General features: G+C 56.3%; 105 protein-coding genes and 1 riboswitch (2 of these 106 cut by a window edge). Of the genes, 42 read left to right on the plus strand and 63 right to left on the minus strand.

The window, feature by feature from the left end:
* Window positions 1-1,212, plus strand: partial view of an FtsK/SpoIIIE family DNA translocase gene (locus tag QYE77_RS06625; protein ID WP_315624588.1) — the 3' portion only. Its footprint begins 1,185 nt before the window's first position; 1,212 of the gene's 2,397 nt are visible here — the last part of the coding sequence; its start codon lies off the left edge, out of view; it ends in the stop codon at window positions 1,210-1,212.
* Between the two features lie 55 nt (window positions 1,213-1,267).
* Here QYE77_RS06625 and metK read toward each other — a convergent pair whose 3' ends face one another.
* Entirely contained in the window at window positions 1,268-2,494 is a 1,227-nt protein-coding gene (metK, locus tag QYE77_RS06630) for a methionine adenosyltransferase (RefSeq protein WP_315624589.1), read from the minus strand.
* Between the two features lie 91 nt (window positions 2,495-2,585).
* Window positions 2,586-2,710: riboswitch (SAM riboswitch) on the minus strand.
* A gap of 214 nt (window positions 2,711-2,924) precedes the next feature.
* Here metK and QYE77_RS06635 point away from each other — a divergent pair.
* On the plus strand, window positions 2,925-3,683 hold the full coding sequence (locus tag QYE77_RS06635) for an ABC transporter ATP-binding protein (protein WP_315624590.1): 759 nt from the start codon (window positions 2,925-2,927) through the stop codon (window positions 3,681-3,683).
* Entirely contained in the window at window positions 3,680-4,669 is a 990-nt protein-coding gene (locus tag QYE77_RS06640) for a SufB/SufD family protein (protein ID WP_315624591.1), read from the plus strand. Before QYE77_RS06635 ends, QYE77_RS06640 begins: the two co-directional genes overlap by 4 nt.
* Window positions 4,670-4,746: 77 nt before the next feature.
* Here QYE77_RS06640 and QYE77_RS06645 read toward each other — a convergent pair whose 3' ends face one another.
* The 8 genes from QYE77_RS06645 to QYE77_RS06680 form a co-directional block, all read right to left on the minus strand.
* A complete protein-coding gene (locus QYE77_RS06645; protein ID WP_315624592.1) occupies window positions 4,747-5,100 on the minus strand; it encodes a cupin domain-containing protein in 354 nt (117 codons plus the stop codon).
* An 81-nt stretch (window positions 5,101-5,181) separates the two neighbouring features.
* A complete protein-coding gene (locus QYE77_RS06650; RefSeq protein ID WP_315624593.1) occupies window positions 5,182-6,591 on the minus strand; it encodes a PTS galactitol transporter subunit IIC in 1,410 nt (469 codons plus the stop codon).
* Window positions 6,592-6,655: 64 nt separating this feature from the next.
* The gene (locus QYE77_RS06655; protein WP_315624594.1) at window positions 6,656-6,943 is read right to left on the minus strand and encodes a PTS sugar transporter subunit IIB; all 288 of its coding nucleotides are present in this window, start codon (window positions 6,941-6,943) and stop codon (window positions 6,656-6,658) included.
* Between the two features lie 67 nt (window positions 6,944-7,010).
* Window positions 7,011-7,502, minus strand: a complete 492-nt coding sequence (locus QYE77_RS06660) for a PTS sugar transporter subunit IIA (RefSeq protein WP_315624595.1) — start codon at window positions 7,500-7,502, stop codon at window positions 7,011-7,013.
* A 28-nt stretch (window positions 7,503-7,530) separates the two neighbouring features.
* Window positions 7,531-8,934 (minus strand): dihydrolipoamide acetyltransferase family protein, encoded by a 1,404-nt coding sequence (locus tag QYE77_RS06665; RefSeq protein ID WP_315624596.1) that lies wholly within the window; start codon window positions 8,932-8,934, stop codon window positions 7,531-7,533.
* Window positions 8,935-8,942: 8 nt separating this feature from the next.
* Entirely contained in the window at window positions 8,943-9,929 is a 987-nt protein-coding gene (locus QYE77_RS06670; RefSeq protein ID WP_315624597.1) for an alpha-ketoacid dehydrogenase subunit beta, read from the minus strand.
* Window positions 9,922-10,839: a thiamine pyrophosphate-dependent dehydrogenase E1 component subunit alpha gene (locus QYE77_RS06675; protein WP_399389915.1), complete on the minus strand. Its 918-nt coding sequence runs from the start codon at window positions 10,837-10,839 to the stop codon at window positions 9,922-9,924. Before QYE77_RS06675 ends, QYE77_RS06670 begins: the two co-directional genes overlap by 8 nt.
* A 64-nt stretch (window positions 10,840-10,903) precedes the next feature.
* Window positions 10,904-11,905, minus strand: a complete 1,002-nt coding sequence (locus QYE77_RS06680) for a sugar-binding transcriptional regulator (RefSeq protein ID WP_315624599.1) — start codon at window positions 11,903-11,905, stop codon at window positions 10,904-10,906.
* A 212-nt stretch (window positions 11,906-12,117) separates the two neighbouring features.
* Here QYE77_RS06680 and QYE77_RS06685 point away from each other — a divergent pair, with 212 nt between their 5' ends.
* The 4 genes from QYE77_RS06685 (at window position 12,118) to QYE77_RS06700 (ending at window position 16,580) form a co-directional block, all read left to right on the plus strand.
* Window positions 12,118-13,212 carry a PstS family phosphate ABC transporter substrate-binding protein gene (locus tag QYE77_RS06685; RefSeq protein WP_315624600.1) on the plus strand — a complete coding sequence of 365 codons (1,095 nt, stop codon included), beginning with the start codon at window positions 12,118-12,120 and terminating at the stop codon, window positions 13,210-13,212.
* Window positions 13,213-13,308: 96 nt separating this feature from the next.
* Window positions 13,309-14,256, plus strand: a complete 948-nt coding sequence (gene pstC / locus QYE77_RS06690) for a phosphate ABC transporter permease subunit PstC (protein WP_315624601.1) — start codon at window positions 13,309-13,311, stop codon at window positions 14,254-14,256.
* Window positions 14,253-15,137 carry a phosphate ABC transporter permease PstA gene (pstA, locus tag QYE77_RS06695; protein ID WP_315624602.1) on the plus strand — a complete coding sequence of 295 codons (885 nt, stop codon included), beginning with the start codon at window positions 14,253-14,255 and terminating at the stop codon, window positions 15,135-15,137. Before pstC ends, pstA begins: the two co-directional genes overlap by 4 nt.
* Window positions 15,138-15,869: 732 nt before the next feature.
* Complete coding sequence (locus QYE77_RS06700; protein ID WP_315624603.1) at window positions 15,870-16,580, plus strand: cysteine hydrolase family protein; 711 nt, start codon at window positions 15,870-15,872, stop codon at window positions 16,578-16,580.
* A gap of 6 nt (window positions 16,581-16,586) precedes the next feature.
* Here the strand turns inward: QYE77_RS06700 and QYE77_RS06705 are convergent, their stop codons facing one another.
* The 3 genes from QYE77_RS06705 to QYE77_RS06715 form a co-directional block, all read right to left on the minus strand.
* The gene (locus QYE77_RS06705; protein WP_315624604.1) at window positions 16,587-17,912 is read right to left on the minus strand and encodes a cytochrome P450; all 1,326 of its coding nucleotides are present in this window, start codon (window positions 17,910-17,912) and stop codon (window positions 16,587-16,589) included.
* A 111-nt stretch (window positions 17,913-18,023) separates the two neighbouring features.
* Complete coding sequence (locus QYE77_RS06710) at window positions 18,024-18,983, minus strand: 3-keto-alpha-glucoside-1,2-lyase-like domain-containing protein (protein WP_315624605.1); 960 nt, start codon at window positions 18,981-18,983, stop codon at window positions 18,024-18,026.
* Between the two features lie 69 nt (window positions 18,984-19,052).
* The gene (locus QYE77_RS06715) at window positions 19,053-19,538 is read right to left on the minus strand and encodes an adenosine-specific kinase (protein WP_315624606.1); all 486 of its coding nucleotides are present in this window, start codon (window positions 19,536-19,538) and stop codon (window positions 19,053-19,055) included.
* Window positions 19,539-19,651: 113 nt separating this feature from the next.
* Here QYE77_RS06715 and rnz point away from each other — a divergent pair, with 113 nt between their 5' ends.
* Window positions 19,652-20,617: a ribonuclease Z gene (gene rnz, locus QYE77_RS06720; protein WP_315624607.1), complete on the plus strand. Its 966-nt coding sequence runs from the start codon at window positions 19,652-19,654 to the stop codon at window positions 20,615-20,617.
* On the opposite strand, the gene QYE77_RS06725 is transcribed toward rnz, so the two are convergent.
* From QYE77_RS06725 to QYE77_RS06750, 6 genes are read right to left on the minus strand one after another with little or no spacing between them, the layout of a single operon-like run.
* A complete protein-coding gene (locus QYE77_RS06725) occupies window positions 20,614-21,711 on the minus strand; it encodes an aminotransferase class I/II-fold pyridoxal phosphate-dependent enzyme (RefSeq protein ID WP_315624608.1) in 1,098 nt (365 codons plus the stop codon). The genes rnz and QYE77_RS06725 overlap by 4 nt on opposite strands.
* 9 nt (window positions 21,712-21,720) lie before the next feature.
* A complete protein-coding gene (locus QYE77_RS06730; protein ID WP_315624609.1) occupies window positions 21,721-22,752 on the minus strand; it encodes a C40 family peptidase in 1,032 nt (343 codons plus the stop codon).
* Entirely contained in the window at window positions 22,745-23,782 is a 1,038-nt protein-coding gene (locus QYE77_RS06735) for a dipeptide epimerase (protein ID WP_315624610.1), read from the minus strand. The genes QYE77_RS06730 and QYE77_RS06735 overlap by 8 nt, the downstream gene beginning before the upstream one ends.
* A 25-nt stretch (window positions 23,783-23,807) precedes the next feature.
* Window positions 23,808-24,755 (minus strand): ribosome small subunit-dependent GTPase A, encoded by a 948-nt coding sequence (gene rsgA, locus QYE77_RS06740; RefSeq protein WP_315624611.1) that lies wholly within the window; start codon window positions 24,753-24,755, stop codon window positions 23,808-23,810.
* The gene (locus tag QYE77_RS06745; protein ID WP_315624612.1) at window positions 24,752-27,043 is read right to left on the minus strand and encodes a penicillin-binding transpeptidase domain-containing protein; all 2,292 of its coding nucleotides are present in this window, start codon (window positions 27,041-27,043) and stop codon (window positions 24,752-24,754) included. The genes rsgA and QYE77_RS06745 overlap by 4 nt, the downstream gene beginning before the upstream one ends.
* Window positions 27,033-27,701: a Maf family protein gene (locus QYE77_RS06750; RefSeq protein ID WP_315624613.1), complete on the minus strand. Its 669-nt coding sequence runs from the start codon at window positions 27,699-27,701 to the stop codon at window positions 27,033-27,035. Before QYE77_RS06750 ends, QYE77_RS06745 begins: the two co-directional genes overlap by 11 nt.
* A gap of 258 nt (window positions 27,702-27,959) precedes the next feature.
* Between QYE77_RS06750 and QYE77_RS15350 the strand changes: the two genes are divergently transcribed.
* Both QYE77_RS15350 and QYE77_RS06755 read left to right on the plus strand, forming a co-directional pair.
* The gene (locus QYE77_RS15350; RefSeq protein WP_399389719.1) at window positions 27,960-28,169 is read left to right on the plus strand and encodes an ATP-binding protein; all 210 of its coding nucleotides are present in this window, start codon (window positions 27,960-27,962) and stop codon (window positions 28,167-28,169) included.
* A gap of 10 nt (window positions 28,170-28,179) precedes the next feature.
* Window positions 28,180-28,542: a hypothetical protein gene (locus QYE77_RS06755; RefSeq protein ID WP_315624614.1), complete on the plus strand. Its 363-nt coding sequence runs from the start codon at window positions 28,180-28,182 to the stop codon at window positions 28,540-28,542.
* A gap of 52 nt (window positions 28,543-28,594) precedes the next feature.
* On the opposite strand, the gene QYE77_RS06760 is transcribed toward QYE77_RS06755, so the two are convergent.
* The 4 genes from QYE77_RS06760 to nikB all read right to left on the minus strand — a co-directional run bounded on the left by QYE77_RS06760 (window position 28,595) and on the right by nikB (window position 33,360).
* Complete coding sequence (locus tag QYE77_RS06760) at window positions 28,595-29,761, minus strand: M20/M25/M40 family metallo-hydrolase (protein ID WP_315624615.1); 1,167 nt, start codon at window positions 29,759-29,761, stop codon at window positions 28,595-28,597.
* A complete protein-coding gene (locus QYE77_RS06765; RefSeq protein WP_315624616.1) occupies window positions 29,758-30,657 on the minus strand; it encodes an ABC transporter permease in 900 nt (299 codons plus the stop codon). Before QYE77_RS06765 ends, QYE77_RS06760 begins: the two co-directional genes overlap by 4 nt.
* A 61-nt stretch (window positions 30,658-30,718) precedes the next feature.
* The gene (locus tag QYE77_RS06770) at window positions 30,719-32,359 is read right to left on the minus strand and encodes an ABC transporter substrate-binding protein (RefSeq protein WP_315624617.1); all 1,641 of its coding nucleotides are present in this window, start codon (window positions 32,357-32,359) and stop codon (window positions 30,719-30,721) included.
* Between the two features lie 53 nt (window positions 32,360-32,412).
* Entirely contained in the window at window positions 32,413-33,360 is a 948-nt protein-coding gene (gene nikB / locus QYE77_RS06775) for a nickel ABC transporter permease (protein ID WP_315624618.1), read from the minus strand.
* 199 nt (window positions 33,361-33,559) lie between these two features.
* Here nikB and xpt point away from each other — a divergent pair, with 199 nt between their 5' ends.
* The 4 genes from xpt (at window position 33,560) to QYE77_RS06795 (ending at window position 38,474) form a co-directional block, all read left to right on the plus strand.
* Window positions 33,560-34,132: a xanthine phosphoribosyltransferase gene (xpt, locus tag QYE77_RS06780; RefSeq protein WP_315624619.1), complete on the plus strand. Its 573-nt coding sequence runs from the start codon at window positions 33,560-33,562 to the stop codon at window positions 34,130-34,132.
* Complete coding sequence (guaA, locus tag QYE77_RS06785; RefSeq protein ID WP_315624620.1) at window positions 34,129-35,688, plus strand: glutamine-hydrolyzing GMP synthase; 1,560 nt, start codon at window positions 34,129-34,131, stop codon at window positions 35,686-35,688. Before xpt ends, guaA begins: the two co-directional genes overlap by 4 nt.
* Before the next feature lie 69 nt (window positions 35,689-35,757).
* Entirely contained in the window at window positions 35,758-37,668 is a 1,911-nt protein-coding gene (locus tag QYE77_RS06790) for an FHA domain-containing protein (RefSeq protein ID WP_315624621.1), read from the plus strand.
* Window positions 37,665-38,474 carry a PP2C family serine/threonine-protein phosphatase gene (locus QYE77_RS06795; RefSeq protein WP_315624622.1) on the plus strand — a complete coding sequence of 270 codons (810 nt, stop codon included), beginning with the start codon at window positions 37,665-37,667 and terminating at the stop codon, window positions 38,472-38,474. The genes QYE77_RS06790 and QYE77_RS06795 overlap by 4 nt, the downstream gene beginning before the upstream one ends.
* On the opposite strand, the gene QYE77_RS06800 is transcribed toward QYE77_RS06795, so the two are convergent.
* The gene (locus QYE77_RS06800; RefSeq protein WP_315624623.1) at window positions 38,471-39,346 is read right to left on the minus strand and encodes an HpcH/HpaI aldolase/citrate lyase family protein; all 876 of its coding nucleotides are present in this window, start codon (window positions 39,344-39,346) and stop codon (window positions 38,471-38,473) included. The genes QYE77_RS06795 and QYE77_RS06800 overlap by 4 nt on opposite strands.
* A 99-nt stretch (window positions 39,347-39,445) precedes the next feature.
* On the opposite strand from QYE77_RS06800, the gene QYE77_RS06805 reads away from it, so the two are divergent.
* Together QYE77_RS06805 and QYE77_RS06810 are read left to right on the plus strand one after the other, a co-directional pair.
* Window positions 39,446-41,656, plus strand: coding sequence for an ATP-dependent helicase (locus QYE77_RS06805; protein ID WP_315624624.1), 2,211 nt, complete (start codon window positions 39,446-39,448; stop codon window positions 41,654-41,656).
* A 567-nt stretch (window positions 41,657-42,223) separates the two neighbouring features.
* Window positions 42,224-43,573 carry an NAD(P)/FAD-dependent oxidoreductase gene (locus tag QYE77_RS06810; protein WP_315624625.1) on the plus strand — a complete coding sequence of 450 codons (1,350 nt, stop codon included), beginning with the start codon at window positions 42,224-42,226 and terminating at the stop codon, window positions 43,571-43,573.
* Window positions 43,574-43,585: 12 nt separating this feature from the next.
* On the opposite strand, the gene QYE77_RS06815 is transcribed toward QYE77_RS06810, so the two are convergent.
* Window positions 43,586-44,881: an MDR family MFS transporter gene (locus tag QYE77_RS06815; RefSeq protein ID WP_315624626.1), complete on the minus strand. Its 1,296-nt coding sequence runs from the start codon at window positions 44,879-44,881 to the stop codon at window positions 43,586-43,588.
* A 131-nt stretch (window positions 44,882-45,012) separates the two neighbouring features.
* Between QYE77_RS06815 and QYE77_RS06820 the strand changes: the two genes are divergently transcribed.
* Both QYE77_RS06820 and QYE77_RS06825 read left to right on the plus strand, forming a co-directional pair.
* The gene (locus tag QYE77_RS06820) at window positions 45,013-45,234 is read left to right on the plus strand and encodes a Trm112 family protein (RefSeq protein ID WP_315624627.1); all 222 of its coding nucleotides are present in this window, start codon (window positions 45,013-45,015) and stop codon (window positions 45,232-45,234) included.
* A gap of 64 nt (window positions 45,235-45,298) precedes the next feature.
* Window positions 45,299-46,714 carry an LCP family protein gene (locus QYE77_RS06825; protein WP_315624628.1) on the plus strand — a complete coding sequence of 472 codons (1,416 nt, stop codon included), beginning with the start codon at window positions 45,299-45,301 and terminating at the stop codon, window positions 46,712-46,714.
* 83 nt (window positions 46,715-46,797) lie between these two features.
* Here the strand turns inward: QYE77_RS06825 and glyS are convergent, their stop codons facing one another.
* The gene (gene glyS, locus QYE77_RS06830) at window positions 46,798-49,797 is read right to left on the minus strand and encodes a glycine--tRNA ligase subunit beta (RefSeq protein WP_399389726.1); all 3,000 of its coding nucleotides are present in this window, start codon (window positions 49,795-49,797) and stop codon (window positions 46,798-46,800) included.
* 409 nt (window positions 49,798-50,206) lie between these two features.
* Here glyS and QYE77_RS06840 point away from each other — a divergent pair, with 409 nt between their 5' ends.
* From QYE77_RS06840 to infA, 3 genes are all read left to right on the plus strand, one after another.
* Complete coding sequence (locus QYE77_RS06840; protein WP_315624629.1) at window positions 50,207-51,493, plus strand: Glu/Leu/Phe/Val family dehydrogenase; 1,287 nt, start codon at window positions 50,207-50,209, stop codon at window positions 51,491-51,493.
* 317 nt (window positions 51,494-51,810) lie between these two features.
* Window positions 51,811-52,002, plus strand: coding sequence for a 30S ribosomal protein S21 (gene rpsU, locus QYE77_RS06845; protein WP_315624920.1), 192 nt, complete (start codon window positions 51,811-51,813; stop codon window positions 52,000-52,002).
* Between the two features lie 42 nt (window positions 52,003-52,044).
* Window positions 52,045-52,296 (plus strand): translation initiation factor IF-1, encoded by a 252-nt coding sequence (infA, locus tag QYE77_RS06850; RefSeq protein ID WP_054521945.1) that lies wholly within the window; start codon window positions 52,045-52,047, stop codon window positions 52,294-52,296.
* 186 nt (window positions 52,297-52,482) lie between these two features.
* Here infA and QYE77_RS06855 read toward each other — a convergent pair whose 3' ends face one another.
* From QYE77_RS06855 to QYE77_RS06885, 7 genes are all read right to left on the minus strand, one after another.
* Window positions 52,483-53,853, minus strand: a complete 1,371-nt coding sequence (locus QYE77_RS06855) for a fasciclin domain-containing protein (RefSeq protein WP_315624630.1) — start codon at window positions 53,851-53,853, stop codon at window positions 52,483-52,485.
* Between the two features lie 165 nt (window positions 53,854-54,018).
* A complete protein-coding gene (locus tag QYE77_RS06860; RefSeq protein ID WP_315624631.1) occupies window positions 54,019-55,026 on the minus strand; it encodes a dihydroorotate dehydrogenase-like protein in 1,008 nt (335 codons plus the stop codon).
* A gap of 65 nt (window positions 55,027-55,091) precedes the next feature.
* Window positions 55,092-58,691 (minus strand): pyruvate:ferredoxin (flavodoxin) oxidoreductase, encoded by a 3,600-nt coding sequence (gene nifJ / locus QYE77_RS06865; RefSeq protein WP_315624632.1) that lies wholly within the window; start codon window positions 58,689-58,691, stop codon window positions 55,092-55,094.
* A gap of 217 nt (window positions 58,692-58,908) precedes the next feature.
* The gene (locus QYE77_RS06870; RefSeq protein ID WP_315624633.1) at window positions 58,909-59,436 is read right to left on the minus strand and encodes an NUDIX hydrolase; all 528 of its coding nucleotides are present in this window, start codon (window positions 59,434-59,436) and stop codon (window positions 58,909-58,911) included.
* A gap of 102 nt (window positions 59,437-59,538) precedes the next feature.
* The gene (locus QYE77_RS06875; RefSeq protein ID WP_315624634.1) at window positions 59,539-60,159 is read right to left on the minus strand and encodes a LysM peptidoglycan-binding domain-containing protein; all 621 of its coding nucleotides are present in this window, start codon (window positions 60,157-60,159) and stop codon (window positions 59,539-59,541) included.
* 456 nt (window positions 60,160-60,615) lie between these two features.
* A complete protein-coding gene (locus QYE77_RS06880; RefSeq protein WP_315624635.1) occupies window positions 60,616-62,541 on the minus strand; it encodes a hybrid sensor histidine kinase/response regulator in 1,926 nt (641 codons plus the stop codon).
* Window positions 62,538-64,235 (minus strand): response regulator, encoded by a 1,698-nt coding sequence (locus tag QYE77_RS06885; protein ID WP_315624636.1) that lies wholly within the window; start codon window positions 64,233-64,235, stop codon window positions 62,538-62,540. The genes QYE77_RS06880 and QYE77_RS06885 overlap by 4 nt, the downstream gene beginning before the upstream one ends.
* A gap of 160 nt (window positions 64,236-64,395) precedes the next feature.
* On the opposite strand from QYE77_RS06885, the gene QYE77_RS06890 reads away from it, so the two are divergent.
* From QYE77_RS06890 to QYE77_RS06900, 3 genes are read left to right on the plus strand one after another with little or no spacing between them, the layout of a single operon-like run.
* Entirely contained in the window at window positions 64,396-65,319 is a 924-nt protein-coding gene (locus QYE77_RS06890; RefSeq protein WP_315624637.1) for a J domain-containing protein, read from the plus strand.
* Window positions 65,320-65,347: 28 nt separating this feature from the next.
* Window positions 65,348-66,541, plus strand: coding sequence for a S1C family serine protease (locus QYE77_RS06895; RefSeq protein WP_315624638.1), 1,194 nt, complete (start codon window positions 65,348-65,350; stop codon window positions 66,539-66,541).
* Window positions 66,542-66,597: 56 nt separating this feature from the next.
* Window positions 66,598-67,698, plus strand: a complete 1,101-nt coding sequence (locus tag QYE77_RS06900) for a baeRF10 domain-containing protein (protein ID WP_315624639.1) — start codon at window positions 66,598-66,600, stop codon at window positions 67,696-67,698.
* 79 nt (window positions 67,699-67,777) lie between these two features.
* Here QYE77_RS06900 and QYE77_RS06905 read toward each other — a convergent pair whose 3' ends face one another.
* The 5 genes from QYE77_RS06905 to QYE77_RS06925 are packed head-to-tail and all read right to left on the minus strand — an operon-like array spanning window position 67,778 to window position 71,964.
* Complete coding sequence (locus tag QYE77_RS06905; RefSeq protein WP_315624640.1) at window positions 67,778-68,392, minus strand: hypothetical protein; 615 nt, start codon at window positions 68,390-68,392, stop codon at window positions 67,778-67,780.
* Between the two features lie 39 nt (window positions 68,393-68,431).
* A complete protein-coding gene (locus QYE77_RS06910; protein WP_315624641.1) occupies window positions 68,432-69,370 on the minus strand; it encodes a hypothetical protein in 939 nt (312 codons plus the stop codon).
* Window positions 69,367-70,356 carry a ComEA family DNA-binding protein gene (locus QYE77_RS06915; protein WP_315624642.1) on the minus strand — a complete coding sequence of 330 codons (990 nt, stop codon included), beginning with the start codon at window positions 70,354-70,356 and terminating at the stop codon, window positions 69,367-69,369. The genes QYE77_RS06910 and QYE77_RS06915 overlap by 4 nt, the downstream gene beginning before the upstream one ends.
* Before the next feature lie 31 nt (window positions 70,357-70,387).
* Window positions 70,388-71,248: an SDH family Clp fold serine proteinase gene (locus QYE77_RS06920; protein WP_315624643.1), complete on the minus strand. Its 861-nt coding sequence runs from the start codon at window positions 71,246-71,248 to the stop codon at window positions 70,388-70,390.
* Window positions 71,249-71,265: 17 nt separating this feature from the next.
* Entirely contained in the window at window positions 71,266-71,964 is a 699-nt protein-coding gene (locus QYE77_RS06925) for a rhomboid family intramembrane serine protease (protein WP_315624644.1), read from the minus strand.
* A gap of 76 nt (window positions 71,965-72,040) precedes the next feature.
* On the opposite strand from QYE77_RS06925, the gene murJ reads away from it, so the two are divergent.
* The 4 genes from murJ to QYE77_RS06945 are packed head-to-tail and all read left to right on the plus strand — an operon-like array spanning window position 72,041 to window position 77,009.
* Window positions 72,041-73,675, plus strand: a complete 1,635-nt coding sequence (murJ, locus tag QYE77_RS06930; protein ID WP_315624645.1) for a murein biosynthesis integral membrane protein MurJ — start codon at window positions 72,041-72,043, stop codon at window positions 73,673-73,675.
* Window positions 73,672-74,310 carry a GNAT family N-acetyltransferase gene (locus QYE77_RS06935; RefSeq protein ID WP_315624646.1) on the plus strand — a complete coding sequence of 213 codons (639 nt, stop codon included), beginning with the start codon at window positions 73,672-73,674 and terminating at the stop codon, window positions 74,308-74,310. The genes murJ and QYE77_RS06935 overlap by 4 nt, the downstream gene beginning before the upstream one ends.
* Complete coding sequence (locus tag QYE77_RS06940; RefSeq protein WP_315624647.1) at window positions 74,307-75,056, plus strand: SagB/ThcOx family dehydrogenase; 750 nt, start codon at window positions 74,307-74,309, stop codon at window positions 75,054-75,056. Before QYE77_RS06935 ends, QYE77_RS06940 begins: the two co-directional genes overlap by 4 nt.
* Before the next feature lie 60 nt (window positions 75,057-75,116).
* On the plus strand, window positions 75,117-77,009 hold the full coding sequence (locus tag QYE77_RS06945) for a cellulase family glycosylhydrolase (protein ID WP_315624648.1): 1,893 nt from the start codon (window positions 75,117-75,119) through the stop codon (window positions 77,007-77,009).
* Here the strand turns inward: QYE77_RS06945 and QYE77_RS06950 are convergent.
* On the minus strand, window positions 77,006-77,494 hold the full coding sequence (locus QYE77_RS06950) for a SixA phosphatase family protein (RefSeq protein WP_315624649.1): 489 nt from the start codon (window positions 77,492-77,494) through the stop codon (window positions 77,006-77,008). The genes QYE77_RS06945 and QYE77_RS06950 overlap by 4 nt on opposite strands.
* Window positions 77,495-77,662: 168 nt before the next feature.
* Here QYE77_RS06950 and QYE77_RS06955 point away from each other — a divergent pair, with 168 nt between their 5' ends.
* The 6 genes from QYE77_RS06955 to QYE77_RS06980 are packed head-to-tail and all read left to right on the plus strand — an operon-like array spanning window position 77,663 to window position 82,950.
* Window positions 77,663-78,082: a hypothetical protein gene (locus tag QYE77_RS06955; protein ID WP_315624650.1), complete on the plus strand. Its 420-nt coding sequence runs from the start codon at window positions 77,663-77,665 to the stop codon at window positions 78,080-78,082.
* 25 nt (window positions 78,083-78,107) lie between these two features.
* Window positions 78,108-79,172 carry a M20/M25/M40 family metallo-hydrolase gene (locus tag QYE77_RS06960; protein WP_315624651.1) on the plus strand — a complete coding sequence of 355 codons (1,065 nt, stop codon included), beginning with the start codon at window positions 78,108-78,110 and terminating at the stop codon, window positions 79,170-79,172.
* 3 nt (window positions 79,173-79,175) lie between these two features.
* Complete coding sequence (locus QYE77_RS06965) at window positions 79,176-80,234, plus strand: M42 family metallopeptidase (protein ID WP_315624652.1); 1,059 nt, start codon at window positions 79,176-79,178, stop codon at window positions 80,232-80,234.
* A 23-nt stretch (window positions 80,235-80,257) separates the two neighbouring features.
* Window positions 80,258-81,256: a M42 family metallopeptidase gene (locus tag QYE77_RS06970; protein ID WP_315624653.1), complete on the plus strand. Its 999-nt coding sequence runs from the start codon at window positions 80,258-80,260 to the stop codon at window positions 81,254-81,256.
* 35 nt (window positions 81,257-81,291) lie between these two features.
* The gene (locus QYE77_RS06975; protein WP_315624654.1) at window positions 81,292-82,584 is read left to right on the plus strand and encodes an extracellular solute-binding protein; all 1,293 of its coding nucleotides are present in this window, start codon (window positions 81,292-81,294) and stop codon (window positions 82,582-82,584) included.
* A 9-nt stretch (window positions 82,585-82,593) separates the two neighbouring features.
* On the plus strand, window positions 82,594-82,950 hold the full coding sequence (locus QYE77_RS06980) for a hypothetical protein (RefSeq protein WP_315624655.1): 357 nt from the start codon (window positions 82,594-82,596) through the stop codon (window positions 82,948-82,950).
* 8 nt (window positions 82,951-82,958) lie between these two features.
* On the opposite strand, the gene lexA is transcribed toward QYE77_RS06980, so the two are convergent.
* The 8 genes from lexA to QYE77_RS07020 form a co-directional block, all read right to left on the minus strand.
* Window positions 82,959-83,672, minus strand: coding sequence for a transcriptional repressor LexA (gene lexA, locus QYE77_RS06985; protein ID WP_315624656.1), 714 nt, complete (start codon window positions 83,670-83,672; stop codon window positions 82,959-82,961).
* A gap of 151 nt (window positions 83,673-83,823) precedes the next feature.
* Complete coding sequence (gene lysS / locus QYE77_RS06990; protein ID WP_315624657.1) at window positions 83,824-85,341, minus strand: lysine--tRNA ligase; 1,518 nt, start codon at window positions 85,339-85,341, stop codon at window positions 83,824-83,826.
* Between the two features lie 93 nt (window positions 85,342-85,434).
* Window positions 85,435-85,899 carry a transcription elongation factor GreA gene (gene greA / locus QYE77_RS06995; RefSeq protein ID WP_315624658.1) on the minus strand — a complete coding sequence of 155 codons (465 nt, stop codon included), beginning with the start codon at window positions 85,897-85,899 and terminating at the stop codon, window positions 85,435-85,437.
* A 156-nt stretch (window positions 85,900-86,055) separates the two neighbouring features.
* Window positions 86,056-87,237: a vitamin K epoxide reductase family protein gene (locus QYE77_RS07000; protein WP_315624659.1), complete on the minus strand. Its 1,182-nt coding sequence runs from the start codon at window positions 87,235-87,237 to the stop codon at window positions 86,056-86,058.
* Between the two features lie 12 nt (window positions 87,238-87,249).
* Entirely contained in the window at window positions 87,250-87,654 is a 405-nt protein-coding gene (locus QYE77_RS07005; RefSeq protein ID WP_315624660.1) for a NifB/NifX family molybdenum-iron cluster-binding protein, read from the minus strand.
* Window positions 87,655-87,821: 167 nt separating this feature from the next.
* On the minus strand, window positions 87,822-88,139 hold the full coding sequence (locus tag QYE77_RS07010) for a hypothetical protein (RefSeq protein ID WP_315624661.1): 318 nt from the start codon (window positions 88,137-88,139) through the stop codon (window positions 87,822-87,824).
* Between the two features lie 119 nt (window positions 88,140-88,258).
* Complete coding sequence (locus QYE77_RS07015) at window positions 88,259-89,290, minus strand: arsenic resistance protein (RefSeq protein ID WP_315624662.1); 1,032 nt, start codon at window positions 89,288-89,290, stop codon at window positions 88,259-88,261.
* Between the two features lie 303 nt (window positions 89,291-89,593).
* Entirely contained in the window at window positions 89,594-90,319 is a 726-nt protein-coding gene (locus tag QYE77_RS07020) for a hypothetical protein (RefSeq protein WP_315624663.1), read from the minus strand.
* Window positions 90,320-90,487: 168 nt separating this feature from the next.
* On the opposite strand from QYE77_RS07020, the gene QYE77_RS07025 reads away from it, so the two are divergent.
* Window positions 90,488-91,492, plus strand: a complete 1,005-nt coding sequence (locus QYE77_RS07025) for a glycosyltransferase family 2 protein (RefSeq protein ID WP_315624664.1) — start codon at window positions 90,488-90,490, stop codon at window positions 91,490-91,492.
* A gap of 44 nt (window positions 91,493-91,536) precedes the next feature.
* Window positions 91,537-92,625 (plus strand): WD40 repeat domain-containing protein, encoded by a 1,089-nt coding sequence (locus QYE77_RS07030; RefSeq protein ID WP_315624665.1) that lies wholly within the window; start codon window positions 91,537-91,539, stop codon window positions 92,623-92,625.
* On the opposite strand, the gene QYE77_RS07035 is transcribed toward QYE77_RS07030, so the two are convergent.
* The 5 genes from QYE77_RS07035 to QYE77_RS07055 form a co-directional block, all read right to left on the minus strand.
* A complete protein-coding gene (locus QYE77_RS07035; RefSeq protein ID WP_399389918.1) occupies window positions 92,615-93,652 on the minus strand; it encodes an ABC transporter ATP-binding protein in 1,038 nt (345 codons plus the stop codon). The two genes, QYE77_RS07030 and QYE77_RS07035, sit on opposite strands and share 11 nt — an antisense overlap.
* 11 nt (window positions 93,653-93,663) lie before the next feature.
* Window positions 93,664-94,725, minus strand: a complete 1,062-nt coding sequence (locus QYE77_RS07040; RefSeq protein WP_315624667.1) for an ABC transporter ATP-binding protein — start codon at window positions 94,723-94,725, stop codon at window positions 93,664-93,666.
* Window positions 94,726-94,734: 9 nt separating this feature from the next.
* Window positions 94,735-95,670 carry an ABC transporter permease gene (locus QYE77_RS07045; RefSeq protein WP_315624668.1) on the minus strand — a complete coding sequence of 312 codons (936 nt, stop codon included), beginning with the start codon at window positions 95,668-95,670 and terminating at the stop codon, window positions 94,735-94,737.
* 5 nt (window positions 95,671-95,675) lie between these two features.
* Window positions 95,676-96,755 carry an ABC transporter permease gene (locus QYE77_RS07050; protein WP_315624669.1) on the minus strand — a complete coding sequence of 360 codons (1,080 nt, stop codon included), beginning with the start codon at window positions 96,753-96,755 and terminating at the stop codon, window positions 95,676-95,678.
* Between the two features lie 91 nt (window positions 96,756-96,846).
* Entirely contained in the window at window positions 96,847-98,577 is a 1,731-nt protein-coding gene (locus tag QYE77_RS07055) for an ABC transporter substrate-binding protein (RefSeq protein ID WP_315624670.1), read from the minus strand.
* A gap of 312 nt (window positions 98,578-98,889) precedes the next feature.
* On the opposite strand from QYE77_RS07055, the gene QYE77_RS07060 reads away from it, so the two are divergent.
* Window positions 98,890-99,795, plus strand: a complete 906-nt coding sequence (locus QYE77_RS07060) for a hypothetical protein (RefSeq protein WP_315624671.1) — start codon at window positions 98,890-98,892, stop codon at window positions 99,793-99,795.
* Between the two features lie 21 nt (window positions 99,796-99,816).
* Here the strand turns inward: QYE77_RS07060 and QYE77_RS07065 are convergent, their stop codons facing one another.
* The 5 genes from QYE77_RS07065 to QYE77_RS07085 all read right to left on the minus strand — a co-directional run bounded on the left by QYE77_RS07065 (window position 99,817) and on the right by QYE77_RS07085 (window position 103,771).
* On the minus strand, window positions 99,817-100,551 hold the full coding sequence (locus QYE77_RS07065) for a sulfite exporter TauE/SafE family protein (protein WP_315624672.1): 735 nt from the start codon (window positions 100,549-100,551) through the stop codon (window positions 99,817-99,819).
* A 50-nt stretch (window positions 100,552-100,601) separates the two neighbouring features.
* Window positions 100,602-101,453, minus strand: a complete 852-nt coding sequence (locus tag QYE77_RS07070; RefSeq protein WP_315624673.1) for a metal ABC transporter permease — start codon at window positions 101,451-101,453, stop codon at window positions 100,602-100,604.
* Window positions 101,446-102,294 carry a zinc ABC transporter ATP-binding protein AztA gene (gene aztA, locus QYE77_RS07075; protein WP_315624674.1) on the minus strand — a complete coding sequence of 283 codons (849 nt, stop codon included), beginning with the start codon at window positions 102,292-102,294 and terminating at the stop codon, window positions 101,446-101,448. Before aztA ends, QYE77_RS07070 begins: the two co-directional genes overlap by 8 nt.
* A 23-nt stretch (window positions 102,295-102,317) precedes the next feature.
* Entirely contained in the window at window positions 102,318-103,271 is a 954-nt protein-coding gene (locus QYE77_RS07080) for a metal ABC transporter substrate-binding protein (protein ID WP_315624675.1), read from the minus strand.
* 62 nt (window positions 103,272-103,333) lie between these two features.
* Window positions 103,334-103,771, minus strand: a complete 438-nt coding sequence (locus tag QYE77_RS07085; protein WP_315624676.1) for a Fur family transcriptional regulator — start codon at window positions 103,769-103,771, stop codon at window positions 103,334-103,336.
* Window positions 103,772-103,890: 119 nt separating this feature from the next.
* Between QYE77_RS07085 and QYE77_RS07090 the strand changes: the two genes are divergently transcribed.
* The 4 genes from QYE77_RS07090 to QYE77_RS07105 all read left to right on the plus strand — a co-directional run bounded on the left by QYE77_RS07090 (window position 103,891) and on the right by QYE77_RS07105 (window position 106,598).
* Window positions 103,891-104,715 (plus strand): alpha/beta fold hydrolase, encoded by an 825-nt coding sequence (locus QYE77_RS07090; RefSeq protein WP_315624677.1) that lies wholly within the window; start codon window positions 103,891-103,893, stop codon window positions 104,713-104,715.
* Between the two features lie 397 nt (window positions 104,716-105,112).
* The gene (locus QYE77_RS07095; RefSeq protein WP_315624678.1) at window positions 105,113-105,520 is read left to right on the plus strand and encodes a helix-turn-helix transcriptional regulator; all 408 of its coding nucleotides are present in this window, start codon (window positions 105,113-105,115) and stop codon (window positions 105,518-105,520) included.
* Between the two features lie 89 nt (window positions 105,521-105,609).
* Window positions 105,610-106,275 carry a P-loop NTPase family protein gene (locus QYE77_RS07100; protein WP_315624679.1) on the plus strand — a complete coding sequence of 222 codons (666 nt, stop codon included), beginning with the start codon at window positions 105,610-105,612 and terminating at the stop codon, window positions 106,273-106,275.
* A 26-nt stretch (window positions 106,276-106,301) separates the two neighbouring features.
* Entirely contained in the window at window positions 106,302-106,598 is a 297-nt protein-coding gene (locus QYE77_RS07105) for a hypothetical protein (RefSeq protein ID WP_315624680.1), read from the plus strand.
* 420 nt (window positions 106,599-107,018) lie between these two features.
* On the opposite strand, the gene QYE77_RS07110 is transcribed toward QYE77_RS07105, so the two are convergent.
* From QYE77_RS07110 to QYE77_RS07125, 4 genes are all read right to left on the minus strand, one after another.
* Window positions 107,019-107,546, minus strand: a complete 528-nt coding sequence (locus QYE77_RS07110; RefSeq protein WP_315624681.1) for a DUF2179 domain-containing protein — start codon at window positions 107,544-107,546, stop codon at window positions 107,019-107,021.
* 3 nt (window positions 107,547-107,549) lie between these two features.
* Complete coding sequence (gene glgP, locus QYE77_RS07115; protein ID WP_315624682.1) at window positions 107,550-109,751, minus strand: alpha-glucan family phosphorylase; 2,202 nt, start codon at window positions 109,749-109,751, stop codon at window positions 107,550-107,552.
* 169 nt (window positions 109,752-109,920) lie between these two features.
* Window positions 109,921-111,162 (minus strand): peptidase T, encoded by a 1,242-nt coding sequence (gene pepT, locus QYE77_RS07120; RefSeq protein ID WP_399389921.1) that lies wholly within the window; start codon window positions 111,160-111,162, stop codon window positions 109,921-109,923.
* A gap of 140 nt (window positions 111,163-111,302) precedes the next feature.
* On the minus strand, window positions 111,303-112,100 hold the full coding sequence (locus QYE77_RS07125; protein WP_315624684.1) for a type II CAAX endopeptidase family protein: 798 nt from the start codon (window positions 112,098-112,100) through the stop codon (window positions 111,303-111,305).
* Window positions 112,101-112,374: 274 nt separating this feature from the next.
* On the opposite strand from QYE77_RS07125, the gene QYE77_RS07130 reads away from it, so the two are divergent.
* Complete coding sequence (locus QYE77_RS07130) at window positions 112,375-113,199, plus strand: M55 family metallopeptidase (RefSeq protein ID WP_315624685.1); 825 nt, start codon at window positions 112,375-112,377, stop codon at window positions 113,197-113,199.
* Here QYE77_RS07130 and QYE77_RS07135 read toward each other — a convergent pair.
* The 3 genes in view from QYE77_RS07135 to QYE77_RS07145 are tightly spaced (at most 13 nt apart) and all read right to left on the minus strand, a layout consistent with a single transcriptional unit that may run on beyond the window.
* On the minus strand, window positions 113,196-113,903 hold the full coding sequence (locus QYE77_RS07135) for an energy-coupling factor ABC transporter ATP-binding protein (RefSeq protein WP_315624686.1): 708 nt from the start codon (window positions 113,901-113,903) through the stop codon (window positions 113,196-113,198). The genes QYE77_RS07130 and QYE77_RS07135 overlap by 4 nt on opposite strands.
* Window positions 113,904-113,916: 13 nt before the next feature.
* Window positions 113,917-114,696: an energy-coupling factor transporter transmembrane component T gene (locus tag QYE77_RS07140; protein ID WP_315624687.1), complete on the minus strand. Its 780-nt coding sequence runs from the start codon at window positions 114,694-114,696 to the stop codon at window positions 113,917-113,919.
* 3 nt (window positions 114,697-114,699) lie between these two features.
* On the minus strand, window positions 114,700-115,343 hold the 3' portion of the coding sequence (locus QYE77_RS07145) for an energy-coupling factor ABC transporter permease (RefSeq protein ID WP_315624688.1). It continues 307 nt past the right edge of the window; only the last 644 of its 951 coding nucleotides appear in the window; its start codon lies beyond the right edge, outside the window; its stop codon occupies window positions 114,700-114,702.

The raw sequence follows: 115,343 nt of genomic DNA on the forward strand, positions 1-115,343 counted from the left end.
GCATTAGCCGCACCTCGTATCCGCATCCAAGCACCTGTGCCGGGCAAACATTATGTGGGCATCGAGGTGCCAAACGTAGAAGTCAGTCGCGTAGCCCTCCGCGAGGTAATCGAGAGTGAGGCGTTCAAGCGTCTACGCTCACCCCTGCGCTTTGCCCTGGGCAAAGATGTGGCTGGGCGTCCGGTTGCTGCCGACTTGGCGACCATGCCGCATTTACTGATCGCCGGTACCACTGGCTCGGGCAAATCCGTATGCGTCAATGCTATCCTCACCTGTCTCCTGCTTCACAACACCCCGGCCGATTTACGACTGGTGCTGGTTGACCCAAAGCGGGTTGAATTGACTGGATACAATGGCATCCCCCACCTCTTGACGCCGGTGGTGGTGGACACCGAGCGCGTGATCGGCGCCTTGCAGTGGTTACAGCGCGAGATGGATGCCCGCTATCACAAATTTGCCCAGGTAGGGGTGCGCAACTTACAGGAATACAATGCCCGTCATTCACCCCCGCTACCTTATTTGGTCGCCGTGATTGACGAACTGGCCGATCTGATGATGTTGGCGCCAGATGAAACCGAACGCAGTATTACCCGTCTGGCGCAACTGGCACGGGCAACCGGAATCCACCTCATCCTGGCCACCCAACGCCCCTCAGTGGATGTGGTCACCGGTTTGATCAAGGCCAACTTTCCGGCCCGAATTGCCTTTGCGGTTGCTTCTTCGATAGACAGCCGCGTCATTCTCGATCAACCCGGCGCAGAACGCTTGCTCGGGCGCGGTGATATGCTCTTCCAGGCTCCGGATGCCGCTGCCCCCGTGCGGCTTCAGGGTACGTTTGTCTCTGAAGCCGAGATACAGCGGTTGGTGGATTACTGGCGCACTGCCGCTGCCCAGCAAACGACTCTCCCCTCGCCTAGCGCCAGCGGTGAGACGGCAGTGGATCTCTTCCCCCCTCACGTTCCCCTCAAACAAGGCGAACTGTGGGACACCGAGGGGGGCGATCCGCTGCTCCAGGAAGCCATTGACCTGGTACGGCGCGAAGGACGCGCCTCGGTCACCATGCTCCAGCGCCGACTGCGCATCGGTTATACCCGCGCTGCCCGGCTGATTGACGCCATGGAAGAACGAGGAATTATCTCTCCCGCTCTACCCAACTCCCCCATTCGCGAAGTGTTGGATTACGGGCCGGCAGCGCCGCCCGCTGAGGATTAAAAAACCGGCTGCAGAGGACTGCAACCGGCCATTTATAAAAGACAAGTTTACGTTTTTAGGATGCCGCGACTTTGATGCCCGCTGCCTCGCGCAGGAGTTCGGCTTTATCCGTGCGTTCCCAGGTCAGATCGAGATCATCACGGCCAAAATGCCCGTAGGCCGCAACCTGGCGGTAAATGGGACGGCGCAGGTCTAAATCGCGAATGATTGCGCCGGGACGGAGGTCAAAATACGTTTCAACCAGGCGCACAATATCTTCATCCGGAATGACACCCGTGCCGAACGTTTCAACGTTGATGCTCAACGGGCGGGCTACGCCAATGGCATAGGCAACCTGGATTTCACAACGCTCGGCCAGCCCGGCAGCGACAATGTTTTTGGCCACGTAGCGAGCTGCATAAGCGCCCGAGCGATCCACCTTTGTGGGGTCCTTGCCGCTGAAAGCACCACCCCCATGCCGTCCCATACCGCCATAGGTATCAACGATGATCTTGCGCCCCGTCACGCCAGCATCCCCTAACGGACCACCGATGACAAATCGCCCGGTGGGATTGACATAAATTTTCATCTCGCGGTCAACCATGTGGGATGGCAATACGGGCAGAATGACATGTTCAATGATGGCTTCGCGCACTTGTTGCTGAGTGACGTCCGGAGCATGCTGAGCGCTAATCAACACCGTATGCACTCGTACCGGCTTACCGTAATGATATTCAATCGTCACCTGGGACTTTCCATCTGGACGCAGCCAAGGCAACGTACCATTTTTGCGCACTTCCGCCAGCCGCCGTGTCAATTTATGCGCCAGGTAGATTGGCATCGGCATCAAGACCGGGGTCTCATTACAGGCATATCCGAACATCATGCCCTGATCGCCGGCACCGATTTTCTCGATCTCGGCATCGGTCATCTCACCAGTTTTGGCTTCCAGAGCCTGATCCACCCCCATGGCAATGTCACCGGACTGCTGACTGATCGCCACCTGCACCGCGCAGGTATTACCGTCAAACGACTTACTCGAATCATCATAACCGATATCCAAGATCACCCGTCGCGCTAACTGATCAAAGTTAATCGTGGCGCGGGTGGTAATTTCGCCCAAGAGCATGACAAAGCCGGTCTTGGTCGCCGTTTCGCAAGCCACACGGGAGTACGGGTCCTGGGCCAGACAGGCATCCAACACGGCATCGCTGATTTGATCGCACATCTTATCAGGATGCCCCTCGGTCACCGATTCGGATGTGAACAGGTACCGAGGCGAGTTCATAAACGACGTGTTCATTTTTTGATCTACCTCCTAAAAAGTGTTTTAGAAAAAGAAAATGCCCCTTCTGGGATAAGGAGGGGCAATCACTACACTTGTGTAGGCTGCCCTCTTATCTTCCAGAAATTTACTTTCTGCCGGACTTGGCACCTTGGATGCGTACGCGCCCACATCATACACATCCAGGTTGTCGAGGCTTCATCGGGCCGGTCCCTCCGCCTCTCTGGATAAGAGGTGCCTGAAAAGGCTATTCAATTGTTGACCGTATATTATCACAACCCGGGGTGAATGTAAAGGATGATCTCGTAATTGCTATTCCCACTCCAGGACTAAGGGCGCGAAAGCCGTGACAAATCGCCCCTCTTAATCAGACAAATGGAACTGGTAGAAATATCTATTTTGGATTACATTCTAATTTCAGAATAATTCTATACAAAAAGACAAGATCATGAAACCTTATTTGTTAGAGATAAAAGATTTATGCCTGAGCCGGGAGGGGCGGGTACTGCTTAACCACGTTAACCTGGCCTTGAAGCCGGGTGAGATTCATGTCCTGCTGGGCCTCAACGGTTCCGGGAAATCCACCCTCGCGTATACCATCATGGGATGCAGTGGCTACACCCCCGACCATGGCCAGATCCTCTTTGAAGGACGTGACATTACAGGATTAAGCCTCTCGGAACGGGCACGCCTGGGGATCACCCTGGCCTGGCAGGAGCCGGCACGCTTTGAGGGTATTCCGGTGGGCAAATACATTAGCCTGGGAATGAAAGAGCCGGATCGGCAACGGGTGATCGAAGCTCTCGAAGCCGTTGCCCTCCCCCCAGCTCAATATGGCTACCGCGCCGTTGATAAAACCCTTTCCGGTGGCGAACGTAAACGCATCGAATTGGCCGCCGTTTATGCCATGCGTCCACGTCTAGCCATATTGGATGAACCCGACTCGGGCATTGACGCACTCTCTTTGACCGATATTGAGCGCCTGATCCGTCGCATGGCAAATGAAGGATGCACCATTTTACTTATCACCCACCGCGATGAACTCGCCGAGATCGGCGACAGTGCATCTTTGATGTGTCTGGGCAGCATTGCCTTCGTGGGCGATCCCCAGGAAACACGCCGCTTTTACCGAGATCACTGCCGTTTACATCCCACGCCACCTGAACCCCTGAAGTTAGGGTTAGAACCCAAGGAGGGTCAATCATGACCCATGTTGCTCGTATTCCCTCACCTTCCGGTGATACGGCCCCGGCCTGGGCGGGGGAGTTAAATGCAATGATGGAAGCCTACCGCCAGGCTGGTGGTGACCCCAGCGCCCTTCAATTGCCCCAAGTCGCCACCCTGGTGATTTCTGCCAATCAGGTATTGGTTGCTCATGAGATCCCTGGGGTTCATTTTGAAGCCGAAAGCCTGCCGCACGGCGTCCGGGCTCGAATTTGGGTGGAACCTCACACCCATCTCGCCCAACCGATCCATCTATGCTTCGGTCTTTTGCCAGCCGAGGGGGAACAGGACATTCTGGCCGAGTATGACATTGGCGAACAGGCAAACGTGCGTTTTCTGGCTCACTGTTCGTTTCCCAACGCCATCAAGGTTGAGCATCGAATGCAGGCGCGCATTCGGATCGGTCGTCAGGCCAGCCTGACCTATTCCGAAGAGCACTTCCATGGCCCGCATGGAGGTACGGTGGTTATCCCCAAGGCTGAAATACTGGTTGAAGAGGGCGGGCATTTTACCACCACCTTTACATTGACCCGCGGTCGGGTGGGTGACCTACGCCTGGATTACCTGGTCCGTGTGGGAGCAAATGGGGTGGCCGAACTGGTCACCAAAGCCTATGGGAAAGGTGACGATACCATCCACGTGCGCGAGGTGGTCACTTTAGATGGAGCCGGCGCCCGCGGTCTGACCCGCACCCGCATTGCTGTTCAGGACAAGGCTCAAAGCCGCGTAGATACCATCACCGAAGGCAACGCCCCAGGTGCGCGCGGGCATATGGACTGCACCGAAATTGTGCGCGGGCAGGCTCAAGCCAGCAACAACCCCCTGGTTATCGTGCGCCATGACCAGGCCCAGGTAACCCACGAAGCCGCCATTGGCACCGTCAACCGCAAGGAACTAGAAACGCTGATGGCACGCGGCTTGAGCGAGGATGAAGCGGTAGATCTGATCATCCGTGGGCTGATGCGGTAAACCCAGGCAGGGTTTACCACTCTCAGCGTTATTGCATCGTTCAGCGAACGGAAAGGGTCTGATCTACACACATAGGGTTAAGACGAAAGAATCGTCGTCACATCGGGCAGATTCGGAACAACGCAAATGAATTCAAACGGCTCTTGGCCAATATTCTGGTAATCGTGAGGGACACCCGCTGGGATAAAAACGACATCCCCCGGCCCAACTTCGTAAACCTCCTGACCAATGCGAATCCTGGCTCTACCACGAATGACAAATTGTTCATGCTCAACACTATTGGTATGTAAGGGCATGTTGCCACCCACCTCAATCGTGAACATGCGCATGGCAAAATGAGGAGCCTCTGCGGCTGAAATCAATACCCGTTTGTAAACCTTTATGCCATTTGAAACCGGTTTTGCTTCAACTTGAAAACTATTCTTGACCATGGCTTCCTCCTGTGAATGTGATAAGCAGGAAGCCCGGGAGCTCCCGGGCTTCCTTTTTCGAACTCAAGCGGAAAGACGCGTTTAATCAGCAGAGGCCGGGGCTTCGGCTGGAGCACCCGCTGCCACTTCCCACGCCTTGGTGTTGCGCAGGAAGAAGAAGAACGCTGCGGCCAGGACGACCAACAATACCACCAACCCTAACGCACCCAAACCCTGCACCGTGCGGACGAACAGGAACGGCGGCCAGAGGAAGCCATCCGCAATGCTGGTAATTTGTACGGCACCCTCAGGCAGTGAAAAGCCGGAAGCAACCGCCGCTGCGGTGAAGAGTGGCGCCATGGAGGTGGCAATGTAGAAACCAATGGCCAGGGTAATCGTTCCTGCAATCACGATGCGCAACACGTTCCCGCGCATCACCGGCGCCGTCATTGCCACCACAAACGGGATCACGGCCAGGTCGGCGAAGAGAATGACGCGGTTACCAGGCAGGATGATGCTGAGCAAAATGGCAATCGGAACAAGCACCAGCGCACTGGCAATCGCCGCCGGGTGACCGATCAAGATGGCCGAGTCGAGGCCGATGTAGAACTCGCGATCCCCGCCTGCGCGCTTTTGCATGAACTCACGCGCTGATTCGGAAATCGGGATCAAGCCTTCCATTAGGATCGAGACCATGCGTGGCAGCAAGAGCATGACCGCTGCCAGATTGATGCCCGCACCCAGCACCTTCGCCAATACCGTCACGAAGTCGCCAGCGTTATAGAACGCAATCGCACCCAAAACCAACCCGATCACCAAACCCAGGATCACAGGCTCGCCAAAAACCCCGAGACGCTTACGAATGGTTTCAGTGTCCCATTCAGCATCCCGCAGGCCAGGAATGCGTTCGATTACCCAGTTTGTGGCAATCGCAATCGGAACGATGGGCGCCGAGGTCAGGTGAGGGATGGAAATGCCCGGCAGGCCATAGAATTTCTGCACGGCCTTAGCGGTCCAGTCGCCCAGGAAGAGCGCCAGAGCGGCGGCTAATGCGGCTGCAATCAAACCATAGAGCAGGTTGTTGGTCGCCGCTACAATAAGCGAACCGATGAAGGCAAAGTGCCAGTAGTTCCACACATCCACATCCAGGGTGCGGGTGAGGCGCAGCGCCAACAAAATCAGGTTGACCACAATGGTCAACGGGATGACCCACAACCCCACCGATGAACCAAACGCGATGGCTGCAGCTGAAGGCCAACCCACATCCACCACATCACGGGTGACGCCAGTGTTCTTGACGATGGCCTGAGCTACTTCGGTCAGGTTGCTCCACATCAGACCGATGACGAGATTGATACCGACGAAAGCCACACCGATGGTCACAGCCGCCCGAAAAGCTCGGCCGGGTTTGGCGCCGAGGATCAAGGCTAAAAGAAAGATAATGATGGGCAGCATAACAGTGGCGCCAAGCGTATCAAACAACGACTTAATCGCACTTAATACGGCATCCATTTTTTGCCTCCTGAGAGGATTGGTATAACAGAACGAAAAAAATGAACGATCGAATAGGGGAAGATTATTGTTTCAGAATCTCTTCAATTTGCTTCAGCACCTCCTCCTTTCCGATTCCCGTGAGAAACGCCAAGGTCTGGATCACGGGTTTTCCAAGATTTGAAGGCAACGGGGTCGTGGTGACAATCAAATCTGCATCAGCGGCGAGGCTTGGAACCTCGGTCGCTTTACACTGGCGCGTGGTCACGTTTAATCCCCGTTTCTTCATTTCCTCTTCAATCGCATGTGCCACCACGGTCGAGGTGGCGATAGCCGTACCGCAGGCGACCAAAATCACTTTAGGCTTGCTCACGTTTACCTCCTCAAGGAACAGGTTTTTATAGTAAATTGGGATGGAAAAGATAAAGAAGAATACCCGCTCAAGACTGTGTGGTGATCACTTGCGCCAGTGCCTGACGCACTGCCTCCAAAGACTGTGCACTAACTAAATCGTGAACGACCTGAGGGTTCTGCAAAATCGTCGCTACTTGCTGGAGCATCTCAACCTGTGATTTGGGTTGCTCCAACGCTAGCAAGAAGACGAGACGCACCGGAATGGCATCGGTGGGATCAATCATGTTCTGAAATATCACGGGTTCCGTCAAGGTGGCCAATCCCACCGCCGGACGAAGAACATGCTCGATATCCGTATGAGGGATTGCGGCGTGCACGTCCCCAGCTAGCCGTAAACCGGTTGGTAGTTTTGCCTCTCGTGCTAAGGCGGCATCAGCAAAGCTTTCTCGCACATAGCCTCCCTTGAGCAACGCCTCCGCCAGGCAGCGGATAACCTCTTCGGCCGAGGTTGCTCTAATGTTTAGGGCAATGGCTTCTGGTACTAATAAGTCTAGCAGATTTAGCGAGTTTGAAGTCACGTTCCCTCCGCACAAAATTTTTATCGGGTCACACCACCATCACTTCCGGTTGCTCCAACGCTTCCCGCAGGTCGGCCAGGAAGCGCGCCCCCACCGCCCCATCTACCACGCGGTGATCCGCACAAAGGGTCACCGTGAATACCGGGCGCACCCGAACCTGTCCTTGCTCATCCGCCACCACCTCGCGCCGTAAACTACCCACGGCCAGGATTGCGACCTGGGGTGGGTTGATGATCGCCGTAAAGCGTTCAATCCCAAACATTCCCAGATTGGAGATGGTGAAAGTGCCCTCCACCACGTCTTCAGGTTTTAAGCGGTTGGCGCGTGCTCGCTCGACTAGGTCGCTTATCTCACTCGCTAATTGGAGCAGATTTTTTCGCGCGGCATCGCGCACTACCGGCACGATCAACCCTTCCTCAACAGCCACCGCAATGCCCAGATTGACCTGCGCCGGAATGATAATTTGTTCGCCCTGGGGAGTCACCGTAAACCAGGCATTCAGGCGGGGGTGTTGGGTCAACGCCCAGGCACAGGCCCGCGCGATCACTGCCGTCAGACTGACTTTGGGTTGTCCTTCTTTAAGGCGCTGATTGGCACGCGCCCGTAACGCTTCGGCCGCCGTAGCATCAACGGTGATCTCCAAATGGATATGGGGAGCCTGTTGGGCGCTTTGTTGCATGCGCTGAGCGATCACCTTGCGCATCCCGGCCAGCGGAATAACCTCTGCAATGGGTGTTTGCACCCCAAAAGTCTCTCCACCTAAAGGAGGCGCTACTGGCTTGGTAACCTCGGGTTCCCTTTCAGGCGCGGCCGTTACCGTTCGCGCCTGCGCCTCATAGACACGCCGGACATCCTCCGACTGGATGCGCCCGCGTGGCCCACTCCCCTCCACTTGACCTAAATCCACCCCCAGTTCACGCGCTAACCGCCGCGCTGCCGGCACTGCCCGCACTTTACCTTCACCCTCAGCTCGGGTTGCTAAATATTCTTCGACATCTTTGCGCGTAATCCGTCCACCCGGCCCTGTTCCTTTAATTCGGCTCAAATCCACACCCTCAGCTTCGGCTAAACGCGCCGCCACCGGTGTAACCGGCACATCTGCGGCTTCAGGGGACTGTTCAGCCGGGGTGGGTACAACTTGGGAAGGAGCGACAGAGGGCGTGGGAGACGTAGGGCCGCCTGGTAAGGTCTCACCGGGTTGTAAGACGTAGGCAATCACCTGAGTGACTGGCACCACCTCACCCTCGCGGTAACGGATCCCAGCCAGTATCCCGCTTGCCGGTGCCTCTACTTCCATGTTGACCTTGTCGGTGGTTACCTCGGCGATCGGCTCACCCTGCTCAACTGCATCTCCCTCGTGTTTGAGCCAGCGCACGATTTCCGCCGTCTCTTGGGTAAAGCCGAATTTGGGCATAATAACTTCCGTTGCCACATTGCCTCCTAGTAAACCCCTTTAACCAGTTTACGGGCTTCTTCAACGATGTTTTCCACCTGGGGTACGGCATGGTATTCCAGGGTACGGTTATACGGGATGGGGATATCTAAACCAGCCAGACGGCGCACCGGTGCTTCCAGATAGTCAAACGCCTCGCTCTCTACAATGCGTGCGACAATCTCACCACCAAAGCCACCCATCTTGACCGCCTCATGCACCACTAACGCCCGACCGGTCTTCTTCACCGAGCGAATAATCGGCTCATCGTCCAAGGGGCGCAGGGTCCGTGGATCAATGATCTCAATTTCAATCCCTTCGGCTTGTAATTGTTCGGCAGCCTGCAAGGCTCGCTGTACCATGACCGAGGTCGCGACAACAGTTAGATCTTTGCCCTCACGCACAACATGGCTCTTTCCCAGGGGGATACGATACATCTCTTCGGGCACCGGCCCTTTGATCTTATAAAGCAACTTATGCTCAACAAAAATGACCGGGTTGTCGTCCTCGATGGCTGCTATTAATAACCCCTTGGCATCATAAGGGGTGCTGGGCATCACTACTTTTAACCCCGGAACGTGGACAAACCAGTTTTCCAGGCTCTCCGAATGCTGCGCCGCTGCACCGGTGCCAGAGCCGCCGGGCATGCGCAGCACAAATGGCACTTTGGCTTTTCCCCCGAACATAAAGCGAATCTTGGCAGCTTGAAGCACCAGTTGCTCCATGCTCAGGGTCACAAAGTCCATAAACTGGATTTCGCCCACCGGGCGCATGCCGGTCAAGGCAGCACCAATGCAGGCCCCAGCAATCCCGGCCTCAGAGATCGGGGTATCAATGACCCGCTCTTCGCCAAATTGCTGAATTAACCCTGCGGTTGCCCCAAAGGCACCGCCATAAACCCCAATATCCTCCCCGATGAGGAAAACCGTGGGGTCCTCAGCCATCTTTTGGGCGAGGGCTTCACGAATGGCTTCGACGTAGGTGATCTCACGCATAGACTCCCTCGAGAATCGTACTCACATCCGGTTCAGGGCTGGCTTGGGCAAAGGCGACCGCAGCTTCGATGCGGGCTTTGGCTTCCTCGATGTAGCGGTTTAATTCTTCCTCACTCAGGCCTAATAAATTTGCAAAGCGGCGGATAGGATCGCGCTGTTGCCAGAGTTTAACCTCTTCGCGGGTGCGATAGGCCTGACGATCGCTCTTGGAATGGCCTCGCCAGCGATAAGTAACCGCTTCAACCAGAGTCGGCCCCTGCCCCGCGCGCGCTCGTTCCGCGGCCTGGCGGATGGCGGCATACACCGCCAGTACATCATTGCCATCCACGGTGACGCCGGGAATACCATAAGCGCACGCCCGTTGGCTGATGCGCTCAATGTTGAACGCCTTGGTTACCGCCATGGACATGGCATACTGGTTGTTCTCACATAGATAGACCACCGGTAAATCCCAGATACTGGCCATATTGAGCGCCTCGTGAAAGGCACCCTCGTTAGCTGCCCCATCCCCAAAGATGGTCAGACAAACCTGCGACGTGCGGCGCATTTTTATGCTCAACCCGACGCCAACTGAAATGGGCAAGCCACCCCCCACTATGCCATTGGCACCCAGGTTATTTGCCTCCACATTAGCGATGTGCATCGAGCCGCCACGTCCGCGGCAGTAGCCGGTCTCCTTGCCCAGGAACTCAGCCATCATCAAGTTGACATCGCTACCCCAAGCGAGGCAGTGACCATGCCCGCGATGATGGTTGAGCAGATAATCACCTTTTTGCATGGCACGGGTGGCACCTACTGCCACCGCTTCCTGGCCGATTGAAAGGTGCATGGTTCCGTGCACCAAACCACGGGCAAAGAGGTCCTCCGCCTTTTCTTCAAAGGCGCGAATCAAACACATAGTGGCCAGCATGTCTAATGCCTGGTCACGGCCCAATTCGGCCAGCAAATGGTCATGATCCACAGGTATCGTGTTTTCAACGGTGATTAGAGTTGGTTGTGTCGTCATACGATGGTAATCCTTCCTCTAACGCGCGTAACGCAAACGTCGCTGCGACCTCATCGGTCACCAGGCGATTGATCAATCCGGAGCGGCTGGCGGCAATGATGGGCAATGCCTTAGCCTGCCCGCCCGCTACGCCGATGCGGATGGGCACTTTGCGCAAGGTTGCCGCATCAATACCCATAATGCAACGGGTCAGTGGTGTATCCACCAAGGTCCCATCCAGGGTAATGTGGATCGCACAGACATCACCCACCGCCCCTGCCGTGCGCAAATCTTCCAATTGCTCGGTGGTCAGATAACCGGCGCGCAACAGGCTGGCATATTCAGGTTCTACCGTCCCCACACCCACGAGTGCCAGATCAATATGGTGAAAATATTGCACCACCCGCTGAATGTGCGGTGCTTGCATCAAAGCCTTGCGGGTAGCCTCGCTATCCACAATCAGCGGCACCGGCAAGGTGGCATACTGACCGGTTAGCGCCCGCGCCATGCGCCGCGCCAGTTCCGGCCCGTCAATATCCGGATTGGGGGTGCCCAATGCCCCAATCATCTGCACCACCCGAATGCCCCGAAATGAACGTTGCTGCAAAGCGTTGACCGTTTCATAAACGGCTGTGCCCCAGGACGTGCCCAAGGTCATGTAATCGTGCAGGTGCGCTTCTAAAAATCGCGCCGCCAGTATCCCCAAGCGGCGCAACATCTCATTGTGTGCCAACGTTCCCCGCACCATCACCCAGACCTCATCTAAACCCAAGCGCGCTTGTAACGCCTGTTCGAGATCCCGGCGGCGTTGCATCGGATGGTTGATACGAATCTCCACCACACCTTGCCGCCGTGCCTCGGTCAGCAAACGCGAAACCATCGAGCGCGAATAGCCGGTGATCTTGGCAATCTGATCCTGGGTCAGGTTGGATTCGTAATACATCTCGGCAATGCGCGCTAAGAGGTCCAGGCGATCGGCATTTAGCAACATTCTTGAGCCTCGCATTTCGCAGAGGGGGCTAGATGTGATTATAAGGAAATTCAGAACGGGTACAAGACATTTGTGAATATAATTCACAAATGTGAAGATAATTGTTTGAGTAAACCTTAACCGATTCTTAAACCACCTTTTGAGCCACCTTAACACGTTATGTATATACTCAAATGTGAAATGATCCTATTTCAAGTGAGAGGAGAAGACCCATGCGTAAGTTGCTCCGTCTAGCAAGTGTGTTGTTCCTGGTGGCCATTCTAGCCAGCGCCTGTGCACCCGCCACCCCCGCATCTTCTGAACCAACGGTGATCGAGATCACCCGTATTGTTCAGGGTACACCCCAGGTCATTACCGCCACCCCAGCACCAACGACGCCAGCCGACATTGAAGGTACCATCCTGGTAGATGGCTCCAGTACGGTTGCGCCCATCACCGCGGCTATTGCTGAAGAGTTCCAGGCGGAATACCCGAACGTGCGTGTCCCGGTCGGCATTTCGGGCACGGGTGGTGGCTTTAAGAAGTTCTGCAATGGTGAGACCGATATTTCTAATGCTTCCCGCCCGATTAAGGAATCCGAAGCTGAACTCTGCAAGCAGAACGGCATTGAGTACATCGAATTACCGGTGGCGTTTGATGGCCTCGCCGTTATGGTCAATCCCAAGAACGACTTCGTGGAATGTCTAACCGTGGAAGAACTGAAGAAGATTTGGGAACCCGAGGCCGAAGGCAAGATCACTAATTGGAGCCAAGTGCGGGAAGGCTTCCCCAATCGTCCATTGAACCTCTACGGTGCTGGTACTGATTCGGGCACCTATGACTACTTCACCCAAGCCATTGTGGGCAAAGAAGGGGCCAGCCGGGGTGACTTCCTGCCCAGTGAAGACGACAACGTGCTCGTTCAGGGTATTGCAGGCGATGAGAACGCACTGGGCTTCTTTGGATTGGCTTACTATGAGGAGAACCAGGATAAACTCAAATTGGTGGCCATTGATGGTGGTAATGGGTGCGTGCTACCCAGCCTGGAGACCGTCTCTAACGGCACCTATCAACCCCTCTCTCGCCCCTTGTTTATCTATGTCAATCGCGCCCGCGTGGATGAAAAAGATGAAATCAGTGCCTTCGTCGCCTTTTACCTCAAGAATGCTGCCACTATTGTCAAAGAAGTGGGCTACATCCCTCTGACCCCTGAAATCTACGAACTGGCTCAAAAACGCTATGATAACCGTGTGACCGGTTCGATCTTTGAGGGGCAAGGATCAACCGTAGGCGTCAGCCTGGCCGATTTACTGGCGAAAGAACAGTAGCAAAAATCCTGTCTCCAAGCCTAATTTCAAGTAAAATCTACCTGGGAAGGGACTTTGTCCAGCCCTTCCCAGGCTCACTTGGGAGAACTAGCCTGCATGGAGAGCGTAAAGACCACCCCTTTAGTGACACAAGCCCCTTCGCCTGTGATACAGGCCCTCAAACGCCGTCCACGCACCGGAGAACGCCTCATCCAACTCGGGCTTCTAATCTGTGCTGCCGTCTCCATCCTCACGACCCTGGGAATCGTTTTCACCCTATTGCGTGAGACAATCCTTTTCTTTGAGCAAGTTTCAATTGTGGAATTCTTTACCGAAACACGCTGGACGCCACTCTTTGCTTCTAAAAAATTTGGCATTTGGCCGTTGGTCAATGGCACAGTGCTGGTTGCGGCGGGTGCCATGATCATTGCCCTGCCGCTGGGGTTGCTGGCAGCCATCTACATGAGCGAGTACGCCTCCGAAAACGTACGCCGCATTCTCAAACCGGTGCTGGAAGTTCTGGCCGGCATCCCCACGGTGGTCTACGGGTATTTTGCCTTGCTCTTCGTTACCCCTCTGCTCAAGTCCATTTTTCCTCAGACCCAAACCTTCAACGCCGCCAGCGCCAGTATCGTGATGGGTTTCATGATCCTGCCCATGGTAGCGTCTATCTCGGAGGATGCGCTTTCGGCCGTACCCCGCTCACTACGCGATGCGGCTTATGCACTAGGCGCCACCAAGCTGGAGGTGTCCACGCAAATCGTGGTACCCGCCGCCCTCTCGGGGATCAGCGCCGCGTTCATCTTGGCTGTTTCGCGCGCTATCGGCGAAACCATGATCGTGGCTATCGCCGCCGGTCAGCAGCCCAAACTCACCCTTAATCCCTTGGAGTCCATTGAGACGATGACGGCGTACATTGTGCAGGTCAGCCTGGGAGATACACCGCAACAAAGCATCGCTTACCTGACCATCTTCGCCGTAGGCATGATGCTCTTCCTGATGACCCTGGTCATGAACGTGATCAGTCACTTCCTCACTCGCCGCTTCCGCGAGGTATACGAATGAACACTACGGCTTTTCTCTCCGCAGAGGAATTACAACGCCTGCAACAAAGGAAGCAACGCGGGCGTTATTTCGAGTGGCTGGCCCTTATGGCCGTGCTCATTGGAATTGTGGTCCTGCTCACCCTGTTAATTGATGTCTTTCTGGATGGACTGCCCTGGCTGCGGCCAGAACTGTTCACCCATTTTCCTTCGCGCTTTCCCGAAAAATCGGGCCTACGATCCGCTCTACAAGGCACGCTGTGGCTGGCCGTGATCACCGCGATTCTTTCGTTCCCGATTGGAGTGGCGGCAGCCATTTATCTGGAAGAATATGCCCGTGATAACTGGTTCACCCGTTTTATCGAGATCAATATCTCCAATCTGGCAGGGGTGCCGTCCATAATCTACGGCTTGCTCGGCCTTGGCCTTTTCGTCTATGGATTAAACCTGGGTCGGAGCCTGTTAGCCGGTGCACTCACCATGACCTTGCTCGTTTTGCCCACCGTGATCGTTTCCTCACGCGAGGCGATTCGCGCCGTGCCACGCAGTGTGCGCCTGGCGGCCTTTGGATTAGGGGCGACACCGTGGCAAACCGTGCGCGATCACGTCTTACCTTACGCGATGCCAGGGATCTTGACCGGCACCATCCTGGCCATGTCCCGCGCGATTGGCGAAACTGCGCCCCTGATCACCATTGGCGCATTGACCTATATCCGCTTCGACCTGCGCGGCCCACTGGATCTTTTTACCGTCCTGCCCATCCAGATCTTCAACTGGATCTCCCTGCCTCAGAAAGAATTTCAGCAGTTAGCCGCGGCAGGCATCATCGTCCTTCTAGCAGTACTGCTACTGCTCAACACCACGGCCATTATCCTGCGCATCCGCTTACAGAAACGGTGGTGACGCGCCCAACCGAACCGCAGCGGCAGGGCATAACTATTTTTTGTGAATGCGTTATCTACCCTGACCCGCTTGTGTGAGGCCTACGACAGCCTTATCCCTTAGTTTTTTGGCGTCCAGGCCAAAGCCGCGGCGTGCTTCTTGCTCAACGGTGAGTCCATACCGCTCTGACATCCAGCGATGTGGATGTCGGCATTCCGCTCGCACGCCGCTTATCGGTGCATGAAAAGGTGGAAGTTGCGCAAGCCCTGGAAGCGTTGTTTCGGGTCAACCGCGTTGATTGAGTCGTAATCCCAAAAGCAGATCCCTTCTTAGCGGCATATATCGTTCGCAGGGAACGCATTTATGCGCGCGATTCCTATTTAGCGGATGAGTATGTTTTATACATTCTGCGTCGTGCTGGTGACCTGGTGCCTCTGGAACGTGAACGGATGCAAATAACTCTCACCCAAAAGGTATGACACCCCAGAAAATTTCCCGCCGTGTGGTTGCAGATCGCTTGGCTTGGATCTCAAGCGTGTTGTCCAATATCCGAGCCTTGCCACTGGCATTGTATAGGGTAGCATCACCCGCCTGGCAAATGCACTTCAAGGATGGATTAACGCCCATCCGGATTACCTAGATGAGACTCTATGAATTTTCAGGCACTGGCTTGACATCCCTTTTTTTACGGCTAAAATTTAGTTAGTGTAAAGAATACACCAATTCGTCCTGCCTTTGTTAGGAGGTTGAAGTATGCCCCGCTTGAACCTAGAAGCCCAAAGCGCTCCATTCCTGCGCTATTTGGAACAGTGGTTAGCGCAACTTCCGGTGGTTGATATCAAAGATGTAGCACCCAACCCCAACCACGCGGCGATTGTATCGGTGGATGTCATTAATGGTTTTTGTGTTAGCGGGCCGCTCGCCAGCGAACGCGTTGGGCGCATTGTCGAACCCATTGCTACACTGTTTCAGCGCGCTTGGGACTATGGGATTCGCCACATCCTGCTCACCCAAGACAGCCATGAACCGGACGCCGTGGAATTCTCGGCATGGCCACCGCATTGCATCCGTGGCACCGCCGAGGCTGAACCGGTGGACGCCTTCAAACGCTTGCCGTTCTTCAACCAGATGCTAATACTGGAGAAGAACTCCATCTCTTCCGGCTTGAACACCGGACTCAATGACTGGCTGGCACAACACCCCGAGGTTGATACCTTTATCGTCGTTGGAGATTGTACCGATCTCTGCACCTACCAGTTGGCAATGCACCTGCGCCTGGATGCTAACGCCCGCCAATTACAACGCCGTGTAATCGTGCCGGTGGACGGTGTGGAAACCTACGACCGCCCAATCGAGGTAGCGGAGAAAGAAGGTGGTTTCCCGCACCCCGGCGACCTGCTTCACGCCATTTTCCTCTACCACATGGCGCTCAATGGGATCGAGGTCGTCGAGAAGATCATCTGAGTCAATCTAGCGCGGGATCAACCGCATCGGCATGCCACCCCTGGGGCGCAGGGTCACCAGCGGCTCCGCCCGCACTGGCCCTGCGCCGGCAATGGCAAGACGATAGCGTTGCAACACCCGGCTCAAGATTAGTTGTGCCTCAACCAGGGCAAATTGATTACCAATGCACAAGCGCGGCCCACCCCCGAAAGGAATATAAGCAAAGCGCGGATAGGCACGCGCCTGGCGTTCATCAAAGCGCTCCGGTCGGAATGCCTCTGCATCTTCCCAGAACGCCGGATGACGATGCAAGACATACGGACTGATGATGATCAAGGCTCCGGCCGGAATTTCATAACCTGAAATCGTGTCGGCACCACGGGCGCGCCGTGTAATCAGCCAGGCTGGGGGATAAAGGCGTAAGGCTTCGGCAAAGACCTGGGCCGTAAAAGTCAACTTTGGCAAGTCCTCCCGCCCCGGTGGACGCCCACCCAGAACGGTATCAATCTCGGTAATCAAAGCCGATTCAACTTCAGGATGATGCGCCAGTAAATACCATGTCCAGGTCAATGCCGTGGCCACCGTCTCGTGCCCGGCGACAATCATGGTCACCAGTTCATCCCGCACGTGTTGCCGGGTTAACTGCCCAGCCTGCTCCGCCCGCACCAGTAAATCGAGCAGCGTTTCTTCCCCCTCATCCCGAACCTGGTGTGAGGTCAAAATCGCTTCCACCGCTTGGTCCAATTCAAACAAAGCACGTTTAAACGCCCGATTGCGCGGGGTTGGCCAGGAGAGCGGTGGCACCACCAGGTTCTGAGCGCGATAAATGACGTAATCCAACGCCGTTAGCACCGCTCGGACCAATTGCGGCGCTTCGCGGCTGAGGTCAAGCCCGAACAGCGCCAACCCTACCACCTCTAAAGCAATTTCCAGCATCTCGTGGTCTACATCCACGATCTGATTTTGCTTAGCCCAAGCGTCCCACCGCACCAACATTCGATCCACCACCCCCATTACAACATCATCCAGGCTCACCAAGCGCGAACGGGCAAACGCAGGTTGAATCAGCCGCCGATGTTGTAACCAGGGTTCACCATCCGCCGTGAGCAATCCCTGGCCGGTGATCAACGCTAACGTGCGATACTGGATCGTATCCTTAGTGTAATTACGATTATTCTCTTGCAAGACCTGCCGTACGGCATCGGGATGATTAATGAAAAAGGCCTGGGTAACCCCAACATCGAAATGCACCCAATCGCCATAGCGCTGAGCACATTCCAACAAGAACCCCGGTGTGTCGGTGCGAATGCGGGGCAAATGGGGAAACAACTGATAACCTTTGAGCGTTATCACAATGGTTCATCCTTCTAGCAAGATGGGATACCCTGATTTTATCGCCCTTCTAAATCAAAAAGCGGGTTTGTACAACCCGCCTTTTGAAGATGTTCAAGCCCGTGCGAACGCTCAAGGACGCGGATTCTCCCAGTAGCGAATCTGATCCACTTGAATGGTAAAGTTCTCAGTCTCACGCGCGCCGACAAAAACGCCAAAATAGCCTTCCAGGAAGCGATCATCGCGCACTTCGGTCAACAACACCCCGTTGACGTATAACGCATAACGATCTCTGATGGCCATCACCCCCAGGCGGTTGACCTGGTTCGGTCCGGCATTAATGGCATCACTGGCTTTCCAATTGACCAGCGTGATCATCTCACCCCGCGTGCCTACCGAGGCATCCCAGCGGCGCAACGCATATTTGCCATCGCACGTCAGACCAAACAGATAACCACGATCAGGGGTGTTCAAAATCGGCACGCGGAAGAACAACCCATAGCGATCACTGCCCTTGCACTCGCCGGTGCGGAACGTGGCTTCTAGGTAAAAATCGGCCACCTTTGGCCAGGTCATGCGCCAACCATCGGTCGTGGTCAGGCCGGTGAGCCGCATCACGCCATCACGGAATTCAACGCTGGTATACTGATCTGCGCCGGTCGGCCAGTTGCGATCATTGTCCATGTTATCCGTCCAGGTAGCATTGCCCAGTTTGAGCACCGGGTCGGTTGCCGGCGGGGTAAAAGCAAAGGTTGGGGTCGGCTGGGTCGTCACGGTTACAGTAGCCGTCGCAGTCGGCACAACGGTCTCCGGCGGCGGATAGGCCGGAGGGGTTGCCGTGGGCTCGATCGGCAGGGGCGTTGGCGTTTCAGCGGGTGGAGCAACCGTGGGCTCTTCGGTCAGAACCACCGTGGGCAGCGGCTGCGTAGGGGTGGGTTCGAGCGGTGGTGCCGTAGGGGTGGGCATGGCGGTCAGGATTTGAGCCACCTGAGTCGCCATTTCAGCATCTGAAGGGGTAGCCCGCTGGCCCAAAATGCCACACCCTCCAAGCAACACGGTCAAGATTAGCATGCCGATGATTCGAGTTCGCATGATTTACTCCTTCCCCAAAATCAACAGGATAAATGTAAGACGCTCTTCTCCTGTTGCAAGTTCCGCACCTTAAGCCTTGTAGCCGATGCGGCGCAGGAAACCTTTACGCCAGGCTATACCCTCCTCGTCCTCAATACCTTTAGGGCTGCTGCCATCAATAACACCCAGGATACCCCGTCCTTGCTCGGTTTCGGCAACAATCACCTGGAGGGGATTGGCAGTGGCACAGAAAATACGACACACCTCCGGCACGGCTTGAATGGCTTTGAGCACGTTTATCGGGTAATAACCCTCCCCCAAAAACACAAAGAAAGCATGACCTGCTCCTACCGCCAGGGCATTCTTCTGCGCCATGGTAATCAGATCAGGGTCAGTGCCACTCCAGCGCACCAGGCAGGCACCAGAAGCCTCACAAAACGCCAGCCCAAACTTGATCCCCGGCACGCTAGTGACCAGGGCCTCATGGATATCCTCAACCGTCTTAATGAAATGCGATTGTCCAATAATGACGTTCACCGCTTCCGGCTTTTCAATCGGGACGATCTTAAGTTCCATGGGATAACCTCCTGTGGCTTTCTTTTCAAACAACGGTGTCTCTATGAGATAATTTTACTGCTTCCCGCCAACTTGCATTAAAATAGGGGACACGACTTAATCAGGTGGTCTCCTTGTTCGAACTTATCTTTCTCGGCACCTCAGCCTCCGCACCCTCGATCCGGCGTAATCTGCCGGCGATTGTCGTTAAACACGATGAACACCGCTTTTTGGTAGATTGTGGTGAAGGCACCCAGCGCCAGATTTTACAAGCCGGAATCGGTTTCAAGCGCCTCAACCGTATTTTGATCACGCATGGGCACCTGGACCATATCCTGGGCTTGGCCGGATTGCTCTCAACCTTTATGCGCTGGGAAACCATTGACGAGTTGGAAATTTTTGGTAGCCGAGGGGCTCTGGAACGCATTCACGACCTTCTTTTTGGGGTGGTATTGCGCGGCGCCAACCCGCCCATGCCGCTCAACCTGCGCCCAATTGCCAATGGTACGTTTTTCGAAGCCGATGATTTCACCATCACCGCCTTTCCGGTGCAACACCGTGGCGCCGATAGCCTGGGTTTCCGCTTTGAAGAAAAAGGACGCCGCCCCTTCCTGCCCGAAAAAGCCGAAGCGTTAGGCATTCCCAATGGCCCCCTACGCCGTCACCTGGTAGAAGGGCAGACGGTAACCCTGCCCGACGGACGCATCATCACGCCTGACATGGTGTTGGGCGAATATCGCCGCGGCACGCGTTTGGCCATCGTTGGGGACGCCGGCGAAATTGACTCCCTGGTTGAACCCTGCTACCAAGCCGATGCACTGGTCATTGAAGCCACCTATCTAGAAGAAGAAGCCGAAATGGCCCATCATTTCGGTCACCTCACCGCACGCCGTGCCGCTGAACTGGCTCGCCGGGCCGAGGTCGGTGCTTTGATCCTGACTCACCTCTCGCGGCGCTATCGCGAGAAGGATGTGCTTCACGAGGCGCAGGCGGTCTTCCCTAACGTTTTCGTCGCCCGTGATTTCGACGTCTTTCAAGTCAAATCCGGGGAACCTTTGCGCCGCACCGAAAATCGCGCCAACGGCCTCTCGAACGGCTAAATCAACCGGCCAATGGTTTCCACTAGGCGGTTGATCTGGTCTTCGGTATGCGTGGCGAAGATCGCGATGCGCAATGCCCCACCCGGTGGGGTACTGGTATAACGCGTGACGTAGGCGACGCAGATATCGGCCTCAAACAAACGCTGTTGCAGGGCGCCTAAGTCCACCCCGGGCTGAGCCTTCAAGCATAAAATCGGCACGGGGGTGTCGGGCAAGTCCCAACCCAAGGCGCGCAAACCCGCCCGCGCCAGCGCCACGTTTTGCCACAGGCGCTCACGCCGTTGCGGTTCGGCCAAGGCAATCCGCAACGCCTCCGCCGAGGCCGCTGCAATCGGCAATGGAGGCGGGCTGGTCGCGACATACACCGCCGAATGAGCCAACCAGTGCTGAATGCGCGCTTGCCGATCTGCCAAAAAGCCACCATATCCCCCCAGGGCTTTGCTCAATGTGGCCGTGGTGAGACAGCGGGCATTGTTTACGCCCCAATAATCTGGCGTCCCTCGCCCATGCGCGCCTAAAACGCCTACTCCATGGGCATCATCCAGGGCGACCAGACCTTCATATTCGGCAATAATGTGCAAATAGTCCGGTAATGGGGCAATCTCGCCTGAAATTGGGAACACGCCGTCGCTAAGCACCAGCGGGCGCTCGCCCGGGCGCAAATGAAGAGCGATTTGCCGCCGTAAATCCTCGGCGTCCAGATGGTGAAAGGGTACCATCGGTAGTCCACTGCCACGCGCCGCATCCCATAGACTGAAATGGGCCGCCTCATCCACGAAGAGCCGTTCAACCTGACCGCGCAGCCCCTGGAGCAGTAACATCATCCCCAGATAGCCCGTGGGCAAATACAGCGCGCGCTCCGTTCCAAAATAGGCACAAATTGCCTGCTCCAGTTCGCCATAGAGGGGATGCTCACCGTAGCCCCCGCGCGAGGTGGCCGTGCTCAACCCAAAGCGTGCCAGCGCAGCCTGCGCCGCGGTCAGCACACGCGGATCACTCTGCAACCCCAAATATCCCGTGCCTGAAAAATAATCCCGCTCACGCCCGGCCACGACCACCCGCGGCCCAACCGGTGAACTCAGCCCTTCAGCCATTACCTTACCCTAAGCCAAAAACGTCCCTGTCGCCACCAGCGAATCGCGCAAGTGAGCAACGTGCTGGACGTCATCCTCATACACGCCATTGCGGGAACGGGAAGAATGCAAGGCGCGCCACCCGCCCAGGCTCAATGCCACGTGGGTAATCGCCCGCGCTTCACCCTTCTCACCAAAGAAGAGCAGATCACCGGGTTGTAGTTGCTCAGGATCACATGGCCGACTGGCGGCCTGCTGCATATCGGCATCGCGCGGTAGAGTAATACCATTCAACCGATGCACCAGTTGCACAAACCCGGAGCAATCTATGCCGTTAGCGGTCGTGCCACCCCACAAATACGGCACGCCGATAAATCGGTAGGCATCCTCAATCATCTGTTTCCGCCGCGCCTCCGCAGAACGGGGCAAAGCATCCAAAGCACGGAGATCTGCCCAAGGCACCCAGCCCGACACGTGCGCCTCCACCTGTGCCCAATCCCCCCGTGTCTCTCGCACCCCAACCGCAGTGCCAGCGAACAGACGACTCACCAAAGGGGCATCGGTTTCGGGTTGGGCTCGAATCAGGCTCACCGGTGCCGCCACAAGATGGGTAGGTACCTGTGGCAATTTCTCACCCAGGTAAGGTCGGTAGGTCCACCCCAGATAACCATCGGCGCAACGCACAAACACCCAGTGATCCTTCTCTTCCAACACTTCCACCTCTGCCCCCCAGAGCAATTGGGTCAACATCTCAGCCAGGAAAGACGGCTCACGGTGGAGGCTGGTCAGGTTGGTGGCCACCGCTAAGACCGGGTTATGGGGGCGGCGTAAAACCTGCAATGCACTATCCTCCACATCCCACCGCTCATCCTCTGCCTTAAGCGCCGCGTGGATGGCCTGACGATCCTCTTCGTCTAAAATTCGGCCGCTCACATGTAGGCGCCAATTTTCAACTTTCTCAACGTGGACCTGAAAGACATGCACGCGTTCATCTGCGCGCTCGCGCGCTAAGCGCGCCAGCACCTTCTGTACCTGTGCTTCTGGAGCAAGCATTTCACCCATGTTCCACCTCCTGGCGCAAGATCACCCCAATTCCAGGGCGTTCCGGCACGTGAATGCGGCCTTCCGCATCATAAACCAATCCCTCAAAAGGATCGTTGGCGATCAAAAGCGGCGCATCCAGGTCCAGCCAATCGGCCAACGCCGCCAAATGCGCCATGGCCGTCGTACCCAGTGACGTTTCAATCATACACCCCAGCAGTATATTGAGTCCCAGTTCACGGGCGCGGCGGATGATCCGCAGTGCGTTGAGCACCCCCCCGGTCTTCATCAGTTTGACGTTGACGCCTCGTACTCCGGCCGCCGCCAGTGCCTCTACGTCGGCATAGGTTTGCAGCGATTCATCCGCCACAATCGGGATGTGGGTCATGGCCTGCAATTGACCCATTTCTGCAATGGCCGCCTTGGGCAAAGGCTGTTCAATCATGGCAATCCCAAGCGCCTCTAAGCGCGGCAGGTAGGTCTTGGCTTCGTCCGGAGTCCAGCCAGCATTGGCATCCACCCGAATCTCGGCATCCGGGCGCGCAGATCGCACCGCCTCTAAACAAGCCAGATCTTCTGGGCTGCCCAATTTCAATTTCAACACCGGATAGGCTCGCATCCGCCACGCCATATCGGCCATGGCATCGGGGGTATCTATCGCAATCGTCACCGAGGTCGGCAACCTCGGCGGGGCAGGAAGATCCAGCCAGCGGTACAGGGGTTGACCAGCCTGGCGCGCCAGGTAATCTAATGCCACCATTTCCAGCGCACAGCGAGCCGCAGCCGGTCCTTCATCCCCTACCCAAGCCGGCACCTCCTCCAATGACTGGGGTAGATAGAGGCCTCCTCTGGCCCGCTGTTCCCAAAAGGCCTCAAATGTATTCAAGTCAACCCCGTAATAGGGTGGTAATGTAGCCTCCCCCCAACCAAGGTCATCTTCGAGCCGCAGCCAGTAGGTGTGGCGTGTTTCGCTTACGCCGTAAGAAAGTCGAAACGGATGTCTTAACACCAGGGTCAGACGTTGCCAGTGCAAGATTGAGGGGGTTGCCATATAGATCACCTAAGAAAAATGGGGACTATTCGCTCTCTTCTTCCTCGCCCGCACGCAGGCGCAGATAAGATTCGTAGCGCTGGGGGTGAATCTTACCCTGCGCCACGGCCTCGCGCACTGCACAGCCCGGTTCATTGGTGTGGGAGCAATCATTGAACTGGCACAGTGCGACCAGGTCGCGGATCTCGGGAAAATACCCATCCAGTTCCTCGGGTTGGGTATCCCAGAGGGCGAGGGTGCGCAATCCGGGCATATCGGCCACGTATCCGCCACCATCTAAAGGGAATAATTGCCGCACGACCGTAGTGTGGCGGCCTTTGCCCCCCTTCTCACGCACACTGCCTACTGCCAAACCCAACTCGGGCTGGATGGCATTGAGCAAACTACTCTTGCCCACCCCTGAGGGCCCGGCCAGAGCCGATAGTTTACCTATCAGATGGGCCTTGAGGGCCTCGATGCCGTAGCCCGTCTTGGCTGAGGTATATAGCACGGGGTAACCCAAGGGCGGGTAAATGGCAAAAATTTCTTGCGCTCGTTCCAAACCCACCAGATCAACTTTATTGGCTACAATCAGCGCCGGGATCTGCTGTTTCTCGGCAATGACCAAGAACCGATCCAGCATGCGCAAGCGTGGCTCGGGTTGAGCACAAGCAAACACCAGGACCAACTGATCCGGATTGGCCAAGAGGACCTGTTGGTATGTGCCCCGCGCAGTGGGTGCGCGGCGTTCCAAGGCGCGCTGGCGTGGTGCCACCGCCTCAATGACCCCACTGCCATCCGGAAGCACCGTCACGCGCACCCAATCCCCCACCGCTACCACATCCCCCTGACGATGCAGCCTTTTAAGACGCCCACGCAAACGGCAAACCACACTTTGCCCACCACTCATGCGTACGGTGTAAAAGCCTGATTGAGCCCGAACAACCTGTCCCCAAGCCGGATCGGAGCCGTAACGCGTCATCTCTGGACTCATGGTGTGGGTGTTTCCTCCGTAGGCACTGGGGTCTCAGTGGGTACTGGTGTGGGCGTTGGGGTCTCAGTATAGAGCGGTGTGGGTGTTCGGGTCACATAAAATGAAGCCTCCCAGGGATAGAGGCGCAAAGGTTGCCCGAAGAAATAATCCTCAATCACACGGCGGAAGATGGGCGCAGCCACCTCTGAACCCTCGCCGCCATTTTCCACCAACACCACGACGGCAATGTCCGGCTTGTCACTACGATTGGCGTTGGTATAACCCGCGAACCAGGCGTGCGGTTTTCCGGCAGGATTCGTTGCCGTGCCGGTCTTGCCGTAGATGGGGATCTGTAAACCTATTAAGGCAAAATGTGCTGTGCCACGCGGGTTATTGACCACACTACGCATGGCATCCTGGATGATCTTGAGGTTTTCAGGCGAAACCGGTAGTTGTCCCTTCACCTCAGGCTTGAAGGCATAGACTGCTTCGCCATCCGGGTTGGTGATTTTTTCAACCACTTGCGGGCGGTAGAGCGTGCCACCATTTCCCACTGCCGCAATGAAATCCGCCACCTGCAACGGAGTGACTAACATGGCTCCTTGCCCAATCGCCAACTGTACGGCATCGTTCTCGCTGGTCGGATCGGGTATATTACCCGCCACCTCGGGCAATTGCTCGATACCGGTCGGGCTGCCCAGTCCGAACGCCCGCGCCATATTGCTCACATCCTGGGGGCGATTCTGGCGGTAGAGTTCCAGCCCAATGTGATAGAACCATGGATTGCAAGAACGCATCAGCCCCTCAGGTAGCGTCAAGGTTCCGCTGGGCGGTTTTTCTTTTTCATACGTCCAATCGTAAAGGGTCAAGCCGGGAATCTCGGTGAACGTGTGCCCACACTCATAGGTCGAATCAGCGGTAAACAGGCCGCTCTCCAGAGCTGCAGCCATGGTAATGATCTTGAACACCGAGCCCAGCGGGTAAGCGCTTTGGGTGGCACGATTAAGCAAGGGGGTGGTGTTCACATCAAACACCTGGTTGAGCAACCAGGCGCTGTTGTAGTTGTTGGGATCAAACAGGTTGGGGTCAAAACTAGGGGAAGAGGCCAAAGCCAGAATGCGCCCGGTATCCCGTTCCAGCACCACAATGGCACCGCGGAAGCCTTCAATTGCCTTCTGTACCTGGACCTGGAAATTCTTATCCAACGTGGTATAGATGGAATAGGCCGGTTTGGCATCACGCTGTCCTAAGCGGGTGAGGATATTGCCCTGGGCGTCGGTGACGTATAATGCCGCCCCGCGTTGACCTGCCAAGTAGGATTCGCCCCACTGTTCCAAGCCGGCCATACCAACCCGCTCATCTCCACGATACCCTTTGCGCTTGTAGTTTTCTAATTCCTCTGCCGGGATGGGTTGCACATAGCCGGTCACGTGCGGCGCCGCACTGTCAAAGTAATAGCGCGTGTTGTAGGTGCGCATGACCAGGCCGCTTAAGTTCGAAAGTACATCATAACGTCGTTGCACCGCTTGCGCCGAGACATCCCCTATTGGGATGTACCAATCGGGTGCGGCATACTGGTAAAGCGAACGGATGTAATCTGGGTTCAAGCCGGTCAGGTTGGCCAATTCGGTGATTAAAGTGCCCTCCTGCTCCGGATCAATTTGCCCCGGGATAATCCCCAAAGCCACCGCATCCGCCTGCGCCGCCAACGCATTACCTTGATTATCGTAGATATTACCCCGCGCCGGGATGGTAATATCCATCATCAGGCGGTTGCCCCCGCGCAATTCAGGCAGAATCATCCCATCTTCCCACTGCACCTTCCACGCGCCATCCTGCAATGTCAGGTTCATTACCATCTCGCGGCTGAGGTCTCCCAACAGTACTGTGTGGAAAGTTACCTGATAAGCCACTTGCGCAGTCGTTGGGTTTGTCAGGGTGGAAAGGATCGCATAATCCAACCCACTCAGGCTCATGGTGGCCGCCACATCGCGATAGCGCTGTGAAAACGCCTCTTCGCTCATAGCATCCTGGCTCAAACGGGTCAGCATGGCATACATGCCGGCATAATCTTCGGCTTTCCAGGCCGCTAAAAACGCCTCGGCGGCTGCCCGCACATCCGGTGCTGAAGTCACATTGACCACCGGTTCACCCAGGCTGGGTTGTGCCGAAGGGTTTAGCGGGGTTTCCGCGGTCGGGCGGCATGCCCCTAACAGAAGCGCTATCAAAACCAACACCAGCACCTTTTTCCGCCACTGCATTTGGCTAATCCGTTTTCGCGTCATTCGCTGCAATGCACTAACCTTCATCTTCGCCTTCCAAAATCGCTCGATAAACGGGACAGACGTAATTCAAATTCTTTTGACACACCGCCGGCACATCTACCGGCGGCTCAAATCCCAAAATCGCCATAGTGCGCACGAGATGGCACAGCGGCAAGCCCATCACGCTGGCATAACAGCCCTTAAAGTCCGTTACCGGATGGAATGTTGCACTTTGAATGCCGTAGGCGCCGGCTTTATCCATGGGCTCACCGCTGGCGACATAAGCCGCAATCTCATCATCGCGATAGGCACGCATGGGCACCAGCGAATGGCAAAGGTCGGTCAGCAACTCGCCACTGCGGCGGTCAATCACCGCAATAGCCGTATAGACTTCGTGCACCCGTCCCCTCAAGCGACGCAGAAATTCCACTGCTTGCTCCGGTGACTCCGGTTTGCCCAACACCTCATCCTCAAACACCACCACTGTATCCGCTGCCAGGATTACGGAGGTTTCGGTTTCAAATTCGCTCGCCGCCAGAGCCTTTTCCCGAGCCAGGCGCAGGACATAATCCTGTGGCGTTTCTTCCACGGCCTGGGTCTCGTCAATATCCGCCGGGCGCACCTCAAACGGCCACCCAGTCCAAGAAAGCAGCACCCGACGTCGGGGTGAATTTGACGCCAATAAAATCAGGGGGGGACTCATCACTGCCTATGATTTTATCATACCCCAACCGCGCTTTTTATGCTAAGGCCATGTCTAGTTGGTAACAAGAGATAAACCGCCCGCTCACCACTTCGTGATGATTGTCACAATTTTTTGGTGATACTTTGGGCTTGCCAAACCAGGCCCAAAAGGGTATTATCTAATTCGAATATATGAATATTATTGAAACAGCCCCTTACTCCCTCGCTGTCCCAACCACCAGGGTCTGTTTCTTTAATCCCAACATGGAGGTTACTCATGGCTATTAACTGGTACCCTGTTATCAATGAAGACCTATGTATCAATTGCAACTCTTGCGTTGACTTTTGCAAGAACGACGTTTTTGAACCCGGTGACCTGCACCCGGTGGTCGTCGCACCTGAGCGGTGCATTGAATTCTGTAAGGGATGCGCCAAGCTCTGTCCGCAGGATGCAATCACCTACTACACCAATCACACGGTTAACTAGGAGGTTAACAATGGGAAATAAAGGTTTACTTCTTTGTGTTTGCCAGGGCACCTGCCCTTCGTTTCAACAAATGAACATCTTCGAGGTGGGTAACACATTGCGCCGCGAAGGGTTAATTGACTACTTGGCTATTCACCCCCAACTCTGCTCGGATGATGGCGATCGCTTCCTGAGCACCCTGCTCAAGGGCGACTCAACTGATCAGTTGTTTGTAGCTGCCTGTGATCCCAAGATGCAATCTAAAATGTTCCGAGATGCGCTCGAGGCAGCCGGTTTTAATCGCGAGAACCTCAAAGGCGTGGATATCCGCAATATGACCACCGAGCAAGCTGTGGAAGCCATCCGCCAATTGATCACCGCCAATGGAGGATGATCCTAAAGAAACCCCTGCGATCAAAAGGTGACCTTTCCCCGGTCACCTTTTTTCATCCCAAGCAGGCCAGAACCAGCGCCCGATAACCCTCAACCGCCTGTTCCACTTGATTCACCGCCACCCACTCATCCACAATGTGCGCCTGTGCCAAATCCCCCGGCCCGTAAATGAACGCCGTAAGGCCTTGCTCTGCCGCTGCTGAGGCATTGGTGCCAAAGCCAGCGCACATTGTCTCTGCCGGTAATCCCCGCGACCTCAAGCCATCTAATATACGCACCCGCCACGGATTATCAGGCAACACCTTCCAGGCGGGAAGAAAATCCAACCTTTCCAAAACCCGGCCGGTGTAACACACCTGGCGCAAGGTCGCCAGGTTTACCTCAACCCCTGGTAAGCCTACCAGCGCTTGCCTTAGACGTTTGAGCAGAGACGCCACCGTCTCACCCGGCAACAAGCGCGCTACAAGATGCGTCTGACAGGCTGGCGGTACCAGGCTGATATTGGGAAAAGGCTCGGAGCAGATATCCGTCACTTCAAAAATTTCTTCCCCTAGATCATCATCGCACCGACGCGGCAGAGCCTCAAGTCGCGCCAGGACTGCCATCATGCGCTTAATGGCATTTTCCCCCTGCTGAGGGTGAGAGGTATGGGCTGCTCGCCCCTGGGTGCGAATCTCCAACGTAGCCCGCCCTTTCTGAGCAACCGCCAGGCGTAACCCGGTCGGCTCGCCGGTGATAAAAATTTCAGGTCGGTAAAGCACAAGCAGGTCCTCCACCGTCCGCGCCGTGAGGCTTTCCTCTAAAACCGTCGCCGCCAATACCACTTGTCCCCGCAATTCACTTCGTGGAATCGAAGCCACTGCCGCCAGCATAGCGGCCAATGAGGCGTGGGTATCGGCTGCGCCGCGTCCCCACACCCGTCCATCGGCCACCGTGCCACTAAAAGGCGGGTAGTGCCAGGCACTCTCATCGCCTGCTGTGACCACATCCAGGTGTGAATCCAGCATCAAGGTGGGTCCAGGCTGCTCGCCCCGCCACAACCCGATCACATTTCCCAGGGAATCACGCTCAACCGCGTCAAACCCAAGGCGGACCATTTGGGCCTGCACATAATCAGCTGCCGCCTTCTCGGCGCCTGAGAAGGCGGGCAAGCGCACCAAATCTACCAGCAGCCGCAAGGCTTCACTGCTGGCTGTTTCTAGAGGAAGGGTCTGGCTCATGTTACATTTCGCAGGCGCGGGTCGAGCACATCCCGCAGCCCATCCCCCAATAGGTTGAACCCTAACACCGCCAACGAAATCGCCAACCCCGGATAAATGACCACATACGGCGCCTGTTCCATGTATTTGCGCCCATCATTAAGCATCACGCCCCAACTCGCCGCCGGGGGTGGCACGCCTAATCCCAGGAAACTTAGCGAGGCTTCCACCACAATGGCTGCCGCAAAATAGGTGGTGGTCACCACAATCAGCGGGGCCAGGATATTGGGCAAAATATGGCGGAAGAGGATCAGCCACTCCCGCTGACCAATACAGCGCGCCGCCTCCACATATTCTTTCTCTTTCTCGGACAAAATCGAAGAACGCACGGTGCGGGCGAAGATGGGGATGCGCACAATGGCGATCGCGGTCATGACGGTGACCAACCCCTGGCCAAACGCCGCCACCAGCGCCAGCGCCAGCAGGATGGCCGGGAAGGCATAGATGGCATCCATAATGCTCATCAGCACAGTATCCACCGAGCGGCCCAGGTATCCTGCCGCCATGCCCACGAACAACCCCACGATGGTCCCCAACGCTACCGAGACTACCCCGACCTGAAGGGAAATGCGCGCGCCGTAGACCACCCGCGAGAAAATATCCCGTCCCAAATGATCCGTGCCCATAATGTGCGCAGCGCTAGGGGGCTGCAGACGGTCTTTCAAGTGTATCTCCAACGGGTCGTAGGGCGCAATAACCTCAGCAAAGATGGCCATGATCACGATGATGACCGTCAAAATGATGCCCACCAGCGCCAGCCGGTGACGCAATAAGCGGAAAAACACCCGTTCGCTCAGGCGGCGTTCCCTCAGCGCGGGTTCCAATGAAGCAGTTACTCGGGCTTGAATCGTGGTCATAGGTCTGCCGGTAGGTCCGGGGGCGCCCGACGATGAATAGGCGCCCCCGGTAGAATCACTGTTATTTATCCAACCAGGCCGTGTTTAAGCCTTCCGATGCATCCATCATCATCAACATTGGGGCGTTGCCCGGCCGATAGCCCTTGACGTAGTTACGCCAACCTTCTACCCACGGCAAGCCCAAAACGTACATGGTTGCGGCATCTTCCTGGACCAGTTGCAGAACCTGTTTGTAGATTTCTTTACGCTTGGCGACATCGGTTTCTGAGATGCCCTTCTCAAGCAGTTCATCCATCTTGGGATTGCTGTAACCACCCACCAGCCAGTTGCCGCTGCTCTTGGGGGTCAGGTAGCCGTAAGGACGATCCGGATCGAAGATGCCGGTCATCGTACCCATCAGCAAATCGTAATCCAGAGCCTTACCACGGGCATTCCAGGCCGCTGCATCCACAATGTCAAATTTCACCTTGAAGCCCACCTGCGAGAGCATGGCGTCAATGATCTCGGCGGCATCTTTCTGGTTGGGCATCAATAACATGGTGATCTCGGTCCCCTCTTTCAGCCCGGCCTTCTGGAAGTATTCCTTCGCCTTTTGCAAATCCGGCTTGATCATCGGTACATCCAGATACCACGTATCCTCAGGCACAAAAGGCTGGTTGTGCACCTGGCCGAGGCCGAAATAAACCGCCTCATTGTAGGCCTCGCGGTCAAAAGCATACTGCACCGCCATGCGCGCGTTGAGATCGTTGAACGGCGGGCGGGTGTGATTCATGACCAAGCGTGCCCCGGAGTTGAAGTAGTACACGACAACTGTAAAGTTTGGATCGGGGTTTTCTAGCAGGCGCTTGACATCCGCCAGCGGCAATTCCTCAGTCATATCCACTTCGCCGGTGCGCAAGGCATTCAGGCGTACCACCGGATCGGTAATGACTTTGAGCACCACGCCGTCCAGATAAGGCTCACCCTGCTTCCAGTATTGGTCAAAGCGCTTGAGGGTGTAGGATTCGCCAGGTTTGTAGGAATCGAGCATGAACGGGCCAGTGCCTATCGGTTTGGTCACATTGCCTTCAGCATCGTAACTATCGCGGTGGATAATGCCAGCGCGGTTGAGCAAAGCCAAATAGGAGAGGAATGGCCCAGCGCCTTTCTCGATGGTAACCTTAATGGTAAGTGGGTCAATGACCTCAGACTTCAGGCCAATATTGACAAAGGTGCTGCGCAGTGCCGCGCCGGATTTTTCATCCAGGATGCGGTCGAAGATCCACTTTACATCCTCCGCGGTCAAATCGGCCCCGTTGTGGAATTTGACCCCTGGACGCAGGTGGAAGATCCACTCCTTACCATCCGGCGACGTTTCCCACCGTTCGGCCAGGACGCCAACGAATTTGCCGGTGCGATCTGCCGCCACCAACTGCTGCACCACCAGACCATTCAAGCGGATATCCCCGTACTGAATCGCCTTGAGCGGGTCAAGCGTGGTGACATCTTCCTTCATTGCAAAGGTGATAACGCCACCATATTTTGGTCCCGCCGCCGGGGCTTCGGTAGTTGCGACTTCTTGGGGTGGTGTGGTTGGGGGCAGGGTAGCGGGTGGCTGCTCAGGGGGTGTCGTGGGTGCCGGAGTCGCCGCCGGCTGGCAGGCGCTGAGTACCAGCACCAGAGCCACCACCAGGGTAAACCACTTTAGATATTTTTGTTTCATTTCGGCCTCCTTCTCCTTGGTTCAGGTTTTTGAGCAGAGCCTAACCTGGCTCTTTACTCCAAGCGAATACGCGGGTCTATGAGGGTGTAAACGAAATCCACCACCAGATTGACCAGCACCACCATGACGGCCACCGCTAAAATCACCCCCTGAACGACCGGGTAATCGCGGGCGAATATGCTATCCACAACCAGCAGGCCAATGCCCGGCCAGGCAAACACGGTCTCAACCACTACCGCCCCGCCAATGAGAAAAGCCAGTTGCAAACCGATCATCGTGACTGTGGGAATGAGCGCATTGCGCAAAGCATGCTCCCACAACACTTTGCGTTCTGGCAGGCCCATCCCACGTGCTGTGCGCACATAGTCCTTGCCTAATTCTTCCAGCAAACTAGAGCGGGTCAGGCGGGTGGTCGTACCGGCCAGCGACCAGCCCAACGTAATGGCTGGCAAGATGAGATGACGCAGAAACTTCCCCAAGCCTTCCTGGGGTGGCACATAGCCGATCGAGGGCAACCATCCCAACACAATCGCAAACAGCAGAACCAGCATGATGCCTGACCAGAACTGCGGCAGAGAAATGCCCAGGATGGCAAAACCAATCGCTCCCAAATCGGCCCAGGAATTACGTTTTACCGCCGAGATAATGCCCAAAGGAATCGCCAGGACGACGGAGAATAACAACGCTGCCAACGAGAGGTAAAGCGTCGCTGGCAGCCGTTGCAAAATCAGATCGAGGACTGGCATCTGCGCTCGATACGAGCGACCTAGGTCGCCGGTCAGGGCCCGCCCCAACCATTTGACGTATTGCACCACCAGAGGTTGATCTAACCCCAGACTTCGTTCCAGGGCTGCCCGCCGCGCCGGATCCAAGCCCTCGGCACCATACATGACATCTACCGGATCGCCCGGCACCATACGGATCAACAAAAAGACGATCACGGTCATGATAAAAAATACCGGTACGAGAGCTAACGCTCTGCGGATAAAATACCTAAGCACGTTACACTCCAACTTGTAGCATTGTGTCGGCTTGGGAAGAACACCGGGGGATAATTTCATTATAAGAAAAACCCGGGCTGAGTCAATATGTCAGACAAAATTAGTGACGAATGTCATACTCGCTTTAGCGTAACCCCTACCCAGGTACGCGGTTTCATCTTAAAATGTTCACACAATTACCATTTCAGGAGGGGACGGCATGCAAGCCCTGAAAGAACGCATCCTCAAAGAGGGCAAGAATTTGGGGGGTGGCATTCTCAAAGTAGATAATTTCATCAATCACCAGGTGGATCCCCAACTCATGGATGCCTGTGGCGCCGAACTGGCACGGCGTTTTGCCCACGTGCGGCCCACCCGGGTGCTCACCGCCGAAATTTCAGGGATCGCACCTGCCCTGACCACCGCCATGCACCTGGGGATACCGGTGGTCTATGCACGCAAAAGCAAGCCCATCACGATGCCCAATCAGGTTTACCTGACCATTGCCCCCTCCCACACCAAAGGGCAGATGGTCGAACTGATCGTTTCGCCAGAATACCTTAAGCCGGGCGAGCGAGTACTGATCATTGACGATTTTCTTGCTACCGGCCAAACCATCCTGGGCTTGGTGCGCTTGACCGAAGCCGCCGGCGCCACCGTGGTCGGCATCGGCACCCTGATTGAAAAAACGTTTGAGGGCGGTCGCAAAGCCCTAGAACACCTCGGAGTGCCCATCGAGTCACTGGCCGTCATCACGTCTATGGAAAACGGACAAATCATTCTTGCACCATGAGCACCAGCATCGCCATCCTCGATTTTGGTTCTCAATACACCCAACTGATCGCCCGACGGGTGCGTGAATTACAGGTGTATTGCGAACTCTTTCCGTGGGACGCCCCCGCCGAAGAGGTCATGGCATTGCAACCTGCGGGCTTCATTCTATCAGGAGGTCCGGCCTCAGTCTATGCCCCGGGCGCCCCGCAGATCCCGGCCTACGTCCTGGCATCAGGACGCCCCATCCTGGGTATCTGCTACGGGATGCAGGCACTTGCCCATGCCCTTGGAGGAAATGTCGCTCCAGCTCCCGAACGCGAATACGGCCCAGCCGAGATCGAAACCCTCCTTCCCAACCCGCTGCTCCCGCCCGGGCGACAACGCGTCTGGATGTCGCACGGTGATCGGATCGAAACCCTGCCGCCGGGGTTCAATACCCTGGCACGCAGTTCAAATAGTCCTATCGCCGCCATGGGTGACCTGGATCGCCGCTACTATGGCGTGCAATTCCACCCGGAGGTTCATCACACGCCCGGCGGTAAAGAGATTCTGCGCCGCTTTGTCGTGGATATTTGCGGCGCCACCCCCGATTGGACCCCCGAGTCCATCATTACTCAGGCCGTTGAGCGCATTCGCGCCCAGGTTGGTCATGAACGCGCCCTGGCCGCGGTCAGCGGCGGCGTGGATTCCAGCGTGGCTGCCGCGTTGGTGCAACGTGCCATCGGTGACCGATTGATCGCCGTTTTTGTGGATACTGGTCTGCTTCGTCAGGGGGAACGCGAGCAGGTCGAGGCGGCGTTTCGCCACACCTTGGGCGCCAATCTGATCGTGGTGGACGCCGCCGAGACCTTCCTCAAGGCATTAAAAGGGATCACCGACCCCGAGGAAAAACGGCGCATCATCGGCGAGACGTTCATCCGCGTTTTTGAACAGGAAGCGCGCCGCTTAGGGACGATCCGCTTCCTGGTGCAGGGCACCATCTACCCCGATGTGGTCGAGTCTCGCGCTCCCGACCGCGCCCACGCCCAGCGTATCAAGACCCATCACAACGTCGGCGGCTTGCCCCCTGATCTCAGTTTTGAATTGGTAGAACCCCTGCGTTATCTGTTCAAAGATGAAGTCCGCCGCGTTGGCGAAGCGTTAGGATTGCCCCCAGCGCTGGTATGGCGTCAGCCCTTCCCGGGACCGGGTTTGGCAGTGCGCTGTCTGGGTGAAATTACCGCCGAACGCTTGTCCCGTCTGCGCGCGGCCGACGCGATTTTCACCACTGAATTGGAACGCGCCGGTTTGTTGCAGCAGCGCCTGGGTGAGGACGAATCCGCTGCAGTCGCACAGGCCTTTGCGGTGCTTCTCCCGGTGCAATCGGTCGGCGTTATGGGTGACCAACGCACCTACCAGGACGTGGTGGCCTTACGCGCTGTGACCACCCAAGATTTCATGACTGCTCACTGGGCTCGTTTGCCCGCAGACCTGCTCGAACGGGTTGCTAATCGTATCGTCAACGAAGTAGACGGGATCAACCGCGTCGTGTATGATATTACCAGCAAGCCTCCCGCAACCATTGAATGGGAATAAGCCCCCGAATTCACGCTCCCAGAATCCCTGATGGCCCTTCCCCTTTTTTGCCGGCCTAGGTCTAGGTGGTTGCCTTTCATCAGCCTGGCGATCGCCACCACGCTCTCATTGGTGAGCCCACTCAGCCGTACCAAGGCTCAGGTGGCGGATCGCGTCCTCATTCGCCAGGTGGACCGTTCCACATTTCCCACCATCAGCCTCTATGTTGAGGCTTATGATAACAACGGACAGTTTATCCAGAACCTAAACCCGGAAAATATCACCATCCTGGAAAACAACCAACCCCGCCCCCTTCTGAGTCTGACTCCTCTAAACCCCGGCGTCCACCTCATCCTGGTCTTTAATTACGGTCCAGAGTGGAGCGTTGCCTACGCCCAGCGCTCCCGCTTCCAATATCTGCGCCAGCATTGGCTGGCCTGGGCACAGGCACAACCCACCCCCACCAGCGACCGCCTCAGCCTGGTTACCAACAGTGGGCTGCAATTGGTGCGCAATAATGACCCGGCCCGCTGGGCTGACTGGTTGGAATCCGCCCGCCCCGACCTGCAACGCGAAGTGGCTTCTCTCAATGGGTTAGTACGTGCCCTCGACCTGGCCGCCACCGCTGATTCAGATAGCTCCCAACACCCGATCATTTTCTTCCTCACCGCCCCATTACCCGCGGCAGTGTTACCCGCCCTGGCTGATCTGGGCCAGCGCGCACAAACCCTGGGTGTGTCCATCCACGTTTGGATGATTGCCAATGCTCGTGCGCCGACCCGCTTGCCGCAAAATTACACTGCGCTGAACGACTTGGCCGTCCAAAGCGGCGGCCAGTTCACCCTTTTCAGCGGGCCGGAGCCTTTGCCCGACCCCGAGCCCATACTACAACCGTTGCGCTACAGGTACCGCGTGACCTATCTCTCTGGCCTCACTACCAGCGGCACCCATACGCTCAGCGTGCGCCTCAACCACGAAGGAATGACGGTGGAATCGGAACCCGTAGCGTTCGATCTTACCGTGCTCCCCCCGAATCCAATCCTCTTGGCACCCCCAGCCCAGATCACGCGTACCTGGGAAAGCCGTGTAGATCAACCCGAACGCTATCTCGCCCCCTCAACGTACGCCTTTTCCTTCATCACCGAATTTCCCGACCAACACCCCCGTCCCCTCCGTGCCGCTCGGCTCTTCATCAATGACACGCTGGTGACCGAACGTTTAGAGCCCCCATTTGAGGTCTTAGAATGGCCACTTGAAGAGATCACTACCAATGGGCGCTATCGCGTTCGGATAGAGGTCGAGGACAGCCTCGGCCTCAAAGGACAGAGCCAGGATTGGCCCATCGAGGTGATCGTGGCCGAACCCCCGCGTAGCCCACTCGAACAAACCTGGCAACGCCTCTCCTCACCGGAAGTCATTCCCTTCTGGGTAGTGCTCCTGAGCGCAGCGATTTTGGGGCTTTTCCTCTGGCGTTGGCGCGCCTACCGCCGCCTGACCCAGCCCCTTTATGCGCGGTGGACCGCCAGGCTGCACAGCAAAACTGCCCCACCCGCCGCTTCTTCGCCTTTAATGACTCTATCCCCCCTTGCTGCACCCCCTGCGACGGCTTCAGCCTGGTTGGTGTGGTTGAATCCAGATGAAGTGCCATTCTTCTTCCTTCGTGATGATACAACCGTGCCCCCTACTGAAAAACGCTTTTATCCCTTGCCCCAGACAGAAGTCACTTTGGGCAGCGACCGCCAACGCGTGACCATATGGATTCCCCATCCCAGTGTGGATGGGATACACGCCCATCTCACTTTCGGTCCGGAGGGTTACCGACTGACCGATGCCAGTACAATTGCCGGCACCTGGCTAAACGGCGCACCGCTTTCGCCAGAGGGAGCGTGGCTGGTTCACGGAGATATCATCCATATCGGGAGTGTGGCGCTGCGTTTTGAGAACGCCACTCCCAGCCCCCAACCTTTTCCTACGTTACATCCTTACGAGGAAATGCTATGATTCGCCTGCCTCAGCCGCACCTTCCGGTGGTAACCCTTTCGGATCGCGGACGTCAGCGCCAGAATAACGAAGATCGTCTACGGGTCAGCGGGCTGGCCAGGGCACATACCCCTGAGCAACCCTTACTGCTGGCCGTGCTGGCAGATGGTATGGGTGGGCACCAAGCGGGCGAGGTGGCAGCCGAACTGGCGGTGACCAAGGTTGAGGAATACGTTATCGAACATGGAGACACTCTCCCACCAATCCCGCTTTTGGTTGAAGCCCTGCGCTACGCCAGTCAGGTCATTTATACCCAAGGTCAACGCAACTCTGATCAGAGCGGAATGGGCGCCACCTGCACCTGCGCCTTAATTCAAGAGAAGCACCTCTATATTGCCAACGTGGGCGATTCTCGGGTGTATCTGATTCGCAACGGACACCCCTATCGCCTAAGCGTTGATCACACGTGGGTGCAAGAGGCATTGGATAATGGTTGGATCACCCGCGAGGAGGCAATCCATCATCCCCAGGCGCATATGATTCGCCAATTTCTGGGTTCGGCTAATCCGCCCGAGGTTGACGTACGCTTACGCCTTTCCGCTCATGAAAGTGATCAGCAATCCCATGCCAACCAAGGCCTCCTTCTGGAATCGGGAGATGTTGTGCTCTTGTGCAGCGATGGGCTGAGCGACTTAGTGGAAGATGAAGAAATGGCTCACCTGCTTACCCATTGGCCGCCGGAAAGCGCAACCAGGTTGCTGGTTGACCTGGCCAATCAGCGCGGTGGTCATGACAATATCTCTCTGATTGTGATCAGCGTGCCTTAGTCCAACGCACCTGCGGCCTGCGCTCGGGCCAGGATGCCCTCGGCGCGGCGGATGACCGGGCGATCCACCATCTGCCCTTGCCAGGCAAACGCCCCTTTGCCCTGGGCTTGATGGGCTTCAAAGGCAGCCAGCAGTTCTCGTGCCCATGCAATCTCTTCGGGAGAGGGAGTGAAAGCGGCTTGCACCGGCAATACCTGATTGGGATGGATGATTTGCTTGCCGTTAAACCCCAACGCCGCACCGCGTTCGGCCTCCTGGCGCACCCAACCGATATCCTGGAAATCCACCGTCACCCAATCTATCGCTTGCAAGCCAAATGCGGCCGCATGCATAACCAGGGTACTGCGAGCATGAAATAGTTCCCAGCCCTCACGGGTGCGCTTGACCCCCAATTCAGCCGCTAAATCCTCTGCGCCGAAAATCAGCGCCTCCAGGCGGGGCGTGGCTTGGCAAATCTCAGGCAGGTGCAGAAACGCCCGGGCCCGTTCAATAATGGCAAGCAGGATAATGGTGCCGCTCGGCCATCCCGCTCGTTGCTCGGCAGCCCCGATCTGCGCTTCAACCCAGCGCAAATCTTCCGCTGTGAGCACCTTTGGCAGCACAATTCCATCCGGTCGGTTCGGTAACACCGCGGCTAAATCCACCTCAGCCAGACCACTCTCCAAGCCGTTGATGCGCACCAGGCGCTCAGCCCGGCCAAAATCCAACGTGGCTAAGGCCCGGGCAATATTTTGGCGTGCTTCCTCTTTGCGATTCTGCGCGACCCCATCTTCCAAATCCAGGCACACACAATCCACACCGAGCGTGGTCGCTTTTTGGATCTTGTGCCAATCATCAGCCGGGACATATAAGAGCGCCCGTCGTGCCCGCACGGCCCACCTCCTGTGACTTTTCCAACCCAAGATGAATTATAATGCTAAGCACCTCCTCACCTCTCGCCAGAGGCAGGTTTATCCTGAATAGGACCGTCTATGCCGGACGAAGCAACCTTAGAGTTCTTGAAACATCTCAATGCCGAGCAATACCGCGCTGTAACTGCGGGAGAAGGCCCTATCCTGGTCCTGGCCGGACCGGGCTCAGGCAAAACACGCGTCCTAACCCAACGCATCGCCTACCTGGTTAAGGGCATGGGGGTACGCCCCCATCACATCCTCGCCGTCACCTTTACCAACAAAGCCGCTCGCGAAATGCAGCACCGCCTGGAAGGACTGCTGGGCGAGCAAGCTCAACACCTCTGGTTGGGAACGTTTCACGCGATTTGTGCGCGCATCCTGCGGCGCGAATCTGCACACCTACCCTTTGACCACAACTTTGTCATCATGGATGCCGATGACCAGATCGCCCTGGTGCGCCAGGCGCTTAAGGCCCTCAACCTGGATGAAAAACTCTACCGCCCGGCGGGAATTCATGCCACCATCTCCATGGCGAAAAACAACCTGATCGGTCCGGAAGAGTTTACCCCCCGCACTTATCGCGATGAAATTGTCAAGCGCGTCTATCAGCGCTATCAGGAATTTTTACGCGCCAACAATGCCGTAGATTTCGATGACCTGCTGATCGAAACTGTGCGCTTGCTGCGCGAAAATCCCCCTATTCTTGAACGTTATGCCGGACGCTTCGAGCATGTCCTGGTGGATGAGTTCCAGGACACCAACCTGGTGCAGTACGAGTTACTCAAACTGTTGGCTTCGGTACACCAAAACGTCTTTGTCGTGGGGGATGAAGATCAATCTATTTATCGTTGGCGCGGTGCGGATTATCGCAATGTATTGCGCTTCGAGTCCGAATTTCCTAACGTTCAGAAAATTTTGCTGCAGCAAAATTACCGTTCTACCCAAACCGTGCTGGATGCCGCGCAGGGCGTGATCAATCGAAACCACCAGCGCACACCCAAGAAACTCTTCTCCGACCGCGGACGGGGTGATCCGATCATTCTGTATGAGGCCGTGGATGAATTCGCCGAGGCCGCATTCGTGGTGGATACCATCCGCCAGTGGATCGAGAGCGGAAAAGCCAAGGGGAGCGACTTTGCGGTCATGTACCGCACCAACGCCCAATCCCGCCTGCTGGAAGAGGCTTTTCTGCGGGCTGGGATACCCTATCATCTGGTGGGAGCACAACGCTTCTACGGCCGGCGTGAGGTCAAGGACATTATCGCCTTCCTGCGTTTAGCCCAAAACCCTGAAGATGAAATTAGCTTACTGCGCGTGATCAACGTTCCCCCACGGGGCATTGGTGAAAAAACCCTGGTGGCGCTGCAGTTACTGGCGCGCGAGACCCACCTTGCCCCGGGGCGTCTGCTAATTGAATTGGGCGAAAAAGGGCACGACTCACCTTACTGGACGCGCTTTCCCGGGCGTAGTGCAATGGTGCTGGCTGATTTCGGCGCCCTGCTGGCTAAATGGCATCAGGCACGCGAAACCCTCTCGCTAATTGACCTCTTTGACCGCATCTTGGCCGATCTCGCCTATGAACCGTATATCAACGATGGCAGCGAAGAAGGCCAGGATCGGTGGGAGAATGTGCAGGAATTGCGCCGATTGGCCTTCGAGTATCGTGAACGCGGCCTGAGCGCCTTCTTGGAAGACCTGGCGCTGGTCTCGGACCAAGACACCCTGCCTCAGGATCAAAACGCCCCCACCCTGCTCACCTTGCATGCGGCCAAAGGGCTGGAATTTCCTCAAGTCTTCATCGTGGGATTGGATGAGGGACTATTACCCCACACCCGCTCGCGCGATGACCCTGAGGAATTGGCCGAGGAACGTCGTTTGTTTTACGTTGGCCTGACCCGAGCCAAAGACCGCCTCTACCTGGTGCGCGCCTTGCGCCGCAGTTCTTTTGGATATCACGAAACCCAGGAACCCTCACGGTTTCTGGAAGACATTGATGAACGACTCATCCGGCGTCAGGGTGTTCGCCAAACCCGCGCCACCTCTACAACCTGGACCGCCGAACGCACCCCTGGCGTTCGCACCCCTTCCTCCCCCGCCCACGCCGCCATTCTTCAACCGCGTTACCGCCCCGGGCAACGGGTGCGGCATCCTGCGTGGGGCGAGGGCATGGTTGTGGACAGCCGCGTCCAGGAAGATGGCGAGGAAACCGTGGACGTGTTCTTTGAAAGCGTAGGGTTCAAGCGTGTGATTGCATCCATCGCCCGCCTGGAAGCCATCAACCCTGACTAGGGAGAAAATAACGCCCAGAGCCGGCGCGGGCTTGCTCCGGTACCCTTTTGACAGCGCAATATTGCCGCAAGTAACGAGAAAAAATCGCGCCAGTTGCCCACCGGCCTGCGTTCAGGTAGACGGACCTGGATGAGGGGGCGCGCATCCAGTGTGCCAATGCGCACCAATTTTTTACACCTCTCCACACGCCTGGAATTCTCGTTTACCTTCAGCGGCTATTTTCGAACCGAAAGGGCTGGCCCAGAAGACGGAAACGATCAAGCCTTGGGCCACCAGACCAGCGCATCCATATCACGCGGTAGGTCTTCAATCTCGCAGTGTATACCCCGGAATCGGACATTTTTGCCAATTGCGTAATACGCCTTTTCATCCTCAATTCCCATGTTGGCCTCAAGAAACAAAAAGTACCTTATACGTCCATGGTTATCCTGTCGAGACCGGGTAATCCGGGAGATCTTTCCCCTTTGCTGGTACAAGGTTACCCTCTTGTATTTATGATAATTTAGACTATAATAGTAATAGTTACTAAATTCACAATCTTGCTGGTCACAGGCCCAGGAGGCTCTGATGAAAACACCTGATTCTTCTTACCCTCATATTGTGATTGTTGGTGCCGGCTTCGGTGGGCTGCGAGCCGCACGGGCTTTAGCCAATGCGCCGGTGCGGGTCACACTTATTGACCGCCGTAATTACCACCTCTTTCAGCCGTTGCTCTATCAGGTCGCCAGTGCCGGCTTATCCCCGGAAGACATCGCATATCCCTTACGCAGCATCTTTCGCCACCAGCATAATCTGAATTTTGTGATGGCCGAGGTGCAACAGATTGATCTGGAAAACAGCCGTGTACTGACGACCAGGGGTGGGGCAATTCCTTATGACTATCTCATTCTTGCCGCTGGCAGTGTGACCAACACGTTTGGGATGCCGAACCTTAATCGCTATGCGTTCGGGCTTAAGGACCTTGATGATGCCCTGGCGATCCGTAGTCATGTCCTGAATCAGTTCGAATTGGCTACCCAGACAGCCGATCCTGCCCAACGTCAAGCCATGTTGACCTTTGTGGTGGTAGGGGGTGGGCCGACCGGGGTGGAATGCGCCGGAGCGCTAGCCGAATTGATCCGCCTGGTGTTACGCAAGGACTACCCTGACCTCGACCTGCGTCAGGCCCGCGTGGTGCTGTTAGAGGCCACCGATCGCCTGGTGAGCAACCTGCCGCCCGACCTGGGCCAAGCCGCCCAGCGAGCACTGGCCCAGAAAGGGGTCGAAGTCTGGCTAAAGGCGCAGGTGCAAGACTACGATGGTCAGCGGGTCTATCTGAACGACGGGCGCATCCTGCCTGCTCAGACGTTGATCTGGGCCGCTGGGGTGCAGGCCGCCGAACTAGCCCAGACCTTACCCCTGGCGTTGGGCAGTCAAAAACGCGTGCATGTCCTGCCCACGTTACAAGCCCCGGGCTATCCGCACGTTTTTATCATCGGCGACGCCGCCTACCTGGAAGACGAACACGGCCAACCCTTACCCATGATGGCACCAGTCGCGATGCAACAAGGGGAACACGCCGCTCACAACATCCTCCATGCCTTGCGTGGTGAGCCTCTCCAACCTTTTCGCTACCGCAATTTGGGCAGCATGGCCACCATTGGCCGCAACCAGGCGGTTGCAACGCTCTTCGGCCTTCACCTCACGGGGTTCATTGCCTGGGTCATCTGGCTCTTCGTACACCTGATGCAACTGGTGGGCTTTCGCAACCGCCTGGTGGTGTTCATCAACTGGGCGTGGGAATATTTTCGCTTTGAACGCGCCGCGCGGTTGATATATCCAATGCCACAGGTACATTCCGCCCCGAGCACAACCATCACGCCCCCGGACGAAAAGGAACCAGCAGCGGTTATTGCGACCATCTACAACCCCAATTAACGCCCCTTCCCCCTACCCCTCACGTTCCAACGCCGCCTCCGGTTCGGCCTGTGTTGGCGCGCTTTCAGGGGTTGTGTAGGTCGGAGACGTCGTTGGATTGACGCGGCTGAGAACGAGGAAAAGGATGACCCCCATAAATCCGATCAGCCCCCCTCCGTACCAAATATACTGGGGACCAAGGTGGTCGTTCAACAATCCTCCTAGCACCGGCCCGATCCCAGATGCCACGCCCCAGGTCAGGCCGTAGATGCTCATATAGCGTCCCCGCATATCTTCTGGCGCGCGCCCGGCAACGTAGGTAGTCGAGGTTGGGATAAGGATCAACTCCCCAATCGTCATCACCACCATGCTGAGCCAAAAGGCCCAGAAATCTCGTCCCCAGGCGATGCTGGTTACCGCGGAGGCATAAAAGAGCGATCCTATCGCCAGCACCGGTAACGGCGCGAAACGCTTGGTGATCAGGGTGACCGGGATCTGGAAGAAAACCACCATTAATGCATTCGTCGTGGGTATCCAGCCATAGCGGCTTTCGGGCAAGCCGAAGTTCTGTTTGGTGTAGACCGAGAGCAAGACCCACAGGATCGCAGCAGAAATCTGGGTCAGAGTAAAGGTAAAAACGAAAGCCAGGAATGCCCGATCGCGGAGCACCCGCCCATAACCCCCAAAACGTTCGCGTGGTAGCGGGTCAACGGCCTCACGGCCGGCTGCCTCCCGCCCATGGCGACGCGGTAGGGTCTCGCGAGCACGCAGGGCGATCAAAAGTCCATACAGGCTCATCCCGGTCGCGGCGCAGAGGAATGCAATGCTATAGGATAAACTGGCGATGAATCCACCCACCGCCGGTCCAATGGCAACCCCCAGATTATTGCTCAACCGCAACATGGAATACGCCTCGGCCCGGTGCTCGGCCGGGATTAGATCCGCCATCATGGCATCTGCCCCAATCCGGTAGAGGGGATTGAAGAAACCTTGCAACGCCATCAGCCCGGCAAAGGCCGAATAGGACTGGGCTTGGCTCATCAGTACATAGCCCATCCCGTTCATCACCAGACTGATCACCATGACCCACTTGCGGCCCAGATAATCCACAATCGGGCCGGCGATGAAGGAAGCCCCCAGTCCCACGGCCGCATTCAACGTGATCAGACCTGCCGCTGAAGTCAAAGGCAAATGTAAACGTTCGCTGATGTAGATCATCAGGAATGGCCAAATCATGCTAGAACCCACGGTGCTGATAAACATCCCCACAAACATCAGCCAAAACTGCCGTGGGTAAGGGGTTTTGAAGGCACGCCATAATGCTTGCATCGTTGTCATCCCCAACACAACGGATTTTGAACCTAAAATCACCACCTGCTTCGCACGGGTGGTGCTAGCGAATTTTACACCCTCTTGCCATTAGTGATACAATAAAGGCCAAGATTGGGTAAGGAGGCGTTATGGTAAGCCAGGATTTATTAGACATCTTACGCTGCCCGGCCTGCGTGCGCGAACGTGAAGGATTGCTTGACCTGGTTCGTGAGACCTGGCTGGTGTGCCGTGATTGTGGTCGCAAATACCCGATTGTTGAGGACATCCCGATCATGCTTATAGACGAAGGAAGCAAATGGATGAACACCGCGGTGGACGACCTCCCAGTGCCACCCCCACCACCCGCCTGATCTGGCATCCATCTTGCATCCCAAGATAAGGATGTAGATTTCAACTCAAGGGATAGAAAGCCTTATGTCGCAATTGCGTACTCGCACCTTTCCGCGTCGTTTCCACCTTGATCGTCTAACGCTGATAGTGCTCGTTGTGTTCATTATCCTGGCCGTGGTTACCGGGTGGGCGGCTTTTTCTCTGGCGCGCAATCTATTCCGCTCTTGGACCATGACCAACCTGGGTGGTGTGCCGGTTGGGCCCAATATTGCCGGCACGCCCGGCGCCGCGGCGGCCAACATGCCTCTGAATCAACCTCTGCAGGAAAATGGCCCTGCCCCTGAACCCTGGGATGGTAAAAGCCGGGTCACCGTGCTGGTGATGGGTTTGGATTACCGCGATTGGGAAGCCGGTGAGACACCCCGAACCGACACCATGATGCTGCTCACGCTCGATCCCCTCACTCGCACCGCCGGTATGCTCTCCATTCCCCGCGATATGTGGGTCAATATCCCCGGGTTTGATTACGGCAAGATCAATACAGCCTACTTCCTGGGTGAGACCTACAAACTGCCTGGCGGTGGGCCGGGGTTGGCTGTGGAAACGGTGCGCCAGTTCCTGGGAGTTCCGATCAATTATTACGCTCAAATTGACTTCTACGCCTTCGAACGCTTCATAGATGAAATTGGCGGGGTCAAATTGCGCATCCAAGAACCCATCACCCTCTATCCCACCGGGAACCGCCCCAAGGTACACTTAGAACCCGGGGTTTACTCCGTGGGTGGCGACCTGGCGCTGGCTTATGCCCGCAACCGCTACACGGAAGGGGGGGATTTCGATCGCGCCCGCCGTCAGCAAGAAGTTATCTTGGCCATTCGTGATCGTATCTTGCAATACGATCAGATTCCCAAACTGATCGCCAAAGCCCCCGTCCTCTATAACGAACTCTCGTCGGGCATTCGCACCAACATGACCCTGCAAGAAGCGATTCAACTGGCCTGGCTGGCGGTGCAGATACCGCCTGAGAATATCAAGCGCGGCGTTATCGGCCCAAACGCGGTGGAAATGGCGACCTCACCCGATGGATTGGACATCCTGATCCCCATCCCGGATCAAATCCGTTTAATTCGGGACGAGGTTTTCTCGACCAATGGCGCGGTTGGGCCGGCAGCGGTGGCTGAGGATCCCAAAGCCTTGATGCAGGCCGAGAATGCGCGCGTGGTCGTGCAAAATGGGACCACGGTAGCCGGGTTGGCGGGACGTACCGCGGAGTTTCTGCGCAACGAGGGGGTTAACGTGGTGCAGGAAACCAACGCCGATAACCTTTACAGCCAGACGACGATATTTCTCTACAGCCCTAAGCCCTACACTTTGAATTACCTCGTTAGCGTGATGCAATTGCAGAATCCGCGTGTCTATAATCGCTACGACCCCAATGCCGAAGTGGACATTGCCATTGCCCTGGGGAACGACTGGGCGCAAAGCAATGTGATGCCTTGAAACCTTGCGCTGATGGGTGATAAAAACTGCGCTGCCGGCCAGAAACGACCGGCAGCGCTTTTTTATCGGTTGATCCAAAGCCCCTAGAAGCCCTCTAACTTGGAGAAGTCAGCAACCCCATCGGCCAGGGCCACAATACGCTGGAGCAACCCCAAGCGGTTGGCGCGCAAGGTCGGGTCCTCAGCCATGACCAACACTTCTTCGAAGAAATGGTTGATCACCGGGATCATGGGCAGGAATACCTTGAAGAAATCCTCCACACTCCCCGGACGGCGCGAGGTCACCTCAGCCTGCAACAACGCCGAAAGCAGGTGCTTCTCCGCCGGTTCAACGAACCGTTCAGGATCAATGGCATAGCGCTCGCGTTGATCCCGGGTGATGCGCACACAGCGAGCATAAGCCGGCAAGATGGTGCTCCAGTCGGGGCGATTGACCCACTGCGTTAGTTCGCGCACCGCACGCGCGGCCGCAGCGGGATTATGCCCCTGCGCCGCCAACACCGCCGCAACTACATCATAACGGTAGCCCTGCTCTAACAATTCGCTTTGCAAGCGCCCGATAATAAAGTCCAGGCATTCTGCTTTAGCCTCAGCGCTCACCGCGACCGGTAAGCCGTGTGCCGCCGCTTCCAACCCTTGGCGCAGGTCAAAATCCAGGTTCCAGTGAATCAGATTTTGCACCAGACCCAACGCCGCACGCCGCAGGGCGAATGGATCTTTGGTGCCAGTCGGTGCCAGCCCTACCGCAAATAGCCCCATCAGGGTATCCAAGCGGTCAGCCAGGCCTAACACCAGCCCCGCCGGCGTCTCGGGATAGCGGTCGCCGGCAAAGCGCGGCAGGTAAGCCTCAAAGATCGCCTCGGCCACAGCAGGAGGCTCACCGCTTTGGAGCGCGTAATATCGCCCCATCACCCCCTGTAATGAGGTCATCTCGACCACCATATGAGTGACCAAATCGGCTTTGCACAGATGGGCCGCACGGCGCACCGCAGCGGCATCGGCGGACTCCAGCCCGACCATCGGGATCAAGTGCTCTACCAGGGCTTCAATGCGTTGGGTCTTATCCAGCATGGAACCGAGTTTCGCCTGGAAGGTGAGCGTACTTAGCCGCGGTAGATAATATTCTAGCGGGTGCTTGAGGTCTTCACGGATGAAGTACGCCGCATCGGCGAAGCGAGCGCGAATCACCTGCTCGTTCCCATCGGTGACGACATCCAGCCCTTCCCTACCACCGTTGCGCACGGCGATAAAGTAGGGTAAGAGGCGCCCCTCGCGGGTATAAACGGGGAAGTAACGCTGATGTTTCTTCATCACCGATACCAGCACCTCTTCCGGCAGGCGCAGGTAATCAGGATCGAACGAACCGCGCAGTGCCGTGGGAGCTTCAACCAGGTGAGTCACCTCGTTCAGCACCGCCTCGTCCAGGTGCTCGGGGTCACCCCCTACCTCGGCGATCAACGCCCGAGCCTGTTCAGCGATGCGTGCCTTCCGTTGCTCCGGATCCACAATCACGCCCTGGCGCTCCAGGAAGATGCGATGATCACGGGGATGAGAGAGCGCAAACGTGGCCGGCTCGGCAAAGCGCAACCCCCGCGTCACCCGCCCGGAGACCAGCCCGGCATAGGTGAAAGGTATCACCGTCTCACCAAACAGCGCTGCCAACCAGCGAATCGGGCGCGAGAAGGCCACCCCACTGCTGTTCCAACGCATCGAGCGCTCAAAACGCAAATCCGCAATGACCTTGGGCAGTGCTTCGGCCAACACCTCAACCGCCGGACGACCTGATTCGCGCACATGGGCGACTACGTAACGCCCGCCGTCCATCTCAGCCACGGTAAGCGTTTCGACCGGCACGCCTTTGCTACGCGCAAACCCTTCTGCCGCTGCAGTAGGGCGTCCCTCGGCGTCAAAAGCCCGGTTCGCCGGCGGTCCCTTGACAACCAAGTCGCGATCCGGTTGCCGCCCGGCCAAGTCCTCAACCCACACCACCAAACGGCGCGGCGTGCCCCAAACATGGATCGGGCCATGCGCCAAATGCAACTCATCCAACAGCGCCGGGATGCGCTCCCGCAGTTGCGCTAAGGCCGCATCCAAATCTGCTGGCGGGAGTTCCTCAGTACCAATTTCAACCAGGAGAGTTTCCCGTTCCGGCAGCGCCTGTGCAGGTTGAGCAGACACGGTGGGCATTTCGTTCACCGCCGCCGCAGGTTTGAGCCAGGGGAAGCCCAACGCCTCACGCTGGGCCACATACGCCTCGGCTACGCGGCGGGCCATATCCCGCATGCGGGCAAAGAGGATCTGACGCTCGGTCACACCGACCGCGCCGCGGGTATCCAGCACATTGAAGGTATGGGAACATTTGAGGACGTAATCGTGCGCCGGGAGCACCAACCCCCGCGCCAGAGCGGCTTCGGCTTCGGCCTCAAAGAGCGCGAACATCTGGCGCAAGCGTTCCACATCCGCCACCTCAAAGTAGTAGGTGCTGTGCTCGCGCTCCCCTTGCAGGTTCACATCACCATAAGTGCGTTCGGCATTCCATTGAATATCGCGGAAGTTACTTACCCGTTGCAACGCCATAGCGATGCGTTCCAGCCCGTAGGTAATTTCGACCGAGACCGGCTCCAACACCATCCCCCCCGCCTGCTGGAAGTAGGTAAACTGGGTGATCTCCAGACCATCCAGCCAGACCTCCCAACCTAATCCCCAGGCACCCAGGGCAGGCGATTCCCAATTGTCTTCGACGAAACGAATGTCGTGTTCGCGCGGATCAATCCCCAACGCCTCTAAGGAGCGCAGATAGATCTCCTGCGGATTCCCGGGATCGGGTTTGAGGATAACCTGAAACTGATAGTGCTGCTGCAAGCGGTTAGGGTTCTCGCCATAGCGCCCATCATCCGGGCGGATGGAGGGTTCCACGTAAGCCACGTTCCACGGCTCTGGACCGAGCACGCGCAGGAACGTGGCCGGATTCATCGTCCCCGCTCCCACCTGAGTATAGTAGGGCTGCCAGATTAAGCATCCCTGCTCCGCCCAAAACTGCTGTAATTTCATGATAATAGATTGAAAGTCTAGCGCCTTCTTCATATCTTCCAGGCTCCTGTTAGGATAAATCCACCGGTTTTTTGATTATACCAGAGGCGCACAATCCATCTCGGCGGCTCTCATCCGGGTAACCTCAGCCTCGCATTCGGGTTTTGAGTAACAGAGACCGGATCAAGGAATCGTGAAACCGCGCTCCCCTGACACGCTTCCTGGTGTGGTGACGAATAAGGTCATCCAGGATTGCAGACGTTCATCATATTGACGCTAACCCTATAATTCGGTAATCTTGTAAGTGTAACGAAACAAGCGGAGGCGCCGCCGTGCCAATTCTGGCCTACATAAGCCAAACTTGTAGCGGGCATACGACCGGGATGCCCGCTATTATTTTTTCGCGGCGTTATCTTTGCCTCCAGGCCTTCCCCTACTCCCAACACCCACAGGAGAGATGTCTATGACGAGTACGACCAACGCTTTCGAAATGGCACAACGTCAATTCGATCATGTCGCCGAACTGCTCCAACTGGATCCTCAGGTACGCGAAATCCTGCGTTGGCCCATGCGGGAGTACCATTTCCGCATCCCGGTGCGCATGGATGACGGCACCATACGTGTCTTTCAGGGTTTTCGCGTTCAGCACAACGATGCCCGTGGTCCCTGCAAGGGTGGCATCCGTTTCCACCCCGCCGAAACCATTGATACCGTGCGCGCCCTGGCCACCTGGATGACCTGGAAATGCGCCGTGGTAGACCTGCCGCTCGGCGGCGGCAAGGGTGGTGTTATCGTAGATCCGGCCACGCTTTCGGAAGGCGAAAAAGAGCGTTTGGCACGCGGCTACATTCAGCAAATCTGGCGCAACATTGGCCCACGCCAGGATGTTCCCGCCCCTGATGTGGGCACCAACCCGCAGATGATGGGCTGGATGATGGACGAGTACTCCAAACTGGTTGGGCAGTATACCCCCGGCGTTATCACCGGCAAGCCGGTCGGGGGCGGCGGCTCCCTCGGGCGCACCGAAGCCACCGGTTTCGGCGTCATCTACACCGTGCGTGAAGCCCTCAAACACCTCAACCTTGACCCCGCCAAGTGCGTCGCCGCCATCCAGGGGTTTGGCAACGTGGCCCAATACGCCGCGGTAGGCTTCACCGAAATCCTGGGTGGAAAGGTGATCTGCGTTTCCTATTGGGATCGCGAAGATCGCACCGCTTACACCGTGAGCAAGGCCGATGGCATTGATCCACGCTTCCTGATGAGCATCACTGATCAATACGGCACGATTGACAAGAGCAAAGCCCGCGCCGCTGGCTATACAATTGAGGACGGTAACGCCTGGCTGAGCAAGGAAGCCGACGTGCTCATCCCCGCCGCGCTCGAAGGCCAGATCAATGCCGATACCGTGCACCACATCCACGAACGGGTCAAGTTGATCGCCGAGGGTGCCAACGGGCCGACCACCCCCGAGGCCGATGAGATCATTCGCCAGCGCGGCATCTTCATGATCCCCGATTTCCTGTGCAATGCGGGCGGCGTGACGGTATCCTACTTTGAAAGCGTGCAGAACGACATGAATTTCTACTGGACAAAAGAGGAAGTGCTCCAGCGCTTGGATACCAAGATGACCCAGGCCTTCCAGGCCGTGCTTGACCTCGCGCTGAAAGAAGGCGTCTTCATGCGCGATGCCGCCTACATGGTCGCGATCACGCGCGTGGTCAAAGCCATGGAACTACGCGGGTGGATATAGACAGAAAATTGTGAATTCCATGAATCCAAAACGAGCGAGGCGCCCTAATGGGGCACCTCGTTTCTTTAACATGTTTGACGCGCGTTGCATTGTCAGGTATAATAAAAAAGCCTGCGGGCAACCTTCAGGCGGTTTTACCAATTGATTGGCATGATTTCCTGGAACGGAGGTCATATCGCGCTGGGCAAGTGGGCATGGTGAACGGTTTATCCTTTTGAGCACGCCCTCGGCTGCAAGTGCGGTATGCAGCCGAGTTTTTTGCCCGCGCGCGAATAGATCAAACTTGAACCCGAAAGGAGGTGAGTGCGTTGACCATAGTGATCTTGCGGCCTAACGAAAGCCAGGAACAGCTGCTCAAGCGCTTCCGCAAGAAGGTCGTCAAGAGCGGTGTGCTGAGCACCGTGCGTCGGAAACGTTGGTTCATTTCCAAGAGCGAACTGCGTCGCCTGGAACAGAAGAAGGCCATTCGCCGCATGAAACGCCGCCAGATGTCACGCGCTTCGGAGTAAGCCTTCGCTCATCGGGTTGGTGAAACAGTCTGGAGGTTCTCGATGGCCAAAGAAGAAGAGAAGATTCAGGTGGAAGGCACGATTGTAGAGGCATTGCCGGGCACGCAATTCCGCGTGCGCCTGGATAATGGGCATGAGATCCTGGCATACCTCTCGGGGCGGATGCGCAAGTACTATATCCGTATCCTCCTCGGCGACCGGGTACGGGTGGAAATGTCGCCCTATGATCTCACCCGTGGCCGCATCGTTTATCGCCAAAAGAAGGCCGGCGAACCGGCGCTCGAGGAAGAATAAACCCCACCTGGACTTATCCCTAATCTGTAGGTGTCCCTAAAAAGGCGGCTTCTTTATCCAGCCGCCTTTTTCTTTCCAACAAAAAATCGCGCATAAAATGCTGAGGGCTGCCAGTTTATGGCAGCCCTCTCTTCCCAGCCCACAACTACCACTAAAGAGCACCCATCCACTCGAACCAGTAAAACGTTATCGCGGGGGCAAGAGCACCGTATCAATCACATGGATCACACCGTTCGTCGTCTTTATGTCCGTCAGGATAACCTGGGCGTCGTTGACGTAGACTTTGCCATCCTGAACTTTGATCGTGACGGGCTTGCCCAACGCGGTATCGGCCTGCTGCAACTTCACCACATCCTCAGCCAACACCCGCCCTGAGACAACATGATAGAGCAGGATATCCGTGAGTTGCTTCTTATTGGCCGGTTTGAGCAGGTTATCCAGCGTACCAGCGGGTAACTTTGCAAAGGCTTCATCCGTGGGGGCAAAGACGGTGAAGGGGCCTTCACCTTTCAAGGTATCCACCAAGCCCGCAGCCTGAACCGCCGCAACCAGGGTATTGAACTGGTTGAAGACCGCAGCGTCAACAATATCCTTGGGCAGGATCACCGTGTCTATCACATGGATAACACCGTTGCTGGCCTCGATATCCGTGATGATGATCTGCGCCTCATTGATGTAGACCTTGCCCATATCCACTTTGAAGAACACAGAGGTACCTAATGCGGTATCTGCGATCAGGCCATCTTTGACCTCGGAAGCCATCACCTTGCCAGGCAGGACGTGGTAGAGAAGGATATCGGTCAATTGTTGCTTATTCTCCGGCTTGAGCAGGGTTTCTAAGGTCCCTTCAGGCAATTTGGCGAAAGCATCATCGGTTGGCGCGAACACAGTGAACGGGCCTTCACCCTTCAAGGTGTCCACCAAACCCGCCGCTTGCACCGCAGCGACCAGGGTGGTGAAACGCCCATCAGCCGCGGCAATATCCACGATGTCCGTCTTGGCTTCAGCGGTCATGCTGGGGGGCAGAATGACGGTGTCAATGACGTGAATCACGCCGTTGCTGGCCTCGATATCGGTGATGATCACCTGCGCGTCATTGATGAAAACCTTGTCACCTTCAACTTTGATGGTGATAGGCTCACCGGCTACTGTTTGGGCTTCGCTCAGTTTAACCACGTCTGACGCCAAGACCTTTCCCGGAACAACATGGTAGGTCAAAATCTTGACCAGTTGATCTTTGTTCTCAGGTTTGAGCAAATTATCCAGGGTTTCTTTCGGCAGTTTGGCAAAAGCATCATTGGTGGGTGCGAACACCGTAAAAGGCCCCTCGCCCGATAAAGTTTCAACCAAACCCGCAGCCTGTACCGCAGCGACCAGGGTACTAAACCGGCCATCTGCTACGGCGATATCCACGATAGTTTGGGGTGCCGGGGTTGCGGTTGGGGGAACCGGGGTAGCCGTGGGCATCGGCGGTTGAGTGGATTCAGGCGTTGCGGCCGGCGCACATGCCGATATTACCAAAACAGCGGCCACTAACAGTAAGAAAATGTGTCTCATCGTGTCCTCTCCTTATAAAAATATTGGGTAGTAACAACAATTACATTGTAGCCAGGCGTATAAAGTTAGTCAAACATACTAACGATATTGTATAATGTTTTTGTAAAGCGTTAAACGAAAAACCTCCCCGCATAGGGGAGGTTTATCAGGCAACGCATAAACGGGCTAGTAAATCATTCGATTATCGTAAGTGAGCAGCGCTTTCATGTAGTTGGCGCGTTCAAACGCCGCTGGTTCGGCTACCGCCTGTTGGCTCATACTGCCGATCATCTGCTGCACAGACTGATACTCAAAGGTTTCCATCCATTCCTGCATTTCTTGCAAGATCTCACTGGCCCGTTTAACCCCGTGTTTTAGCAAGGCCGAGGTTGTCATGGCCACCTTGGCGCCGGCCATGAGCGCCTTGATCACATCCTGGCCAGTGTGTACCCCGCTGCTCAACGCCATATCCACTGCCACCCGGCCGTAGAGAATTGCAATCCACCGCAACGGCAGGCGCAATTCATCCGAAGTGCTCAACACTAGGCTGGGCACGACTTCCAGCGTCTCAATATCAAAATCCGGCTGATAGAAGCGATTGAACAGGACTAAACCATTCGCACCAGCCTGGGCTAATTTATGCGCAAAATTGGGCAAAGCCGTAAAGAAGGGACTGAGTTTCACCGCCAACGGAATGCGGATCTGCTTGCGGATATCGGCCACCAACGCCACATAATTAGCCTCTAATTCTTCGGCCGTCAGGGCTGGGTCGGTGGGAAGATAGTAAAGGTTAAGTTCCAGGGCATCGGCACCGGCTTCCTGAATCAGGCGTGCGTATTCAATCCAACCGCCGCTGGAAACCCCGTTTAGGCTACCGATGATGGGAATACTTACGCTTTCCTTGGCCTTGCGGATCAGTTCCAGGTAACCCTCCGGGCCAACATTGTAGCGCCCCAAATCGGGGAAGTAGGTCAGGGCTTCGGCAAATGAATCGCTGCCGCGGGTCAGATAATGATCCAGTGCCAGGCTTTCATGAACAATTTGCTCTTCAAATAGGGAATACATCACCACCGCACTAACTCCGGCATCCTCCAGACGACGAATCCCATCCAATTTTTTCGAGAGCGGAGAAGCCGAGGCCACCAGCGGGTTTTTCAATTCCAGACCTAGATATTGGGTTTTCAGTTCCACCATACGCACCTCCTAAGATCAGGCGAGGGTTCCAGGGGTATTTCCCTCGAACCCTCGCCAAATGTCACTCAGTCTTGCGCTGGCGCACTCTCGTGGCCGTTGCCGTTGATCTTCATGACCATTTCGGCCATTTGTTTGTATTGCAACCAACGGCGCTTTACATCTTCCTGTGCGGCTTTGAGCAGCAATTCAGCGCGTTGCTCATCGCTCTGGGCCAGCATGCGATAACGGGTCTCGTTGTAAACGTAATCGGCCAACGGGATGCTCGGTTCCTTGCTATCCAGGATCAGCGGGTTCTTGCCCTCATCCAGCAACATCGGGTTGTAGCGGAAGAGCGGCCACGCACCCGACTGCACCGCCAGCCGTTGCTGATCCAGGCCCTTGCGCATATCAATGCCATGGGCAATGCAGTGGCTATAGGCGATGATCAAGGAAGGCCCCTCATAAGCATCGGCTTCCAGGAAAGCCTTCAGGGTATGTTGATCGTTAGCGCCCATGGCAACCTTTGCGACGTAGACGTAGCCATAGGTCATCGCAATCAACCCGAGATCCTTCTTGGGCAAGCCCTTACCGTTGGCAGCGAACTTGGCCACCGCAGCGCGCGGCGTAGCCTTTGAGGCTTGCCCGCCGGTGTTGGAGTAAACCTCGGTATCCAGGACCAGGATATTGACATCGCGGCCTGAAGCCAAGACGTGATCCAAACCACCGTAGCCAATATCGTAAGCCCAACCATCACCACCGACGATCCACACGCTCTTGCGCACCAGGAAATCGGCCACGTCCATCAAAAGGCGCGCGCGGAGATCGTTGATCCCGGCCAGGCGCTCTTTGAGCAGCGCGACACGTTGGCGCTGTTCGCGGATGCCGGCCTCACTGCGTTGATCGGCCTTCAGAATCGCATCCACCAACGATTCACCCACTTGCGCGGCCAGGCTCTGGAGCAGTTCACGTGCAAACTCGGTTTGTTTATCAATGGTCAGGCGCATGCCCAGACCGAATTCTGCATTATCCTCAAACAGACTGTTGCTCCAGGCCGGCCCACGTCCTTCGCGATTGAAGGTCCACGGTGTGGTGGGTAGGTTGCCGCCGTAAATCGAAGAACAACCGGTCGCATTGGCAATCACCACGCGGTCGCCGAAGAGTTGCGACATCAATTTCAGGTAGGGTGTCTCACCACAACCGGCGCACGCTCCGGAGAACTCAAACAGCGGCTCCAGCAATTGCGAATTCTTGACCGTCGAGACACTGATCGCGGCGCGATCCACTTCCGGCAGGGAGAGGAAGAACTCCCAGTTTTCGCGCTCCTGCTCACGCAGTGGCGGTTGTGGCGCCATGTTGATCGCCTTCAAGCCGACCTGGCTCTTGTTTTTGGCCGGGCAGGCTTCTACACACAACGCACAGCCGGTGCAGTCTTCGGGCGAGACCTGCAAGGTATATTTCATCCCCGGAAACTCTTTGAAGCGCGCATCGGTGGACTTGAAGGTTGCCGGGGCGTTCTCGAGGTATTTGGGGTCATAGACCTTCTGGCGGATCACCGCATGCGGACAGACCATCACACATTTACCACATTGGATACATACCTCAGGATCCCACACCGGGATTTCGAGGGCAATGTTTCGCTTTTCCCACTTGGCCGTCCCGCTGGGGAACGTGCCATCCGCCGGTAGTTTGCTGACCGGCAAGCGGTCGCCCTCGAAGATCATCATCGGGGCCAGCGTCTCGCGGACAAACTCAGGGGCTTCATCGGCCACCGGCTTGCGGCGGGTGCGGGTGGCAGTGACTTTATCCGGCACTTTCACCTCTTGTAGATGCGCCAGGGCTTGATCCACCGCTGCAAAGTTGCGTTGTACCACCGCTTCACCGCGCTTACCGTAGGTCTTCTGGATGCTCTTCTTGATCTGGGCGATAGCCTCATCCTGTGGCAGCACCCCACTAATGGCGAAGAAGCAGGTCTGCATGATCGTGTTGATGCGCCCGCCCATGCCAGTCTTGTTAGCCACCTCATAGGCGTCAATGACGTAGAAGCGCAGTTTCTTTGCGATGATTTCTTCTTGCACCTCGCGCGGGAGTTCATCCCACACCTTGTCTGCCGGGTAGATGCTGTTGAGCAAGAAGATACCACCCGGTTTGGCATACTTGAGCACATCCAGGCGCTCCAAGAAGGAAAACTGGTGGCAGGCCACAAAGTTTGCATCCCCTTCCCCGATCAAATAAGGCGCGCGGATGGGTTTGGGGCCAAAGCGGAGGTGGGAAATGGTGACCGACCCCGATTTTTTAGAGTCGTAAACGAAATAGCCCTGGGCGTAATTGTCGGTTTCCTCACCGATGATTTTGATCGAGTTCTTGTTCGCGCTGACCGTGCCATCCGCGCCCAGGCCAAAGAAGACACAGCGCACCGTCTGCGGATCTTCGATAGAGAAGGAAGGATCATAGGATAGGCTCAGACGGGATACATCGTCCTCGATGCCCACTGTGAAGTGATTGCGCGGCTGATCCTTTTGCAGTTCATCGAAGACTGCCTTGACCATAGCCGGAGTGAATTCCTTGGATGAAAGGCCATAGCGACCACCTACGATCACCGGTGCCTGCTTGAACGGCGCAAAGCCCTGGCTTAAGCCCTCATACACCGCCGCGACGACATCTTCATAGAGCGGCTCGCCCGCGGCACCGGGCTCTTTGGTGCGATCCAACACCGCAATCTTGCGCACCGTAGCAGGCAAGGCTTTCATGAGGTGACGCGCCGAGAATGGTCGGTAGAGATGCACCGTGACCACCCCAACCTTCTCGCCACGCTCGATCAAGTAACGAGCAGTTTCCTCGGCTGTCTCGGCCCCAGAGCCCATCAGGATAATCACCCGTTCGGCGTCCGGCGCGCCGGCGTAGTCAAAGAGATGATATTGCCGCCCGGTCAATTGCGCAAAGCGATCCATTACCTTTTGCACAATCTCCGGACAGGCTTCATAGTAAGGATTACAGCGCTCGCGGGCTTGGAAAAAGACGTCCGGATTTTGCGCCGTGCCACGGATGAACGGGTGATCCGGGCTGAGCGCGCGGGCACGATGCTGGCTGACCAGTTCGTAATCAATCATCGCCCGCAAGTCGTCCTCGCTCAGAAACTCGATCTTATTGATCTCATGCGAGGTACGGAAGCCATCAAAGAAATGCAGGAACGGCACGCGCGATTCCAGCGTGGCCGCTTGAGCGATCAAGGCATTGTCGTGCGCTTCCTGCACCGACCGCGAAGCCAGCAGCGCCCACCCCGTCTGGCGGGTTGCCATCACATCCGAGTGATCCCCGAAAATCGAGAGGGCATGGGTCGCCACCGTACGGGCTGAGACGTGAATCACCGCCGGTGTTAGTTCGCCGGCGATCTTATACATGTTAGGAATCATCAGAAGTAGACCCTGGGACGCGGTAAACGTGGTGCACAAGGAGCCGGTTTGCAAGGCACCATGAACAGCACCCGCCGCGCCGCCTTCGGATTGCATCTCCACTACCAACGGCACCGTCCCCCAAATGTTGGGGATACCCTTGGCCGACCACTCATCCGCCAACTCACCCATACCCGAGGAAGGGGTAATCGGGTAAATGGCAATCACCTCATTGAGGCGATAAGCAACATGGGCAACAGCCTCATTAGCATCAATTGTGATCACTTGGCGACTCATAGGTTACACTCCCTGTAAACACCTGAGGTATTCAACGTGCTGTGGACAACGCCACGGCACGGATTGCGCGGTCTAGACACAATTCGTTCATTCAAGTTTATCCCCAATCCGGAGTGGGATAAAGTTATATAGGTCACCTTATTTGTGTGCGTCCTGTCACAATTCAACTCGCCCCCTTAAGGCTTGCTCTTATTCTCCCCAAGCCCTCTGGCTGGCACTACCGCAAGTAAGGTTGGGCTAGCAACAAGGCTGCTAACGTCTTGGCATCATGGATCTCGCCCCGCTGGGCCATAGCATAGGCGTCTTCTAGACTTAAACGGCGCAGGTGCAGGAATTCATCCGCATCGGGGCGCAGTGGACTGGGGTAGAGATCACGGGCCAAGAAGACCACCATGCGCTCGGTGCAGTAACCGGGCGCAAGGTAAAAGTGCCCCAATTCAATCCATTCTCGCGCCGCATAACCGGTTTCCTCGCGCAGTTCGCGTTCGGCACATAGAGAGGCCTCCTCTTCGTCTTCCATCACCCCGGCGGGCAATTCCAGCAATTCCTGACCGGCACCAATCCGGTACTGAACGACAAACAAAATCTGCCTCTGGGCATCCACCGGCACCACGCTGATCGAATCGCGGTGCTGAACCAAATCATATGGCCGCACGCGACCATCCGGCAACCGTACCTGCACCTTAACTACGTCAAATGCATGTCCCTGATATTGGGGTACGTGACCGAGAATTTCAAACGTCATGAATCACCTCGAAGCAAGGACCAGACTAAATAGAACAAGCGCGGGTTTGATGGTAGGCCCGCGCTCCCATAGATCACTGAAACCACCTCGGATAAATTGAGATCAGGGAATCTGCAATACCTGACCTGGCGTCAGGGTATAGGGACTTTGAAGGTTGTTTGCCGCGATGATAGACTCGGGGAAGACATCCCCAAAATCGCAGGCAATCGAGTAAATCGTGTCCCCGGCTTTAACGGTGTACTGCGCAGGATGAGGTTTCAGCGCACGGTCACCCGCGCTCCATCCGCCATCCTGAGGGATCTTCAAGACAGTACCGGCGGCAGGACGCGAATTCATCGTTAGGCCGTTCGCCTCAAAGAAGGTATTGATATCCAAATTGTAGCGACGGGCGATGCACAGCGGCCATTCTCCGGGCTGCAACGTATAGGTAGCCGGACGGGTCGGAGTTGGGATGATGACCGGTGTGTTGGTCGGCGCGGGAGTCGGAGCAGGCGTTTCAACCACGATCGGCGTTACCACTCCGCCCTCGGGGGTAGGCATAGCCATCTGGGTTTGCTGTGCTACTTCCGTCATCCGCTTTGCCACATCCACCGGGAACGGAATTTCTTCTGAAGTAGGCGTAGCCAGGGCCGTGGGCGAGGTGGAGGCCGAACGGGTGCACCCTGAGACCACCAGCATTGCCAGGACAGTCAAGGCCATGAAGAATAACACGCGTGTTTTCATAGAAAATTCTCCTCCAAATCGCAGTTCAAAATAGCGCCCGTTTTCTAATCAGGTGCTAACTTCATTCCATAGTAGCATATCGCTGAATCCGCGTCAAGCACACGCGTGGGGCAATTTTTAACATCCCGTCCACTCATCTCTATTTAGTTTACAAGTTTGTCCTTACTCCTTCGGTTATCTTTTATGGTTCAACTATCCTGGATAAAAATCATAGCCTTTGCCCCGCAGATGTCACGGGTAGTCAAGAGGAACATCATTTATCCCTTATGACGTCTAACCATAGTCAACGCCACGAAGTTGGAGTATGATCATTAGCGACAACGTGGTCATCCGGACACCTCCAGACAAGCTCATCGCTGTCTCCTCCTTTGGCAAGAGCCTCCGCCGGAACAAGCAACGCCTCCGGCGGAGGCTTCTTTCTATCCCTTTTACGTCATTTCCATAGAACACTAGGACTTATGCTTCCATCACTGGCAGGACAATGGTGAACGTTGTGCCCTGCCCCAGGGTTGACTCCACCCAAATCCGTCCCTGGTGGCTTTCAACGATGGATTTGACAATTGCCAGGCCCAAACCACTACCTGCCACCTCCGTACCGGCATTGCTGGCACGGTAGAATTTGTCGAAGATGAACGGTAAATCCGCCACCGGGATGCCGATGCCGGTATCACGGAACTGCAAAATGATCTGCTCTTGTTCTAACTCCCCATGAATGGTGATTTGTCCACCAGGGGGCGTATATTTGATCGCATTATCCAGCAAATGCTCAAACATTTGCCGAATTTGCACCGGGTTACCCAGGAACAGCGGCAGGTCTTCCGGCAGTTCCATAATCAGCCGATGACCCTTGCGCTCCAGCGCCTTTCTGAAATTCTCGATGGCATGCTCCAGTACCTGCTTGAGGCTAAACGTCTCACGTCGCGTATCGAATCCGGCCTCAATACGCCCTAAGTTAACCAAATCGTCAACCAGGTGGGTGATATTTTGGACGCTGGCCTGCACGCGGCGAATGAATTCCTGCTGTAACTCGTTCACCGGGCCAGCCCGCTCGATTAACTCGACATAACCCAAAATTGCCGTAAGCGGTGAACGCAAATCGTGAGATACGGTGCTGACAAATTCGCTCTTGATGCGGTCAATTTTCTTCAATTGAGTGATATCGTGCAGAGTCACGGCCGCACCCACTTCAGGGATCGGCGTTCGCTGCACATCAAAGACACGCCCATCCTCAACCGTCAGTTCGATGCGGTTGGAAAGACTGCGCGTGGATAACTCCAGCAACTCCACCAGTTCCGGATAAGTGATCACCTGCCGCGCCGGTTTCCCGATGACGTCCAATTCGCTCAGGTTTAGCGCCGCCATCGCCGCCTGGTTGATCAACAAAATCTGCCCTTGCTGATCCACCACAATGACCCCATCCTGGATACGCCGCAACACCGTCTCGAGTTTATTGCGTTCCAGGCGCGTCTCATGATAGAGGCGGGCATTTTGAATCGCAATTGCTGCGTAATCAGCCAGCGTGGTCAGCAACTGCACATCGCGTTTTTGGAACTGAAAGCGACTGTGGCGATTATCCACGCCCAGCACGCCGAAAACCTGCCCTTTATACTGCAAAGGGACATAGACCAACCCATGCACCAAGTAAGCCGTTTTAATCTTTTGAGGCGTGTTTTCATCCAGAAGCACCGGCTGTCCAGTGCGCACCACCGAACCCGCCAGGGTATCCTGGATCGGTAGGCGGAAAGTGCGCACAAAATCTTCCTGGAAGTTCTTAGAGGCGCGCATGTAGAGTTCGCCGGTCTCTTCATCCACTAATAGCAGTGCCCCTTCTTCGGCCCCAGTCAGTTCAACCGCCGCCTCAACGATGGCAGAGAGCACGTTATCCGGATCGAGAGAGGCGGTAATGCTCTGGCTCAAACGTGCCAAGGTCTCCAATTCATCCACCCGCCGCTGCAACCGATCAGTGTAGCGGCGCGCTTCCAGCATCATCCACTCGCGCAACCGCTGGGAACGGGTAAGGTTAGTCTCAACCGCACGCAACACCTCTTCGGACTTAAGCGGCAGGTTCAGGTAATCGCTCACCCCCAGGTGCAAGGCTTCTTTGAGTAGTTCAGGCGAGTCTTTCTTGACCAGGAGCAGGATCGGCACCTCGGGGTGATCGCGGCTCAACTTACGCGCAAAATCAAGGTGATTATTCCCTTTGAAGGTATCCGAAAGAATGATTAAGCCGGTCGGATGGGTATTTAGATAGTTAAAGACTTTATCCTCTTCCTGGAAAACGGCCACAGAGTAACCGGCAGCTTGCAATACCCGCTCCAGCAAGTAGTTAACCTGCGCATCAGAGGTAGCAATCAGAATGTGAGTATCCTTCGCTTGGATCATAGGATCTCAGTGGCCTTTGCGGGAGAGGATGGGATGGCCGTAGATGATCGGGCAAGAGGGAACACAACATGCCAGCGCAACGAGTGCGCAGCAACAAACTCTAACCAAATTTTACCCTGATATTGCTTCAAAATTTGCTGAATTAAGTGCCGATCCGGGCTCAGTCCACGCGGGATATGCGCCGAAATCAACGCATCACCTTCAAAGGGTTGATTTTGCAAGGCTCCGCGTTGCTCATCAGTTAATTTCGCTTGCAGTTCTATTTCTAGATGGGCTTCGCCTTGCTGCTCAGAGATGCGTCCCTGGATCTGTCCGCTTTCGCTTAACCCAATGGCTAAGGTGAGCACACCTTCCAAGACATAGCCCAACAACGCTTCATCCCCATTCACAGGCAATGGCTGGGGGTGCGACGCTAGGATAATTTCTTGCCCCCTCTGCTGCACAAGCGGCAAGAGGTGATGCACTGCTTCGCCGACCAAGGCGTTGAAATCCTGGGCTTTGGCCGGTGCCACAGCCACATCTCGTAAACCATCTGGGATCAAACCGGCCAGCACCCGTAATGCGTCCAGGCTCTCGCGCCAAGTCGTCAGTGCCTGACGTTGACCCGGGCTCCACCGCGCCGTTGGGTCTTTGCTCAGGCTTTCCAAAGCCTGACGTTGCCTTTCAATCCCCGCGCGCATCTGCAGGCGTACTTGCCGCAAGGTTTGATCCAGCACTCGTACCCGCAAAGTGGCATTTTCCATCATAACCTGCTGCAAGCGTACTCGTTCTTCCAAGGTGCGGAATAAACGGGCATTGGCAAGCGAGATGGAGGCAAAATCCGCCACGGCTTCGACCAAGCGCTGCTGTGCCGGCTGATAGGGCACTTCTTTTTTACGCATCAACACCACAATGCCAATCACCTGTTGAGAAGCCTTGATCGGCACCATCAAAGCCGCTTGTCCTAGCGCGGCCATTCGAAAACGCTTAAGGGGTTCCCCACAAAGTGCCAATGATTCACCCGAAAGTGCCACCAATCCGCTCACCCCATCTTCCCAAGGACGATTGCGCTGTGCCATCAACGAGGTCGGGAGGTGTTTGCCAGCGGTCAATATCAGAGCCTTTCGCCCTTCATCTTTGAGTAATATCCATCCCAAGTCTGAGCGGGTGGCCTTTATCAATTGCTCCAACAGTTGCTCAAACAAAACACCTTGATGGGTGAGGGAGGTCAACACCTTGGCGATATTGAAAATGGTTTGGAGTTCATCCACGCGCTGTTGTAATTCCTGGTTGGCATGCTGCAAAGCCTGCGCCAGTTGCTCGCGAGCGCGGCGTTCGCGCACCTGCTTGAGCACCCGCTCTGCCACTGCCAACACCTCTGGCTCACGCGCCGGCCAGAGCAGATAGTCCACCGCACCTAAACGAAAATTCTGGATCAGGTCGGCCTCGGAGCCCTTGGGGGCAATTAACACGACCGGGATATCCACCCCCTGGGCTTGGAGCGCTACTAATAGATCCTTACTACTCAAACCTTCCAACGCCAAATCACACAGGATGACATCCGGTAGTGTCTGCACCGCGGTGGCAATGGCCGTGGGAACATCCACAGCCTGCTCAACGCGGTAACCGGCCGCCTGTAACGATTGACGCCCGACCAGATTAAAAATCAAGGGGTCTGGCTCTACGATTAAAAAATATTCTCGCGGTTGAGCCATGCTTTTAATATAGCATGAATAAAGGCTTGAGGAAGGGTTTCTTACCCCTTCATCGGCTTACGGGTGCTTTACAATTTGGTTAGAGGGATGTATAAGCGTTTTATAAGAAGTGCTCGATGTAATCTTGACGCCAATGAGTTGGCAGACATAAAATGAAAGTATGGAATATAAGGATTACTACAAAATCCTCGGCGTAGACCGCAACGCAACGGAAGAAGAGATCAAAAAAGCCTACCGCCGCCTGGCAATGAAGTATCACCCGGATCGCAATCCGGGCGATAAATCAGCGGAAGAGAAATTCAAAGAAATAAACGAGGCCTACGAGGTCCTCGGCGACCCCGAAAAACGCAAACGCTATGATGCGCTAGGCGAATCTTACTTCCGCTGGCAGCAGAGCGGCGCTCCGGGTGATTTCAATTGGGAAGAGTGGTTTGCTCAAGGCCCGGTGGGCACACGCACCGTCCGTATTGACCTCGACGATCTCTTCGGTGATCTGGGTGGATTCTCCGACTTCTTCAGCGCCATTTTCGGTGGCATGCCCGGCACAACCACTCGCACTGCAGGCCGTCGCACCCGCCAGACGACCCCGGCTGTGGAACAGCCGGTTCAGATTACCCTAGAAGAAGCCTACCGCGGCACCACCCGCCTGATCCAGGTAGATGGGCGGCGTTTGGAAGGCAAGATCCCACCCGGTGCGCGCACTGGCACGAAAGTCCGTCTGGCCGGGCAGGGGCCGATCGGCCCTAACGGTCAGCGCTCTGATCTTTATCTGGTTATCGAGGTCTTGCCCGATCCACGCTTCGAACGCAAGGACGATGACCTCTACACCGAGGTCACAATAGATCTCTACACTGCTGTTTTAGGCGGTCAGGTCACCGTTCCTACCCTGGGCGGGGATGTCATTTTGACCATTCCCCCCGGCACGCAACCCGGTCAAATCTTCCGCCTTTCGGGGCGGGGTATGCCGAATTTGCGCAATCCCCAAAAACATGGTGACCTTTACGTCAAGGTTAAGGTTGAACTTCCGCGCCACCTGACCCCTCAGCAGCGCGCGCTTTTCGAGCAACTCCGCCAAAGCAGTTAATGAGAGGCATAAAGAAAGGATAGCGGTAATGAAAAAGCGATTTGGCTGGATAGGAATGCTTGGGGTTTTAATCCTGGTCACCCTGGCCTGTCGCCTGACCCCCACTTTACCTGAACTAAGCCGAGAACCCACGGCCACATCCGCCGGGGTTCAACAGGCAACCCTACCGCCCACAGGGCCGGTAGCTACGCCCACCCTCATGACCGAAGCTTCCCTTTCATTCGCCGAACGGGATGCACTTCTGGCTAATCTTTATGAGCGGGTGGCGCCGGGGGTGGTCTTCATCGCGACCACTACCGACGGCGAAATCGAAAGCCTGGGCTCCGGTTTTGTCTATGACCGCGAGGGGCATATTGTGACCAACTACCATGTGGTCGAGGGCGCCAGCGGGCTGGAAGTGTTCTTCCCTTCCGGGCTTAAAGTGCGGGCTAAAGTGATCGGCCAGGACTTGGATTCGGACTTGGCGGTGATTAAAGTGGATGTGCCCGCCGACGCCTTAGTACCTCTGCCCTTAGGAGATTCGGATCAAGTTCGGGTGGGGCAAACGGCCATCGCCATCGGCAATCCGTTCGGGTTAACCGGCACTATGACGGTGGGAATTGTTTCGGCCAAAGGACGCACGCTAGAATCCCTACGCCAGGCAGAAAGTGGCACCTTTTTCAGCGCCGGCGATGTAATCCAAACCGACGCGTCCATCAACCCCGGTAACTCTGGCGGGCCGCTGCTCAACCTGGCCGGTGAAGTCATCGGTGTCAACCGTGCCATTCGCACCACCGGCACTACCATCACTGGTGAACCCGTCAATAGCGGGATCGGTTTCGCTGTTTCCAGTAACATCGTTCGCCGCGTTGTCCCGGTGCTGATCACCCAAGGACGTTATGACTATCCCTATCTCGGCATCAGCAGCCGCGAGATGCTGACCCTGGAACAAATCGAAGCCCTAGGCTTGCCGCGTCAAACCGGGGCTTACATCGTATCGGTCACGCCGGGTAGCCCTGCAGATCGCGCCGGCCTGCGCGGTGGCAGCCAGCCCACCCGTTTTGCCGGCCTGCCCGCGGGGGGCGATTTGATTATTGCCATTGATGGCCAGCCGGTGCAAACGTTCAGCGACATGCTAAGTTACCTGATGAAAAATAAAAGCCCTGGCGATACCGTCGTTCTGACCATTATCCGCGATCGTCAAGAAAAGGAGGTGAGCGTTACCTTGGGTAAGCGCCCCTGAGCGGGGCTTCGGCTGGCTCTGTCGGTTCTGCCAATCCCATTTGACAGGAGGATGCCATGTTAACCGATCAGGATGTGCGGGAGTTGCTTAAGTTCACCTCGCCTCACCCCGTGTTGAGCGTCTACCTCAATACTGACCCAACCCTGGGGAACAAAGATTCCTATCGGCTGCGCCTGCGTAACATGCTAAAAAAAGTGAATCTCCCGCAGGATGAAGAGGCCGTTGAACGTTATATTATGCAGGAATACGACTGGAGTGGTCGCGGAGTGGTGGTCTTCTCATGTGCCCCGGAAGGATTCTTCCGCGCTTACGCTCTGGCTGTCCCGGTGCGCGACCTAGTCCATGTCGGCGACCGCCCCAGTGTGCGAGTGCTGGCTGACTTGCTGGATTCTTACGGTGGTTATGGCGTCGTCCTGGTGGATAAACAGGGTGCGCGTCTCTTCCACTTTCATCTCGGCGAATTACGCGAGCAAGAAGGCATTGTCGGCGAGGCGGTCAAACGCACCAAGCACGGTGGTGCTTCCAGCCTGCCGGGTGCGCGCGGCGGTACAGCCGGACGCACCAAACACGTGGATGAGGTTATCGAACGTAACATGAAGGAAGCGGTGGATTTTGCCATCTCATTTTTCGAGCAAAATCGTATTCGCCGCATATTGATCGGGGGCACCGAGGATAATGTCGCGCTCTTTCGTTCCCTTTTACCTAAAGCCTGGCAGAGCCTGATTGTTGGCACCTTTCCTATGAACATGACCGCCAGCCATGCTGAGGTACTGGCCAAGGCCATGCAGGTGGGCCATGAAGCCGAAACCAAACGTGAATCACAATTGATCAAAGATTTGATTACTGCAGCGGCTAAGAACAGCGGCGCTGTCATCGGTCTAGAAGACACCCTCCAAGCCGTTAACGAGGATCGGGTGATGACTCTGGTGATTCTGGAGGGATTTGGGCAGTCCGCTTATCGTTGCACCCAATGCGGCTATCTGACCTCGCGCCAGCAAGGAGCGTGCCCGGCCTGTGGTGGCGAGATGCAAGAAATTCCCGATGCCGTGGATTTCGCCATCAGCCGCGTCATGCGCAGCGGTGGCGACGTGGAAGTTGTTCACCGCAATCCTGATCTGGAAAAAGCCGGCATGATCGGCGGCTTTTTACGGTACTAAATTGCTCAGTACCCGATAGATCAATCAGACGCCCCGCTTAAAGCGGGGCGTCTCATATTACACCCAGATCAGGTTCTGGTTAGCGCATCCGTATCCGCGCCAGATTCTCACTCAACAAGCGCAGTTCTTCCAGGGCTTTATTGGGGTTGCTACTCAAACTACTGCGGATGGTCTTGAACCGTTCTTGCAGTGCCTGCATTGTTTGAGGATCGTTGAGCAAAGGTTCCAGATCTTTTAGCCGGGCTTCGGCGGCGCTTAACTCTTGCTGGGCGGTCAAGTTATCCTTGGTGATCAACGCCAAGCGGGCATAACTCACATTGCTGATCAAGCGGCTCAAAACCATATCCATTTGCCCCGCCGCCAGGGCTTCTTCCACTCGCTGATAATCCGCGCGCAGTGTGGTCAATTCGGCGCTGGTTTTCTCGTAATCCTGGCGCAGGGTCGTTAATTCCTGACGCATCGCGGTGGCTTCACGTTGCAATGGGAAATAGAGCGCAAAGAAAGCCACTCCAAAACCAGCAACAAAGGCTGCCAGCACGATCAGCAACCAGGTAAGTGCTTTCTGCCACCATTTACGTGTTGGTTTAGGTGGGGCTACCTCAGAGATCTCTGGCTCTGGGCTGGGGGTCTCTGATCCAACCTCAGGCGCACCACCACCTGGTGCTTCTTCCATGGGTTCAGGTACCGTGCTCATCGTGACCTCCTATGAATTTTTAGAACTAACGCCCTTAACTTAAGGTGAACGCGGCAAAGGGGTTGGCGAGGGTGAGGGACTCTGGCGGAACGTTGGGGTGAGTTGAGGGGTCAAGGTAAGGGTCGGCGTGGGCGGGGTGATCGTCCCAACGGATTGTGTCGCCGCCGATGACAAGGGTAGTGTGCGCAGCGGCGTCGGGGTCGCCGCAGTCGCCGGAAAACCGGCCAAAAGTGACCGCCAGAGGATATCCAGATCCTCAGCGGCCAGTACCGGCAAGGTGGGTAAGTTCGTTATAGCCAGATCCAACCGTTCCATCCAGGTGCGCACAAGCGCTTGTTGTTCATCGGGCACCCGCTCCCACAATTGGATCAACCCAGCGCGGGCCTGGCTTAGTTCATCCTGCGCCAGGCCGTAATTGCCTGCCATGAGATGCTGTCGGGCGCGCAACACATGTAACGCCGCCCGCAACAATGCAATGTCGTTGGCAACCCCCTCTTTCCCAACCTGAGCTTCCAAGGTTTCAAGCCGTCCCTCCCAAGCCGCCAGAGGCGTGCCCAGGGCCGCCACCTGAGTTTTCAACCATCCCGTATCTTCATCCAGTCCGCCGATTAACTCCCCCTGATTGGTGATCTGACGTTCCAGGGTGCTCAATCGCGCCGCCTGAGTGGCTAATTGTAACGTTGCCGTGAGGTTCATGTTATACGAGAAAGCGTGCTGTGTTTGCAAGCGGGCTTCTTGAGTCGTTAACTGCTCGTTGAACAGCGCAAACCGTCCCGCCTGTTCGGTTTCCAAGGCACTCAGGCGCGCCGTATTTTCCTCTGCCGGCAGGATCGCCCGCTGATAAATAAAGACCGAGCCGAAGTATGCCGCCGCTCCCACCAAAACCCCCAGTACGATAACGACTAACAAGCGCAGAACGGCTCTTACGAAGGCGCGTACTGCCTGCCCGGTTCCGCCGGTGGATGGTGAGCCACTCATGGCGCCTCCTCCGTTCCGGTTGAGGTTTCCAATAGCAACTGCCGCAGCCCGGATAAGAAACGCTCAAAGCGGGCGCTGGCGGCTTCAACCGTGCTGAGACGCTGGTCAAATCCTTTAACCAGGGTTTGAACGGCCTGGATATCCTCACGGGCTTGCTCTAATGCATTGGACAATTCTGAAGTCTGGCTTTCCAAGCCCGCCACCCGGGCACTCAAGCCTTCCAATGCCTGCACCCGCGCTGTCATGGTCTCTAAATTACGCTCCAGCCGGTCCACGCGTTCGGATAGAAGCGTGACCTCAGCGCGAAACTGGCGAAACTGCGCCAACGAGGTGTAACGAAGCGTTCCGTTGATTAGCCCCAGGAAAAGCAAAGCCAGCACAACGGCCAGAAACAACGTTACCAGATTGCTTACCACAACCCAGGTGATCACTTCACGCCGTGTCAGCAACTTTTCTGCGGACAACGGCGCGGGCGTAGACGTTACGGCTTCAGGCGCCGCGCTCGTTTCTGGGGTTTCTGGTGGGGTCGAGCTACCCGCTTCCGTTGCATCCACCGGAGAAACCGCCTCTTGAGCCGCGGGGAGGGGTGAAACCTGGGACGACGAGGGCAATATCTCGGGCTCCGGCGAAGGCTCACCCGAGGCTTCCTCACCACCGCCAGCAATTCCTGGGGGTGCGGTTGCGGGTGTTAACACCTCAACCGGGTTCTCTACGCCCGGCTCTTCCGGCTCATCCGTCGTGGCGCTTACCTCCTGTAAATCTGAGACGACGGGGGCTGCCGTCGAAACGGTCAGGTAAGGCCGCAGGCGCTCTAAAAGCACCGGACCTATACCACTTACCCGTACCAAATCATCCGGCGCCGAAAAGGGCCGCGCTTCGATGATACGTTGGGCTAATTCCGGCCCAATGCCGGGCAAGCGCACCAAGGCATCGAAGGGGGCACGATTAAGATCCAGCGGCTCAAAAGATTTTGGCTCATCGCTCATTACGCCCTCCTTTCAGGCAATCTAACGCTCTTTACCCCTGATGGTTCCCCTGCTGGGGTGCCCGACCGGGCACACTCGGGCGCGCAGGATAGGGCATCGGGATATACTCCACCGAGGGACGACGCTGGAGTGTCTGTGGGTAAAGATTCATAAGTTGATAAATCTCGGGCGGCATTTCAGTGCTGACATTAAGCCCCAATTCCCGCGCCTCCTCAACGGTGATCGGATAATCATGCGTCCAACGCCCGGTAGCCAGTTCCTCTGCCAAGCGTTCGGCGACCTCAGGTGGATAGTGACAACAGGCAATACGCTTCACCGTTGCCTTGACTTGCTGGATGGCTTTCTGCGAAATGTCGGCCAGGATCAGGGTTTGATCATCAATCTGGTTACGGTCTTTGGTTTCCAACACTTTCAAGATGGAAGCCGCCGGATAGTTCCCCAACTGGGGGTCCACCGGACCTAGTACGGCATTCTCATCCATCACAATTTCGTCGGCAGCCAGTGCCAGTAACGTGCCGCCGGACATGGCATAATGCGGGACAAACACCGTCACTTTAGCCGGATGCTTGGAAAGGGCATTGGCAATCTGCTCCGCTGCCAACACCAAACCGCCCGGCGTGTGGAGAATCAGATCTATTGGGACGTTATCATCTGTCATCTTAATCGCCCGCAGAACCTGTTCTGAATCGTCAATATCAATATAGCGTGCCAATGGAAAACCCAGGAAGGACATACTCTCCTGGCGATGGATGAGTGCAATCACGCGTGAACCACGCTTCTCTTCAATTTTTCGCATCAACTGTAAGCGATGGGTCTCAATGATTTTCTGGCGAAAAAGCGGAGCAATGGAAGAGACGATCAAAAAGAGCCAGAACAGGTTGAGTAAGTCCATAGGGCCTCCTTGTGAAGTCACCAGGGATAGTATTCATCCAGATACCAGCGCCGCGGGCGCCGCCCATAACTAAATGGTCGAGCGACTATCAGCCCATAGACAAAGCCACCAATATGCGCCCACCAGGCAATCCCTCCCGCCGCTGCTCCGGCAGGCAGGGCTAACGCCAATAATCCCGAGAACAACTGGGAGATGAACCAGAACCCGAGGTAGACCACCGCCGGAATGTTGACAAACCAGGGCATCCAGAAGACCGGCACAAAGGTGATCACCTGAGCATGAGGGAAGAACAGGAAATACGCCCCCAACACGGCGGCAATGGCACCACTGGCCCCAATCGAGGGAACGTTAGGCGCACCACCGAAAAACATCTGCATCAGACCGGCAAACATACCCCCTAGCAGGTAGTAAATCAAATAGCGCCCTGAACCGAGGCGATCCTCAACGTTATCCCCAAAAATATAGAGCGTCCACATGTTGCTTAAAAAGTGCACCCATCCCCCATGTAAAAACATGTGGGTAAGCAACGGATACCAGGTTAGAGGATTGACCAAGGAGAATTTAGCCGGTACCAACCCAAAAACGCGGATGAAGCGCTCAAGCCCCAAGGGCGAAAGACTCATCTCAAACAGAAAAACCAGGGTATTTAAAATAATGATCGTCCAGTTGACGATGGGAAACGACCGTGAGCGAACGGTATCTTTAATGGGAAACATAAAACCTCCAGACGACCTCTCAACGATATTATACTCAACCTCGCCTGCGGTCAGGTTCTTACTCGACCTCTAAATTATGTTATCATCGGCACTGATGCACACTCAGGATGTGCCCCGCATCAATCAAGCCAACCGACATATTGCCCGCGCCGCAACAACCATCATGGTGGCATTTCTGCTCAGCAACTTGATGGGGCTGGTGCGGGGCATCCTCATTTATCGCACGTTCGGCACCAGCGCCGCACTGGATTCGTTCAACGCAGCCAACCGCATCGCTGAGATGCTTTTCAACCTGATGGCTGGCGGCGCTTTGGGATCAGCCTTCATCCCCACGTTTACGGCATTGCTTACCCAAGACGACCGTGATCAGGCGTGGCGCCTGGCTTCGGCTATCTTCAACTGGCTCATCCTGATCCTGGGGTTGATCAGTCTGCTCGTGGCTCTCTTTGCCCCTCAGGTCGTTCGGCATGGGCTATTCCTGCTGGCCCCGGGTCAAGATCCGGGCCAAGAGGCCCTTACCACCCACCTCTTACGTATCCTTTTACTCACCGTCCCCATTTTTGGCATCAGCGGTCTGGTCATGGGCATCCTGAACGCACATCGCCGCTTTTGGGTGCCCGCCATTGCACCGGCGATGTATTCGCTGGGGATGATCCTGGGCGTGCTGGTTTTTCCTTCTTCCTGGGGCATTGATCGCCTGGCGTGGGGGGCTGTGCTGGGCGCTTGTTTACACCTTGGCGTGCAATTGCCCACCTTAGGACGCCTGCATGGGCGCTTCATCCCCACCCTGGGGCGGCATTTACCGGCAGTGCGCGAAGTTCTGCGCCTGATGGGACCGCGCATCTTTGGGGTTGCGATCGTGCAACTTAATTTTGTCGTCAATACCATCATTGCCCTCAGTCTCCCCGAAGGTAGCGTCTCGGCCATTGCACTGGCGTTCAGCCTGATGCTCGTGCCCCAAATGGCGATTGCCCAGTCCGCCGGCATTGCGTCCCTGCCCATTCTCTCAGCCCAGGTAGCGCGAGGCGAGTTCGATGAAATGCGTGCTTCGCTTATCTCTACCCTGCGCGGTGTTTTGCTGCTTGCCCTTCCGGCCAGCCTGGGGTTGATCCTCCTTCGCCAGCCCCTGGTTTCCCTGCTCTACCAGGGCGGCGCCTTTGATGAACGCTCCACGGCAATGGTGACCTGGGCACTGCTCTGGTATGCCGTTGGGCTGGTGGGGCATAGCGTGGTTGAGGTGCTCAGCCGTGCCTTCTACGCCCTCCACGATACCCGTACCCCGGTCAGCGTGGGGGTGATCGCGATGTCCCTAAATATTGGGTTGAGTTTACTTTTTGCATCCTGGTTCCGTCAAATGGGTTGGATGCCTCATGGAGGGCTGGCCTTGGCTAACTCCCTGGCCACGTTCTTGGAAATGCTCGGGCTGTTCTACTTCATGCACCGCCGACTGCGCGGTTTGCCCTTACGCCCCCTGTGGGATGCGCTAGGACGCAGCAGCCTGGCTACCTTGGCTATGGCGGTGGGGGTGATGCTCTGGATGTACCTGGGGAGCCAGCAAGTGCATACCGCCCTGCTTCTTTTCATCGCCCTGGGCCTCGGCCTCGGCATCTACGGCCTGGGGCTTTGGCTGTTACGCACCCCCGAGAGCCGTTTTCTGGTTCAGTGGCTTTATCAGCGTGTGTTCCACAAACACGAACTCCCGGCCCCATGATCCCCCCTGGTCTTGTTATCCGCCCGGCTGAACCCGAAGATGCCGATTTTGCAGCGCCCCTGCTCGCCAGCACCTTGGGCGCCTTCGGGAGAGAACTCTTCGGTTTAGGCAATGAGGAACGACTCATCCGTGTTCTGCGTAGTTTCTTTATCTCCCCCGCCCACCGCATGAGTTACACCGTCAGTTATATCGCCGAGGTTACCGGTCAGCGTGCCGGGTTGCTGGTAGCCTTCCCGGCCCATGAGTTGCTTCGCCTGAGCCTGGGACTGCGCCGACCGATGTTTCGTGCCTATTCATTTCGCGAAGGGTGGCAATTTGTCCGTACCGGGCTGCGACTGCTCGTCCAAAGCGGCTTCAGTTTGCGGTCCGAAGCCCCGCGGGGGTCGTTTTATATTGCCCATCTGGCGACTCATGAGGCCTACCGTCGCCAGGGAATTGCCACGGCTTTAATCGCATTTGCAGAAACCCTGGCTCAAGCGGCTCATCTAAGCCAACTGTCCCTAATCGTGGCAACAGACAACCTCACAGCACGCCGACTCTACGAACACCTTGGCTTTACCCCCTTACCCACCCGAAAACCCCATCCGTATTATCTTCACATGCTCAAACCCCTAACCGAAAGGAGCGCCTCATGATTCCCGAAGCCGTACTCACTGCCTTGCGTCTGACCCAAGCCGTGGGTGAAACCGCTCAACACCAAGGGCTACCTCAGCCACCCCTGGAATGGCCCTACGACCCTCAGGCTACATTAATTCCTCTACCCTCCATAAATGATCTGAATCTACCGGCTGCCGATTTGTGGCAAATCATGGCCCAGCGGCGCACCTTGCGGCACTATGCTGAGCAACCTCTCACCTTGGAGGAACTCGCTGTGCTGCTTTGGGCTACTCAAGGAGTGCGGCAGGTGACCAAGCGTCCAGCCACCCTGCGTACCGTTCCCTCCGCTGGAGCGCGCCATGCGTTTGAAACATTGCTTCTCGTTAACCGGGTCACGGGGTTGGGTAAAGGTATCTATCGCTACCTGGCATTGCGCCATGCCCTGCTCCCTTATGAAACAGAGCCTGAGATCGCCCAGCGCTTATACCGTGCATGCTATGAGCAAGACCATATTCTCACTTCTGCCGTGACCTTCTTCTGGGTGGCCGTGGCCGAACGCATGACCTGGCGTTACGGCGCGCGCGGCCTGCGCTATCTCTTCTTAGATGCTGGGCATGTGTGTCAGAACCTCTACCTGGCCGCTGAAGGATTGGGGTGTGGTGTCTGCGCCATCGGCGCTTTTGACGATGACGCGCTTAACCCGGCACTCAACCTGGATGGGAACACTGCGTTTGTCGTTTACGGCGCCACAGTGGGCAAACGCGCCCCACGCCCACCCGAGTAAAATAATTTATCCACTACAAGTGTGGATCAGCGAGACCCTGGAAGATTTGAGGGGTATCTAATGCGCATTTCAATTGCCGAACCCTGGTTAAAAGATGAGTACGGCCGCACCGTCATGCTGCGCGGCGTTAACCTGAGCGGGAGTAGTAAAGTACCCCGCATACCGGAAGGCGCCACCTATCGCCGCGAAGGGTTCTTCGAGCACCGCAACGTCTCTTTTGTGGGGCGTCCCTTTCCACTAGAAGAAGCCGAGGAACACTTTGAACGCCTGCGTGCCTGGGGACTAACCTGCCTCCGTTTTTTAGTCACCTGGGAAGCCATCGAGCACGCCGGTCCCGGCCTTTATGATGACGCTTATCTCGATTATGTTGCCGCGGTGCTGGAAAAGGCGCTGGCTTACGACATGCAGGTTATTGTGGATTTTCACCAGGATGTCTGGAGCCGTTTTAGCGGGGGGGATGGCGCACCTGGGTGGACGCTTGAAGTGGCCGGGTTAGACATGCATCACTTTGCCACAACCGCGGCAGCCATCGTACACGCCACGTACGGTGATCCTTTTCCCCGCATGATCTGGCCGACGAACGCCACCAAACTGGCCGCCGCGACTATGTTCACCCTTTTCTTTGGCGGACGGCTCTTTGCCCCTCAATGCACTGTAGAAGGTGAAAATATCCAGGACTACCTCCAGCGACATTACCTGGCCGCGGCGCAACGCTTGGCACAGCGCCTGGCGCACCTGCCAAATGTGATCGGTTACGACATCATAAATGAGCCTTTGCCGGGTTACATCGGCTGGCCAGATTTGGGCCGGCATAACGGTCTGCTACACCAGGGAGTTACCCCCACCCCCTTCCAGGCCATGGCTTTAGGAGAAGGTTTGGCTCAAACCGTGGATGTCTTTGAAACCGGCCTTTTAGGCAGCCGAGTGGTACGCCGCATCACCATTGACCCCCAGGGGGTGCGGGCCTGGCGCGATGACCATTCATGCCTTTGGCGTCAGCACGGCGTGTGGGACGTGGGTGCCGATGGCATCCCCCGTCTCTTACGTCCGGATTACTTCACCCAAGCCAACGGAAAACGGGTGGATTTTGGAACGGATTGTCTGCTTCCGTTTTTCCGGCGCTTCGTCCAGACCGTGCGCACCGTACACCCTGAGGCGTTGATCTTCATGGAACCCGAGGTTAATCAACTGCCACCGCGCTGGGATCACGACCGACCGCAAGGACTGGTCTATGCGCCCCACTGGTATGACGGACTGACACTATATCTCAAGCGGTACCTGCCCTGGCTGGCGTACGATACCCGGGGGCGTGGTAAGGTAGTGTTCTGGCCGTTCATCCGCCGTAACTTCGCCGACCAACTGGCAGAATTTAAGCGCCATGCTCGGGATTACCTGGGGAATGTACCGGTGATCATCGGCGAGTGCGGTATTCCGTTTGATCTGGATCACAAACGCGCTTACCGTGATAGCAATTTCAAGATCCACGCCCGGGCGATGGACCGCACCCTCCGCGCCATGGAGGATAACCTGCTAAGTTACACCCTTTGGAATTACACCCCCGATAACACAAATGCCCACGGCGACTTGTGGAACGATGAAGACCTTTCGATTTTCAGCCGCGACCAGCAACAGGATCCCTCCAACCTTTATTCAGGAGGACGCGCCTTAGAGGCAGTGATTCGTCCCTATCCGATGAAGACCGCTGGAGAACCGCTGAGTTTGGAGTTCGATTATCGGCGTGGAAAATTCCGCTACGTTTTCCGCCACGAACCGGGCTTGGACGCCCCAACTGAGATTTTCGTGCCTACGTATCAATATCCCGACGGTTTTGAGGTGAACCTATCCGATGGAACATACGAGACTGACCCGGCGCAGCAGGTCTTGCGTTATTATCACACCCCCAATCGCTCAATTCATGTCATCCAAATTAGGCGACGCCGGGAGCAGATCTAAAGATCACGCGGGCGCCAGAGATGTTTCAAAGTCGCAATGATCGCCGTATCTAAAGCCTTCCAGGTGCGCAGGGGGACTTCCAGGTGAGCAATTGCCGCGGTGGAAAGAGATTCCACCTTATCGGTCAGAATCTGGAGCAATGTTTCCAGTCCCGGATTGTGCCCAATGATGAGCACGGTTTCAACCTCATCGTCCAAGTTGCGTAGGGCCTCCAGATAAGCCGCCGGCTCACCCAGGTAGAGATCTTCCACATATAGAATCTCGCCTTTATAGCCGCTTTTTTCGGCCACCAGTTCGGCAGTTGCCTTTGCCCGCACCGCTGAGGACGCGATAATTAAGTCTGGCACCAGGTCTCTTTCGCGCAACAATTTGCCCATCCGTGGGGCGTCTTTCTCCCCGCGTTTGCTCAAGGGGCGTTCGAAATCGGGCATGCTGCCATCTTTGAAACTGGATTTGGCATGACGCATCAGCAGTAATGTTTTCATCCTTTCCACTTCCTCCGCCAAAAATCAACCCTTCCTTAGATCATCTTTGGAAACCTAAAAAAGTATAACACAGCCTGCTTGCTTGGAGGTGAAGATTCTCAACCGCGTGGTCAATCTTGTCATCCGTTCCACCCCGTGATATGATGAAAAACGCTGGAGGCACCTTCGATGGCTTCATCCCTCGAACGACGTAAGCGCATCCGCTCCATCCTGGTCATCATCATTCTCGCGACGCTCCCTTGCTATTGCCTTGGCTTTGTTATCCTTCAGGTTGGCACACGCCTCACCCAAAGCAACCCTACTCCCACTACCACGTTGACCATTGAAATCCTCACCCTCACACCACCGAGCACGCTTTTCCCAACCACTCCCGCACCCAGTTCAACGTTCACCCCAACCTATACCGAAACCCCTACATTAACCTGGACCCCCACCCAGACGTTCACCCCTTTCACCCCACCTGCGCGCACCGAAACACCCACGCCTACCCCCACCGCTACTTTATCGCCTTCACCCACCTTTGAACCGACGGAAACCCCTGTGCCACCGCCAACACTGACGCCATCAGATACACCTTCATCCCCTTAACCATTTCATCCCCATGTAGAGGCCTATGGAAAACACCAAGGACTTTCTTAAGCGTTTGATCTCGCTCCCCGGCCTGTCGGGCCATGAAACCCCGGTACGGGAAGCCATTGCTGACGCCTGGCGCCCATTGGTGGACGACATCAGCGTCAGCCCATTGGGTAGCCTGCATGCCCTCCGCCGCGGACAAGGCGCAGAACCCCGCCCCCGCTTGCTCATCGCCGCACACATGGACGCCATCGGTCTGATGGTCAGCCAAATTGTAGATGGGTTCCTGCGCATCACCGAGGTCGGGGGCGTAGATGCGCGCATTCTACCCGGTCAACCCGTGATCGTGCACGGTCGGCGTGACCTACCTGGCGTGATCCTACAACCCTCGCCACGGTTGCTTCCACCCCACCTGGGTGAGAAAAGCGCTATTGAGATGGATTACCTTTTTGTAGATACCGGTTTGCCCCCCGAAGAGGTTAATGCTCTGGTACGGGTGGGCGATCTGGTGTCCTTTGCCCAGCCCCCACTCGAACTAAGCGGAGAAACACTGGTCGGCCATAGTTTGGATAACCGTGCCTCGGTCGCCGCGCTCACTTTCTGCCTGGAAGAACTTCAACACCGCCGCCATCTTTGGGATGTCTGGGCTGTAGCAACGGTCCAAGAAGAAGAAACGTTGGGCGGCGGCTGGACTTCGCCCTTTAACTTGCGTCCTGATATCGCCATTGCCGTAGATGTGACGCATGCCCGCGGGCCCGGCGTCAATCATGATTACCGTGCCTTTGGGTTAGGTAAAGGCCCGGTGCTGGGATGGGGGCCAAATATTCACCCGGCATTGTTCAAAGCCTTCAAGAACCTTGCCGAACGCCTTGACCTTCCCCATGCGGTTGAGGTCATGCCACGTCATTCGGGTACCGATGCCATTGCCATGCAGGTGGTCGCCGAGGGCATTCCTACCATGGTGATCAGCATCCCCTTGCGCTATATGCATACCCCGGTGGAGATGGTCTCACTCAAAGATATTCAGCGCACCGGGCACCTGCTGGCAGAATTTATCACGGCCCTGGAAGCCGACTTTATGACCAAAATTACCTGGGAAGAATGACCTATGGACCCCCAAAACTTACCCCTCGATTTGCTGGAACGTCTCTCCAATGCTTGCAGTGTATCAGGTGATGAGGGTGAGGTACGCAAAATTGTTCTCGAAGCGGTCCAACCCCTGGCCGACGAGGTAAAAGTAGATGCCTTAGGGAACGTCCTGGCGATCAAAAAAGCCCACAGCGAACCGGCATTGCGGGTGATGCTGGCGGCCCATATGGACGAAGTTGGGCTGATGATTGTGGACGAAGAAGAAGGCGGGCTTTACAAGTTCGAGATCGTCGGCGGCATTGACCCACGTCAACTCCCCGGCAAACCCGTCTGGGTAGGCAAAGATCGCTTGCCGGGCGTGATCGGCGCGCGCCCGATTCACCTGACCACACCCGAGGAACGCAAGTCCGCCATTGCCGCCGAAAGTCTGCGCATTGACTTGGGGCCAGAAGGCAGTAAGAAAGCCAAACCCGGTGACCGCGCCGTATTCGCCACGCCTTTTAAGGTTGTGGGGCCAAGCATCATGGGTAAAGCCCTGGATGATCGTCTGGGAGTCGCCACCCTAATCGCTTTATTAGAACGAGCCCCGGATCATCTTGAATTTCAGGCGGCGTTCACCGTGCAGGAAGAGATCGGTCTGCGCGGCGCGCGGGTTGCGGCTTATTCCCTAAACCCCGACCTGGCCTTTGCTCTGGATGCCACCCCGGCCAACGATCTTCCTACTTGGGATGGTAGTGAAAACACCGCCTATAATGCCCGTCTGGGTTATGGCCCAGCCATTTATGTGGCCGATGGTGCCACCCTTTCGGATCCACGGCTGGTGCGGTTTTTGTTGCAAATCGCCGCTACCCATCAAATCCCATATCAGATTCGCCAGCCGGGGGGTGGCGGAACCGACGCCGGCGCCATTCACCGCCAGCGCAGTGGCATTCCCAGTGCCTCGATTTCGGTGCCCATTCGCCACGCCCATAGTGCCGTCGCCATCGCCCGCCTGGACGATTGGGCACACACCATCAACTTGATGCTTCATGCACTGCAGGCGCTTACCCCGGACGTGTTAGCGCCGGAGCGCTCATAATTCCTGCCCTCCAAGGAGTTACCATGAAAGAACTGATTCGCAAATTAGTTGAAGCCGTTGGCCCTTCCGGATACGAACAATCCGTGCGTGACCTGATTAAAGAAGAAATCGCACCCTATGCCGATGAGATTCGCGTTGATGCCTTGGGCAACCTGATTGTGCGCAAAGGGCAAAAACGTGAAGGCGGGTTACGCATTATGACCGCCGCCCATATGGATGAAATCGGTATCATCGTCACCCACATCGAAGAAGATGGCTTCGTCCGCTTCACGACGATAGGGGGAGTGCGCCCACACACCTGTTTAGGGGGGCGAGTCCAATTCATCAACGGTGTGCGAGGTGTCATCGGGGGTGAAAAACTCGAAAGCATGGATCGGGTTCACAGTTTTGATAAACTCTTTATTGACGTTGGCGCCACGTCCAAAGCCGATTGCCCGGTAAAAGTTGGCGATGTAGCGGCTTTTGAGCGCCCCTTCCTCGATTTGGGCAAGCGTCTGGTCGCTAAATCCATGGATGATCGCATTGCCTGCGCTATTCAAATCGAGACCTTGCGCCGCCTAGGTGATACCCCCAACGAGATTTACTTGGTTTTCACCACCCAGGAAGAGGTGGGGACGCGCGGCGTCACCCCCGCCGCGTTCGGCATTGACCCCGAACTGGGCCTCTCGGTAGATGTCACCCTCACTGGTGATACTCCCAAGGGGATCAAAATGGCAGTTGCCCTGGGCAAAGGGCCGGCGATTAAGGTGCGCGATAGTGGTATGTTGGCTGACCCACGCATTGTGCGGTGGATGGTCGAAACTGCCGAGAAAGGGAATATCCCCTACCAATTAGAGGTGCTCGACGGCGGCAGTACCGACGCTCGCGCGATTCAATTGGTACGCGCCGGCGTGCCCTCAGGCTGTCTCTCTATCCCCTGCCGCTATATTCACTCTCCCTCCGAGATGGTGGATTACGACGATGTCCAAAACGCGGTAGCATTGTTAGTTGCCTTGCTTTCCAACCCAATTTCCTTGAGTTGAACCTTTTCAGGCAATACATAGAGGTTGGGTGCGCAATGCGGCGCTGGCTGTCCTGGTTGATCATCGGCATGATGGGGTGGGTACTGGCTGCCTGCCAAGAGCTTCCTTGGGCGTTTCTTAATCCGTCCGGTGCCAGTCCTACCCCATCACCACCCGTAGCACCAACTCACACTGAGGCACCCAACCCAACCGCTACGCCAGCAGCCACTGCCCCGGCGGTCATCACGCTGTGGCTTCCACCTCAATTTGATCCTGCCAACGAAACACCTGCAGCGCAACTGCTGCAACAGCGCCTGCTTCAATTTATGAGCGAAAACCCAGGCGTGATCGTCAAAGTGCGTGTGAAAACCAGTAGCGGGCCGGGCGGATTGCTGGATTCGCTAGCCGCTGCCTCCGCCGCTGCCCCCGCCGCCGTGCCCGGCGTCGTGGCTCTCAGCCGCGCTGACCTAGAAAATGCCGCGTTGAAAGGATTAATCTACCCCCTTGATGATGCCTTTCCCCAAGGGTTAGATCAGGATTGGTTGGGTTACGCCCGCAGTCTTGGCACCATCCAGGAGCGCCTTTTTGGATTACCCTTTGCCGGTGACGCTTATGCTCTGGTGTACCGCCCTGCAGCGCTGGGCTCTCCACCCACCTCATGGGAAGATCTGCTTGTTCGCGGACGTGCTATTGCCTTTGCTGGCAACGACGCCCTGACCACCCTGGTGCTTTATCTCGGCGCCGGGGGGAAGGTACAAAACGGCCAAGGCTTACCCACTTTGGAGCAGGAAGCCCTGGTCGAAGTTTTTACGTTGTACGCAGAAGGTGGACGACGTGGGGTATTTCCTAACTGGGTGACGACCCTGCAAAGCGATGGTCAGGTCTGGCAGACGTTTCTCGAACGCCGCGCTGACGGAGCATTAACCTGGAGTTCCAATTACCTCACCGATTTGCCTACCGATGCGGTCATCCATCCCATCCCCGCCCTCAACGGCAACGCCTATACCCTCGCCAACGGCTGGGTATGGGCAATTTCCGATCCTGATCCCCAACGGCGTGTTCTCAGCACCCGCCTGGCGGCTTATTTGAGCACTTCAGAGTTTCTGGCAACCTGGACCCAGGCCGCAGGCTACCTGCCCACGCGGTTAAGTGTCCTCAACGCCTGGAACGATGCCAATCTGCGCGATGCACTCAGCCAGATTATTCTAAGCGCGCACATTTTACCCCCCAATCCGGTCTTGGATAGCCTACGCCCGGTGCTTTCCTTTGCCACCCAACAAGTGCTCAAACAACAAACTGACCCCCTCTCCGCGGCCAGCGCTGCCGTGGAACAACTTCGCCGACCCTAAAACCGGATGATGAACCGTCAAACTTTGCGTTCCTTATATCCCCATCTGCGTTTTGGCAGTTATATCCTCCTCATCCTCGCCTTTCTCATTGGGGCGCAGGCTTGGAAAAGCCCTCAATCATCCTCTTCCCTGACCATTACCCTTACCCCCACACTTGTGGCGACCCCAACACCAGTGGTAATCACGGAAGATCAGGGCGAACCTATCGCCACCCCTCTGCCGGCGGAATTATTAGAAAATGCTACCCAAACGAACGGCATTATCTTGGGAAGCGCCATCCTGGTGCTCATTGTGATCGGAGGCACGTTGAGTGTTATTCTACGCCGCCGAGATGATCGCGATGACCCCCCACCGCCTGAACTTTAAGTTGGGGTTCACTGGCGATATTTGCGAATCACCATCACCACTTTGCCCTGAATGCGAATGGGGCGATTTTCGACTTTGATCGGCTGCATAGTCGGATTGGCCGGGCGCAGGGTGATACTGCGTAACCGACCGTAACGGTCATATTCGGGTTCATAGTATTTCAACGTCGTTTCGTTGGTATCGTCAAACCACACCGCCACCATATCGCCTTTATTGGCATCCTGGGCATATTCAATCAAGACAATATCACGGTCATAGATCAGAGCATCAATCATGGAATCGCCCTGAACTTCCAACGCATAAACGTTTTCGCGTGGCACCCGGGCCGGAAAATCGGTGGTGGCGACGTGAACCATTTCATAATCTTCGGTGATATCCTGGGGTACGGCTGGTAAAGGTGAACCGGCTGCAATGCGCCCAATGAGCGGAAAGGCCAGAAAATCATCCCGCCACGATGGTAAGGAGAGCGTTCGCCGGCCATCCCCTTCCCCGGGTAAGGTCCGTAACACGCGAATTCCGCGCGAAATAGACCTTTCGCGTTGGATGAATTTCAGCGTTTCGAGTTGGTTGAGATAATAATTGACCAGCGAGGTGGAATCCACGCCTATGGCATCGCCGATTTCTCGAATGGAGGGTGAAAAACCATTTTGGCGCTGATATTCCACGATAAATTGCAAAATGCGCTTATGCCGTTCGCTGAGCCCGTTTCTGGGTCTGACCATGGCCCTTCCTCCTTGGGCGCAAATATTGATCGCCTGTTCTACTTTATTTAGCCCTATTATAGAGGAACGAATGTTCTATGTCAAGCACTTTGACATTTTTTAAGATTGGGTGGGGTGGCAATAACACGCCACCCCACCTTCAAACATGTTCTCATTCTTCCTCGCGCTCACGCAGGTGGGGGAAGAGAATCACCTCGCGAATCGAGCGCCGGTCGGTCAAAAGCATGACCAGGCGATCAATCCCCATCCCAAATCCCCCATTCGGGGGCATGCCGTAGGCCATTGCCCGCAGATAATCTTCATCCATGGGATGGCGATCTTCATCCTCGGCTTCGTAGGTGCGGCCCATTTCGAGGAAGCGCTTTTCCTGTTCCAACGGGTCATTTAATTCCGTAAAGGCATTGCAAAGTTCCATGCCCCCCACATACCCCTCAAACCGCTCAACCGTATTGGGATCATCGGGTTTGTTCTTGGCCAAGGGCGAAATATCACGCGGGTAGTCATATACAAAGGTGGGTTGAATCAGATTGGGCTCGACGAAATCACCCAACATACCCTCGATCAACTTGCCGCGAGGTGCGTTGGGTTTCACGGCCAAACCCTTCTGGCGCATGGCATCAGCCAGGCTCTCGGTCGTGGGGTGTTGAGCAATGTCAATCCCCACCGCTTCGATCAACGCCTCACGGAGCGAGATGCGCCGCCAGGGGGGATTGAAATCAATCACATGACCGTTGAAGGTCACCTGACGTGTGCCAAGAACACGATCGCACACATAAGCCAGCATCTCCTCGGCGAGGGTCATCACCTTGAGGTAGTCGGCATAAGCCATGTAAAATTCGAGTTGTGTGAATTCAGGGTTGTGTTTGAAGGAAACCCCTTCGTTGCGAAAGTCACGCCCAATCTCATACACCCGTTCGTACCCCCCGACTAGCAAACGTTTGAGGTAGAGTTCAAACGAGATGCGCAGATACAGTTGCTGTTTAAGTTGATTGTGGTAGGTCACAAAAGGACGCGCCGCCGCTCCACCGTAGATGGGTTGTAAAATCGGGGTCTCGACCTCCAGAAAACCGCGCTGATCCAGAAACTCGCGTAAGGCGCGCACAATAGCCGCGCGTTTGCGGAAAATTTCCCGCACATCAGGGTTGACCGCCAAATCAGCGTAGCGTTGACGGTAACGCAATTCGGGATCGCTCAATGTGGCATGGCGGATGACCTGACCATCCACAACTTCGTCCTTCGCTGCCGGCAAAGGTGAGATGGCCTTTGCCAGCATTCGAAAATGGTGTACGTGGAGCGTGACCTCACCGGTGCGGGTACGGAACATCACCCCACTGGCTTCGATAAAATCCCCCAAATCATAATAATCGGTGAAATGCCGGATCTTTTCCTCGCCCAGTTCATTGACGCGAAAGAAGAGCTGGATTCGCCCCGCGCCATCTTCAATGTGGGCAAAAACCACCTTGCCCATGGGACGGATAGCACGCAGACGCCCGGCCAGTGTCACTTCCACTGGCGCCGGATCGGCTTGCTTCTCCGCCGCCTCGAAGGCCGCAATGGCCTCCTGTGATGAATGGGTGGGATTGGCACGCGTTGGATAGGGCTCAATCCCATTCGCGCGCAGTTCAAAGACTTTTTTCAAACGTATTTTTTCTAGTTCAGATAATTCCATCGTCAACCCTCAAACCAAAAGAATTTGCTCATAAAAAAGCCCCGCCCTTCTTTTTTTTGCGCTACGGGCGGGGCGCTCTGGCTACCCCATGCTTCATTCCACCTTGAGGATTCGGAAAGTCAGCGAACCCGCCGGCGCATCCACCTGTACGATGTCGCCCGCCTTCTTATTAAGCAAGGCCTTCCCCAGCGGTGATTCATTGGATATCTTGCCCACTGTTGGATCGGCCTCGGCGGCACCGACGATGATATATTCCTCGGGGGTATCACTCCCTTCTTCCTGCACGGTCACCCGCGACCCAATTTGAACCGTATCGGCGGCTGGAACCTCTTCCACAATGCGAGCCGTGGCCAGCAGAATCTCGAGTTCTTTGATCCGTCCCTCAACAAACGCCTGTTCGTTCTTTGCCGCTTCATATTCAGCGTTTTCAATCAATTCACCGCCTTCCATCGCCTCATGCAAGCGTTGGGCGATCTCTTGGCGACGCTGGGTGCGTAGGTATTCAAGTTCCTCCTGGAGTTTCTTATAGCCCTCGCGGGTCAGGAATGTGTTATGCATGGCACCTTCCCTTTCGGTTTCTATGTCCTGTGTGAGTTGGGAGTCTCGTGAAAACCCAGTCTTTCAGAGTTAAATAACAGGAAACCCTCATAATTGAGGAATTCCTGCCTGAGGATGTCGCTACTGTGCAAAAATTATCTTATCATAAGTTAAGCATTATGACAAGTTGGGGGCAAGAAGGTATTTCCACGCCCGCTGTGCCCCAGGCACGCTCAGCCAAAGAATAAGGCCCATCGTCAGAGCCGAAGCTGTACACCAACCGCACATGGCGCGAATCACCATGACTTCCAGGTAAGCCAAATATAATGACACCGCCGTACCTACAAGGGCCAGACCCATGATGCCCAAGGTCGCAAGAACGACAAGGCGACTGCGTCCATAGCGCCCCCACCCCCATAAGACCAGTAGCATGGCGTAGCCTATCACCCCTATAAGCGCGATCGGTACTACTCCCCCAAGACGTGCGTAGGCACTGCTCTGAACGGCATTGCAATCCCCAATGGGTCCACACCAGGCTGCTCTTCCACTAATTTCAACCACACTCAAATAAACCGCAATTCCTAGCCCAATTAAGGCCAGAAGCAAGATCGCGACCGTGGGTCGTTCTACTGGCTCGGATGGTACACTATTCGGTCGGACCAAGACCACTTTGATCACGCTCACCACCGTATACAGGATGCTCGCAATGAGAAACGCAATCACGGCGTAAAGGAAGCCAAAGCCCGTAAACTCCAAATTTTCAATAGGGGTTGGGATAGGAGAAGATTTTGTGGGCGTTATTTCAGGCGTTATGGCATAGGAGGGAGACGCGGGTAATACAGGCCAATCATTTCCCCCCTGAGCCAATAGCTCTTCAATCAATGGGGGCAACTCAACAGCGATATCACCGGATCCTTTTAGCACCCGATTTCCCACGATGAGAAAAGGCACCCCCGCCTGTTCGCGGGGGATACCATAATATTCAGCGACATGATAAAAGTAATTGACATCTTCCACGGTCGCAATTTCAATTAGACGGATGTCCAAGGCATTGCCGTAACGCTGCTGCAACGGTGGAAGGATTTTTTCCAATACCTCATGACAGTGCGGGCAGCCATTCATCCAAAACATCACCAATCGCACGCGAGCCTGGCCCTGGGGAGACGGTGTGAAAGCTGGAGACGATGTCACGCCTGGGATTTCATCATCACACAGGTGACAAATCTTCACCGTTGGCGTAAGATTTCCCTGGCTAAAAGCCGAGAAAGCAGGCCGACTTATCCCAATCAGTGCCACTCCCAAGCCGATCAAGAGGGTGATAGTAATTTGGCGCCAGAAAGGGCGAGGTACCCGTGCCATCTTAGCCCCTGTTTAATGCAGCCACTCGGTATGATCTTCAATCTCACCCGCGATCACAGCGCGAACAGCTTCCTCGATGTTGGCAATCTCCGTCAGTATCGGGCGAATCCCTGCCCGACGCAGGCTTTCATATGCCCCTGCACCCATTCCTGGCGCTAGGAGGACGTCGCAATCGGCAATACTGGCCGCCATCCGGGCATGACGTTCCTGGGCTGCGGGATCAAACCCATGTCCCTGAGCGGCTTCAGCCGGGGTGTGGGTTTCCTCGCGACTTGCAAACTGCGCATGCCCCATTTTTTCACGCACCTCGCGCCCCACAATCTGCCCGTTTTCAACGGTAATCACGACATAAAAGGGCGCTCGGCCAAAATGCTGACTGATCGTTATGCCGTCCTCGGAAACAGCTGCGATTTTCATATGACCTCCATAAAAAATTCGCAAAATCGAATATATTATACTGGCCTTCCTACAGTCAAATGAGCCCCTTTTGTCACCCAAGAGAGGGACATTAATCACCCATGGCAGGGTTATTAGAAACCCTGCCATGGATTCGAGCGTCATGGTAACACCAGATCATCAAGGTGCTACTCGATGTTCACCCAGACCATGCCCACCACTCGCCCCTGGCTCGCCAGTTCAGCCTTAACCCCAAAGGGGCCGCTCCAGAACGCGCTTACCTCCAGGGCACTGAGGTCCACGTCCTCCCATACATGGCCTACAATGTTGGTGTCTACAAGGATGGGAAAATGGCGAACTCCACAGCATGGACTGGTCCATGCCTCACCCTTGCGCGCCTTCGCCAGAAGCGCCTTAACTGCCGCTTCGACGTTTTCCCGGGAAATTTCGGTCTCCACATAGTAGCCGTGCCAGCGCCGTCCGAACTTCCATCCATAGGGTGGCATTGTTCTGACCTCCTTTCTATAGAAACCAGGTTGATATCCAGCAGGCCGTGCTCTTTGCACACCGCCTAACCGACGACAGTAAGTCATACCCCAAGGCGTCATCATTGAGATACCTCCTTTCAAGGTTGATGGGTTACCCTCTTCTTCTTTCCAGCACTCACTTCTCCCTGATCAAAGTAACTCCGCACCCAACCTGCCATCTTCAAATAAAGCGCCAGGAAAAGGATCTGGAAAATTGGCATCGTTGCCGCCGGGATGGCCACCATGGGCGAGAATGCTGTTGCGGCGATTGCAATAGCCGTACCGTTGTTCTTACCCGTACTAGCGAACACGATGGCCATATGGTCACGGTACGAAAGGCCCAATTTTCGGTTTACCCAAGTGGCTACGGCAAGAGTCAAAAGGAGGAACAAAAAATTGGGCAGGATAAGCATCAGCACCATGTTCCATTTCTCAATGATCAAGGTTGCCTTGGCAAAGAAAATCAGGAACACAATGCCGTACATGGCAAGGAGGGAAAGGGATGGGAAGAACGGCTGAATCTCTTTGAATTTCTTCTCCCCCAGCCATTTGGTTAACCCGAGCCGGGTCAAATAGCCCAACACCATAGGTGCGATCAGGACGGTCAAAATAGACATCAACATATCCTGGATAGGCACTTCCACCCGGTAATTGGCCGCAAACCCCAACATCCATAACGGCACAGCCACAATAGCCAGCACAAAACTCAAGGCTACCGTGACCGTAGCCAGTTCAAGGTTGCCTTCGGCCAGCCCAGTGTACCCAATGCTCATGCTGGAACAGGGCACCACCATCACCAACAAAAATCCCAGTGCCAGCATTGGATCGTGTAAGAAGGCACGTGCCAGCAACCAACCCAGCAAAGGGGCCCAGAGGAAGTTAAAGAGAACCGCGATAGAAAGACCCTTGAGGTTTTTTCCTGCTTTGACCAGCGCTTCCAACCTCAGATTGATCATCATCGGATAGATGATCAGAAACACCATCAATGTGGTTAAGTTGCTCACCTGAGATTGGTGCGCCTTCGTCCAGGCGGCGGCTGGATAGCCGATCCCCAAGCCCAGCGCCATTGCCAGCACGACATAAAGAAGCAACCATTTATTCAAATGATCTTGTAACGTTTTTAATTTCATGGCAGACCTCCAGTTCTAAGTAGGATGTAACTCGAATCACATCAGAATCCCCACCACAGGTCTGCCACGGTGGCGAACGCTTAATCCATCCCCCTTGAGCGCATGCGCATCCTATGGTCCAAGCACAATGCCCCTGCCCGGTATGACAAGACATTCCCTTGTTACCTTCTTTCCACGAAATCATATTCAATTATTTAGATGTTTATATGATCCAAAAGATACATCCTTAGAGCACATGTCTTACCCCAATAAATCCTTGCTCATCAGGGCTTGTTAGACTGGGTTGTTTAATTTTGGAAAGGGTTATCGCCCCACAATTGGGAGGTAAAGCCGATTTCCCAGATAATTGGTTGCTACAAAGTTCACAATGGCCAGATTCTTAGCGCAATCACCCCCCATCTGGAACATCTGCGCCTCGCTGAGCGGTGCCCCCTGCAAATTGAACACCTGCAGCCAGAAAATCGCCGGGGCAACCCGATCCGCCAACTTAATCTCATAGCCCGCTGGCCCGTAATCGGTGGCTAATCCGGTAAAACCCAACGCATCCACGCTTTGCCCGGCCACATTGCCGCTCGCACCGATCACCAGCCCAGTCAACGGATTTCCCCCGGCATCGAACACCTGCCCGGCCACCCCCATCCAATTGCAACCCAGGCTGGCATAACGAAAAGCCGGAATAAAGGCCGGTGAATTGCTCTGAACCATGAGCGTCAACGGCGCGGCGGTGGGCGTGCTGAGTAGGCTCATCCTCATACTTTCAGCCGTCGGCGTAGCCAACAGGGAAGCCGCAGACGGCGCCGGATAGGCCGAGTCCGGCGGGATGGTCGGTGTCTCCGTCGGCGCAGGGCTGGGCGTTGGTGAGGGGGTCGGTGTGGGTGAGGGCAAAAGCACGACCGTATCTGTAGGGTGTACGGCCTCAGGGGATATCACCGCCTCCGTCGGTGGAGGAACCGGGGTTTCTAAAACGACACGACAGGCAGTAAGGAAAATCGCGGCAAAGAAGAATAACCCAAGGCGTACCCGCGGCATCGTTGGCTCCTGAAAGAAATCATTTTTATTATAGCCCGAAACCCCAACTCACCCTGCGTTTTTCGGGTGGCTTTTGCGCAACTCCATCTCCTTAACCAAGTACTCAGCCGAGCCCATGGTATACTTTTAGCAACTTTGGTTAATCAAGAGACCCTGTCCGAAACGCGGATGAAACTCATTATCCAAATCCCCTGCTACAACGAAGCCGAGGTACTCCCCACGACCCTGCGCAACCTGCCCCGCCAGATTGAGGGAGTGGATTGCGTGGAAGTCCTGGTTATTGATGATGGCAGCACCGATAATACCGCCGAAGTTGCCCGCACCGCCGGCGCCGATCACATTGTGCGTCTCAAACGCCACGCCGGCCTGGCCGAGGCATTCAAAGTCGGCCTGGATGCATGCCTGCGCCTGGGCGCCGACATCATCGTCAACACCGATGCTGATGAGCAGTACAAGCCCGAGGATATTCCCACCCTGATTGCACCGATTCTGCGCGGTGAGGCCGAATTGGTCATCGGTGACCGCGGGGTAGCCGCCCAACCCAATTTCTCCCCCATCAAGCGCCGCTTGCAAACCTGGGGCAGTCAGGTCGTTTCACAGGCCGCTGGCATTCCGATCCCAGATGCCACGAGCGGCTTCCGCGCAATGACGCGCGAGGTTGCCCTGCGCACCAACGTCCTCAGCCATTATTCCTACACCCTCGAAACCCTCATCCAAGCCGGCAATCACCGCTTTGCCATTGCCAGCGTGCCGGTGCGCACCAATCCCCCGCGCCGCCCCTCGCGCTTGATGCGTGGCTTGTGGGATTACCTGCTCAACTCCGGTGTGACCATCGTGCGCGCCTATACCATGTACCGTCCTCTGCGGGTTTTCACCACCATTGGCCTGGGCCTGATCGCTCTGGGGTTGGTTCCGCTGGTGCGTTTTCTCATCTTCTACTTCCAGGGGCGAGGCAGTGGCAATGTGCAGTCGCTGATCCTGGGCGCGGTACTGCTTATCGTCGGTTTCCAGACCATCCTCATCGGTTTGGTTGCCGATTTGATCAACTTCAACCGCAAACTTCTGGAAGAGATTCTCTACCGCGAACGCCTGCAAACCAATGCCCACTCTACTACTGAGCCTCGCCCTGCCGCGTCATCTCACGACCAACGCCCCCCTTTAAGGGGGGTATAATCCCCTCATACCTGTAAAATCCTCCGTTCAGGACACGGTGCCCTATGAAATCCTTCTTCGTGCGTTTGATCCTACTCTGGGTTTTGGCCGCCTTTGTCATTGGTTGTGGCGGTGGCAACCAGGTTGCTCCCACGCCGACCCCCTCACCCGAACCCACCCGTCCGCCCACTCTTCCACCCATTCCGACGCCTATCCCCACGCCAACTCCTTCACCAACCCCTTCACCGGTCGAAGCACTGGGGGCACTTACGGCGTCAGTGCCCGCCTATCCCTTCCGGGCAGTGTGGCGTAAGGATAGTGGGGCGTTTTGGATTCTGGCGGAGCAAGAGATCACCCTTTATGATGCCAACACCCTCCAGCCATTGGCTGACCTGGCTTATACCCCTCCCACCACTGTGCTGGATGCCTCGGCGGATGGGCGCACGGTGGCCATCACCACGGATAACCTGACCCTGACCCTGCGCGATCTGGTCAGCGGGGAGGTGCGGCACACCCTCCAACCCGATGGGGGAATTTACGCTGCTTCATTCTCACCCGATGGTAGTCTGTTGCTCATCGGCTCCACTCAGGAAATAGCGGCGACTATCTGGGATGTTGACTCAGGGAAACCCGGAATTCGGCTAACCGGCTTTCAAACCGCGGCACCGGTCTACAACGTCATTTTTGCGCCCGATGTGCTCCATGTGGTGTGGTATGCCCGGGGTACCCTGCAATTACAGGACGCCACGAACGGCACTCTAAGCCCCGCCCTCAACCACGAAGATTTCATTGCTGTGTTTGCTGTTAATCATGATGCTTCCCTGGTCGCGACGGTAGCTGGTGGCACACTGAATGACCAATTTGTCCCCCTGCTCACCCTCTGGGATGCCCGTACTGGGAAGCCTCAGGTTAAACTTGCCCTACCCCAAATTGCCAATGCTATCGCCATTAGCCCGGATGACCACTGGTTGGCGTTGGGCATCGGCAGCGAGATTTACCTGCTTAATCTTGAAAATCAGCAGTGGCGCCCCCCCTTTACGGCACATGCGGGGAGTGTAACGGGGCTGGCCTTTTCACCCGATGGCCGCTATTTGCTCAGCCTGGGTGAAGACAAAACCCTCCATCTGTGGCCGGTCAGTCATTTTACGCCGTAGCGGTGGGCGGCTCAGGTTCATGAGGTTGGTACAGCCAGCAGTGCACAAAATGCCCTGGCGCCACCTCACGCAGTTCGGGCTCCTGCCGCGAACAGATGCCCATGGCCATAGGGCACCGGGGATGGAAACGGCAACCCGAAGGCGGGTTGAGTGGACTCGGCACATCGCCTTTGAGGATAATGCGCTGACGTTTTATGGTCGGATCGGGGATAGGGATGGCCGACATAAGTGCCTGAGTATAAGGATGAAGCGGGTTGCCGAAAAGGACATCCCGCGGTGCCACTTCAACAATTTTGCCCAAGTACATCACCGCAACGCGATCTGAGATGTGCTCAACCACACCCAGGTTGTGGGCAATAAACAAGTACGTCAAACCGAACTCGCGTTGCAGATCGCGCAGCAGGTTAAGCACCTGGGCTTGGATCGAGACATCCAGCGCCGAAACCGGTTCATCCAGCACCAAGAATTTGGGGCGCAACACCAACGCGCGTGCAATGCCGATACGCTGACGCTGCCCACCCGAGAATTCATGTGGGTAGCGCATGGCATGATAATCCTCCATGCCTACTTTACGCAGCATCTCCAACACAATCTCAAACCGTTCGGCGGGCGTGCCGATCTTGTGAATGTGCAGTCCCTCGGCAATGGATTCGCCAATCGGTAAGCGGGGATCTAATGAGCCATAAGGATCCTGGAAGACGATTTGCAGGTTGCGCCGGGCTCGTTTGAGCGCTTCACCCTTGAGTTCGAGCAAATCCTGTCCATCAAAGATCACCTGCCCGCGTGTGGGTTCAGTCAGGCGCAAGATGGCCTGCCCCACCGTGGTCTTGCCACAGCCCGACTCTCCAACCAGACCCAGTGTCTCCCCTTCATGAATCGTAAAACTGACGTCGTCCACGGCTTTGACCCAAGCCACCACGCGGCGGAAGACGCCTCCCCGCACTGGAAAGTATTTGACCAGGTTACGCACCTCGAGTAACACCCGACCATTCTTTGAGGTGCTTCCTGGGGTTGAGGAAGGTGCAATGGTGTCCACGGTTAACCTCGATCCTTGACTTGGGATATCTCTTGGGTGGTGCGCAAGGGCGCTTGATGATCTTTACCATCCTGGTAGAGCCAACAGCGCACTTTATGACCCCGGCTAATCTCAATCAAGTCGGGCTCTTCCTGAGTACAAATACCAAGACTGTAATCCAGGCGCGCTTGGCAACGCGGCGCAAAACGACAGCCGGGCGGCAAATCTATCAAATTAGGTACATTACCCGGAATGGTCTCCAGATAATCCCGCACCCGGCCCAAAACCGGCACCGATGCGATCAGGCCACGGGTATAAGGATGCAGCGGATTGGCAAAGAGTTCACGCACATCGGCTTCTTCGACAATCTTGCCGGCATACATGACCGCTACGCGATCCGCCATCTCAGCCACTACACCCAGGTCATGAGTAATAAGAATTACCGCCGTGTTGAACTGGCTGCGCAATCCCCGCAGCAAATCCAAAATCTGGGCTTGAATGGTCACATCCAACGCCGTGGTCGGCTCATCTGCAATCAATAATTTGGGGCGCAAGGCCAGCGCCATGGCGATCATCACCCGTTGTGCCTGGCCGCCTGAAAGTTCGTGAGGGAAGGCATAAGCACGGCGTTCGGGATCAGGGACACCCACCAGACGCAGTAAATTGACCGCCTCACGCCAAGCCTCAGTTTTTTTAATCTGTGGATTATGAATCATAATCACTTCGGCAATCTGGCTGCCGATATTGAATACCGGGTTCAGGCTGGTCACCGGCTGCTGAAAAACCATCGAGATCTGATTCCCCCGCACCTGAGTCATCTCGTGCTCGCTTAAAGCCAGGAGGTTCTGGCCTTCGAACCAAATTTCGCCACCAACAATCTTGCCCGGGGCATCCAGCAGGCGCATAATCGAGAGCGAAGTGACACTTTTGCCACAGCCCGACTCACCCACCAAACCCAACACCTCACCCGGAAAAACCTGGAACGAGATTCCGTCCACCGCCTTGACCACCCCGTCTTCGGTGAAGAAATACGTCTTCAGATCACGCACATCCAGCAAGGGCTGCGAAGAAGAATTAGCGGTCATCGCGGCTTCCTAACCTCCTTTCAGGCGCGGGTCAATGGCATCCCGCAATCCGTCACCCAACAGGTTGAACGAAAGCACGGTAATCATGATAGCCAGGCCGGGGAAGAAAACCAGATGGGGCGCAGTGAAAACCTGGTTGCGCTCCGTGCCCAGCATGGTGCCCCACTCCGGGGTTGGCGGTTGGGCGCCCAAGCCCAGGAATGACAACGCTGCTGCGTCCAGGATTGCCGTACCAATGCCCAACGTTCCCTGCACGATTAACGGCGGAATAGCATTGGGCAGGATACGCCGCAGCAAAATGTGTATATGGCTTCCTCCCAAAGCGCGCGAAGCCAGCACGTAGGCGTTTTCTTTCACCGAGAGCACGCTCGCCCGCACCACCCGCGCATAGACTGGAATGGAGACAATGGCAATCGCCAACAAGGCGTTTTGCAACCCCCGCCCCAGCACCGTCACGATGGCAATGGCCAACAGCAAGGACGGAAACGCCAGCAAAACATCCAAAATGCGCATGATAACCAGATCCACCCAGCCCCCTACATACCCCGAAATAGCGCCTAGGATGGTGCCAACAAGAATGGCAAAACTAACCGTAGAAATGCCGATAAAGAGCGAAATGCGGGCTCCAAAAATAATGCGACTGAAGACATCCCGCACATTGCCGTCAATACCCATCAGGTGCTGTGGACGATCCTTGGGGCAGCCAAGGATATGAATGCAGGGCGGCTCACGCTTGCGCACATCTTCCACGCCGATAAGCACGGCTTCTGGATCATAAGGCGCAATCACCGGAGCAAAGATGGCACAGAAGACCAAAATACCCAGTAAGGTCATACCGATGATCGCTGGGCGCTGGCGAAAGATACGCCGCAATGTCAGACGCCACAGACTATTAGCGCGATAATCCCGAGCCGAAGAAGGTAGAGGGTTTGACGTCGAAGCCATAACGGTCACTCCAAGCGAATGCGCGGATCTATGAAGACATAGGATAAGTCCACCAACAGGTTGATCACCACGTAGCCAATGGCAATAACGACCGTGAAAGCCTGGATGATCGGAAAATCGCGCGCAGTGATCGCCTCAAAGAGGATACTTCCCACACCTGCCAGACCAAAAATCGTTTCAGTAAGCACCGCACCCGCAAAAAGGTTTCCCACCTGAATCCCCACCACGGTCACAATGGGCAGCAGGGCGTTGCGCAGGGCATGCTTGAGAATGACTAATCGTTCGGTCAGTCCTTTCGCCCGTGCGGTACGAATATAATCCAGACGCAGCACCTCCAACATGCTCGAGCGGGTCATACGCGCAATAATGGACATCGGAATCGTGCTCAATGCCACGGCCGGTAGGATCAAATGAGTCAAAGCATCCCTGAAAACCTTCCAATTACCGGTGATCAAAGAATTGAAAAGATAAAGCCGTCCCACAAAATCCAATACACCGCGCCAGAATCCTGTTTCGGGCACTGTCCAACCCCATACCTGATAAAAAGGTACGACGGTTACTCCTGGGCTGAGCCGACCACTAGGGGGCAACCAGAACGGGGTATCTTTCAACACCAGGGCAAAGAAGTAGGCCAGCATCAAACCCAGCCAGTACACCGGCATGGAAACGCCAATGTTAGCACCTACCATGGTCACCACATCCAGTACGGAGTTACGCTTGATAGCCGAGAGGATCCCGGCGGGAATGCCGACCAATAAAGCGATGGTCAGCGCTGACAAGCCTAACTCCACCGTGGTGGGCAGACGTTCCACCAGGATCACCGTGACCGGGCGGCTGAAGCGGATCGAATTGCCAAAATCCCCCCGCAACACGTTCCCCATATAAATTCCCAACTGCACATAAATGGGTTTGTTCAACCCATAGCGCTCAGCAAATTGAGCGCATACTTCCTGTGTGGCCTTCTCCCCCAAGATGGCTTTACACGGATCGCCGGGGATCAGGCGAGCCAGGATAAACGTAGCAATCAGGATACCCAACAAAACCGGAAAGGAAGCCAGAATGCGGCGAATGGAGTATTGGATCATGGGAAGTCTTTGCCCTCACGCGATACAATGGGATGAAGCGGGATGGGACACATCCCATCCCGCTTGTCTCTTTCAAACCCCGCCTGTTTTATTATTCACTGGGCGGTGCGTTGAGCAGTGCATTCCACAGGGTCGAGAAATACGTGAATGCGCCCGTATTGCCGATGTGTAAGGGGTGTTTGGCGTCCCAGGCCACCACCCAGGACATCACCACATCGTTGGCATCCAGGTCTGACCCATCATGGAACTTGACCCCATCGCGCAATTTGCAGGTCCAAACGGTCAGGTCCTCATTTGGATCACAGGACGTCGCCAGTCCAGGTTTGACCGCCGTACCGCCCACCTCAAAGGAGAGCAGGGATTCCAGCATTTGCTCGCAGGCGCGCAGCGATTCACCATCGGTTTCGTCATTACAGTAGAGGGAAATCGGCTCCGCGTTCTGCATCCAGACGAAGGTGTCGCGGTCGCCCGGCTTCACGACTGCAAAGTACTCGTTCCCCAACGGGCTGGCATGGGCACCCTCAACATCGGCTCGGTAGGCCACGGCCGACCCACCATGCGCCACCGGCACCATTGGCACCAGTTCGCGAATAGCGTTGTTCGCCTGGGTATAAAGGGCTTCAGCCTCCTTAGGATCAGCGATCTGAGCCGCCTTTTGTAATACTTCATAGATCTCAGGATGCGGCTTACCAAACTGTGGGTTCGAGGCACCAAAATGGAAGTCGAGGAAGTTGGTGATGTGCGGATAATCCGCATTCCACCCCAGCAGGTAGAGCCCATCCAGCCGACCCGCATTGGATTCCTCGATGAATGCACCCGATTCCATGACCACCACTTCGGCCTCAATGCCCAGATTCTCTTTCAGTTGCGCCTGGATGTCGGTTGCCACCAAACCCGGTTCGGGCAAGTAAGAGCGCACCACATCGCGATAGTAAATCTTGGTCTTAAAGCCGTTGGGATAGCCCGCCTGTGCCAGCAATTCCTTGGCTTTGGCCGGATCAAATTCATACCACGGATCACCCGTACAACCGTTAGGAATGGCGCAGGGGGTGAAATGCGTTGCAACTTCTGAGCCCGCAGGGAAGAAGTTCTTGACAATGCGCTCACGGTCAATGCCCATGGCAATGGCCTGACGTACGCGTACATCATCAAAAGGTTTGAAGGTATTGGTCATCCCAATGTAGAACACGTTGAGGGCTTCACGCTCAAGCAACTTCAGGTTGGGGTCGTTGCGAATGACCTCAAAATCATCCGGGCTGGGATTGTCAATGCCATCCACCGTGCCGGATTGCAGTTCGAGCAAGCGGGCTGCAGCCTCTTTATTCCAGCGGAAAACCAGGGTCCCGACTTTAGCCTTCTCACCCCAATAGTCGTCAAAACGCTTCATCACAATGCTATCACCGCGGTTCCAGGCCTCCAGTTTATACGGCCCAGTGCCAATAGGTTGTGAGAGAATGCGTCGGTCAGCCATGGCGGCTTCAATCCATTCCTTGGGTTGAATGGAGAAAGCCGAGAAAGCCGCTTTAGAGGGAAAAGCCGGATCGGGCTGACAGAGGGTGAATTGCACGGTTAGGCGATCTAATGCGGCAATCTCTTTGATGAGCCCTCCGTAATCACAAGAGGGGTTTTCCGGGTATTTCATACCCTCAAAGGTGACCTCGGTCGCCGGGGGTTGGGTCGCTGTTGGTTCACTAACTGGGGGCTGTGTGGCTGGGGGTTGGGTTGGGGCTGTGGTGGGGGTTGCCGCTGGCTGACACGCGGCCAGCACCATGCTTAATGCCACCAACACTGCCAAAACGGCAAACGTTCTCTTGGCAAACATTGTCTCCTCCTTCAAAAAACTTGGAAAAATGGTGGAACGAATGGGAAAGAAAGATTTTACAAGTTATCGCCTCGGTCTATCACCTCCTTTGGCTTGGGTGGATAAAACCCCGAATACGAAAACTATTATACGCGAATAATCCCTTGGAAACCATAAAATCCGATCCGTTTCCGCGTGAATCGGGGCAAATTTTATCGCACGTCGTTCTTACTTAATCCGATAAACGCCTTGCGTTACCCTCAGGTTACCAGGATAATATTACAGGATTAATCATCGCAACCAGTCGCTTCATCCCTGAGGTCTTATTTCGCCATGAATCTCATTGATTACCCCCCATTCGGTCCCTGCCTCCGCCTGGCAAACGGCCAGGTCGAAGTGCTGATCACCACTGCCCTAGGCCCTCGCATCATCCGCTATGGCTTCATTGAGGGCGAAAACGAGTTTGCCGAATTGCTTGACCCCACTCAACCGCTTGATTCCACCCAGTGGCACATCTACGGGGGGCACCGTCTGTGGCATGCCCCAGAGATGCGTCCCCGCACCTACGTGCCGGATAACCAACCCGTGACTTATGAGTCTTTGCCCAGCGGTGTGCGCCTCACCCAGGCGGTAGAACCTTTGACGGGTATTCAGAAGAGCCTCGAGGTCATTTTGGCGCCGGAAGGCAGTCATGTGCGGGTGATTCACCGCCTGTGTAACCAGGGTGTGTGGGAAATCGAACTAGCGGCTTGGGCGCTAAGCGTGATGGCGCCGGGGGGATGTGCTGTTTTGCCCCTACCCCCCAAAGCGCCTCATGAGACTCATCTTCTACCCGTGAGCGCTCTGGTGCTGTGGGCTTATACCGACCTGAGTGATCCTCGGTGGAGCCTGGGACGATCCTACATCCTTGCCCGGCAAGATCCATTGCGCGCCACCGCCCAAAAGATTGGCTTGCACACACCGTTCGGATGGGCCGCTTACGCCCGCCGCGGACACTTGTTCCTGAAGCGATTTGAATATCATCCTGAGGCCACCTATCCCGACTGGGGTAGTACGGTTGAGGTCTTCATCAATGATCGTTTCTTGGAACTCGAAACGCTTAGCCCCCTGACCCGACTGCCGCCCGGCGCCAGTCTGGAGCACATCGAGGATTGGTACCTGTTTGATGAGGTGCCTACCCCCCACAATGATCAGCAAGTTGAACGCCATATCCTGCCCCGTCTGTTGGAAACGGGATAGCAAAGCCGGATCCGCCGCACTTTAAACCACCAGCACCCGCAAGGCAGCGACCACCAACACCACTCCTAACGCGCGTCGAATCCAGGGGGCAGTGAGATAACGACTGCCCAACTCAGCCCCGATCCAACCGCCGGCCAGCACAGCCACCATCCAAAAAGGAATCGCGGCGGGTAGAGGAGGATGGCTCTGGAGTAAGCCGAACAAACCCGAGGCCGAATTGACCACGATAAAGGCCGCAGCAATTCCGGAGACCTGGCGCGTCTCAGCCCAACCCAAAAAGATTAAGATCGGACTGAGAAAAATGCCGCCCCCAATGCCGATCAGCCCGGAAACGAAGCCTAACACGGCCCCAATCCCCAACGCCCAGCCCAACGCAAATGGGTGCAAACCTTCTCTTTCACCACCGGGCTTGATCAGCAAACGTAACGCGGCAAAAAGCAAGGCCACCCCTAATAAAAGTTCAAAATAACGAACCGGAAGGTGAATGCGTCCCCCGAGGTAGGCCATGGGCACGGATGTAAGCGCAAACGGCCAGAAGACGGACCAAGAAAAGCGTCCGGCTCGAATGTATTTGAATGTCCCTACCCCGGCTACCAATATGTTCAAGATCAACGCCGTGGGCCGCATCTCCGCAGGTGTTACGCCTAATAGAGCCATCACCGCCAGGTAAGCCGAAGCGCCGCCGTGCCCTACCGAGGCATACAGCAAAGCCGCCAGGAAAAACAAAAAAGTGATGAGGAGAGTTGAGGGATCCATATAGGCGAATCCCCGATCACTTCTGTGAGGATTGGGAAAACGGGTTACTGCTAAACCGTCGAAACTCGAAAAAACCGCTCGCGCAAACTGCGCCCCAATGAGACAAGAATAAATCCTACCGTACAGGTCAGCACAATCGCTGCACCAGACGCAACGTTAAGATAATACGAAAGGTACAATCCCACTACTCCCGAAAAAGCCGCAATCACAGCCGCCCACATCATAATCAATGGCAAGCGCCGCGTCAGCAACGAGGCCGTCGCCGCAGGTGTCACCAGCATCGCCACCATCAGCGCTACCCCTACGGTTTGCAACGAGACAACAATGGCAACGGCGATCAAAATCACCAACAACAAATCTAAAAAATGGGCCGGCAGGCGTAATGTGGCGGCCAGAATCGGGTCAAATGAAAGCAAAGCGAACTCTTTATAAAAAGCATATAGCAAGAGTAACACCACCCCTCCAAAGATAGCACTGCGAATAAGATCACTTTCGCGCACCGCCAGGACATCCCCAAAGAGAAAGTGAGCCAGGTCCACCGAGTAACTGCGCACTGAGGAAATCAATGCTACCCCCAGGGCGAACATCCCGGCAAAGATAATCCCAATGGCGGTATCTTCTTTCAGCCGTAACTTACGACTGATCGTACCAATCGAAACCGCGCTCACGACCGCCGTGCCCAGCGCCCACCAGAACAATGTCTCGCGCGATCCGCCTCCCACTAAGTAACCCACGGCCAGACCAGGTAGGATCGTATGTGCCAGTGCATCCCCAAAGAAAGCCATCCCACGCAGGACCACAAACGTGCCCACTACCGCACAGACCACCCCTACCAATACGGCGGCCAGCATCCCCCGCACCATAAAGGCATACTGAAACGGCTGCAGCAAGATCTCAAGCATGTCCCCCTCCATCGCAACAGGTATCGCCCAACACCAGGTTGCCCGTCGGCTCGCTCACAATGTGCAGATGTCCGCCGTAGGCAGCCAGCAGGGTTTGGGTGTTCAAGACGTCTTGCGGCGTTCCTAAAGCGATCAGCGTGCGATTGAGAAGTAAGAGGCGGGTGAATTGCTGGGCTGCCAGGTTCAGATCGTGGAGTGAGACCATGATGGTAATCCCTTCACCCTGTAACCGTTCCAGCAGGGCTAATAACTCGTTTTGCGAGGGCAAATCCAGCCCGGTGAAGGGTTCATCCAGAAGCATCAGTTCGGCTTCCTGAGCGAGGGCACGCGCCAGGAACATGCGCTGCTGCTGACCACCGGAGAGTTGTGCGATTTGACGGCTTGCCAGGTCACTCAGCCCCACCCGCTCCAGCGCCTGACGCACTATGCGATGATCGTCTCGCCCCGGACGCCTTAGCAATCCGATTCGCCCCACCCGTCCCATCATCACCACATCATACACCGTCACCGGGAAGCGCCAATCCACCACCGAACGTTGGGGCACGTAAGCCACACAGATATGTTCGCCCGGTGCGCCACCGTAAATCTCAATACGCCCACTGGTTGGTTGCAGAATGCCGGCAATTACCTTAAAAAGGGTGCTTTTCCCGGCACCATTAGGCCCCACAACGGCTACCCGCTCACCCTTATAGATTTCAAAACTAACCCGTTCTAGGGCGGGACCGCTTTCATACATGACCGTCAGGTCAATCGCATGGACAATGGGCTGTCTGGTATCATGAGCAGACTGATAGCCATTCAACGACCAGCGCACCTGCCGAATCTCTCGCATCAGGGCCATGGATGATTCTCCCAGAACGGATCTTATTTGAGATTATTCACCAACGCAAGCACATTATAGCGCATAAAATCCAGGTAGGTTGCCGCGGGCCCATCCGCCGGGCTGAGCGACCCCGTATACACGGTAACGATTTTAGCCCCAACATCCTCGGCCAAACGCTGGGCAACGGCGGGATTGACCGTGGAGCCAACGAAAATCGTTTTGACTCCTAACGCCCGAATTTGGGCTTCCAGGCCAGCCAACTCCTGGGCTGAAGGGGCAGAGAGCGTGCTAAATCCAGGCACAACCGCTCCAACTTGCTCAAACCCATATCGTTGGGCGAAGTATCCAAATACTAAATGATCGGTGACAATCTTCCGTTTCTCCACGGGCACCTGAGCCACTTGCTCGCGAATCCAGGCATCCAAGTCTTTTAGGGCCTGGCGATAGGCACGGGCGTTCTCCGCATAACCGGCGGCATGGGCTGGATCACGCGCACTCAGCGCTTTTTCAATATTGTCCACCCAAACCATGACGTTGTTAGGGTCCATCCATACATGGGGATCAAATTCCCCGTGTGAGTGCCCCGCGCTTTCTTCTGCGTGGTCATGGACCTCCGCGGCCAGGGAAAGGGGTTCGATTCCTTCCGACACATATACCACCCGCTCCGCCGCCCCCGCGCTCTCAATCAGCGGCTCCAGAAAAGCCTCCAAATCCAAACCATTGGCAAAGATAAGGTCAGCCTGAGCCAGTTTGGCGGCGTCCTGCGGCGTTGGCTCAAAACTGTGCGGGTCGGCGCCCACCGGCAGCAAGACGTGTAGATCAACCCACTCACCACCGACTTGCTTGACCACGTCACCTACCAGCGTGGTGGTCGCCAAAACGCGCACTTTCTGACCATCTTGCAACGTCGGTGAGGGTTGGGCAGAGCCAGCGCAGGAAGTCAGAAGCAACATGGTTGCCATCAGGACCAGCCCGACCAACGTACGTTTTACCATCGCACACCTCCTGTCTATGTAATGAATATCATTTTCAACAATAAATAAACTAAAACTTGCCTCTACGGTCGGCATGACGGACAAAGGCCATAGAGTTGCAGCCAGTGATCTTGAATGGCGTAGCCGGTTTCGGCTTCGGTGCGTTGGATCAAGGGCGAGAGATCATCACCGGCAAAGTACACTACTCGCCCACAGCGGGTGCAGACCAGAAGATGCTGATGACCCTGTGTCGCGCGCAAGTAGCGGTGGCAACCGTCATCCTGGTGCACGCGTTGGATCAATCCCAGCGCTTCTAATTTCTCCAACGTGCGGTATACGGTCACCAGGCCCAGGTTAGGATAACGCGTGCGCACCAGGTCATAAATTTCAATCGGCCCCAGGGCGCGCGGACTGCTCACCAGGGTCTCCACAATATGACGCAGTGGCTCGGTTAGCCGGTAACCGTTGGCCTGTAATCGTTCCAGCCAATCATTCACCAACTCAGTGGTTTTCTCGGTCATGTCTCATAGTGTAATTGAAAATCATTTTCATGTCAAGGCAATCCCAAACCCTAACCGCCCGATCGCCGACGGTTCCCGTTTGCGTGTGCTAAAATAGATCTAATCCAGAGTGGAGGGCTATGATGCCTCGTCTGTTTTATGGTCACGTGATGGTTGGCCAAATGCGCCTCACCTACTATCGCACAGGGGGAGAGAAGCCGCCGGTCATCCTTTTACATGGCTTTTCCGACAATGCCCTGTGCTGGAATCGCGTTCCCCTTGCCCTGGAAGAGGAATTTGACGTCATCCTCCCGGATGCTCGCGGGCATGGTTCATCCGGGATTGGGCCCGACGGCGTCGGTCTCGAGATTCAGGCGCGTGACGTTGAAACTCTGATTGAAGCCCTGCAAATAAACCCACCGGTGGTTATCGGGCACTCCATGGGTGCGGATGTGGCTGCCCGCCTGGCCGCCAACCGCCCCGACCTGGTGCGCGGGGTGGTACTGGAAGACCCACCCTGGGGCGACAATCTCCCATTAGATCATCTCGATCCGCAGTCATCGGTTTACCAGCAAATTTACGCCGACCTCTTGGCTTACAAGCAGCGTTCCATTGACGAATTAATGGCGCTGTGTAAAGAGCGTCACCCCAACTGGGATGAGAGTGAACTCTTTCAATGGGCAAAAGCCAAGCAGGAGTTACGCCCTGAAGCCTTGAGCGGATGGGTAGAGCCCCGTCGTCCCTGGCGCGAAATCGTCACAGAGTTGCGGTGCCCCGGTTTGCTGCTCACCGCCGATCCGGCACGGGGTGGTTTAGTCACCCCTGCGGTCGCCGAAGAGATCCAGGCCCTATGGCCACAGGTGCAGGTGGTGCACTTCCCTGAAGCGGGCCACAGCATCCACCGCGAGGCTTACCGGACGTATATCCAGACCGTACTGCGCTTTTTGCGTAGATTTGGGGGGTGAGTGAGCAAAAACCTTTTTTGAAACCAGAAACGCTTGGCTCTAAATTTTTTACCCGGCGTCATAGTTGCCCCCTATCCGTGTCCCCGACGGGGCTCGAAGCCCGACCCTTTTATTTGAAAGACATCCTGTAGGGAGAACCGATCCACAAACAGGAATTCGTCTCCCAAAATCGCATCACTGGCAACCCCGAACGGATAAAGCCAGGCCCGTGAAGACTAAGCGCTTTTCGGGTGCGTTCATCTTTCTCCAACCGGAATAATCCCCCTCCACCGCAAAGGATAAATTCGGTCGCAGCTTGACGTGTTTCATTACTATGGCTAGTCCACTGTGCCAGATCAGGCCTGAACCCAGGAAAGCGATTATTGACACAGAACATTTGTTCTATTAAAATTATGGTATGACCCTTTGGCAACATTTGGTCACCTGGCTGCAGCGCCGTCCGGCCACCCCCACACGGCGGGAGTTTGCCCTCGACTCCCACCTCTTTGCTACTCTCCAGACGCTCGCCCGCCAGACCGGCCAGCCTGAGGACGCCCTCGCCAACGACCTCCTCGCCACCGGCTTGCACGCCCTTTCCCAACGCGACCACCTCTGGCAATGCTGGCAGTCCCTCACCCCCCGCGAGCAGCAAGCCACCGCCCTCGCCTGCCTTGGCTTCACCAATCGCCAAATCGCCGCCCGCATGGGCATCTCCCCTGAAACCGTCAAATCGCACCTCCGCGCCGCCACCACCAAATTCGGTGTTCACACCAAGGCCGAATTGCGCTTGCTGCTCGAGAATTGGGATTTCTCGGCCTGGTTGTGAGCCCCCCTTGAGGTTAACCCACAAGTCCCCCCATCTTCTTCCCCCTTTGGGAATGGCCGTTCCGGCGCTCGCGCGCTATGATAGGGGCGATGAACCTCACTTCCTACCTCTCGGCTCAAGGCCTGGTCGTCCTTTGTGGCCCGCGGGCGGTCACCCCTGCCGCCCATCACCTGCTGGTGGCGTTGATCCTGCGCGGCGCAGTCCATCTGCTCGATGCCGGTAACCGTCTCCAGCCCTACACCCTCACCCGCCTTCTTCGCCAGCACACCCCTCACATAGAAGCCTTACTCACCCGCCTGCACCTGCAACGCGCCTTCACCGCCCAGCAAGTCCTGGCCGTGTTGGAATCCCTACCAGCCACTGCCATCCCCGTGGTTGTGCTCGACTTCCTCGCTCCCTTCTATGATGAGACCCTTCCCCTGCCCCAGGCCAAGGCATTGCTCCAGCGCAGTCTGGTTCATCTTGAAAGGTTGCAACAGGCGGCGCCACTGATTGTAACACTGACCCCACCATCCCAGCCCGCCCGCCAGTCGCTCTTTGCATGGCTTTCTCAAAGTCGCGAATGTATGGAGACAAGCAAGGCGAAAGCCTGGTCGAGGTGTCCCTCAAACCAGCGACGAGCCCAGGCTGCGTTGTCAACACCGGCTCGCTTGATCAACGCCAGGACAACCTTATGGATGGTCGCCAGAATTCGGCCTGCAGCGCCTTTCGTCATCCGAGTGGCGTCTTCCCGAAAGGTCACATCCCACCGATAATGTAAGCCGGTTTCAATCAGCCAGTGTTGTCGTCTGATTTGCCTTACCCGCTTGGGCGAGGCCTTGTCTGGCCACAGGCTGGTGATACCGTACTCCACCGCCCGGCTGGTTTTGATCGCTTTCCCCCGGCGTATCCAGGTGAAATGGCGCTCCATGCGTTAGACCTGTCTTACTCCGAGCCAATCCACACGGTCATTGAGCCTGGCGCTGGTTCGGATGTGACGTTTCTCCATACGTCCATGTCCCTTGTTGACGGCTTCCGCCTGCCGAAAGTTGGTGGCGACCTGTTCAAAGTCCGCTTTCGGCCTGTTTGGGGCAAATAAGCGCTCTATATCCTGCTACAGACGCCCCTGGTTTTCCTCGACCACCCACAGATCATCTTCCCCGCTAGCCACAATCTGCGTTGGGGTTATTTGCACATCCAAATTTACCGATGAGGACCGCTTTTAGTTATTTGTTAAAAACTTTGAGAATGCCGTGGTTCGTTCACCTAACATGTTACCGAAATAAGATGGTTAATTTAAAGAAAACCTTACCGGAGTTAGCCCGGATCGAGGCGGATTTGGCCGCCTGATGCTGCACCTGAGGGAGAAAGGGAAGGTGCACCTCAGAAACTCGCCTAACCCTTCGGTAACCTTTTCTTTAGACTTGACAGGCAAGAGGCGCCATTCTGCCCCGTCACTCGCCGGGGTAATTGAATCTCTTTCTATACACCCTATTTATCGCCCTGGGTTCCATTGCTTTCACGCCCCCCAAAAGCCGCGCCGCAGGGGGCGAATCTCTTCCACCGTCACAAAGGCTTCAGGGTCGGCTTCCAGCACCAGGGTCTCCACTTCGTCCAACTTTTTGCGCATGACCCCCACGTGCAAAATGGTCACTGTGCCGCTCAGGCCACGCCCGGCTACCTCGGTCACACCGTAACCATGCGCACGTAGTAACTCGGCAATCGCCGAGCCGCGCAGAGGGCTGATGATGGTCAGTTGGAGGTGCCCAATGGCCAGGCGTTCTTCAATCGTCATCCCCACCACGTTGCCGGTGGCAAACCCGGCGGCATACCCCACGATATTAAGGGGATTGTCGAGGTTGGCCAGGACGGAACTGATCGCAATCACGAAGATCAACGATTGCATGAAGCCCAGCGCCCAGGCCAACCCCTTGCGACCGCGCACCACGAACAGCACGCGGATGGTATCCAGTGACATATCACATACGCGCAAGGCGAAAATGCCCAACGCCACCAACAAACTGTGCCAGGTCAGAGTCAGATGCATGGCTTAATTCGCTTGGTCCAAGGTTACTGCGGTATCAGCAGGAATCTCCTCTTCCGCCGCTTCCAGGCAGGGCAGGTACATCTCGGTGAGGTACTCTTTAAGCATACGGCGGGTGCTGAATTGCGGCGCCAACGTACGGATGGATTCCTTGATGCGCGCAATCCAACCCGAGGGGATGTTGTCCGTGGAGCGATTCTGATAATAGAGCGGGATAATCTCTTTTTCCAGGGTGTCGTAGAGGCTGAGCGCATCCAATTCATCCTGGTGGGTCGGATCTACCGGATCGGCATCCTCGCCAATCGCCCAGCCATTGGCGCCATTGTAAGCCTCACGCCACCAGCCATCCAACACCGAGAAGTTAAGCACGCCGTTGAGGGCGGCCTTCATGCCCGAGGTACCCGATGCCTCGTTTGGGCGCCGCGGGTTGTTCAGCCACACGTCCACGCCTTGCACCAACAGGCGCGCCAGGTTCATGTCATAGTCTTCCAGGAATACCAGCCGCCCAGCCGCCCGCGGGTCTTTGACCGCGCGATAGACTTGCTGGATAAGCAGTTTGCCCGGTTCGTCCGCCGGATGCGCTTTGCCGGCAAAAACGATCTGCACCGGCATATCCGGGTTGGTGATGATGCGCAGCAGGCGTTCGTAATCACGCAGGATGAGGGTAGCGCGCTTGTAGGTGGCAAACCGCCGTGCAAAGCCGATGGTCAGCGAATATGGTTCCAGGAAAACGCCGCTGGCCAAGACCTGCGAAGGGTGTACGTTGCCGCGCATCCACAACTGGCGTGCCCGCTCGTTGACGTAAAGCGCCAGTTTGCGCTTGAGGTGCTGGCGCACGGCCCATAATTCGTGGTCGGGGATGCTGGCGATGCGATCCCACAGTTCCGGCTCATCCAGATGTTCCAGCCAGTCCGGGCCGAGGTAGCGCTCGTAGAGCAGGCGTAGGCGCCGCGCCAGCCAAGAGGGGGTGTGCACGCCGTTGGTGACGTGCGTGATCGGCACCTCGTCGGCGCGGCGATCCGGCCAGAGGAAGTTCCACATCCGCCGCGAGACCTCGCCGTGTAGTTCGGAGACGGCGTTGGCATGATCAGAAAGGCGCAGGGCTAAGACCGGCATGCAGAACGATTCGCCCCACGGCGTGGTCTGGTGCCCCAACGCGATCAACTGCTCGCGGGTCAGGCCCAGTTGTGGCCACAGGGTCGAAAGGTATTTATCCACCAGCCAGAGCGGGAATTGATCCACCCCGGCGGGTACCGGCGTATGCGTTGTGAACACGTTCCCTTTGCGCACCTGCGCCGCGGCTTGCTCAAAGGTCAGGCCACTTTGCACCAGTTCGCGCGCCCGTTCCAACACTAGGAAAGCTGAGTGCCCTTCATTCATGTGCCACACCTTTGGCTGAAGCCCCAGGCGGCGTAGGGCGCGCACCCCGCCGATCCCAAGCAGAATCTCCTGTGAGATGCGCACCTCGGGGTCACTGCTGTAAAGCCGTGCCGTCAGTTGACGGTCGTTTTCCTGGTTTTGCTCCAGGTTGGTATCCAGCAGGTAGAGCGCCACCCGCCCCACCTGCACCTGCCACAGGCGGGCATGGACCAGGCGCCCGGGCAGTTCCACGCTGATCAGCACCGGCTGTCCCTGGGCATCGGTTAGGGGGATGATCGGCACTTCATCGTAATCCAGATAGTAGGTGCTGGTTTCCTGCCAGCCGTCTTCGGTAATGCGCTGGACAAAATAGCCCTGGTTATAGATAAACCCTACCCCCACCACCGGCATGCCCAGGTCGCTGGCCTCTTTGAGATGGTCGCCAGCCAAAATTCCCAGGCCGCCGGCGTACACCGGCAGACATTCGTGCAGACCGAACTCGAATGAGAAGTAGGCAATCGTCTCGCCGGCAAACTGAGGGTAATGACGTGCAAACCAGGTTTGGGTATCCTGCAAGTATGCATCGAACTTTTGAAAGGTGCGATCATAAAGTTCAAGGTAGTGGCGGTCATTGGTGACCGCGTTCAACTGGCTGCGCTCCACCCTCTTCAGGAAAGTTACCGGGTTGTGGTTGACCTGATCCCACAAGCGCTGGCTGATCAGGCGGTAGAGCATCTGAGCTTCGGGATTCCAGGTCCACCACAGGTTATAAGCCAGTTGCCCTAGGCGGTTGATGCGCCGGGGCAGGCTGAAGTGGTTCGGGATAACACGTTTGATCGTCTCGTCCATCGAAATCACCATTGAAGTGATTAACCTTTCTCTATAAATTTAAACACAAACCACGGCTATGACTTTCGCGCGCGAAAGCCAGAACCGGGTGAAAAAACTAAGCGCCGGGCAAACGTCCGGTTTGTATGATCACCGCTATTTATTATACCATCCTCTTTGCGGGAAAGGCTCACGGCTGGTATTCTGCGACCCGTCGCACCAGTTCGACCAGCACCGCCACGGCCTTTTCCATCGCCGGGATGGGAATATACTCATAGCGTCCGTGGAAGTTGTGCCCGCCGGTGAATAGATTGGGAGTTGGCAAGCCCATATACGAGAGGCGCGCGCCGTCGGTGCCACCGCGCACCGGCACAATCTTGGGCGTCACTCCACAGGCGAGCATCGCCGCTTTAGCCAGGTCCACGATGTGCATCACCGGCTCGATCTTCTCGCGCAGGTTGTAGTATTGGTCCTGCACCTGGACTTGGACGAGCGGCTGCCCATAGCGGGCATTGATGAACTCCGCTGCGCGCTGCAGCCAGGCCTTACGTGCCTCAAAGCGGGCCCGGTCGTGGTCACGGATGATGTAGTGCAGATGGGCTTCTTCCACACTGCCCAGGAAACTCGTGAGGTGGAAGAACCCTTCATAACCCGCGGTAAATTCTGGGCGCTCGACGGCGGGCAACAGGGCGTGAAATTGCATCGCGACCTCGTTGGCGTTGATCATCTTGTTCTTGGCGCTGCCGGGGTGAACACTGCGCCCATGGACCGTGATTTCGGCGCGGGCGGCGTTGAAGGTCTCGAACGATAATTCCCCCAATTCACCTCCATCCACAGTATAGGCAAAATCGGCCCCGAAGCGCGCCACGTCGAAATGATCGGCGCCGCGCCCGATTTCTTCATCCGGAGTGAAGGCCACGCGGATGCGCCCGTGGGGAATCTCGGGGTGTGCGATCAGATAGGCCAGCGCGGTCATGATCTCGGCAATGCCGGCCTTATCGTCGGCGCCGAGCAAGGTGCGCCCGTCGGTGGTGATCAGGGTTTGGCCAATATACTGGGTCAGGTCAGGAAATTCACGCGGCGAGAGCACCACGCCGTTTTCGGCATCCAACACCAGATCACCGCCCTGGTAGAGATGCACTTGAGGATTGACGTTGGTGCCGGTCAGGTCGGGGCTGGTATCCATGTGAGCAATCCATCCCACGGTGGGCACGGCGAGGGTGACGTTGGCTGGCAGGGTAGCCATGACGTAACCATAATCGTCCAGGGTCACATCTTGCAATCCCAGCGCTTCCAGTTCCTGCACCAGCAGACGCGCCAGGTCAAGTTGCTTGGCCGTGCTGGGAGAAGTGGAGGAACGGGGATCCGATTGGGTATCTATCCGCGCATAGCGAATAAAGCGCTGGGCGACGTCGGGCAGGTCAGGTATCATCATGACGAAAGAGCCTCCGGAGTCCTGAAACTGGGTTGTCGTGGGAAACAATCCCTGTGCCGATTGGCGAGGACTGCACCCCGATTATACTGCTGAAAACAAGCGCTTCGCGAACTGCGTTTTACCCTGTGCGATGCGCGTTAACCGGCTTTAATCCGTGGCTGGGGCGAGAGATGGGTAGGCCCAAAGCGAACGAGCAGGATTAGAGCCACCAGGCCATAGACCAATACCAGGCTCAGCCATGAGATGCCCTGCACTGCAGCGCCGAAGGTGTTGAGACCCACATGAAAAAGGGTGACCACGAAGAGATTGCCGGCAGTGGCGTTATACAACCAGGTATAGAGCACGGTCAAAGCAAGCAGGCTGAGAAACCAAAGCCCAAACGGGTAAGTGGCCATGGGATTGCCGACCCAAAAGAAAAGCGGCACGTGCCACAACCCCCACAGGCCTCCAAGGATCAGCGAGGCGGTCAAGGCGGTAAAGCGCTGTTGCCAGTGAGGCAAGGCGAAACCGCGCCAGCCGACTTCCTCCCAGGGATTGGCCAGGATGGAGGTGATCAATGCGGTCACAACCAGAGAAACACCCTCTTGGGTTGACTCGGTGGCGGCACCTGGTAACCCAAGCAAAACGGTTACCCCCTTGGCCAACAGCAACAATCCCAGCGGTGTTGCAATGGCTACCCCATACCACAACCACCCCACGCGCCAGCGCAGTAACGGCCGAAACAAACGCTGTACCCCCGTTCCCCCTTGGGTCGCCCAGGCAACCAGCAGGGCGGCCAGGGCGGGCGCGATGCCGGGGAGGATGAGCAATCCTTGCAGATAAGGCTGGTTAAAGGGTACTATGCCCCTTGCACCCAGAACTTGGGGAAGCCAGCCCAGCCAGGCCAGACCAAACGCCAGCAGATAAAACGTGAGGAGGGGATGGCGCTTAATCATACCACTTCACATTTACCCACAGAAGGGCGAGACTTTTCACTCGCACCTTGGCTAAGATCATGATACGTCAATGCCACAACCACGTCAAATGAAAATGCTTCTCACTCCAGGCATACAAGGCCGTGGTCTGCCCAACGCGGTACCCGGTCTTATGAAAGGTAAACAATCTCAAAATCCACACGTTTAGCATTCGGTAATTTCTCGTAAGCCACATCTTGCCGCTCTTTTCAGCCTGGGATAAGATTAGGGCAATCACCTATGGGAGGCTTAGACGATGCGACTACTCATTGCCGTGGATATGGAAGGGATTTCAGGAGTGGTGAATTGGAACCAGGTCAACCCCGAGCATGCCGAATACCAGCGCTTTCGCAAGATCATGACCGAGGATGTCAACGCCGCCATCCGCGGGGCCGCCGAAGCGGGTGCCACGGCCTTCATCGTCGCCGATGGGCATTGGGATAGCAGTAACTTGCTCATTGAAGCTCTCGATCCGCGCGCTCAACTTGCCGCCGGTACCCCAGCGCCGCTTTCGATGGTGCAGGGCGTCGAAAGCGGGGTGGATGCGGCGTTGTTCATTGGCTATCATGCCCGCGCCGGCACGCTAAATGCCATCCTCGATCATACCTGGTCGAGCACGCGGGTGGCAAATGTGTGGCTGAATGATCGTCTATGCGGTGAGTTTGGCTTCAATGCTGCAGTATGCGGATACTTCGGGGTGCCGGTATTGCTGGTCTCCGGGGATCAAGCCGTGTGTGCCGAAGCGCGCGAGTGGGTGCCCGAAGTGGAGACGGCCGCGGTCAAGCAGGCGGTCGGGCGGTGGGCCGCGGAATGTTTGCCCCTGGCCGAAGCCCAAGCCCGTATTCAGGCAGCAGCCCAACGCGCCGTGCGTCGCTTCCGCGAGGGGCAGGGGGCGCGTCCACTGCGCCTGGAGACGCCTATCCGTGTGCAGGTGGAATTTCAGGCCTCGCAGATGGCCGATGGCGCCATGCTCTTGCCGGGCGCCGAGCGGGTAGATGGGCGCACCATCGCCTTCCTTGCCCCGGATGCCTTGAGCGCTTATCGCAGTTTCCGCGCCGCGGTTGCCCTGGCCGTGCGCTAGGCCAGCCCATGCGCCAACAAGAAGGCTGGATCGCTCAGCACCTGTGCCGTTGGGCCATCGGCGATCACCATGCCTCCCTCCAGCACCACGGTGCGCGGGCAAACCTGGCGCACCAATTCCAAATCGTGCGTTGCCAGGATCAGCGTTTGTGGCAAGGATTGTAAAAGAAGGCTTAACTCGCGCCGCCCGCGCGGGTCAAGGCCGGCCGTGGGCTCATCCAGGGCGAGGATATCCGGCTGCATCACCAGCACGGTGGCCAGCGCTACCCGTTTCTGCTCCCCCAGGCTCAGGTGAAAAGGAGAACGCTCGGCGTGGTCCTGCATCCCAACCAGTTGCAAAGCCTCACGCACCCGCTGAGCGATCTCTTGTGGGGGCAAGCCGGCGTAGCACGGGGCGTAGGCCACATCCTCATAGACCGTGGGGCAAAAAAGTTGATCCTCAGGGGATTGAAACACCAACCCGACCCGACGGCGAATCTGCTGTAACGTTTTAGGCGTGAGCGGTGTGCCAAAGATGCGTATCTCCCCATCACCGCTCAACAGCCCGTTCAAATGTAAAAGTAAAGTGGACTTGCCGGCGCCGTTCGGCCCGACCAGCGCCACATGTTCGCCCGGCATGACCCGCAGGTTAATCCCGCGCAGTGCCACTTGCCCGGGTGGGTAAGCAAACGTGAGGTGGTGGATCTCCAGCGCAGGGGTCATCATCGGGCCATGGTCGTCAAGGCAACAGTTGTCCCAGTAAACCTCCCAGCATCGCCAGCGCCAGGCTTACTGCCCAGGCGCGGCGGTTCAATGGCGAAAATGGGAGGGTGCGAATTTCGCCGTCAAAGCCGCGCGCCAGCATGGCCTGGTAGGTCCGTTCGCTTTGCGCCAGCGCGCGCAGGAAAAGATTGCCCACCATGCCCCCGGTAATCCGCGCTCGCCAGGCTAGTGTTCCTCCGGCCCGCCGCCCGGGCCATTCAAAGGAACGGGCTGCCCGTGCTCGCTGCAAGGTATGGGCCGATGCCACCCACAACCCCAGGTAGTGCAGCATCAGCCCCATGCTGCTGATCAGGACTCGGGGCAAGCCGAAGGTGCGTAGCGCTGCCAGCAGTGCCGTCCAGGGGGTGGTGCCCACGATCAGGCCGGCGGTGGCGATTGAGAGCACCATGCGCAGGATCAGGTCGGTCACCCGTAGCAGCCCCGTTTGGGTAATGATCAGGCCTGTTCCCGCCCGACCCAGCGTCAGCATGGGTGGGCCAGACGTGAGCCATAGCCAGGGGAGCGTCGCCAGTGCGAAAGGTGAGAGCCACAATGCCGTTCGCCAGAGGGGTAACCCAGGTGCTCCCCAACGCCAGAGCACGAGCAGCAGCGTGGCATAAGCACCCAGCGCTCCCCAGTGACCACGCGGCGTCAGCGCGATGCCCAACAACAGCGCCACCCCCACCAGTAGCTTTAGCCGGGCATCCAGCCGTTGTAAGCGTGAAGGGAGAGGCTCTGTACCGATGTGCAGCCGCATCGCTCAGTGCCCAGCACGACGCGCCCGAATGGACAGGACCCCCCAGGCCACACCCAGCACCAGGGCCGCCCCGATCAGGCCAGCGATAATGGTGCTCAACGCCCCTTCACCCAGGGCCGGCAGAGTGTAATCCGGGAGCAGATGAAAAGCGGGTTCGGTGGCGCGGGTGATAAACCCCAGGTCTTCGGCTACCCGTTCCAGGCCATCCGGCGCGGTGGACGCCAGAGGAGCCGCAGCCACCAGGAGTAGGGTGGTCAACAGCCCTCCCACCAGAATGCCTCGCCGTTCCGCTGGAGGTAGTGGGGCGGGTTGGAGCAGGCTCGGGCGAGCGGCACGCAGGAATGCCAATGCCCCCACCGTGATTGCCCCCTCAACCAGACCGATCAGGGCATGAATGCCGCCCATGGCCGGGATCACCACCGCCGCCGGCGAGGCGCCGGAAAGCGCCAGTTCCAGCCCACAGGCCAGGGCGGCGAAAAAGATAGACGCCCAGGCTGCCACAAACGCGCTGACCGATTGCCCCCAGCGAAAGCGCCCCAGGGCGAGATTCACCAGGCGCTGCACCGCATAAGCCACCCACACCCCGATCACGGCCATATTGAGCAGGTTGACTCCCAGCGCCAGTAGCCCCCCATCCTGGAAGAAAA

The sequence above is a fragment of the Thermanaerothrix solaris genome (genome assembly GCF_032334255.1).
In the GTDB taxonomy this organism is placed as follows: Bacteria; Chloroflexota; Anaerolineae; order Anaerolineales; family Anaerolineaceae; genus Thermanaerothrix; species Thermanaerothrix solaris.

Coding starts and splice junctions, on each gene's coding strand:
- QYE77_RS06810 (WP_315624625.1), top strand. CDS start 42,224: ATGAAAACACCTGATTCTTCTTACCCTCATATTGTGATTGTTGGTGCC.
- QYE77_RS07080 (WP_315624675.1), bottom strand. CDS start 103,271: ATGGTAAAACGTACGTTGGTCGGGCTGGTCCTGATGGCAACCATGTTG.
- QYE77_RS06715 (WP_315624606.1), bottom strand. CDS start 19,538: ATGGAACTTAAGATCGTCCCGATTGAAAAGCCGGAAGCGGTGAACGTC.
- infA (WP_054521945.1), top strand. CDS start 52,045: ATGGCCAAAGAAGAAGAGAAGATTCAGGTGGAAGGCACGATTGTAGAG.
- QYE77_RS06960 (WP_315624651.1), top strand. CDS start 78,108: ATGGAAAACACCAAGGACTTTCTTAAGCGTTTGATCTCGCTCCCCGGC.
- QYE77_RS06965 (WP_315624652.1), top strand. CDS start 79,176: ATGGACCCCCAAAACTTACCCCTCGATTTGCTGGAACGTCTCTCCAAT.
- QYE77_RS06855 (WP_315624630.1), bottom strand. CDS start 53,853: ATGAGACACATTTTCTTACTGTTAGTGGCCGCTGTTTTGGTAATATCG.
- QYE77_RS06900 (WP_315624639.1), top strand. CDS start 66,598: ATGTTAACCGATCAGGATGTGCGGGAGTTGCTTAAGTTCACCTCGCCT.
- QYE77_RS06745 (WP_315624612.1), bottom strand. CDS start 27,043: ATGAAGGTTAGTGCATTGCAGCGAATGACGCGAAAACGGATTAGCCAA.
- glyS (WP_399389726.1), bottom strand. CDS start 49,797: ATGAAGAAGGCGCTAGACTTTCAATCTATTATCATGAAATTACAGCAG.
- lysS (WP_315624657.1), bottom strand. CDS start 85,341: ATGGAATTATCTGAACTAGAAAAAATACGTTTGAAAAAAGTCTTTGAA.
- QYE77_RS07010 (WP_315624661.1), bottom strand. CDS start 88,139: ATGCCACCCTATGGATGGAAGTTCGGACGGCGCTGGCACGGCTACTAT.
- QYE77_RS06840 (WP_315624629.1), top strand. CDS start 50,207: ATGACGAGTACGACCAACGCTTTCGAAATGGCACAACGTCAATTCGAT.
- QYE77_RS06685 (WP_315624600.1), top strand. CDS start 12,118: ATGCGTAAGTTGCTCCGTCTAGCAAGTGTGTTGTTCCTGGTGGCCATT.
- QYE77_RS06880 (WP_315624635.1), bottom strand. CDS start 62,541: ATGATCCAAGCGAAGGATACTCACATTCTGATTGCTACCTCTGATGCG.
- QYE77_RS06955 (WP_315624650.1), top strand. CDS start 77,663: ATGGCTTCATCCCTCGAACGACGTAAGCGCATCCGCTCCATCCTGGTC.
- QYE77_RS06670 (WP_315624597.1), bottom strand. CDS start 9,929: ATGCGTGAGATCACCTACGTCGAAGCCATTCGTGAAGCCCTCGCCCAA.
- QYE77_RS06725 (WP_315624608.1), bottom strand. CDS start 21,711: ATGGCTGAAGGGCTGAGTTCACCGGTTGGGCCGCGGGTGGTCGTGGCC.
- QYE77_RS07110 (WP_315624681.1), bottom strand. CDS start 107,546: ATGCATCTGACTCTGACCTGGCACAGTTTGTTGGTGGCGTTGGGCATT.
- QYE77_RS06640 (WP_315624591.1), top strand. CDS start 3,680: ATGACCCATGTTGCTCGTATTCCCTCACCTTCCGGTGATACGGCCCCG.
- QYE77_RS07130 (WP_315624685.1), top strand. CDS start 112,375: ATGCGACTACTCATTGCCGTGGATATGGAAGGGATTTCAGGAGTGGTG.
- QYE77_RS06860 (WP_315624631.1), bottom strand. CDS start 55,026: ATGGTGGAACTGAAAACCCAATATCTAGGTCTGGAATTGAAAAACCCG.
- QYE77_RS07055 (WP_315624670.1), bottom strand. CDS start 98,577: ATGTTTGCCAAGAGAACGTTTGCCGTTTTGGCAGTGTTGGTGGCATTA.
- aztA (WP_315624674.1), bottom strand. CDS start 102,294: ATGGCCCTGATGCGAGAGATTCGGCAGGTGCGCTGGTCGTTGAATGGC.
- QYE77_RS07065 (WP_315624672.1), bottom strand. CDS start 100,551: ATGGATCCCTCAACTCTCCTCATCACTTTTTTGTTTTTCCTGGCGGCT.
- QYE77_RS06750 (WP_315624613.1), bottom strand. CDS start 27,701: ATGAGTCCCCCCCTGATTTTATTGGCGTCAAATTCACCCCGACGTCGG.
- QYE77_RS06875 (WP_315624634.1), bottom strand. CDS start 60,159: ATGAAAACACGCGTGTTATTCTTCATGGCCTTGACTGTCCTGGCAATG.
- QYE77_RS06935 (WP_315624646.1), top strand. CDS start 73,672: ATGATCCCCCCTGGTCTTGTTATCCGCCCGGCTGAACCCGAAGATGCC.
- QYE77_RS07020 (WP_315624663.1), bottom strand. CDS start 90,319: ATGCCGCGGGTACGCCTTGGGTTATTCTTCTTTGCCGCGATTTTCCTT.
- QYE77_RS06890 (WP_315624637.1), top strand. CDS start 64,396: ATGGAATATAAGGATTACTACAAAATCCTCGGCGTAGACCGCAACGCA.
- QYE77_RS06940 (WP_315624647.1), top strand. CDS start 74,307: ATGATTCCCGAAGCCGTACTCACTGCCTTGCGTCTGACCCAAGCCGTG.
- QYE77_RS06910 (WP_315624641.1), bottom strand. CDS start 69,370: ATGAGTGGCTCACCATCCACCGGCGGAACCGGGCAGGCAGTACGCGCC.
- pepT (WP_399389921.1), bottom strand. CDS start 111,162: ATGATACCTGACCTGCCCGACGTCGCCCAGCGCTTTATTCGCTATGCG.
- QYE77_RS06925 (WP_315624644.1), bottom strand. CDS start 71,964: ATGTTTCCCATTAAAGATACCGTTCGCTCACGGTCGTTTCCCATCGTC.
- nifJ (WP_315624632.1), bottom strand. CDS start 58,691: ATGAGTCGCCAAGTGATCACAATTGATGCTAATGAGGCTGTTGCCCAT.
- QYE77_RS07140 (WP_315624687.1), bottom strand. CDS start 114,696: ATGCGGCTGCACATCGGTACAGAGCCTCTCCCTTCACGCTTACAACGG.
- QYE77_RS06975 (WP_315624654.1), top strand. CDS start 81,292: ATGCGGCGCTGGCTGTCCTGGTTGATCATCGGCATGATGGGGTGGGTA.
- QYE77_RS06735 (WP_315624610.1), bottom strand. CDS start 23,782: ATGGCAACCCCCTCAATCTTGCACTGGCAACGTCTGACCCTGGTGTTA.
- QYE77_RS07125 (WP_315624684.1), bottom strand. CDS start 112,100: ATGATTAAGCGCCATCCCCTCCTCACGTTTTATCTGCTGGCGTTTGGT.
- lexA (WP_315624656.1), bottom strand. CDS start 83,672: ATGGTCAGACCCAGAAACGGGCTCAGCGAACGGCATAAGCGCATTTTG.
- QYE77_RS07015 (WP_315624662.1), bottom strand. CDS start 89,290: ATGAAATTAAAAACGTTACAAGATCATTTGAATAAATGGTTGCTTCTT.
- QYE77_RS06915 (WP_315624642.1), bottom strand. CDS start 70,356: ATGAGCGATGAGCCAAAATCTTTTGAGCCGCTGGATCTTAATCGTGCC.
- metK (WP_315624589.1), bottom strand. CDS start 2,494: ATGAACACGTCGTTTATGAACTCGCCTCGGTACCTGTTCACATCCGAA.
- QYE77_RS06760 (WP_315624615.1), bottom strand. CDS start 29,761: ATGAGCCAGACCCTTCCTCTAGAAACAGCCAGCAGTGAAGCCTTGCGG.
- xpt (WP_315624619.1), top strand. CDS start 33,560: ATGCAAGCCCTGAAAGAACGCATCCTCAAAGAGGGCAAGAATTTGGGG.
- QYE77_RS07030 (WP_315624665.1), top strand. CDS start 91,537: ATGAAATCCTTCTTCGTGCGTTTGATCCTACTCTGGGTTTTGGCCGCC.
- glgP (WP_315624682.1), bottom strand. CDS start 109,751: ATGGACGAGACGATCAAACGTGTTATCCCGAACCACTTCAGCCTGCCC.
- QYE77_RS07060 (WP_315624671.1), top strand. CDS start 98,890: ATGAATCTCATTGATTACCCCCCATTCGGTCCCTGCCTCCGCCTGGCA.
- greA (WP_315624658.1), bottom strand. CDS start 85,899: ATGCATAACACATTCCTGACCCGCGAGGGCTATAAGAAACTCCAGGAG.
- QYE77_RS06700 (WP_315624603.1), top strand. CDS start 15,870: ATGCCCCGCTTGAACCTAGAAGCCCAAAGCGCTCCATTCCTGCGCTAT.
- pstA (WP_315624602.1), top strand. CDS start 14,253: ATGAACACTACGGCTTTTCTCTCCGCAGAGGAATTACAACGCCTGCAA.
- QYE77_RS07005 (WP_315624660.1), bottom strand. CDS start 87,654: ATGAAAATCGCAGCTGTTTCCGAGGACGGCATAACGATCAGTCAGCAT.
- QYE77_RS06795 (WP_315624622.1), top strand. CDS start 37,665: ATGATTCGCCTGCCTCAGCCGCACCTTCCGGTGGTAACCCTTTCGGAT.
- QYE77_RS06920 (WP_315624643.1), bottom strand. CDS start 71,248: ATGGACTTACTCAACCTGTTCTGGCTCTTTTTGATCGTCTCTTCCATT.
- QYE77_RS07100 (WP_315624679.1), top strand. CDS start 105,610: ATGAACCTCACTTCCTACCTCTCGGCTCAAGGCCTGGTCGTCCTTTGT.
- QYE77_RS06970 (WP_315624653.1), top strand. CDS start 80,258: ATGAAAGAACTGATTCGCAAATTAGTTGAAGCCGTTGGCCCTTCCGGA.
- pstC (WP_315624601.1), top strand. CDS start 13,309: ATGGAGAGCGTAAAGACCACCCCTTTAGTGACACAAGCCCCTTCGCCT.
- QYE77_RS06825 (WP_315624628.1), top strand. CDS start 45,299: ATGTCGCAATTGCGTACTCGCACCTTTCCGCGTCGTTTCCACCTTGAT.
- QYE77_RS06895 (WP_315624638.1), top strand. CDS start 65,348: ATGAAAAAGCGATTTGGCTGGATAGGAATGCTTGGGGTTTTAATCCTG.
- QYE77_RS06770 (WP_315624617.1), bottom strand. CDS start 32,359: ATGAAACAAAAATATCTAAAGTGGTTTACCCTGGTGGTGGCTCTGGTG.
- QYE77_RS06805 (WP_315624624.1), top strand. CDS start 39,446: ATGCCGGACGAAGCAACCTTAGAGTTCTTGAAACATCTCAATGCCGAG.
- QYE77_RS06755 (WP_315624614.1), top strand. CDS start 28,180: ATGGGAAATAAAGGTTTACTTCTTTGTGTTTGCCAGGGCACCTGCCCT.
- QYE77_RS06730 (WP_315624609.1), bottom strand. CDS start 22,752: ATGGGTGAAATGCTTGCTCCAGAAGCACAGGTACAGAAGGTGCTGGCG.
- QYE77_RS06635 (WP_315624590.1), top strand. CDS start 2,925: ATGAAACCTTATTTGTTAGAGATAAAAGATTTATGCCTGAGCCGGGAG.
- QYE77_RS07135 (WP_315624686.1), bottom strand. CDS start 113,903: ATGATGACCCCTGCGCTGGAGATCCACCACCTCACGTTTGCTTACCCA.
- QYE77_RS07090 (WP_315624677.1), top strand. CDS start 103,891: ATGATGCCTCGTCTGTTTTATGGTCACGTGATGGTTGGCCAAATGCGC.
- QYE77_RS06950 (WP_315624649.1), bottom strand. CDS start 77,494: ATGAAAACATTACTGCTGATGCGTCATGCCAAATCCAGTTTCAAAGAT.
- guaA (WP_315624620.1), top strand. CDS start 34,129: ATGAGCACCAGCATCGCCATCCTCGATTTTGGTTCTCAATACACCCAA.
- QYE77_RS06885 (WP_315624636.1), bottom strand. CDS start 64,235: ATGGCTCAACCGCGAGAATATTTTTTAATCGTAGAGCCAGACCCCTTG.
- QYE77_RS06680 (WP_315624599.1), bottom strand. CDS start 11,905: ATGTTGCTAAATGCCGATCGCCTGGACCTCTTAGCGCGCATTGCCGAG.
- QYE77_RS07070 (WP_315624673.1), bottom strand. CDS start 101,453: ATGCTTGAGATCTTGCTGCAGCCGTTTCAGTATGCCTTTATGGTGCGG.
- QYE77_RS07095 (WP_315624678.1), top strand. CDS start 105,113: ATGACCCTTTGGCAACATTTGGTCACCTGGCTGCAGCGCCGTCCGGCC.
- QYE77_RS06870 (WP_315624633.1), bottom strand. CDS start 59,436: ATGACGTTTGAAATTCTCGGTCACGTACCCCAATATCAGGGACATGCA.
- QYE77_RS07085 (WP_315624676.1), bottom strand. CDS start 103,771: ATGACCGAGAAAACCACTGAGTTGGTGAATGATTGGCTGGAACGATTA.
- QYE77_RS06650 (WP_315624593.1), bottom strand. CDS start 6,591: ATGGATGCCGTATTAAGTGCGATTAAGTCGTTGTTTGATACGCTTGGC.
- QYE77_RS07040 (WP_315624667.1), bottom strand. CDS start 94,725: ATGACCGCTAATTCTTCTTCGCAGCCCTTGCTGGATGTGCGTGATCTG.
- QYE77_RS07050 (WP_315624669.1), bottom strand. CDS start 96,755: ATGATCCAATACTCCATTCGCCGCATTCTGGCTTCCTTTCCGGTTTTG.
- QYE77_RS06815 (WP_315624626.1), bottom strand. CDS start 44,881: ATGCAAGCATTATGGCGTGCCTTCAAAACCCCTTACCCACGGCAGTTT.
- QYE77_RS15350 (WP_399389719.1), top strand. CDS start 27,960: ATGGCTATTAACTGGTACCCTGTTATCAATGAAGACCTATGTATCAAT.
- murJ (WP_315624645.1), top strand. CDS start 72,041: ATGTTATCATCGGCACTGATGCACACTCAGGATGTGCCCCGCATCAAT.
- QYE77_RS06710 (WP_315624605.1), bottom strand. CDS start 18,983: ATGCGAACTCGAATCATCGGCATGCTAATCTTGACCGTGTTGCTTGGA.
- QYE77_RS06980 (WP_315624655.1), top strand. CDS start 82,594: ATGAACCGTCAAACTTTGCGTTCCTTATATCCCCATCTGCGTTTTGGC.
- QYE77_RS06945 (WP_315624648.1), top strand. CDS start 75,117: ATGCGCATTTCAATTGCCGAACCCTGGTTAAAAGATGAGTACGGCCGC.
- QYE77_RS06675 (WP_399389915.1), bottom strand. CDS start 10,839: ATGCTGGCCACTATGTGTTTGATTCGCGCCTTTGAAGAAAAGGCGGAG.
- QYE77_RS06820 (WP_315624627.1), top strand. CDS start 45,013: ATGGTAAGCCAGGATTTATTAGACATCTTACGCTGCCCGGCCTGCGTG.
- QYE77_RS07025 (WP_315624664.1), top strand. CDS start 90,488: ATGAAACTCATTATCCAAATCCCCTGCTACAACGAAGCCGAGGTACTC.
- rsgA (WP_315624611.1), bottom strand. CDS start 24,755: ATGAGTCCAGAGATGACGCGTTACGGCTCCGATCCGGCTTGGGGACAG.
- QYE77_RS07045 (WP_315624668.1), bottom strand. CDS start 95,670: ATGGCTTCGACGTCAAACCCTCTACCTTCTTCGGCTCGGGATTATCGC.
- QYE77_RS06765 (WP_315624616.1), bottom strand. CDS start 30,657: ATGACCACGATTCAAGCCCGAGTAACTGCTTCATTGGAACCCGCGCTG.
- QYE77_RS06645 (WP_315624592.1), bottom strand. CDS start 5,100: ATGGTCAAGAATAGTTTTCAAGTTGAAGCAAAACCGGTTTCAAATGGC.
- QYE77_RS06905 (WP_315624640.1), bottom strand. CDS start 68,392: ATGAGCACGGTACCTGAACCCATGGAAGAAGCACCAGGTGGTGGTGCG.
- QYE77_RS07000 (WP_315624659.1), bottom strand. CDS start 87,237: ATGGCACGGGTACCTCGCCCTTTCTGGCGCCAAATTACTATCACCCTC.